The sequence below is a fragment of the Bacillus cereus group sp. BfR-BA-01380 genome (genome assembly GCF_022663535.1).
GTDB classification, from domain to species: Bacteria; Bacillota; Bacilli; order Bacillales; family Bacillaceae_G; genus Bacillus_A; species Bacillus_A cereus_BB.
In genome coordinates this window covers 1-115,343 of the sequence record NZ_JAKUFS010000004.1, presented here as the reverse complement: position 1 = coordinate 115,343, position 115,343 = coordinate 1, and the positions used below count along the sequence as shown (strand labels likewise).

Here is a 115,343-nt window from a genome sequence, read left to right as displayed (position 1 = left end):
ACAGGAAACTGGTTTTGTAAAACGTAAAAGTAAGTATGGGGCACGAGATTTGGCTGCTTTATGTATTTGGATTAGTCAACATATAGCAAGTGGTCCCTTACTAAATGTAGGCGTCAAATAATCCTCATCCTTGTACATAGGTATGGATTATTTGACGCCTACGAAAGAAGATAGAGGTATTAGACCCGCTGTCTTTGAAAGGACCCTAATTATCATTTGGAGATACAGTACGTGTTTATTTTGCAAATGAATTTTTCAATCAATAAGAATCAAGATTTTTTGTTTACTCTTACATAGAATCATATTCTACTTTGAATTAAGGTTTATAAATTACATGAAGATTCTTTTTTCGTTTTTTGATGTAATTCAGTTTAGTATATACTATATGAGTGTTATTACTAGTTATCTCGATTGAACTTTGGCAGTTTGCTGTATTTCTTTTATAATCAGTTGAAGATTATTCGTATATTCCTTTTCATCTACACTATCTATTCCAGAATGTTTAGGAACTACAATATAGATACCTCTCGGAATTGTAATGCAATATGCTGAATCCCATTCTTTTATACCATGTACTTTATTACGTGTGTATTCGAATCGTTCATCGCTGGAAATTACATATATACTTTCATCGTCGAGTTCTAAAGTAGTTTTTCCTATGTTCCCTTGATTTTTTTTGATTATTTTACTTATAAAAAACTTAGGCCTCAATTTTCGGTATAAAAAGTGAATATATAGTGCAAAAACTATTATAATAATTGTTATTCCTATACGCGGAATCCAAATAAATCCATAATACTTATGCTTAATAGTTAAATAATAATAAATCCATACAAAAAAAGAAAGAGTATGAACGCAGAACTCGTGGTAGAGTAACATTCTTCTTGTAGCGGTTGTTATTACATTTTTATAGATATTTTCTGAAATATAATAAGTAATATTCAAGTAAGACTCCCTCATTTCTATAATGTGGAATAATAATAAATATTATGTATTATTTATTAATTGCTTTACCGATTATCGCTAGTGCTGCAAGAAGTGCAGCAGCCGTTGCAACACTTACTTATATTTGTTCTAACTATATCAAAGTTTTTGAGCTTTTATTTCTAGCTTTACAAACCTAACTTCCCATATTTTCATTAAACTACTCCCACCTAAAATTATATAAATTCAGGTTAATGCTGATGTAGCACTACCTCAAAATACACCCTACTCATTTATTAAATAGTATTGACACATCATCAATACATCTCTTCCAAATCATATGATCATACCTATCACCCCAATAATCCTTCAGCAAATAATCAGGTTCTCCGAATTTCTTCTTCCATACCTTCTGTGCATTTGTATATCCACTATCTAAACAAAATTCTTTAATTCCCTTGCTTAACAAGGTAAGAAACATTGTATTTAAAAGTAAATTTCCTATACCACGCCTTTGGTAATCTGGATGAACAAACACAGTTCCTATCTCAGGTAAATCTTTTAATACTTGATTTGTGCAGTTGTTAATGAGTTCACTAGCTGGACCGTATTCGATTGTACCGATAACCTTGTTACAATTTGTATCTGCAGCTATTAAAAAGTATCGATTTTTTCCGTTGCTATCAAAGTCACATTTCAAATATTCTTTCTTATTGTCAATTTCATTTTCGATATCATCGAGTAGTTCCGATAAGCCTTCTCTAGCAAATGTATTTTTAATCGTTGTACTAAAGAATTGATTGATCTCTTCAATGTCCTCAATACGCGGTCTTCTTATCTCAACATTGCACATCGAAAGTCACTCCTCAGTTTTCTAAAGTTTCATTTGTAATCCTATTTCAAACTAACTCTTAATTCATCAAACCAGCGAGCACAAGCAAGTGTTTCTTCAGGCACTCGTTCATGACTTTCTATGTACCACCAAGATGAAAGGATACAGTGACTTAGTCCCCACCCTATGATTCTTTCTTTGTCTAGTTGAAGTTCCTCTGCTAATTGTTGTATACGATTTGCTAATATCCTCTTTGGATTTTCTTTATTGAATAAATGATTTCTTAAATACGCAATTGTTTCATATTCTGCTTCGCCGATAACTCCCTTTGGATCAATTGCAAGCCATTGATCCACTCCCATGCATAGCACGTTGTCATGATGTAAATCACCATGAAGCAAAAGCGGTTTTGAAATTGTTTTGATTAATTGCGGAAATAAATCTTCTGCTTTTTCCACAAGGTCTTTTGGTAAAGGCCCTGTCCCACCTTCAAAATGCACTCGTAAATTCTGCAACCCATTTGCCCATTTTTCAATAGAAGGGAATGTATACTGAGCAGGAACTGGTTTCCAAAGTTTTTTCATCGTTTGACCTATAATAGTCGTTGCTTTTTCTTCATTTTCTATGTGCGCAAGTGATATACCTGGTTTTATATATTCTAATAATAAAAATCCGTAGTCAGGATCTGAATCAAGTAGTGTCACTACCCCTTCTCCTTGAAAATAACGAAGCGCTTCTATTTCGTTGTTCAATTCCTCACATGGTACACCGAGTTTTAATACCACCTCTTGTCCGTTTGCCTTTCGAGCTATACTAACATAGTTATAAGAAAGGTTTTTGAACGTTTGAATGACTTGTAGCGATAGTTTTTCTTCCAGTTTTTGAACCGTACTTGGAAGTTTTTCTATCCATTGCTGTCCCCGTTCTTCGTGAACATCTTGTATGGTCGTTTTGAAAGATGAAGGTATGTATAACATTATTTATTCAACTCCTAATTTCTCTTTTAGATCAAAATATGCATCCTGTAACCATGGATGAACAACTTTTAAGTTCTGTCTTCGCTCCCATAAATATGAAATGTAAGCAAAACAAGCGTGTTCTAATGATTGTTCTAGCGCTTCTTTAATTTCTATAATATATGGAGGCGTTCCACTTTGATCCCATTCGATTTTATCTGCAATAAATAACACCATATCTATCGGTGTCGCATTCTTTCGTAACGTTGTATGACAGCTAATTGCGTCTAATATCATTTCGTTTTCCACTTTAAAAATATCGTTTGCAATTCTTTTTGATAGTTTTTGATGAATAATCATCGGAAATATTCTTTCTTCTTGTAACACTTCAATTTGCATTTTTTCTGCTACTTGAATACGTTCATCATTTGGGATAATGGCACTAATATCATGGAGATAGCCAGCAATCGCTGCTTCTTCTTCATCGAATCCAAATCTCTTGGCAATTCTTTTCGCTTCATTCGCGACCCTAACAGAATGCTCATATGTGTGAGGTTTATTATATTGTTCTAGCATATGTTGAATATCTAGCTCCCAATCTCCTGTTAAAGAAATAAAATTTATCATTTGGTTCATTCTATAATCCCCCTTAAAAATGCTTATCGTTACTTAATTTTTATTCTAGATATATAAAAAGAATCCTTTTCATTACGGTACATGAAATTTTAAAATGAAGATTATTTAAAGCCTTATACATACTAACAAATGTATTTTTCCTTTTATTTGCTGGAAAAAATAAGATTTCTATGTCATATATTTTTCCAATCCGTCCTTTAAAAAATAATCAGTAATTGATATTATGTGAAAATAGAGAAATGTTTTACATGTTAGGATGTGTTTTTATGCTTTTAAAGTCTATCGATTATGAAATCTTTCAGTGGATCAACTCGTATGTTTATAAATACTCTTTCCTAGATAAAATGATGATTTTTTTCGCCGAGTATGCCCAGTACATTTTGATTGTTGCATTATTCGTTTTATGGATTACAAATAAAAAAAATAGAGTGACAGTATTTCAAGCTTTATTTGCCTGTTCCTTAGCATTTACTATAAATAGAGTGAGTGAACTGTTTTTCTATCGCGATCGGCCATTCGTCTCGCATCATATTAAACAATTGGTTGATCACGCTGCAAATTCTTCTTTTCCGAGTGATCATGCTACAGCTGCTTTAGTAATTACAGTAACGATTTGGCTATGTAGTAGAAGAAATACATTTATGTGGATCATTCTTGGAGTGTGTATTGCTTTTTCAAGAATTTGGGTTGGTGTACATTATCCTCTCGATGTATTAGCAGGTATAATCCTTGGAGTATGTACTGCACTATTTGTCCACTATCGAATTATGAAAATGAATCTTATAAACAAAATAACGAAATATCCCTTATTCCAAAAATAGAAGCAGTTAAAAAATCTTAAGTGGTTCCGATAATGTGAAGAAAAAGCTAAATAATAGTTTAAATGATATATGGTTTAGCGATAAAAATAATGAATTTGCTATAGAAAGGGGATGTCCCATGAGTCAGTGTAACTGACCTATGGGACATCCCCTTTCTTATTATGTAAAATGGTAAGACCGCTCTTAAAATAAGAAACAGTCGGGCATACCAAATTTTATGGTGATAATAAACTAGTTACCTATTGGTTCGTTGCACAAAACCAACATCTCGCGCAATATTCCGTAATGATAGATTATGTAAATCTTATCAGAATAAGATATATATTCATGATAATTAAAATGAAAGGTTTTATCTAAAAATAATGTAATATATAAAATATACTATTATAACAAAGGATGGATACATATGAGTCTACAAGTTTTTGATGCAGCTAATGCCCATCAAGCTAAGATTTTGAAGTACTCCCTAAACGAAAATTTTTATCTATCTACAATTATTTATAACAATTCAGCTCATTTTTTTAGTCTTGGGTAACAACGAATTTCTTAAGTTGATGGGTATGTGCTTGCTATCCACTATTAGAATTTTTGACCAACCAAGGTTTTATTAATGACAGAACCGTTACAGGTTGCATGGCTTTGGTATGATTCATGCCGTCTCCTTCCAGTATTTCTACATCCCACCCTAAGTGTTCTAGCACTTGTTTATTTTTTTGTATTGTACCGACAATATCAACTGTTACACTTCCAAAGTTTTCTCCATAAATAATGGTGTCTTTTTCACCAGCAAACGCTAGCCTTGGAATAGCTAGTTTGTGTTGAATTTCTCGATCATCAAATCCCTTTAAATTCTCATATAACGTTACAAACTGTTTGGTTTGATTCGTGTTAATTTTCACCTTTATGTTATCCCAATCAATCTTTTCTGGACTTTTAGTCTTATCTTGCTCATTAAAGACCGGAGAAGTTTGGTTATTCAATGCCTGTTCGTATGTCCTGTTCGTTACAATTAACATTTCCTTGTATGGCCCATCCATTGGCGGAAAACCACCCATTATTAAGCTTTCTAATCTATTTGTCCTAATTGCTAATTGTAGTCCAACTAAAGCTAACCAAGAATATCCATAATAAGTAAATTCCTTAACGTTCATCTCGTCAGCAATTAATAATAGATCTTTTACTATATTTTCAGATGTTAAATTCTTTGGATTTGGATGTTTCAAACGATGTCCTTCATAATCAAAATATAAAACCTGAAACTTATCTTGCAATCCCTCGACAAAGTGTTTTCCAAATTCAGGGTCTACTCCCCACACCTTTAAGTTTTCAGCTTCTTCGCCAAAAACGGATTCTTTAGCTACTGGCAGCATGATTGTTTTAAAATTTGCATTACCAACTAAGCCAACTTTTAATTCTGATTGATCCATAAGTTTTATGAATTTCTCCATTTGTATCACTCCTAAATTGTTTATACTTATATCATATAACATTCATGCAATCTTTCGGATTTGCGCTATTTTTTCTTGATATATTAGAAATTCATTAAAAATATGTTATTGTAGCACTTGAAGGTTTTACTTTAAGTGAGGAGTTGAAAATGGAGAGATATACCCCTAAACAAATTGCAAATTCCTTAAATGTTAGTACCACAACCTTGAGAAGATACGAAGAACAAAATCTCATTCCTGATGTACCAAGAACGAAAAGTAATCATCGATTCTATACCTCTATACACTTCCAAGCATTTACTACCATTCGGACTTTATTAAAAGGGTGTGAGATACCCATTGTCTATGAAGTCATGAGAATGATTAAAAACGAAAGCTTTGAACAAGCTCTTTGGTTAGTAAATGAACAACAATTTCATATACAGCTGGAGAAACAAAGAGTGGAAGAAATACTGACAATGATTCAAAATGCTAATTTTACGAAATATAAAAATAGAAAATTAAGAGAATGCATGAGTATTGGAGAGGCTGCAGAAATAGCAGGCGTAAATGCCTCGGCTATTCGCCATTGGGAATATGAAGGGTTAGTCTATTCGGAAAGAAATAAAGAAAACGGCTATAGAATGTTTACAATAACAGAACTACGTAAGATACTGGTCATCAGCAGTTTGAGAAAAACCGTTTATTATATTGAAAATATGAAGAAGCTTTTAAATGAATTAAACACACAAAACTACAATAAAATCGAATGTTCCTTTCAGCTAGCTTTGGAAAATCTAAATGATCAACTATTGCTTCAATTTAAAGGAATTGCGGAGCTGATGAAATATATAAACTTATACCAACAAATGAACACTTAAAAAAGAGGTAAGCATCGGCTTACCCATTTCCCCTTTTCCATTACTAATCAAAACTTATAGAATGATAACAGAGAACCTTCCTCAACAATCTGGCCTTTTAATGGAATAGTGTAACTGTTGTATTAAGTTCATTATAACGTCAGAATTTTACCCTAAGTTCCTTCTTTCATAAAGGAGGTCTCTTTTTGCGTCATTTTGTTACACAAGGTCTAACACGTTACAAAGCTCAATCGGTTTGTAATAACGTATCTCTTCTTCCTTCCATAATCACAAGTAGAATTTCACTATACCAAACGCCTTGATTACACGCAAACCTTAGAGAAAAACATTAAAATACATCGCTAAGCTTTTTATATTGGGATTAGGAAAAATCAAGGGTATGCCAGCTTTATCTTAGCACTTGCATCAATGTTGTACAATGAAACTAGAAACGAAAAGGAGGAGATCTTATTGAAAAATGATAATCTTGCTATCACGCCGCACCGGAGCGCAAAGCCCAGCGAAATCATTACTTTCGGCACTTATCCGCAAACAGCAAACGGCACAGACAGAACACCTATAAAATGGAGAGTTCTTTACAACTCAGGTAAAGAGTTGTTTATTTTGAGTGAATTCATTTTGGATTCCAAGCGATATCATAGCAAATATGTAGATGTTGCATGGCATGATTCCGATTTGCGCAAATGGTTGAATGAAGAATTTTATGATGCTGCATTTAATGAACATGAGAAACAATTCATTAATACCACACATTGTACTGATCACGGTAGTTTAGATACAAAGGACAAAATTTTTATACTCAGTGTTGCTGAGATAAAAGAATTTACAGACAAACTAAGTGAAGACTCTTCAAAAGCTAAACGAAGTGCAATAGGAACAGAATTTTCCAAAACGAAAAAAAGTGATGGGTGTCATTTGTATGTGTATGATAAAAAGTTGAAATATGATTATATAACTAAAAATGGTAAAGAATTTGGTTGCTCTTGGTGGTGGCTTAGAACACAGCCAGATAATAATCAATCACGGACTTACTTCATAGGTACTCGTAGCAGTATTCGCAGTTATGGGAATGTTAACTTAGCTTGTTACGGCGTGCGCCCCGCTCTAAAAATTAATCTCCAATGATAAAAAGCGAGGCGTTCCACGGGCTTTTTCCCCGACAATACTTCGCGGAAAGCCATTCCCACCGACTTCGCCGTAACAAACTACACCTACAAGTACAACACAGGCAATTGTAGTTTTTGCCTTGGACTAATTAAACAATACGAACAGTGTTAAAATAGTTGTTTACTATTCACTTACTTGCAATTATTCATCACAGAAATAATACCAATAATATCGTTTAAAAACTATCTCTCTTATAAAAAACTAAATAAATTTATAATAAATAACCGTTGCATCTAATTCACCATTTGGAGAAATTGCATACCCCGGTATTTTGCCAGATTCTTGATAGTCTAATGACTTGTACAATCTATTGGAAGGATCTCCTTCTCTAGTATCTAATACTAAAAGAGACCTGCTTTCTTGTTTTGCTCTTTCTTCTGCTTTTTGCATAAGCAAGCGTCCAATACCGTTACGTCTAAAATTTGGATGAGTCATTAACTTGTAAATTTCAGCTCTGTGGCTTCCATTTGGCTTTGTAATTAAATGCAATTGAACACTGCCCGCCACTTTATTGTTTATTTTGGCAATAAATAATATCACCTCTGGTGCTAAGACAGTTTGCCAATACTTTGTCGCTTCTTCTAGTTCTAGTGGAGGTAAAAAACCCATCGACGCTCCATCATCTACTACGGTTTTCAAAAGTTCAGAAAGCTCTTCAATATCTTCATCAAGTAGTTTAATCTCTTTTATTTCTAGATTTTGCATTACTTTTCCCCCTTTTGTTTACTCAATATATAATTGTATATTATCACTAATTGAAGGAGCATAAAATTAAACAAAAAGACATATAAAATACGCTCTCTTCTCCTATATTCTTGTAAATTTAAGAACCATAACTTCGTCACAAATAAAAAGCAGCAACAACTATACAGTTGCTGCTTGATTAATTTCTTTTTTTATTTCAACACTTTTAATTTGATGGGCATCTTTAGAAAGAACCCTAAATTCATATTCTTCACTTTTTATTGTCTGTCCTTCTTGAATATCATAATTCTGCATCATAATCCAACCACCAATCGTGTCAACATCCTCATCATTCATATGTAATCCTACCAAATCGTTTAATTCACTAATGAGTACCTTACCTTCTACTACGAAATGCTGTTCATTCATTTGCTGAATGGGCGGACGTTCATCTTCATCATATTCATCACGGATTTCTCCTACAATTTCTTCTAGAATATCCTCAATGGTTACAATACCAGCTGTACCGCCATATTCATCATACAATACAGCCAATGGAATACGCTTCTTTTGCATTTGCAGTAAAAGATCATGTATCGGAATGCTTTCAATCGCTTCTATTACTGGACGTGTATACGAGTGGATCGAATCGGATTCTTTAGTTTCTTTATTCATGTAACGAATAAAGAAGTCTTTCACATTCACCATCCCAATGATTTCATCTTTGTCTTCTCCAAATACAGGATAACGTGTGTACTTTTCATGGCCAATTATTTTTATATGATCTGCTAAAGAATTATCTACATGTAGCCCTATAATTTCCGTTCGAGGGACCATAATTTCTTTAGCAATACGATTATCAAATTCAAAAATATTATTTACATATTTATACTCAGCTTGATTAATTTCTCCGCGCTCATAACTTTCAGAGAGAATGAGTCGTAATTCTTCTTCTGTATGAGCCACATCATGCTCTGATGCTGGTTTTAGGCCAAATAGTCCTGTTATCATCCTTGCTGAGCCATTTAACAATCGTATAAATGGGTACATGATTTTGTAGAACCAAATAAGCGGAGGCGAAAGTAATAAAGTAATCTTTTCAGCCTTTTGAATCGCGAATGTTTTTGGTGCTAATTCTCCTACTACAACATGTAAGTACGTCATGATAATAAAGGCAATTCCTAAAGATAGTAAACTTGTAATGGAAGGATTGATATTCCATTTATCAAATAAAGGGTGTAAAAGACTTTCAATGGTTGGTTCACCTAGCGCACCTAGTCCCATCGCCGTCACTGTAATCCCCAATTGGCAAGCTGACAAATATTCATCCAGGTTTGTGGTCACTTTTTTAGCCGCCAGCGCACCCTTCTTTCCTTCTAATACAAATTGGTCAATCTTTGATCCTCTTACTTTTACTATGGCAAATTCTATTGCGACGAAAAATGCTGTAAAAGCGATTAAAACCACTACCATGATTAAATTTAATATGTTCAACTAATCCCCTTAGCTTCCTTGAAACTAAAGGATCCACCTCCTGATAAATTTTTCTCATTCCCTTAATACTGCTGTATACAACCTAAAATATTATTGTATATAACTTAAATTCTCATAATTATTAGGGGTACTCTGAGAAAATTGAGGTAGTTCAGCCACCTATCCGAATCACCATCTGATTCCAATAATGTTCCACCGCCTTGATTAAATTATCTATATGCTATCATGTAACATAAAGCGCCATCAAACATTAAACTGTTTTTCTTGAAAATTACATTAAATCCCAAGAAGCCGCAATTAATCTTTGTAACTTTCACTTCTCCTTTCTTACTAAATAGCCCAACAAAAAATACATCATGCTAATACATAAAATAATAAATTCATATGTGCTTCCTAATGCTCCTATAGAAATAAAAAAGGTAACAAGAAAACAAACTCCAAGTACTAAACAGAATCCAAAGTAAACGATTCTCCATACATTCCGGTTTAATCCAAAAGAACCTGCTCCAGTTATTACACCGACTATGAGAAGGCCAATAAGAATGACTAAAGTAAGCCTATCAATTGCTGATGAATCAATTTCGGAATGGAGCGCTTTTCCTAAGGATGTACCCAATAAATACAAAAATCCATATCCTACCGTAGCAATGATCGTTAATCCCCCTAAGACAACCCCAATCGTTTTTGATAGTACATATTTCCCCATTCATTCACCTCATATAGCATAAATTTCTGTGCTTTTATAACATGTCTATAAAGTGAAACTTCCATCAGTGGGGGTTTTTTTCATCCCCCACTGATGGTTAGTTGAACCAATCGGGCTTTTACGGGCAGTTATCCCCCACCTATCTTCTTCGTTTCTCTCTCAATCTTGAGGTGGGGGTCTTACTGCCCGTTAATGCGGGATAAAAAGTTTTAAATTCATTTCACACAAGGTAAGTGGGCTAAGCTACTTTTCAATATACGTAGATTCGTTTCCTCTCCCACCTATTATGGCGTAACATCACAATCACCAAAAAACGACAGAACGGATTGCTTAACGTACAAAATTAGCATTTTGCGGGCGCTATCCTATAATGTTTTTCCACCCTATTTAAAACAACATCCCGCTCTTTGTCCCATACGGAATGCCACTCAAATGTTCCCGGTTCAAAAAATAGTGGAAACCTTTTTCTAAACTAATCTTGCATCGGTAAATTTAGAGCCTCTTTTTTGTCCACCCATACTAATTCTCCTTCAGGCGGCTCTTCCAGTAGCGTTCCTTCAAAAGATGTTACCAAATAATTAAACACCATATATCGTAACTTTGTGTTTGGCTCACAAAACTCGGTGATTCCTTTAAAAATAATGTCTTTTACAATTGAACCTGTTTCTTCACGTACTTCTCGGATCGCTCCGTCTACAATACTTTCTGGAAAGTCGACTTTTCCGCCAGGAGCAATGTACCCTGGAAAACCTAAACGATCTGGACGATTCATAAGTAAAACTTTGTCTCCATCTTGCACCATACACATCGTTAGCATTTTACATTCAAAATTACTCATCAAAAACTTCCTCCCTTGTGTAGATTCGTTGTTGAAAAATGTATTTTAAGAAATCCCTTATCATTTTTTTCGCGCTAAATACAACGCAACAAACTGTGGTTTTTCAATTTTTCCACCATGTTTTTCAATTACGTTATAAATACTATGAAACAATTTTTCTTTAATCTCTTTTGGAAGCAAGCGATGAGCAGATTGAGTATGTATTAATGCGATATAATCATCACTTGTATATGTATCAGTCCATTTATAGGTTTTAACAACTAAATTTTGAAACAACTCCTGCCGTATTGTAAGGGTTTTTCGTTCTTCCATTAGTTCTTCCGGCGTTGGTAATTTGTTAGGATGTAAATGCGGTGCATACTTTTCATAACAATCTCCAATCTCTCGAAAAACATCTGTAGCAGGTTGTATGTGATATGTCCAAAAGAAGGCCATTTTCCCATGTTTATGCAACAAATCCGCCACTTTCGGATAGCCGATTTCAGGATTAATAAAATGAAACGCTGTTGCTGAAACCGCAAGCGAATATGAATCATCCTGCCGATCCCAGGTTTCAAAATTTCCTTGATATACGTGTATACCATTCTCATTTTGAAATTTAGAAGCTGTAAATTGCGCTAATCGTTCTCCTAGCTCAATACAATCAATCTGCTTATATCCTAACTGGGCGAGTCCTTCCGTTGCTTTACCTGTACCACAACCAATTTCAAGAATTCGATCTTCCTTCTCAATATTTGCATACGTGAACAAGTCTTGAAAAAGTTCCTTTGGATATGTCGGTCTTATTTTCTCGTATTCTTCAGCAATATCATCAAAAGTATATTTTCTTTCTTCAAAATTTACATCCACTCTTTTCTCCCACCTCTTCTTTAAAAATTTCTACTTCACTTATAATTTCATCTACAATCATTGAAATATCTTTCTTTTCTTGTTTCGCTTGTACTAGCTTATTTGACTCATACCATTTTCGACCTATAGCCATACCAATCGGACAATCTTGCTCCCATGTTTGTAGTAATCGGTCGACAGCATGTCCTCTCCGCAATACAAAATCTGTCTTCAGAACAAATTGTACGATTTCAAGTTCTTTATGCGGACCTGAAGCCTTCATATTTTTCCCTTGTAAATAAGCATTTCCATTTTTCAAATTGGTTGCTCCGACTACCTTATCTCTCGCGGCATAGTGAATATTTGTGATTCCAGACATGACAATAGCACCAAAACATAAAGGGCACGGTTCCATCGTAGAGTACAATTCATATTCCTTTCGTACAACGTTCGTTTCTAAATTGTTTATTTTTAATATTGCATTAATTTCCGCATGAGCAATTTTGTTATTACATATTTCATTTGGCAGCGCTTCCGTCTCGTAAACTGTATTTCTACCTTTTGAAATGATATTCCCACTTTCATCTACAATTACAGCACCAATAGGAAATGAACCGTTACCATACGATAACCAAGCTTGATTGAAACATTCTTTCCATGACTCAGATAATGTATGCCACATATCAGATTATGCTCTCCCTTCATAAATTTTTAATTGAGGATGTTTTATTTTAAAGAAGAGAAATGACTTGCTTATATAAATCGTCTTTCTCCTCTTCAGGTATGCCTTCTATTAATCTTGCTGCCATAATAGGTAAAAACCATGATTCTATGTCTTTCCACGTACCTTTTGATAAAGTTAAATACTCGTTTACGTACTCCTCACAAAATGCATGGCGCAGCGCCATAATACCTTGTTTCACTGATTCTGGTATACTTGCTGGTAGATGGGCATATTTTAATATAATAACCGTACGTGCTACATCGGCAAATGGATTACCGAAGCCTGCTGTCATCCAATCGATCACAATCGGTCCCTGCTCTGAGATTAAAATATTATCAGGATGAAAATCCATATGACACACTGCTTGATTAGTTGGTAATGCTTCCATATAAGTTGCGATGTTTTCTTTTTGCTCTGACGTAAAACGATTACAATGATTTACATGCGAAATTAAAGTTTCACGAATATCCGAAAATGCATTAGATTTCCGGCTATGAATTTGAAAATGCAATTCAGCAAACCTTTTTGCTTCTTTCTTTACATTCATCGGATTTTTAGCTAATTGCTCGGTTAAAGTCACGCCATCAATTTTCTCATAAATAATCCCCGTTCTATCTTGATAAGAGATCTTATCCCCTACTTTTGGTGCGGATAATCCAAGGTTTTGGACTTCTTTACTTGCAAAAAATTCCCTTTCAATAAGCGATTCCTGAATGTGGTTATGAAATAGTTTTACAATTTCTTTATCATTCCATAAATAAATCTCTGCTGTAATTCCTGCCCCCATTTTTTCTTTCATTGATTCGTCCTACTTTCATTAAATTGTTATATACCTTCTATTTATTTCCTTTTCACAGACTTCTTTTCCTTCTTTATTCGACAAAATTCACATGAAAAAGGCGAATATCTTATTAGAAATCCGCCTTTTTCTGATTCTATTACTTTTTATATAAATTCATTTTAATCTTTCAACATATAAATCACTGCTATGCAGAACAAAATATGGCAACAACTATTGTTTGAAAATTTGCGTGTGGTAGGAAAAGGTCCTAACCGCTTGCTTCTATGCACGGCCAGATGCTCTTGCCCAGCTAAAAAGAAAAGGGTTTTTATATCATTTATATATTATACTTTCGCACTTTCCTTTCCCTTCTCAACATAACCCATATCTCCAACAGATTCGATGGTATACTCTCCATCCTTATAGAGAATTTTCGTTACACTTGCATTTTCTAGTCCAAGTTTTATTTTACTACTATCAATCATGTCTACTAATGATGTGATCGTAATTCCATGAGAGACAACTAAAACGTTACCTCCTCCATTTTTGGCAGTCTCTTCACTAATTTTATCAAGTTCTCTTTTTATACGGGTTGAAAAGGTTTTCCAACCTTCAGATTGCTTTGTATCGTCTGCTACTGCAATGAAATTCACAATTTCCTCAATAGATAACTTCATGAATTCCTCTGCTGATTTCACGCCAGCAACAGTTCCAATCATTTTTTGCATATTTTCATTCTTATCGCCTTCAAAAATTCCGAAATTTAATTCACGTATGTCTTTCCTTTGTACAAGTTTTAACTTTGATTGCTCACTATATTTTAATACTAAGTTAGCAGTTTCAATAGCGCGACCACTATCACTACTGTAAGCAGCAACAAAATGAATATCTTTTAAGCCATTTCCTAAATTTTTAGCTACTTCAACACCCTTTTCTACTAATGGAGAATCCGCCCAACCTTGCACACGCTCACTAGCATTTAACATTGTTTTACCGTGTCTAGTAATATATAACGTAACCATATTATCTTTGTTTTCATCTAATGTATTACTGCCTTTTTCCATCACGTTCATGAATTTCTCTCCTTCAAAATATAATCGGATTTAGTGAACACAAATAAGTAAAACTAAGCTTCTTCTTTAACCAAGTTCATTATTGCTTAAGAAGTTTCATAATCAATGCCGCCATACACTCTTCTACGATTATACCATCCTTCGATGTATTGAAATAGTGATAGATTTGCTATTACGTATACATTACTTCTCCTTGCAAAGACGATGAGACGATTCGATTGTTAACTTAAAACTAAGTGAAACTCCATATCCCCCTTCCCGCCAAATCGGACTATTTCTAGTTTACCGCCTTATAATCTAATTCCTCTTATGACACACTCGCAACAAGAGATATTAATCGCTTACAATTCCATATATCATATTGACCTTCAAATGATTGTCCTTTTTCACTATAAAAAAACTCCAGATAAACAGTAAAGAGTCCATCATACTAGATGAACTCTTTTTATACTGTTTTTCTCAATGATTTTAAATAACGTGCTGTAATTAAAATCCATTATCTGATTGAATTTGTATTTGTAGGAATAAGCATTTGAGATCTATTTCTCAAATGCTTATTCAATTATTTACTATCGCTTTTTCTTTTAGGAATAAAACTAGAAAGGAAAATAGCAACAATTAATGCAAGACTCAAGTTTTCAGTAGTATCAATCTCTAAACCGTTTTTCCATTGATATATAAAGGATATCAATATTATAAGTATAGCAATTCCAGCGGTATATCTTACTATTTTTTGCTTAGTTCTCGTTTCGTTTGTTTTCATATGTATCCCTCTTTCTTATTTATCAGATTAAGTGTGCAGTATTGTTATTCCTTTCATGTCCGTTACTACACAAACACCGATATCTATTCTTTTTTATCCAATAAACAAAAACTGAATATTCTGTATTTAATTGAGAAATAATTACAACCCTTTCACTTTATCTGAATTGTGTTAATATTTAACCAACAAAAATGTGAATAAAGAGGACATTATGGCATTACAAGCTAAAGAAAAAACATTTGAGAAAGGAGCATTAAAATAATGTTTAAGAAAATTAAAAAGATTAGTTCTGTTGTTTTAGGTTTATCCGTTATTGGTATTGTTTCTGCAGGTTTAAATAGTTCGTTCACATATCAGGCGGGTCATGCTGATCTACCTACACCACAAAGACCTGATTTAACTTATACGTACGGAGTTCCAGGTGGTGGCGGCCATATAGTAAGTAATAAATCTGTAAGAGATCCTGGTGGTGGTGGCTCACCTGCTTATGACCAGGGGCAACCTTGGGGCTTAGCTGATGGAAACACTGGTGGTTCACCTGCTAATAATGGAGGCGATACTCCTTCTCCTGCTCATTCACATGCTGACTTACCTACCTCTGCTGATGGAGATCACCATGTATCGCCTTCTTACAGTCATGCCGATACATGGTCACCTACTAATGAAGAGCATGGTGACACACCTTCACAACGAGCATAACATTTTAATAGAGTTAAATAACAAGTCACTTGTCTAAATACGAGCAGCTTGTTGTTTATTTTCTTAACCAGTAGTATCCTGACAAATTAGCACCTGCAAAAAAAGAAACCTACATTAATAAATTAGGTTTCTTTTTTGTCTCTTATTATACTTCTTCAATAACCTCTACTGGTACCGCAGGTGGTGCTGGCGGAGCAGCATGTCGCATTGCTTCTTCTTGCTCTTGCTGATCTTGAATTACTCGTTGCTTGATAAGTGTTTTGCACGCCTTGCTACCTTTCTTTGTTTTAAAATTTTGCACGTGGCAGGAAAAAGACCCTGACCGCTCCTATACATAGCCAGTCCCTCCCAGACCATTTAAAAAATACTTTCCCGCCTTTTTCCCACAGGATGACTGAGTAGTTACCTTTTTATAATCTCTTTTCTAAATAGTAATGATTATGTCCTTTAGGATGATCTTCACTTACACCTATCACCTTATATCCATGCTTCTTATAGAAATCTGGAGCTTGAAAACTAAAAGTATCCAAGTTTATCAGTCGACATTCTTTTTCAATTGCAAATTCTTCAATATGTTTCATTAACTTGCTCCCATAGCCTTCGTGTCTATATTCTTCAGAAACCCACAGAAAGTCAACGTGCAAGTGGTACCAGAATATTATTGCCGTTACACCTCCTACTATTTCTTCTTTTTCATTTTTAACTATAAAGCTAATATTTTCCGAAGGAGTTTTTTCTTCATCTGAAAGACTCTTTTGGTTATGCTCAATCACTTTTTTTCTTATGTAATCACTATCCTCTTGTATCCATTGTTTTATTATTTTCATTTTAAGTATCGCTCTCCTTTTTTAATTTCTATTTTATCTATTCAATTTAATAATCAAATAATCTGTTCTTATTCAACTAATCTGCCCTGTAGTTCCATAAGAAAAAAATGAAACTCAAAACTAATTTTCAGTTCATCTTTTTTATAATCAGATCAACTTTGTTTCAGACCGACAACTAATAAAAGCAAACTCCCTAAATGAAGAGTTTGCTTTTAAAAATTACGATTGTTTCTGAGACTGTATTCCTTGAATATATGCCACAACCTCAGGATTCACAAGTGAAGATAAATCTCCAAGTTCTTTTCCTAAATACGCTGCTTTTATAACGCGGCGCATCACTTTTGAATTACGTGTTTTCGGCAAATCTTCGACAACATGAATATCTTTCGGACACAATGCTTTCCCAATATGAGAGTTTACTAGACTTAGCAACTCTTTTTTCAGTTCTGGTGTAAACACAGTGCCTTCACGTAACACAACAAAGCAATGACATACTTCACCTTTCACTTCATCTGGAACGCCAATTGCCCCAGCTTCGACAACATCATGGTGTTTTACAAGAATGGATTCATACTCCGCAGGTCCAATACGTTTTCCGGCAATATTTAACGTATCATCAGAACGCCCTGTGATAATATATTGTTCTCCATCGTATAATACCCAGTCACCATGCACCCATTTGTTTTCAAAACGGGACCAGTATGTACTTACATAACGATCGTCTTCTTCCCAGAAACTTTTCGTCATACCGACCCACGGCTTTTCTAGACATAATTCTCCGACCTCATTTTGAACTGGTGCCCCGTTTTCATCTAATACAACAGCGGCCATTCCTGGCAATGATGCGTTAAAACTAATTGGTGCAATGGGTTTAATGAGGACGTTCCCAAAAATACCACCAGAAATTTCAGTACCACCAGAGTAGTTACAAATTGGTACTCTTTTTTTGCAAACTGTTTCAAAGAGCCACATCCATGGATCTGGATTCCACGGCTCACCTGTTGAACCGATTACTTCTAAGCTTTGCAACGAATGTTGCTCCACCCATGAGTCGCCTTTTGCCATTAATGAACGAATTAACGTTGGTGAAATACCTAGATGCGTTACTTCATAACGATCGACCATTTCCCATAAACGATCTGGTTCTGGATAATCAGGAACACCTTCATATATGACCATCGTTGCACCGTTAAGAAGAGAACCAAATAATAAAAACGGCCCCATCATCCAGCCCATATCAGTAATCCACAACACACGGTCACCTTGTTTCACATTCATACCAAAACCAGCATCAAATGCTGCTTTTAACGGAAATCCTGTGTGCGTATGCACCGTTCCTTTCGGCTTACCCGTTGTACCAGATGTATAAATAAGCATAAGCGGGTCGTCGCTTTTCATTTCTTCTGCGTGCGTAAATGGTTTATCTTTTTCAAGAACACTCCATGAAATATCATAATCTTGCGGTGTAAATTCATTCCCCGCATGACGAACGATTACGACTTTTTCAACACTTGGGCAATGCTCACACGCTTTATCTACTTCCTCTTTTAAAGAAACTGTTTTCCCACGGCGAGCAAATCCATCTGCGGTAATAATCATTTTAGACCCTGCTGCTTGTACGCGCGTCATCACTGCATCGGAAGCAAACCCTGAGAAAATAGGAGAAATGATTGCACCAATTTTCATGACAGCTAGCATGGCAACTACTGTTTCTGGAATCATTGGCATGTAAATGGTTACACGATCTCCTTTTTCAATTCCTAAATGTTTTAAACCATTTGCAACGCGGCTTACCCAATTGTCTAGCTCCTCATATGTAAATGATTTCGATGTCCCGTTTTCACCTTCCCATATAAGCGCCTGCTTTGTTTTCGTATCATCTTCTGCAATCCAACGAGATAGTGCAGATTCTACAACATTGCAAGTCCCATCCACATACCACTTAGCAAATGGAATACCGTTTGCTAAGTCTAACACTTCTGTATATGGGCGCATCCATTGATAACCTACAGCACGCTCTGCTTCTTCCCAAAACCACGCTGGATCTTCAATAGACTTTTCATAAAATGTTTCATAATCATCATAACCGAGCGATTGCATCCATTGATATAAGCGTGTGTTTGCTTTATATTCCTCGTCCGGAAACCAAACTGCTTGCTTCACGATTTGTCCCTCCTTCTGTTTTGAAAAAGAAAGCCCTTTAACAGGGCGCTCTCACTAATATGTAAATCTATTTTGATGTTGCAACATATAAGTCACTGCTATGCAGAACAAAAGTGACCTGCACTTGTTTTCTCTCTTTGTTTTCGCACCGCACGTGGCAGAAAAAGGATCTGACCACTTCTATGCACGGCCAGACGCTCTCGCCCATCTAAAAAGAAAAGATTTTTAGATTTTCCTTGTAACTACTCAGCCATACATTTCATTTAGAAGTTTGGTAAGGATATGATTCCGGCGAAAATACACTCCCTATTACCTTTATTCATTTTTCAGCAAATAGATTGCTGCCATGAAGATAAAGTGAAACTTCCTTTCATGGACGCTTTTCCCATGAAAGGTTAGTTGAACCAATCGGGCTTTTACGGGCAGTTATCTTCGCTGCTCTTCCCTGCCTTTACTGCCCGTTAATGCGGGATACAAATGGTAATGCACCTTGCTCCCTCTCTTTGGTTTAAAACTTTGCGCGTGGCAGGAAAAGGCCCTGACCGCTCCTATACATAGCCAGTCCCCCCAGACCATTTTAAAAAATGCTTTTCCGCCTTTTTTATTGAGTGACTGAGTAGTTACTTCATTTTTATACTGGATAAACTGGATGTTTACGATCTGTAAATACTTGATATTTACTCATATACATTTCAAAACGTTGCCTTAATTCCGTACGTAATTGGTTCGGATGAACGATACCATCAATAACCATCTCTGATGCAAGACGATAAATATCAATGTCTTGCTTATACTCTTCACGTTTTTGCGCGATAAAGGCTGGGCGCTCTTCTTCTGGCAGTGCTGCAATTTTATTTGCATACACTGCGTTTACCGCTGCTTCTGGTCCCATTACCGCAATTGAAGCTGTCGGAAGAGCAAGGCAGCAATCAGGTTCAAATGCAGGGCCTGCCATCGCATATAAACCAGCACCGTATGCTTTTCTTACAACGATAGAAATTTTCGGCACAGTTGCTTCACTCATAGCGGAAATCATTTTCGCACCGTGACGAATAATACCAGCTCGCTCTACCTTCGTACCAATCATAAAGCCTGGTACATCAGCTAAGAATAAAAGTGGAATGTGATAAGCATCGCATAGTGTAATAAATTTCGCTGCTTTATCAGCAGAGTCATGGAATAGTACGCCGCCTTTCATACGAGGCTGATTCGCAATAATTCCAATTGGCATACCATTCATACGTGCAAATCCAGTAATAAGCTCTTGTGCAAATAACTTTTTCACTTCAAAGAAAGAGTCTTCATCAATTACACGTTTAATTAAATCGTGCATATTAAAAGGTGCATTTTGATTTTCCGGGATAATTTGTTCTAATGTTTTTTCGAATTCTTTCGGTTCTTGAGGTTCTGTCATTGGAGCTTTTTCTAAGTAGTTGCTTGGAAAGTAAGAAATATATTGACGTGCTTTTGAGATTGCATCTTCCTCTGTTTTACAAAGTACATCTCCGCATCCAGATACAGAGCAATGCATACGTGCTCCGCCCATTTCTTCTAATGTCACTTTTTCACCGATGACCATTTCAGCCATACGAGGCGAACCGAGATACATAGATGCATTTCCTTCAACCATCATTACAACGTCGCAGAAAGCAGGAATGTATGCACCGCCTGCAGCAGATGGACCAAATAGTAAACAAATTTGCGGTACTTTTCCTGATAATTTCACTTGGTTATAAAAAATGCGCCCTGCCCCGCGTCTGCCTGGGAACATTTCAACTTGATCTGTAATACGCGCGCCAGCAGAGTCAACAAGATAAAAAAGTGGTACACGTAATTTTTCAGCTGTTTCTTGAATACGTAAAATTTTTTCTACTGTACGAGACCCCCATGATCCTGCTTTTACAGTAGAATCATTTGCCATTACACAAACAGTGCGTCCATTTACTTTGCCAGTCGCGGTAACTACTCCATCCGCAGGCAATCCGTCTCGTTCACAGTTTGCAAATAATGCATCTTCTACGTACTCACCGTTATCAAACAAAAGCGCAAGACGCTCACGAACAAATAGTTTCCCTTTTGCTGTATTTTGCTCATGATATTTCGGTGCACCGCCTTGCTTTATCGTTTCTACACGCTCTTCTAATGTACGAGATTGTTGTTTTTGATCTAGCATATTTATTCCCCCTTATAAATCGGCTTCCGTTTTTCGCGAAATGCTTGTAATCCTTCTAAACGGTCTTTCGTATGAATAACACCTTCGTACGCTTGCCTTTCCATTTGTAAACCTGTCTGCAAGTCTACTTGCATCCCATTTGTAATTGCTTCTTTCGCACGGCGAACTGCAATTGGACCGTTCGCTGCAATTTGCTTGGCGATTTCAATTGCTTTTTCTTCTAATTCTTCAGCAGAAGTAACATATTCAACAAGTCCGTATTCCTTTGCTTCTTCAGCCGAAATACGTCTAGCCGTATAAATTAATTCTTTAGCGCGTCCCATTCCAATTAAACGCGGGAGTCGCTGCGTCCCACCAGCTCCTGGAATAATCGCAAGCGAAGTTTCTGTTAAACCAAGACTTGCTGTTTCCGAAGCGATGCGAATATCACAAGCAAGACTTAATTCTGTACCGCCGCCAAGCGCAATTCCATTGATAACTGCAAGAACAGGTTGTGATAATTGTTCTACCATATCCATAGTAGAGCGAATCATCCCTACTGCCTCTCGCACTTGTTCTTCGTTCATATTGGCACGTTCTTTTAAATCTGCACCTGCACAAAATGCTTTTGTACCTGCCCCTGTAATCATTACGACACGGACATCGTTTTCTTCGTTAATACGACCTAGTGTCTCTTGTAATTCTTCTAAAAGAGCAAGTGATAAAGCATTTGCTTGGCCTTCACGATTGAATGTCACTTTCACGATATGAGGCGTTACATAATCAACTGAAATATTTTGCAGCTGTAACATGGGATCACCTACTCACTGTTTTATGTTGCAAAGCACGGTATACATGACTCGGAATCTGCATATCGAGCTTGCTTTGAATAAATTTTGTTGCTTGTAATAGCTTTTCTTCATTTACATTTGTTTGTACATCCATTTTATGAAGCATGTGAACTAAATCATTTGTTGCAACATTTCCAGACGCACCTGGTGCATACGGACATCCGCCAAGACCACCGCATGAACTATCAAAAGTTGTAACACCGCATTCTAATGACTTTACTACATTAGCAAGTGCCATGCCGTACGTGTTATGGAAATGCATTGCAAACTTAGAAGAATCATATTTTGGGAGTAGGTGCTCTAGTACACGCTCTACTTGTACTGGATTTGCCACCCCGATTGTATCCCCAAGCGATACTTCATATATGCCGTATGAAAACAATTTGTTACAAAGTTCATCAACTGTATGAACGTTCACTTCACCCTCATATGGGCAACCAAATACAGTCGACACGTAACCACGTACCTTTTTCCCAGCAAATAATGATTGTTTCGTTACCTCTTCAATAACAGAAAGTGCTTCATCAATGGATTTATTAATATTTTTCTTATTATGCGTTTCACTAGCAGATAAAAAAACGTTCACCTCATCTACATCTTGCAACAGCGCCCGTTCCAAACCATTTTGATTTGGAACGAGAGCTGCATAAGTAACATGCGGTTTCCGCTCAAGCGCAGCAAACACATCTTGTGCATCGGCTAAAGCAGGAATCCATTTAGGGTGAACGAAAGATGAAACTTCAATATAAGAAAGACCTGCGTCTGCCAGCATTTGAATCCATTGCACTTTATCTTTTGTACCAACAATCTTCTTTTCATTTTGCAAACCATCACGCGGCCCAACTTCTTTAATAGAAGCAAAAGAAGGTAATTTCAATCGATTGCACCCCGTTTCTCACTATTCGATTTCTACTAATACATCTCCCTCATTAACAAAATCGCCTTCTTGCACAAGAATCTTCATGACTGTGCCAGCTTCTTCTGCAGCGATTGGAATTTCCATTTTCATAGATTCTAAAATGACGACATCTTGATCTTCCTCTACTGTATCTCCTACACCCACTACAATTTTCCAAACGTTTCCTGCCATCGATGCATATACTTTTGTCATCATTTATTTCCCCCTTTAAATTTGTAACCTTTATTTTTTCACAAGCTGCTTCGTTACAAAGCTTGTTGTGTAAATACCACTCTGGAATACTTCATCTTCTAAAACTTGCAGAAGCATCGGCGTATTTGTTTTAATACCCTCTACTTTTAGTTCTTCTAGTGCTGCTTGTAGCTTTTGAATTGCTTCTCCTCGCGTTTCCCCATGTGCTATTACTTTCGCAATCATCGGATCATAAAACGGGGTAATTGCTACACCATCTTCTAAGAAATGATCAATGCGCACTGATGTTGGAAGAGATAGAGATGTAATTTTCCCTGGTGATGGGAAAAACGTTTTTGGATCTTCAGCATAAATACGCGCTTCAATGGCATGACCACTACGTTTTACTTCATCCTGTGTAAACGAAAGGGTTTCGCCTGATGCAATTCGCAATTGCTGCTCAACTAAATCAAGACCAGTAATTTCTTCTGTTACCGGATGTTCTACTTGTAATCTCGTATTCATTTCTAAGAAATAGAAATTTTTCTCATCATCAACAAGAAATTCAATCGTTCCTGCATTCGTATAACCGAGCGCCTTCGCAGCTTTTACTGCAATCTCTCCCATTTCTTTGCGTATTTCTTCATCTAAAAATGGAGACGGGGCTTCTTCAATTACTTTTTGATTACGGCGTTGTACTGAACATTCGCGTTCCCACAAATACACCGTATTTCCTTGTTTATCAGCAAGCACTTGAATCTCAATATGATGCGCATTTGTAATCAATCGTTCCATATACATTTCTCCGTTTCCGAAGAAATTCTTTGCACGCGTTTGATTACTTTCAAACGCTTGAGTGAGCGCTTGTTCAGTTTCTATCACTTGCATACCGATGCCTCCGCCGCCAGCGGATGCCTTTAACATAAGTGGATAACCAATTTGGCCTGCAATCTCTTTTGCTTCTTCAACAGTTGGAATGCTAGATGAAATACCAGGTACAATCGGAACTTCAGCCGTTAACATTGCTTTGCGAGACTCAATTTTGCTTCCCATCTTTGCAATCACATCTTTTGAAGGACCGATAAAGACAATTCCTTCTTCTTCACAACGAGCTGCAAATGTTGTGTTCTCTGACAACAATCCGTAACCTGGATGAATTGCCTCTGCTTTTGTTTCTTTTGCAATTTCAATAATCTTTTCAAGATTTAGATAACTTTCTTGAACGCGCGGTCCACCGACAAGATGCGCTTCGCTTGCCATCTTTACATGAAGGGCAGACTCATCAGCTTCTGAATAAATTGCAACTGTTTGAATCCCAAGTTTTTCACACGTCTTTATAATCCGAACAGCAATTTCACCGCGATTGGCAATTAATATTTTTCGAAACATAGTGAACCCTCCTCTTAGCGACATCCTAAATGTCTTGAAATAACGAGACGTTGAATTTCAGAAGTACCTTCACCAATTTCTAATAGCTTTGCATCACGAATATGACGCTCTACTTCATACTCACGCATATATCCGTAACCACCATGAATTTGCACCGCTTGATTGGATACGCGGCTTGCTGTTTCAGATGCAAAAAGTTTTGCCATCGCAGCTTCTTTTCCAAATGGTTTATCATTGTCTTTTAACCAAGCAGCTTTATGTACCATATTGCGTGCCAATTCAATTTCTGTTGCCATATCTGCTAATTTAAATTGAATTGCTTGGAAGTTTGATAAAGAACGACCAAATTGTTTGCGCTCTTTTGCATATTGCAGTGCACGTTCAAATGCAGATTGAGCAATCCCTACTGCTAATGCAGCAATTGAAATACGACCACCATCTAACGTATATAAAAATTGTTTAAATCCTTTATTTACATCCCCAAGAATATTTTCCTTCGGTACACGAACGCCATCTAAAACAATTTCACATGTATTGGAAGCACGAACACCCATTTTGTCGTATGGACTAGAAATTGTTAATCCCTCGCTATTTGTTGGAACGATAAAAGCAGAAATACGTTTTTTGCCGTTTTCTTCAACACCGTTGATAGCGGTTACAATAATCGTATTTGCATACTCAGCATTTGTAATCCAGCACTTCTCGCCATTAATTACATATTCATCGCCATCCAATACTGCTTTCGTTTGTGTGCCGCCAGCATCAGACCCAGCATTTGGCTCCGTTAATCCAAATGCACCAAGTGTCTTACCCGATGCCATTGGAACTAAATATTTTTGTTTTTGTTCTTCCGTACCAAAATAATAAATTGGAGAAGCACCCAGTGAGATTGTTGCCGCATAACTTAATCCTGTGCCACCACAAGCACGGCCAATTTCTTCAACTGCTAGTGCATACGATAACGTATCGCCGCCAGAACCACCGTATTCTTCAGGGAATGGGATTCCTAACAAACCAAGTTCGCCCATCTTTTGAAACGTTTCATATGGGAATTCTGCCGTTTTGTCGTAATACACAGCCTTCGGAGCGATTTCCTTTTCAGCAAAGTCGCGCACCATTTCTTTGATCATTTGTTTTTCTCTAGTAAGAGTAAATTCCATTTGTCACACCCCTTATCGAATTCGTTATTTCGACAGCGTGCGCGTATATAGTACAAACTTTACTCTAAAGAAAGAACGAATAGTAGTAAGATAATTGCTACAATTCTGTCACAATTTAATTGTAAAACAGAATCTGTACTATTGCACAAAAAAATTCCTACATTGTTCTACAACAACATAGGAATGAAGAAGTCGAATTATGCAGTTTTTTGTTTAATAATCTCGCCCTTTCCCAGAATCTGTGATTTCCACTAACATTTCTGGATACGGTTCAAAATATGTTTGTCTCAGTAAATATGTTTCTTCAAATCGGATTGCCCACGATTTTAAAATGGTAAGTAAGCTGCTTAATGGTATTTTCTTTTCCGCATACTTACTGAGTAAAGAAAGAAAATGATCTTTTTCTTCTTTCTTTACTTTATTTTTAAAATATCCGAAAATATGCTGACATACGTTGATATTTGATGTATACCTCGGTGTACGATTTAACAATTCATACAATATTTCATCATACTTTGCAAACACTTCATCAATCGAATGTTTTTCCTTATTCGCAATGACGCGCCCTAATTCTTTTTGCTTCGTTTGATTATACGCCATGAATAAGTACTTATAATCAGATTGAAACTCAACTAATGCTTTCATATTCTTATTTTTCTTCAATGTTTTAAAATGTGCAATTGTAAATAGTTGCGTCAAAAAATGTTCGCGGATGATAAAATTCGACAATCTTCCTTCTTCCTCAATCGCTAAATGTGAAAATCCCGCTAAAACAGCACTACCAAATAACCCGGCGCCCTTGCCTTTTGTAGGTGCCTTTCCTAATCCAGCATATATTTTCACATCACGCGTTCCGCAGCTTGGTGACCTATTTTTCAAAATAAAACCATCCACATCTGGTAGAGAAGATAAAAAGACATTTGAAAATTGCTGCATTTTCTCCGTTAAATCGGCACCTGTTGATGGCTGCACTAATTTTTGCGTCCCATCTTGGTCGACAATACGAATCGTTTCTCTTGGAATGCCAAGTCCAATCTCCACTTCTGGGCAAACTGGAATGAATTCTACATACGGCTGTAAATTACGTACTGTTTCATCAGAAAGCTTATCACCGTTATAACGACATGCTTCAAATTCTAAACATTTACTTACGACAACTGTTGGTTTTACAAATTGCCTCATATAATTACCTCCGAGGTGTTAGCCCGTATAAAATGAATTGAACGGTAGACTCGATTTCAGCCTCATCATCCCACTTTTCTTCTGGTAGTAATAAAAAACGAGTTAAAATTAAGCCAATAACAGCTGATATGGTAAATCGTAATACTGCTGGTGTTGGAATTTCAATAATTTGTCCTTGCTTTTGAAAATGATCCGCAATTTTTTCAAAACGAGAGTAAATTTCCTTTGCGAATAGTTGCTGGATTTCATCTTTCAATTCAGGTTGAAACGGTACTTCTTGAATTAAAATTTTCAGCATCGGAAAATGCTTTCTCGCAAATTCAAAGCGATTCCGGATCACCGTACGTAAAAAGTTTTCATATGAATCATACGTATTGTCAAATATTTCTTTCACAAAAGTTTGCACAAAAAATGGTGCAGCAAATTTCGTTAACGTTGGCATCACAACAGCAAACAACAAATCTTTTTTCGTTTTATAGTAGCGGAAAATCGTTCCTTCTGCTACACCGGCACGCTTCGCAATTTCACTCGTTGAAGTTGCCGAATATCCTTTTTCACTAAACATGTCTACTGCCGCTTCTAAAATGCGCATTTGCCGTTCATTACGCTTATCTGTCCCTGTGGCGGCAATTAGTTCTTCTAGCCAATCCTCTTTCATAACATACTCCTTTTTTCTTCCATTATATTCTTCTATGCTTCTTCAAAGCAAACACGTTACCGAATGTAAACACAATCGCAAATAATAATAAAACACCAAGATCACCAGCAATTTCGCTAAATCCTTGATTTCGAATCATAACTTGTCGCATCGCATCTGCACCGTATGTTAATGGAAATAACTTTCCTAATAGCTGTAACCACTTATTCATAGACTCAATCGGAAATAAACCAGAAAAGAAAATTTGCGGTACGATAACCAATGGAATAAACTGAATCATTTGAAATTCATTGTTTGCATACGCTGATAAAAATGTTCCAAGCGTTAATGCTGTTAATGAAAGCATACATGTAATAAGTAACGTCAGCCACGGTGAACCTGCAACATATAAATCAAGAACATACACAGAAAAACTAACAATTAGGACGGATTGTAAAAACGCAAAGATACCGAACCCAATAATATAACCCGCAACAATCTCCCAGCGCCGAATTGGGGTCGATAATAATCGTTCTAAAGTACCGCTTAAACGCTCCCTGACAAATGAGACGCCCGATAAAATAAAGACAAAGAAGAATGTAAAGAAACCAATTAATACCGGACCTAATCCATCAAACATCGTAAAATCAGATGAGCCGTGTAAATAAGAAACATCTGGCTTCATCACTGCCGATTCTGGTTTTTCCATACTCTTTTGCAAAACTTGCATAACCGCACGATTTTTCGATGAATCACTGCCTTCTAACGTTACTTTCATCTTTCCATGATCTACAGTAACTATCGCATCAATTGCTTGATCTTCTAATTTCCTATGTGCCTTGTCTTTATCGTACTCATAAATAGAAGCATCTTGTTTTTTCATTGCGTCTACAATTGGTGCTGGTACATCAACTAAAGCAATATGAGGCTTGTAGTCTTTTTGTGTAAATACAAGTGAAAGAAGCCAAAGAAGTAGCATCGGTGCTCCGAACATAAGCGCAAGCGATCGTTTATCTCGGAAAAATTGACGAATAATACGGATAACAACTCCAAATACTCTCATCGTTCCACTGCTCCTTCCAGTAAAAAGACATCTTCAATACGTCCAGATGTTGTTCGCTTTTTTAATTCTATTGGAGAACCAGTTGCGATTAACTTCCCCTCACGAATTAAGCCAAGACGTTCACAAAACTCTGCTTCATCCATAATGTGCGTTGTAACAATAATTGTTGTTCCTTGTTTTTTCAGCTCATAAAACTTATCCCAAATTGATTTTCGTAAAACAGGATCGATACCGACAGTCGGTTCATCCAAAATAAGAAGCTTTGGTTCATGCAAAAGTGACATAGCAAGTGATAAACGCTTCTTCATTCCACCTGAAAAATGTTGCACTTGCTTTTTGGCATCCTCAGATAACTGCACAAGCCCAAAAACTTCAGATATACGTTCTCTCTTTTGTTTTCCCTTTAACCCATACATTGTCGCAATAAAATCAGCATTTTCATAAGCGGATAGTTCATCATACAATGCATCAGCTTGAGCCATATATCCAATTTGTTTCATTCCATTCAAATTTGGCATAACCGTTTGCAGTGCAGTTACTTCCCCTGATGTTGCCTCGCTAATACCAGCAATCATTTTAATAAGTGTTGTCTTCCCTGAACCAGACGGACCGACTAAACCAAAAATTTCAGCTTCGCGGACAGAAAATGAAATATCTTGAATCACTTGTTTCTTTCCAAAATACTTTGAAACACCTTTAAGCGATACTGCCTCATTTTTTAGAGACATAAATTTTCCTCCTCTTCACGTTTATGAGTGAGTACTCACTTTTATTTTAAACTGATATTACTATATGTCAAATGATTCTTTTTGTTGTTAATAATTAACACTATCTCCTATTGTCTTTTATATTAAGCTCTGTTATTTTTTTATTATTCCTTTGAATGAGTTGTAATAAAACAAAGAAGCGATCTACTTCTGTCGATTCAAATTGACTATAATCAATTTTGTTATTCATTTTTAAAGTTAGTAGCAAATTATTGTTTAGGTATTCTTCAATATGATCAGTTATATATTGAATAGTATTTTCATCTTCAGGTTCCGAGAATCCTAACTTTTCGATTTCTTTCAGAATTGGTTTGAATTTTTCATATGCTTCATATGCATTTTTACCATCTTTGTATTCATCACCTATTATTGTAGAATAAAATAAACCATCTACTTCCACTCGGAATTGAATGTGTTTATTATCTTTTACTTGAACGGTATGATATACATGTCCCATATTCCCTGAATGTATTTCTTCCCAATCTGTTACAATAACATCAATCCCATATTTTTCTTTAAAGTATATTCTCACCTCTTTTTCATTTTCATAGTTACAACCACTCAAAAATAAGAAACATACAGCTAACAATATTACGTTTTTAATTGCTTTCAATATAAACGCCTCTTTATTATGAAGTTTTTCTTTATTAGATGTTAAGCTATAGCTACTATAGAGATGATTTCATTGATAAATAGAACCTCCTTCACTATTAAAATGCATATTCAAATTATACCATGGTAAAATTATTCTATATTTTTGTGTTATTTTTCTAACCCTCTTAGAATTCTTTAATCAAAAAGAAGCAAAACGGTACAATTTTTTTATAAACATCACGACTTTATTTCAAAACCACAATAAAATATATGTAAATGGACAATTGGAGATGGTAAATGTGAAACATTTTGTGTTTGAAGACGATGAATTAATGGGCGGATGGGAAGAGACATTACATATTTTTGAACATACCAAAAGAAAAGATGAATACGCCAGTATCAAAACCCTGGAGGAGTTTGCAGTACAATGTCAATTCATTGAAGGGAGAAATAGACATTGGTTTTGGTATAAAGGGAAGAATGTTAAAGAAATGACCATAGAGGAGTATGAAGAAAAAATTAGAGAAGAACAAGAAGAATTAAAGGCGATATCCAAAGAAGAATTCCTAAAAGTGAGAAACGAATATGCTCCTTTTATCAAACCTATTGAATTTCCTAGTGATGGAATCAGACTTGCTTATGCTTATGAACCAGAATGAAATAATGTATTTTTTGTTGTGGAAACAGAAGAATGTTATTTTGCTGTATATTGGTCCACAAGCGCTAAAAAAAGATTTTATTTAAAATTAAGGCATTTTCAATAAATTATAAATGAATTTGCTCTATAAATAGAGTCCTATATTAATAGGACTCTATTCCTCATTCTTTACCATACCAATTTTTCAATATTTTTATATCTGCAGCTGATGATTTTTTTAATTTCTTGAAGTAATTTGCAAGCTTACAGAACAAATCGAAATATCATACTTTCACACCAAATAATAAACGTAAAAAGGGCTTTAGATTTATTTCTCAGGATACCGTTCTTTTACAAGTTCTTCGATGCTATTACTTTTTTTGATTTCTTCTGATGATAACCAGGATTTATATCTTGTTCCATCCTTGTTGGTTAAACATATGGTAAATTCTTTATTATATAGTTCCTCTTTAAGGATAGTGGTTACCTTTGTTAGATCCTCAATTAAAGGGGGATCGTTTTTAAATTCCGTACTATTAATAACTAAATTCACTTTATACCCCGGACACTCCCCATCTTTCGGATGTGAACAAGTAATACCTTCAATTGCAAAACGGTCGTTTTGAACTTCTTTTAATCTGTCTCCTACTTTTGTTTGGGTTTGAATCAAATATGTCCAATAACCGTCTAAAGTGTTTTTCATTGTTAGTAGCAGTTCTTCTTTCGTTATAACTTTTTGCACATTTTCAAAAGGGAGACCTATAGATTCACCATTATGATCCTTAATTGCAAGTTCTGTTATATTTTTATTACTCTTTTGAATGAGTTGGAATAGAGCATATAAACGATCTAATTCTGCTGATTCAAATTGACTATAATCAATCTTGTTACTCGTTTTTAAAGTTAATAACAACTCATCAGTTGGTTTTTCTTCCCTATAATCAACTATATACTGAAGTACATTTTCTTTTTCAAATTCCTCGTAGCCTAACTTTTGAATTTCTTTTAAAATTGGTTTAAATTTCTTATATTCCTCATATGTATTTTTTCCGTATTGGTATTCATCACCTTTTATTCTTGAATAGAAGATGCCATCTACCTCTACTCGAAATTGCATATTTTTGTTGTTTTTTTTTGAACGGTATGATATGTATGTCCCATATTCCCTTCATGTATAGCGCCCCAATCTGTTACAACAACATCGATTCCATGTTTTTCTTTTATATATTTTTTTACCTGATCTTCATTTTTATAATTACAACCACTCAAAAATAAGAAACATACCACTAACAACATTGCATTTTTCATTCTTTTCATAAAACCTCTTATACCCCTTCCCTACGTAAGAAATGATTCCTGGTTGTGCAGTAAATCCAAATCCACCTTTTCCCTAATCAGTATTTATATTCATTAATACTCTATCACACTGAAAACTATAAAACATATAGTTCATCATCATTAGTGATAAAATTCTGTTCAGTAAGAAAATAAATGTACGACTAGGTTTTATACCTAATCCCTTCCTTATTGTTATTAACTTTGTTTCACATAGCTAGTTGTGTTGAATGTCTCATTATTGAATAATTGCAGGTTCTTTTTATCATAGTTTTGGACTTTATACTCTACGTCTTTGTGTATAACTTCTGCTTCTGTTTCATTTCTAATCGGATACATAAATGTTAAAATGATCGAAAAATAATATGTCATGGTAATAAAATGAAACTTAATTAATATATCCCCAAAAACAAAAATAACTTTGTTTTTGGGGATATATTAACTTTAGCTTGATGGACATGTAGTGGTAATAATTGAAACCATGTAGAGCCATAAAGTGAAACTTTAATCAGTGGGGGTTTTCTTCATCCCCCACTGATTATCAGCCCTCACCAATCGGGCTTTTACGGGCAGTAATACTCCCATCTAACTTCTTAAGAAAAGCGGAAGCGGCTCGCTCAGAATCGCAGAACATTGGAGCACCCGACAGAGAGGCGCTTTTGGCCTCGTCCGAGGGGGAGAAACGACCGGAGATTCTAGCCGCTAGAGCTGGACAACAAAGAAATGTGGAAGTGGCTCGCCCAGAATGTGAGGGGGATGGAGCTTCTGACGTAGAGGTGTTTTTTACCTCGTAGGAAGAAGCGAAGCCACCGAACATTCTAGCCACTGGAACTGGACAATGCTTTCGCTGAATTTTGAAGTGGGAGTATTACTGCCCACGAATAGCGGGATAAATAAGCGTTGCAAAAATCAACATATGCGATTTTTCTAGAATCTAAGCTGAGAAATCATTAATAATTTCTACCACTTCAATTTTTCCGTTAATCAAAAGCTTAGGAAGCTCATTTTTCACATTACCCTTCCAATATTCTCTAGCTTGTTCAATTTTTTGAGAGAAAGGAGCCCCATCTTCCTTTGGTAAAAGCTTTCCATCTCCCTCAAAAGAATTCCCAATAACTCGAAGTTTAACAATCTGCAAAACGTTCCGATTGTAAGAATCAAATAATTCTTTCCATCTCAAAGCGTCTTACCTTTTCGATTGTTCCTATTCACTTCCAGGTGTTTTTTTATTGTTTTCCATTTTAGAATGTACAGGGAATTCCATGACAGCTTTTAGACCTCTTTGGTCCTTGTCGCTTGCAAGAATAAGGCGGCCATGATGGGCCTGCACAATCCTTGCCACCATCGGAATCCCCAAACCGTGACCTTGCTGGACAGTTCGCTTTCTCCTTGATGAATAAGGCAATTCGGTAATCTCCGTCAATTTCTCCTTCGGAATTCCCCGTCCATTATCCCTTACGATAAAGCGATATTGGGAGCGGTCCTTGGATAAAGCGGTTTCTAGTATGATTTCACAACCCTGTGGGTTATGAAGTACACTGTTTTGGACAAGATTACTAATTGCCCGAAGCAGCAATTTCTCGTCCCCAATGATCTGAACTGCTTCAACAGTCAGTTTTAAATCAATGTCATACTGGTCATCCAATCCATTATTCAAAAAATCCGTGGCAACTTGTCTCGCCAAAACCGATAGCCGGATGTGCTTCAAATGCAAAGGCTGCATTTCATACTCGAGCATGGAGACTAGATTCAGATCGCTTACAAGTGAGCGTAGCTTCTCACCCTGATGCCGGATGATACTAGCCCGATGTCTCTGCTCCTCCGGCAAGTCCAAATTATCCTCCATTTCGCTTGCATAGCCGAGAACAATCGAGAGCGGAGTCCGGATATCATGAGAAATCCCGGAAATCCAGTTAGAACGTGCTTCATCTCGTGCCTTCAACGCGGCCGTCTTATTCTGAAGCTTAGCCGACGCGGAATTCATGCTCTGGGCCAAATCACCGAATATACCTTTGGAATCTAACTGAACTGCTTCCTCCCTAGCAAGATTGTGAACCCCAGACACAAGAGGACGTATCCCCCTTATGAGACGCATGCCAATCACGACAGAAATTAGCAGAGTTATCCCCAAATTAAAGAGCAGCAGCAGCACGAGCCGCAGGGGCATCGATCTTAACCAATCAGAAAGAAAATCAAATTGATACTTCCAGTGGCTTTCCTTTGGATACCCCACTACGATTAGGCCGTCCTCATGTTCCAAAATATAGACAGGATATTGCAAAAGATAATAACGTGAGAACTTGGCTACATCGACTAGATTGTAGAACCTTGGAACATCGTTAGGCAGATGGTAATCCCATTGCACATGGCCATCTCCACCAATCAGCATGGCCCATGCATGATTGTGCTGCAGAAGCTTGGCAGCGCGCTCGTCCAGACGATAGCCGGTGTCCTGCTTGCCCAATCCTTGAGCCACTTGCTTAAGTACACCTTCCGGGGACGGGCGTTGATTAATTTCCTTGAATACCAGCGTGCCTAGCAGTACGAAATTAAAAATAAGCAGAAATATCGAAATAAAGATGGTCGTCGTGGCAAACCGGCTTAATATACGAATAATTCCTTCCACTCAATGTTTCTCCTTCACCAGCAGTTTATATCCCAGTCCCCTGACGGTGAGAAGATGGATTGGTTTGGAAGGATCCAGCTCGATTTTTTCACGGATCCGCCTAATATGAACCATCAAAGTATTTTCATAACCGTAGCTGTCATCTCCCCAAACGGCCTGACATAGGGCATCGCTCGTAACGATTCGCCCCTGATTTTCATACAACTTCACAAGAATGGCATGCTCCTTTGCCGTTAATGGCATCTCCTTCTGATTCCTGTGCACGACAACGCTTTCTAAATTAATGATCTGTTCCCCTAATCGGAAGACAGATAGACGCTCTGCCACGGAAGAGGAGTAGACCCGCTTCAGAATTGCCATGAGCCGTAATACCAGCTCGCGCGGCAGGAACGGCTTGACAATGTAATCATCTGCCCCCAAACCTAGTCCGAGCAGCCGGTCTTCATCCTCGCCCCGGGCGGAGAGAAAAAGGACTGGCATGTCCGAGAACTGCCTGATGGAAGACAGAAGTGAAAATCCGTCACCATCGGGCAGCATGACATCAAGAATCACGATATCTGGCTTGCCAGTGTGGCAGAATGACAGAGCTGAAGTGTAGTCGGAGGCAGTGTAAATGCGGAAAAAGCCCTCTTTTCTTAAAAATCTTTCAATCATTATTCTGATTTCTGATTCATCATCTACAATTAATATTTTTTTGTCTTTTAAATTTTCCATCCTGCATCACCTAATTTTATTATACATGAAAAAGGAAATTATTGGCGTTTCATTTCGTACTCACCTTAACTTTAATGCAGGCTGACGCACAACCTTAACACCCTATTTTAAAGCCTGTAAAATTATATTATGTTCTTAACTTGATGGATATTGGACGTCTCCTTCTTCTTTCAGATCCTTATTATTTTCGATACTGCTGTTGCACCGCCTTAGGCAGCTCTTTGAAGTTAACCTCTTCCCAGTGCGTGACGCCCCGAAGCAGTGTATCATATAGCTGGACGTAAGCCCCCTCTCTCAATTGCTTTCCGACCGAAAAACTGAGTTTTTTCTTCATTCCTTTCTCATCATAGGCAGTCAACTCATAGTCGTAACGCCCATTCTCCTTCTGAACGCCAGCGCCAGTTATCTCTGTGTAATAGACGGTTTTCCCCGCAGGATTGTCAGGTGTAAGCTTCTCCGGAGTGAAGAAGAACATCCACAAGCATGCCCCAATCACAATGATGAACCCAAGTACTAACACTATTTTTTTCATCATAAATTCCTCCTAGGCTCAATCAGGATAAGACAATGTCTTTATTCTTCAACCGTCGGGTTGACATCAACGCAAAAATAATAACGAAAGCCATATTGATCACCCAAAACAGAAAGTTCTGCATGTCCGTCAACTTATCCTGACTCATCACACTCATGCCAATGTTGAGCAATGAGAACGGGAATAGCATTCCAAACTGGCCAATATACATCCCCAGACCGATAAAGACCCCGCACAGACTAATACCGATCGGTGTGGCAAAGCTACGGATCCGTAGCGACAGTCCCAATTGCAAAGCACTAATAGACAGCGAAGCATACCATCCACGTATCGCCCATCCTATAGTCTCTACAGGGAATGATCCGGGCAAGGAGAACAAGGTACCTATAAGCCAGTAGAGTCCTATGAATAGCCCTTGTGCGAATAAAATTAAAATACTAACCATAATCAATTTGGCAAGAAACACATTGGCAACCGATACAGGAGATGTCATAACCATATTCCAATTTCGGTTTAAATGTTCCAGTCTACATATGTAGGAACAACAGATGGCAATCAGAATAGGTAGAAAAAAAACACCGTAAAACAGGCTGACCTGGGTCCACAAGCTGTACCAACCATTTTGCAGGACGCCCTGGTTCATATAATAATTCGCACAGCCAATCAGCAAACTTATAATAGGAAGTACAGCAAGTACAAGACCAATCCGGGAATGGCGCAGTTTGAGCCATTCAACAGAAATACTTCGTTTCATCAACTTCCCTCCTCAGATTTCCTGCCGGGTTACATAGATGCTTCCGGCGAAGTAAAACAGAACGGTCATAATCAGCGCCGCCACTACAATTCCAAAGCTTACTGGTTGTACCATATAGGTGCTTGCAGACTCAGCGTATAGATAAGTAACCGGGCTGAGATCCAAATAATAAGACCAAATAAAAATGTGTCTAGTAACAGCTGGAAATAATCCGGCAGTCATTCCTATGAAGCCACCCAGCATGCCAAAGCACAGCGCAAAGGCCTGATTTTTGATGGAAAAAGAAACCCATTGCTGAAGTGCTGTAACAGCGAGAGTCGTCAGTAAGGTACCCCCAATGAACCGGATTAGTAATTCGATAGGAGGAACGCCGGGGAAACCCTTTATTAGTCCGAACACAATCATGAATACGGCCTGTGCAAAGATACCGTACAGGAGCAGACTATTGGCGCATATATACTTCACTGCGTATAGATGCCTGCGTCTCACATTGGTAGCAACAAGCATTTTCCAAGTCGCTCCCTTATGCTCCATATCACAAATACGTGAGACAACAATGGCTGAAATAATCGGCATAAAAAGCCCATTCATGGAGGATATACTAAAAAAAACCGATTCCCAAACGGCGTTATCCGGATTGCTAGCAATTGCCCGGCTAATAGACATAAAGGCCCACAGCATCTCCACGACAAGAAATAATATAATCATGATCCATATTTTTTTGCGACGGATTTTGAAGAATTCTAGTCCTAATATTTTGATCACAAGCTCCGCTCCTTTCCTGTCAACTCCAGGAAAATATCCTCCAGACTTTTCGTCTGCCCCTCGATCCGAGTGACAGAGATTTTTTGTTCAACAAGCAATCTGTTCATTTCCGCCACTTCCGCATCCCGAAGATTGTCGAATTCAAGCCGGCTGCTGCTTTGGATCGGGCTGTAACCTTGAGTGAAAAGTAGCTGCTCCGCTTTGGCATTGTCTCCGGTTTTTATACAAATGGTTTTTCTATTCTTTTGCCGCAGGCTTTCCATACTACCCTGGAACAGCAGATTTCCTTCACTGATAATACCTACTGAAGTAGCAATCTGTTCTATCTCCGAGAGTAGGTGGCTGGAAAGCAATATGGTTATTCCATAGCGTGCGGGTAATGATTTGATAAGCTCTCGGATTTCACCAATGCCCGCGGGATCAAGACCGTTCGTCGGCTCATCAAGAATCAGTAGCTTTGGAAACGCGAGCAGAGCCATTGCGATTCCCAGCCGTTGCTTCATTCCTAGTGAATATTGTTCAGCTTTTTTGTTTTTCTGATTTTCTAGTCGTACGATACGAAGCGCTTCATCTACGTTTTTATCTGGTACGTTCCGCAGGCGCTGCATAATCTTCATATTCTCAAGCCCTGTCAGATGCCCGTAGTAGGAGGGAGATTCAATCAACGATCCTGTACGTTGCAGAATGGATGAACGATGTTTGCTTAGACTTTCCCCGAAAATTTTGATTGTCCCTTCAGAAGGCTTGATGAGTCCTAACAACATTTTTAGCGTGGTTGTTTTCCCCGCTCCATTTGGACCCAGAAACCCGTAGATTTCTCCTTCCTGAACATGAAGATCAACTTTATTTACACGATTAATAGCCCCATACATTTTGGATAGGTTTTGCGTTTGTACAATAGCCGAAGCACTCATATGAAAAGTCAGCTCCATTCAAAATTTTTAGATGTTTCTCTTCTCTTTCAACTGTAATGCGTCCACCTTTCCATAGTCTAAAGAGAACCTTACATCAACCTTAAATCACTTATTTTGTATTAACCTCTTAACTAACAAATGAAGTTTGATAATTTATAATAAAAATGTTTACAAACATTATTCATATTATTCTATTAAAGATTTAGATCGTGAAATAAGTTTTAAAACATGTTAACGTGGACCGATAATCGCATTAAGGACAGACATTTGTGATCATAGAAGATAGAGATGTGCTATTATTTGAAATAAGAAAAAATTCTTTATTTTAGGAGAGTGTAGGTCATGATTATTAAATTTATTCGTTTTCGCTAATTTAAGGTACAGTTCATTTATGCTCATTCATTCTTTAAAAACTTGTGAGTTTATTTGGGTGTACCTTTTTTTATTAACCAAATTCGAATGAAATGAGGAACTAATCATGAATGAAAAGATTTTTAAAATGAATGGAATTGATATATGTACAGAAAGTTTCGGCAATCCAGCCAATCCGGCAATCTTATTGATTATGGGAGCTATGTGTTCGATGATTTATTGGGATGAAGAATTCTGCCAAAAAATAGCTGATAAAGGGAGATTTGTTATCCGATACGATAATAGGGACGTCGGACGTTCCATTGTATATGAACCTGGGACTTCTAACTATACTGTGGCAGACATGGCTGATGATGCTGTTGGGGTACTTGATGCATATCATATTGACAAAGCACACATTTTCGGAATGTCATTGGGAGGTATGATTGCTCAAGTCGCAGCATTAAGACACCCACAAAGAATTTTAACTCTCACTTTAATGGCTTCGAGTATTTTTGGATCTGATGAAAACAGCCGGAATTTGCCTCCAATGGATGAAAAAATACTAGCTTACCACGCGAATGGAGCCACGCTGAATTGGTCGGATCAAGATTCAGTAGCACATTATTTAGTTGCAGGGGCAAAATTGCTCTGTGGTTCAAAGCATACATTTGATGAAAAGAGGGCTTATAAGCAAGTAATTACAGAAATTAAACGAGCTAATAATCTCCTCAGCATGTTTAATCATGCACTTCTTAAAGGGGATGATTCCTACGAGGGGATGTTAACAAAAATCAATGTACCTGTTTTGGTTATTCATGGTACAGAAGATACGGTACTCCCATATGAACATGGTCTAGCTCTTGCTAATGAAATTCCCAATTCATCATTATTGACTCTTGAAGGCACGGGTCATGAAAATCACTTTGATGATTGGGATAGGATCATTAATGCTATTTCAGATCATACTTCTGTCTTGTAAGCACTACCGGATTCAAATAACTTAAATCCAAGAAAGGTTATAAACAAGTTTATAACCTTTCTTCAGAGTCCTATATTAATAGGACTCTATTCCTCATTCTTTACCATAACAATTTATATAATATATTAACATATATAATATCTTAGATTCATTTTATATTTAATTAAATCCACCTAAAAAAGAGATTTCCTATTCACACAATCCTTGTTATCAGTAGCTATTTTAATTTTTTACTTAAAACAACACTTCTGTAGTTTGTAATTTCCCAATTGATATATTCAATGAAACGATATCCCTTATCACCATAATATTTAATAAGATGACTGGCTCCCTCAGCTGTATCTAACGCGAGCTCCCCTATCCCTTCTTTTATTGCTAATTCTTCAACTAATTCAATCAACTTTCTTCCGATTCCCATTGATTGATAAGAAGGATGGATGCCAAACTGACCTATTGTTGCTACATTAGCTTTATTATACCAATTACATCCTTTGTTGTTCTCTGGTGAGTAATAAGAAATTGAACCAATAATTTTATTATCTCGAATGGCAACAAGGCATAATGCCTTGTTAATTCGTTCAAGAGTAATACTAGAATCCTGATAACTTGCCAGATATTTAAAACCTAAATCAGCCAGTTTTTTATATGACTTATTTAACACTCTGGTTAATTGTTCAATATCATCTTTTTTACTATCAAAAACACGAATATGTATCCCGTTATAACTAGCTAAAATATTTTTTTGAACTGTACTCATATATATCCCCTTTTATCTATCGCATCACTTCCAATAATCTTTCATTAAAATAGTAGACCAATTTGCTTGTTTAATTTCATTCTTGGGAAGAAATTCCTTCATTACAGGTTTAATATCAATAATAGGCGTTCCATCTATTGCATCTAATCCTTTTACCACTAATTTATTACCAGTATGCTCTATCAATTCAACTGTAGTTACACCTAATTTATTCGGTCTATTTTTTCCTCTTTGCGAAAAGATCCCAACTTTAGGGAAATCAGGGTTATTTCTCGGATGCCTTGCTTCATACTGAACTTTATCATCAGATACCTTATCAAAATAAAAAATCATTTCTAAGTGTGAAAAATCTTCTATTCCTTGTAATGCAGATTCATTTAATTCATCAGTTAGTTCAATTACTGAAACAACACAACCCCAATTATCATCTTTCATTTCTTCACGAGAATTATGAACATATGCAACTGGTTTAATTGTAATTTCCATATAAATCCCTCCAGACACTCCTTTTTATTAATTCTATAAGACACCTAACAATAATTAAATTTTGTTTTTCTTATTAACTTAATAAGTTTTACGAATAACCTACTAAAAAAATATTTCACTCTCTAAAATTATTTCTATTTTACTTGCTAAATTCAGCAAGTAAAATATTTTTAAAGTTAGCTTTACCCATACTGTTCAAATTGACGGCCAACGTATGCTTGCCTCCAAGTGTACCTCCAACAAGAGTAATAAACCCTGGAATGCTACCTGTGTGTCCCCATATCGAGACACCGTTTGGAAGCTTAGTTTCATAGATTCCAAGACCATATCCGCTGATTTCAGCACTTCCTGTAGGAACTGTAGTAAGCATTTGTTTTAATTGCTGTTCCTTCAGTAATTTGCCACTGAGTAAGTAAGAGAAGAATTTGTTTAAGTCGTCAGCAGTAGAAATCATATCTCCAGCCGAGCTAGCTATACTTGGGTTATAATAAGTAACGTCTTTCAGCTCACTTGCTCCGTCTGGTTGGACATATCCACGGGCATGCTTGGTGCCTGGAATAACGCTTGAATTTCCAGGTAGGAATGTATTTGACAACTCAAGCGGTTCAATAATCCGATTTTCAATCTCTTCCGCATAGCTGTTTCCGGTTACTTTTTCAATAAGGATACCCAGTAATACGTATCCTGTGTCTGAATAAGACCAGCCCTTTCCTGGGGCAAAGTCTGGAGGCAGAGAAAGTCCAATCTTCACTATTTCTTCAGCGGTATATGTTTTTTTTGTATTCATCATATCAGCGTCTTTTGACCTTAAGTATTCAGCGATACCACTTGTATGGTTCAATATCTGCCGGATCGTAATCTGGTTACCATCATATCCGTTTCCTTGAATGACACCAGGCAACCATTTTTCGATGGAGTCGTCTAGATTCAGGCGGTTCTCTCCAGCTAATTGAAGTACAACCGTTGCAGTGAACGTCTTCGTCACGCTGCCGATGCGAAAGCGAAAATCTGTTTTCATTGGTTGCTTGGTGCTCAAATTCGCTACCCCAGCGGCATAACCCCACGCTTTTCCATCCTCGGAAGTTTTAGCGAGTATCCCCGGGATTCCAAGTTGCAATATATCACGCATTGCTTGCTTGACGGAATTACGATCTCGTTGAGTGCTTGTTTGTAACGAACTAGATACATTTTGAGTGGGCTCTGCTTTTACAATTGAGGTTGGCGTTGTGTATAACAGGGAACTTCCAGCTATTAAAAGGGTCAGGCTTGCAAATGTAATTTGACTACGTGTTTTCATAAGGCATTCCTCTCCTCTATTCATATTGTATAGGTGGTTGCTTACTGTTTCATACTAACCACACAGCTATCGTCTCCACTAATGACAAAAGGTCAACATTAAATTCGTAATCATCTTCATAATGATTATTTTTACAAACGCCATTCTGTCCTAACAAACGGTAAATCCCTCTTTTTCCACATGTATGTTAACCCTAGAAATTACTTCTTTTCCTTGAAACACTTTTGTTAACTGGTTTGTTTTTCATATATACGTCATATCTGTTCCGCCTTTCACGCCTCGTTATATTTTTATCATACGCAATGAAACTTTCTTTTTCCTTACCCATTCCTTACAAATTACTTACGTTCAAAATAGCTTCTATAATAGGGTATAAGGAAGATCTGTGCCGAAAAAAAATATTTTCCAATAAATATATTAATCAAAAAGAAACACAGAAGTTTTTCGCTTCTATGTTTCTTTTTTTCGTCCTTTAAATATTAAAGAATCGGTTTACTCTTAACAGGGTGAATTCCGGTTCTTTTCTAATGTGATTTTTCTTCTTGCGATACAACATGACATTGTGCTGCATGAAACACTCCTAACGTTGTTAAAATCACTTGTTTCTAAGTGGAAATTTATTTAACCTAGGAGGTGTATTCCATATCCATCAGCTTAAGAAAAATAAACGCCCTCAAAACGAAAAAATGAGCGGACTTCTCAAAGTAACTACCTGTAGAATTTGTGGAAAACTTTGAAATAACTTTTAAAGAACTATGGAATGCAGTTCCAGAAAAAATGTTTATCCACTCTAAGTACGGTGCATTAATATATAAATCCACTTTGATTTTCCAACATATAAATCGCTGCTATGCGGAATACAACATGCCCTCCTACTGGCCTGCTCCTTTTGTTTTAAACATCGCACGTGGCAGACCGCTTCTATGCATGGCCAGTTGCTCTCGCCCACCTAAAAAAGCGGGTTTATGTCGTGTTTTCAATTTGTATTTATATATTTCATGTTTATCTTTGGAATGTGCAATATTATTAATTCCCATTCAAATGATAGATTAGTTGCACAACGCCAGAGGAGAACGTTCTTGTATGAACCATTTTTAAATTCACCCTCTGTTTTATATCAATAAACAACGGTTTTCCTTCTCCCAAAATAACTGGGTGAACAGATAATCTAAATTCATCAACAAGCCCTAAATTGATAAAAGTTGTAATAAGACTCGCTCCGCCATAAAGCCAGATGTCTTTACCAGGCTTATTCTTTAATTTATTTACTTCTTCAAAAATATTATCATTTATGAATATTGCTTTATTATCAGTTCCTTTTTGTGTTCTGGAAAACACATATTTTTCTTTACTATGAACTAATTCCCAAATTTCTTTTTCAGTATCCTCAATTTCTGGAGTAAATTGTCCCCATAAATCGTAGCTTTTTCTTCCATATAAAATAGTATCAATTTGATTTAAGAAATGAATAAACCCCATCTCAGAGTCCATGATGCACCAATCAACTTCCCCATTTTTCCCTTCAATAAAACCATCTAAAGTAACTGCTAAATCTAAAATGATTCTTCTTGCTCTTACGTTATGGGACATAATTCTTCCTTCCTTTCATTATTTAGATATTGTTTCTCCCGCCAAGTTTTTTATATTTTCATTATTTACAGCATTTATTTCTGATTGAACTATCCCCACCTAAAATCCTAACAGATTTTTGAGGAAGGGGATTCCCAAAAGGAACAACTAAGACAAAATGCTTAGAAGATCATACCCATTCAACAAGGTATGGGTTTTCTACTTTCAAACTTAGACAAACCTTTTACTTCCAAGTCTGTAAGAGCTCCTGGAGGAAAAAGTTCGTTCACAGAACGAATCTTGTTATGGTTCGAAAGCTCCATCTGATAGAATGTGTGAACACGCAAATCAGACAGGATGCCAGACAACCACTTCCATTGCGCCGGGTGATGCAGACCTACCATCTTCTCCGGTAATAGGGAATACAAAATTGGTGGAAGTTTTTCTTTAAACCCCATTGCTCTTCTAGCAATGACATAAGAAGCTGTTTGGTGAATGCTGATACCAAGACGTTTCATATATTTAATTTTACCAATTTGAGAAGTGTACGCTGGATTCACATCAAATACCGCTACACCCATCTTCTCAGCACGACTTTTCATAGCTGAAATCATCTTTTTATAAGCAAACATGCTCATCATCATATTTGCTTTTTTGTTGCCATAAGGGTTCTTAACCTTTGCTTTTGTTGTGTTTAGTTTTTCTACAACGATCGGTTTATTTGCTTTTACAGCAATATCAACGAATGCAATGGCTTCTGCTTCCATCATTTTCGTAATTTGTTCTGATGTTTTCCCTAACATATCAAAGGATAATACACCCGTTTGTATGAGTTGTCCTTGTTTATTGATATTTGACCAAGCAAAGTGATCAAAATTGCAGTCTACTCCAATGACACCATCGGACTTGCTGAAGTTTTTATTTTGGTTCTCTTTAATATCTATGAAACATTTAAAAATGTAATACTCCCCGTGATCTTCAATTGCCCAACTGATTGGTTTTCCTGCCTTCTTTTTATCTTTGCAATTCCATTGGTTTTGAACAGCTGCATTCACTTGTTCTTGTCCATACGGAAATGTAAGGTTAGGAATTTCAACTGCAACACTGTTTGGGGTTGTAAAGTGTAAAGATTGTGATTCCGTATTATATGTAAAAACAAAGTTTCCTGATTTCGCGTCTTTTCGACCTGAAATCAACATTTGATTGTAACGAGCTTTTTCAAAATCCTGCACCCAAAGTGTATGATTTTGAACATAAGTATCTACAGTATGTTGTGCTTTGAATAATTTTTTACTCCCAAATACAACAGAAGCAACATTATTTTTTTAAACTATGAAGTAGTTTTTGTAGTCTATCTAGCCGAAATGCAAGGCTACCTAAACGAGAACGAAGTGTTTGAATACGCACATCTAAATATTCATGCTCAAATTGATAGGCATGATAGTAAATATCCGTTCGCTTTTTAAATTGTACAACAAAATATCGTCCCCTTTGTTGTTCTTTGGACGTTTTATTGAACGTTGGTTTCCCTTTAATAAACGATGTTTTTATTTTATTCAGCACTGTTAAATCTGACTTGGTTTTCTTCATCTTCTTTTTTACAGCTTTCATCTGTTCATTTTTATTTTCGATATACAATTTCTTCAATTCTGTCTGAGAAGAAATTAGTGCATTGGCTTCCTGTACAGCACTATTTGCAAAATAATCATTCCGACTAAAACGTGATTTCACAGTAATCTGCATACTATCAGAACGTCTGGAAGTACCAGAACGTTTTTCTAACACTTGCGTTTGAAAAGCGAAATGCTTTGCACGGTTAAATACGAACAGAGCATGCCCTATAGCTTCAACATATTTCGGATTCAGTGCATTCTTATAGATACGAATTGAAAAATATGCTTTTTTCACTGAACACACTCCTTTCTTGTTATGTATACACAAAGTATACCAAATAAGAACGTATGTTTCTATTCATATACTAAAAAAAAACAAAAAAAGCGATTCATCCCCCACCTACCGTTGCGCGCTTGAGGTAGGGATCTTCTCGCCAGATATGATAAAGTTACTGATGTTATTAAACTAAACTAACCTGCCCTTTAACGAAACAACAAATATTAGCTCAACAGCCCGACATGAAAATTATAGCTGTTAACCTTATCGATTCTGAATAAACAAAAATAGCTAGAATTGAGGTAGATAACTACTACAAGTTCTAGCTATTTTTTTGCTTTATTTACATCACTAATGTTAGCGGAATTTAATCACATTATTTTTCAACTTGCTTTATAAACGCAGATACGTTTCCTAAACAACAAGAACCTTGAGGGTTATTTACCTCGCATCCACAACGATTTGCTTGAATATGCATTGATATATCTTGTACCGCTTGGTTTTTTCCGGTTTGCTTTATTTCTTCACGAATACGTGCTCGTGTCCAATTAAAACAGTAACAAGCAGGCACATCTTCTTCTATATCTTTTTGAAAAACAGGAACCTTAAGATCGTTTTTGGTAAATACTTGCTGTTCTTCATTAAAGTACACTACATTACATTCTTGCTCTGAACAAAAATAGTATGTTTTATCTGACTCCAATCGAGTGAGCGCACTAGCATTCAGCATGCTTTTTAATGTAATCAACTTGATTTGTTTTCCTTTCGTTTTAGATAAAGGACAAACAACATCGCTAGTTACACTTTTCGAAGTACCGCAGCAGTCTCCCATTTTATATAGAACCTCCTTTCTTCAGCACTCAAAAATATTTCAGTTTTATTTAATTAAAAAACTTCAGCTATTAAACTTTAAACAAATTACACCATATCATTATTCATACGTAATTTTAAGGTTTTCTACTTTATACCCCTCTGCTAAAGCATGAAAATTAGAGTTTGATTTTTGAAGAGAAGCTTTTGCTAAAAATAATGTACCTGCCTTACCATTGACTTCTATTTTATCTACCAAGTTTCTACTTGTAAATAATGATCTTGAGACACGAAAGGAGTATATGTATACATTTTTCCGATTTCTTGATGAGCCGATATCGCTTCTTTTTGCACCAATCTGTTAATTAGCGTTCGAATTGTTTTTGGACTCCAATCCATTTCCCCTTCAAGATCCTTAATAATTTCATTTGCTGTTTGAGGCGCCTTTGACCAAAGAACTTTCATTATTTCCAACTCAACTTCAGATATTTTAGGCATGAAAACAAGTGCAATTTTCATCTTAAAATTGCACTTGTTTAACATAAATAAAGTTTTCTTAACGGCTAAAAAATAACAAATTATAATTAACTACGTTTTTGCTTCTTATTTGATGAAGGAACTTTAACGGAACCTGTTTCATGCGTAGTCGTTCCTTGTCCTTCGACTTGTGATGAACCAAGACCTGCTCTAGAAGGATCCTGTTTAATTTTTCGACCCACTTTGCTCACCTCCAACGTTACTTTTTGCTTAGATGCGTGAAACTATGCAGAACAAGGTAATAGACCCTCTTTCCTTTTCATAAACTGCTTTTTCATAGTTTCTAACAGGAAAGTAATAAACGTTGGTTGTATATATTAAAGTAAACTATTTCTTTATAATTTGAATTCAACTGAAACTGGAGGGATTTTCAATGAAACATCCTGGCTTACAAGCATATGATTATCACGTTTGGGCAAACAAAAGGCTACTTGAACACTTAATAACATCACCAGCAGACGTTTGGTCTACAGAAATACAAAGTGTATTCCCTTCTATTTCGCAAACGTTTATACATATATATATTGCTGATACAATCTGGCTAGGTACTTTATTAGGAAAACCTTTTACTGAAGTAAAAACATCAGCAATTCATCTTTCAGAAAAAATAAAAGATACAACTATTCAGGAAATGGAACAGCTATTTTTAACTTTATCTGAAGAATATCAAACATTTTTCATTCGTGAAGAAAATTTAGAGAGAGCCATTTCACCTGAACACCCTCACTTTGGACGATTAGACACGAATGTCTTTGAATTGATTCAACATGTTGTGAATCATGGAACATATCATCGCGGGAATATAACGGCAATGTTAAGACAGTTAGGTTATACAGGAACTTCGACTGATTATATTTTTTACTTGTATGCAATGAATGGGGCAAATAAATAATTTTTATAATGTATAAGAGGCTGTTGTAACAAAAATATTTAAACATTTATGAGGAAAAATATGAATTCTAAATACGGACAGCATGAAGAAGACAATTATTCATCAATAATGGATAATTGTCTTCTTGTTATATTAAAACTTTTTCAGTGCTCTCGTTACATATTAATATCCTAAAGAAGTTGTGTATTACCAGCAGTACAAACGAGTGATAAAAAAACAAATGCATGTAATCCCCGTTAAACTTTTCTAACAAGAACGCTCCATATCAAATTAAAAATATATTCACAGCTATTAGTCGTAAACTTAGCAAACCCTAGGGCAAGTAAGGGATTTCCCATTATCATTTGATGTAATGCTAAGCATATACGGTACAGCGACATGTGACCAAGCCTCAGCTGTTGGGGAACTCGATATATACTCTGGTGCACATGATTGTAGCATCGAAGTATGAATGCCTCCGCCTGGATCTAGTGCAACTACTGCCAGTTCTTTCGGTAATTCTAGTGCCATTGATTGGGTCAAACCCTCTATAGCAAACTTGGACGCACAATACGGTGCAAGTTCTGCCTCACCGGAACGTCCCCAACTTGAACTAATATTGATTATGATGCCTCGTTTATTATGAATCATAGCTGGTACAAATGACCGGATCACATTGACTACACCATTCACATTGAGATTCATAACATTTGCAAATTCTTCCGAAGAAATAGTCCAAAGCGGCGCATTTTCATTAACAATAGAGGCATTATTAATAAGTAAATCTGGTGCACCGTATCGCTGAAGAATATATTCTCCCCAAGCTCTAACAGCCTTATCGTCCGAAACATCAATGGATTGAAAAACATGTTTGTTGCCAAATTGTCTCTTGATTTGTTCTATCTTACTTTTGGAACGACCACATCCAACAATCAACCAATCTAGTTCAGAAAAACGGTCAATTAATGACCGACCTAATCCTTGTGTTACCCCAGTAATTACTACAAGTTTTTTGTTTTTCCCTCTAATCAATTGATCCCCTCCCACTTCCTGAAAATTTAGTCTTTTAAATCTATTTTACACTTTTTTAATAACAGATACTCGCTACATATTGACTAGATTTTTTTACAACTTTAGTAGTAGGTTACATACTTTCATAAACAGAATAATTCTTTTAAAACTCGACACCTTTAAGATAATCAAAAGAAGCTATCTAAAAATTCTTGTTTGGGAACATAATGGTTTCTGGTTGCACTATCGCAGATTGGACAAGGGAACGTTTTACTGGCCAACTAAACATCCAAGTGTACCACTTACCATATCAAAGCGACAATTGAGATGGCTTCTTGATGGATTTGCTTTTCACCAAAAACAAGGGCATCAAGCTGCACATGCGAGAACCATTTTATAAAAATCATATACGAAAAGGAATTTGGATGATTTTGTCGAATGTATTTATCTATGAAAACAACACTTTCTCACTCAAATCAACCTACAATTGAATCACTTCAAGCTCAAGTAGAAGAACTCACGGCAAAAGTGAGATGGTATGAAGAACAATTTAAGTCCCTATTATTATCTTCTATATTTGTTTGAAACGCTCCCCAATATCGATTTAAACAATAAAGAGGAAATTGATAAAGTCTTACCGTGGTCAATGGATTTACTATCTAGTTGCAAAGTACCGAAAAAAAGTGAAAAAAACAAAAAGTAACTCTAAAATCAACCTTTGTTGTATATTTTAGAGTTACTTGACGTTTACCTTGATAGCGATGTGGTAGTACCCCTAATAAATCTATGAAAAGAAAAGTAAAAAAATTATAATTATTACAGACAGTTTATAAACACATTTTCGTATATAAGGAGAAACTAAATGAGCTTAGATTTTGAAAGGCCTATAGTTGAGTTAAGAAAAAAGATCTCTGAATTACAGAAGTTTATGAAAGAAAATGACATGGATTTATCATCAGAAATTCATAAGTTACAAGAACGACTAAATAATATAGGGAATGAGATATATGATAGCATCACTCCGTGGCAACGTGTTCAAATAGCAAGGCTCCGCAATCGTCCTACAACATTAGATTACATTCCTTTGTTGTTTACGGACTTTTTCGAGCTTCATGGTGACCGATTATATGGAGACGATAAAGCAATGATAGGTGGAATTGGTAAGTTTAAAGGCTTGCCTGTTACAATTATTGGTCAACAAAGAGGAAGAAATACAAAAGAAAACATAGAAAGAAACTTTGGAATGTCACATCCAGAAGGCTATAGAAAAGCTTTAAGACTTATGAAGCAAGCTGAGAAATTCAAACGCCCCGTCCTTACGTTTATTGATACATCAGGAGCCTATCCAGGGAAAGAGTCTGAAGAACGTGGAATATCAGAAGCAATAGCACGGAATCTACTTGAAATGAGCGATCTTAAGGTTCCCATTGTCTCCGTTGTAATTGGTGAAGGAGCTAGTGGTGGCGCTCTCGGAATTAGTATTAGTAACCATATCCATATGTTAGAGAATACTTGGTACTCTGTTATTTCGCCAGAAGGAGCTGCATCTATACTATGGAAGGATGCTGGAAAAGCACCAAAGGCAGCTGAATCCTTAAAGATTACAGCAACAAATCTGAAAGAATTAGGGGTTATTGATAGTCTAATTCCTGAAGTTAGAGGTGGCGCACATAACGATATAGAAACACAAGCTAAATTGATTGAAACCACAATCGAATCTTCACTAAGAGAACTTTTATCATTATCACCCAACGAGCTTGTAAATCAGCGTTATAAGAAATTTAGAAGTATAGGGCAGTTTAATCATAAAAAAGGGATTCAGTACAGCTAATTTTGTAACTTCAGAGAACGCTAGTTATATTAACTTCATATGCATAGGATATACAATTACCTCCCTTATCACATAATAAGGTGAGGTGATTTCATGAAAAGAGCATTCTCTTTATTGATTAGGATAAATACTATTGCTTATTCTTCTTTTTCCATACAGGCACAAGCAAAGGAAATTAAATATCACAAAGATGCTAAGTTTGAATACTTCGATGTCGATTTAACTGGATATGAGCTTTATTCATTCGGGGACTTTAATCAATTGGGTTATAAAATAACACCACTTGTTCAATTATTTTTAGCTATAATCCAGACAGAACGTGAGTGGATTGATGAACCTCGCTTATATATTAGAGGGAAAAAAGGCTTTTTCCATCTTTGGAAAGAAGATGGTACGAATGTACTTTATACAGTCAAAGAAGATGCTGAGTATTGGAAAATAGTAGATGTTAAAAGAAAAAAGTTAACAGAATACCAGTGTCAAAAGAATTCTTGAAAGAAGTGTTGATTGAACGCCTATTAGAATCAATAAGTAAAGAAGTTGACAATTATTATAATGAGCCTAAACTTTGGTACCGTAGCTTCGAGAAAATATTACGAATAGAAAAAGATAAAACAAACTATGTTTTTATGTAACCGTTCAAGTTCAAACATTTGAGGTCGCACATAATCCACCTTCTGGAGAAGATACAATTCCTTTTCGTATCATAAGAAAATGACATAAAAGCAATTCATTACAAACATAGAGACATTCCTGAAAAAGAATTTAAGAAGTTGAAATTAAGATAACAGACATTGAAGTAATTTTCCCCTCACTTATTAATTGGGTCTCGCCAACATTATGCGGATTTTGTACGCTAAGATATTTTCGGGAAATTAAAACCCCGATTTTTCTACACTAAGCAGAAGAATCAGGGTTTCTATATAGCCTTATTGTTTAACAATTTTTTTATCTCCAAATAATGTTATATTAAACTAACACCCCCGATAGCTTATGCCGTTTTTTTGAAAACCCGATCAATTTCCAAAAGCATTTCCAGAAGAACCATCTGAAGATTGCGAAGTTCTTTGTCAGAGAGCATATAGGCTTTGTTTGTTTTCATGTGGCCTCCTGTTTTAAACGGTTAACCAAACCCATTTTTTCCCATTTCAACAACATGCTCAACGCCGCGGAAAAATAAGTTTATTTTCTGTTCCTGAAAGCAACCTTTGTATATTTTCCATATGCCTGAAAATAACCATAAACGCCATTAGACACGCAAATATATAAAAATATAAGGTATTCTCAAAAACAGGAATGAATGAAATAGCCGCAACAAGCATTGTAGCACATATTGTACCTAAAGAAACATAACGGGTTAAAGCTACTATTATCACAAAAAAGCCAAGGCATAAAAGGGCCATAACCCAGTCAATCATAAACAGCACAGCCACTGCTGTAAGTGCTCCCTTGCCCCCTTTAAACCCAAAATATATCGGCCAGTTATGCCCTATAACCGCTCCTGCGCCTGCCGCTAAAAGGCTTACGCAATCTTTAGCCTCTCCCGAATAAAAGTAAACGCTAAGGAACAATCCTATAAAACAGGCAATTATCCCTTTTAATATATCTCCCGCAAGAACAAACACCGCAGCAGAATTCCCAAGTACCCTCAGAGTATTGGTAAGCCCGGCGCTTTTGCTTCCATGGCTTCTTATGTCCTTGCCGTATATTTCCCCTACAATCACCGCTGTGTTAAGGCTGCCTAAAAGGTAGCCCAAAGCTAAGGCCGCAAAAATCTTTAAAATATCAATCATCACTCTTCTCCCTTGAAATTATTTTAATTTTCTTTTATTTCTCTATCAATACAGAATTTTAGAATTGTCTCCCTTTAGAAAATTTCCCAATAAACTTCTACCTTTTTTATTCATGTTTTAGAAGAAGTTGGTCTCCAGAATGAACTTGTTTTCTAATATGGCAGTTATCAATGCCCGTCAAGAAGGCTAACCTCCCATGATTTTTTTCATTTTTCAGTAAAGCAATTGCTCCAAACTGTGCAACTGCTTCTATAATAAGGACTCCTGGCATAACGGGATAGCTCGGAAAGTGTCCATTAAAAAACTCCTCGTTTGCTGTCACATTTTTGATTCCAACTGCACGTTTTCCTGCTTCTATTTCTAAGACACGATCTACAAGTAAAAATGGATATCGATGTAAAATGATATTTTTAATTTGTTGAATATCTAACATAGGGTATTTTCCTTTCTAAACGGTATGATTTTTACAAGTCCCATTTTAAAATAAGTCCTAAATGTGTAAGTCCACCTCCAAATCCATATAATAGAATCGTATCCTGGTTGTGTAGTTTTCCTTCTTCTATAGCCAAATTTAAAGCTAACGGAATAGAAACAGAAGAGGTATTTCCCATGAGTTCTACACTAGTGAGTGTTTTATCTAATGGGAATCCTGATTTATCGCATATTGATTCAATCATTCTCAGATTAGCACTGTGTGGTACAAACCAATTTATATCATCGATATGTAGATTAGCTGCGTGTAATAAGTTTTTAATGCCTAGCGGTACAGTACGAACAGCCCATTTATAAACTTCTCTACCGTTTTGTACGATTTTTCCATTTCCTTGCAAAGATTTTTCATGCATGGTAGTAGAAAGATTTGTTCTATATAAATGGATACCACCCTCTCCGTCTGTTCCCATGTGAGAAGCTATAAAGCTTGGTCTTTTTTCATCTTTTTCTAATAAAACCGCTCCAGCTCCATCACCAAATAGGATACAAGTTGTTCGGTCAGTGTAGTCTGTTACTTTTGATAACGCTTCTGTGGCTACGACTAAGATTTTACGATGAGATTCAGAAGTGATTAAACTGTTAGCTACATGTAAGCCATAAGTAAAACCAGCACAGGTAGCACTTAAATCAAAAGCAAGGGTATGAGGAATTTGAAAATGACTTTGTATTTGACATGCTACACTTGGAAACACATAGTCTGGAGTAGTTGTGGCTACGATAATACAATCAACATCCTCCAAATTTTTCTTATATGTATCAGCTAAATTTTCAATAGCCTTGAAAGCTAAATTTGATGCATATTCTTGTTCGTTTGCAATTCTTCTTTCCTTCATTCCTGTTCTCTGTACAATCCATTCATCACTAGTGTCAATCATTTTTTCTAAATCGTCATTTGATAATTTTTGATTTGGTACATAAGTACCAATTGCTGTAATACGAGCTGTGGGTTTCATTTGAACATCCCCTGTCTATCTAGCTTTATTTTTATAACCTAACATTAGTACTAGGTTACAATTTTGTCAATAGTCTGTTATTTTTCGCGGTGTCTTTAAGTTATTTGCGAAATGTAATTATGTAGATTAATTAGAATAATTGCATTTGGTATAGGGTTTGTTTTCTTATTTGCAAACACTACACATCTCAAATGCAATGCAAAAGCTAGGAGTTAAGGGACGCTCTCGTTCTTCAGCAAATAAATGAAACTCACCTTGAATCGATAGAATCATACAAAACGCCATCCTTTCTGTATATTTCTACAAAAAGAATAGCGTTTTTTTGATTATATGGATACAAATTTATCTTAGCTTGATAGCGATGGGGTTCTGCCAACAAAATGCGAATTTCGTATGCTAAGCAAAATTCGACAATAAAAGGCGTACCCATTGAGCGCGCCTTTTATTTTTCCAAGCTGTTAAAATGGAAAATAAGTTAAGAACTTAAATATAACAAATACGATAATACCGTTTCTTAATTGCTCAATACCTAAGTTGTACATTTCAAAAGAACGAGATTTTGTCCTAACTTGTAATAAAAAAGCTCAGTTTTTCGTTTTGTTTTTAATACAATATTTAATCTTTACTACAAAAAAAGAGATAAAGATGTAAATTACTTTCACTTTTAATTAAGAACACCCACAAAGAAAATACATTTCCCTGTGGGTGTTCTTATGTTGTACTTTTTTCTTGAGATCAGCTTTTTTTCATGTGTTTCAAGAAAGTTTTCAGGCTCAGTTTTTCGTTGAATGTGCATACAAATAATTTATTTCAATCCATATCCTACCTTAGCGATTATTCATGTTGGAAAAGATAAATTAGATTGCTATAAATTCTTTAAATTTGTTGTAAAACATCGTGTATTTGTTGAACGCTGATGAATAAAGTAACCTAAATGCGAACGTAACTTTCTACTTTGTAATTGTCACATTCCGTTTTTTTGCTTTAAGCTATTAATAATTAGGCTGAATATATCCTAATTTTATTCCTTTCGTTACAGCTTCTAATGAAGATGAAACATCCAACTTATCAAATATATGTTGAATATGGTTTGAAATGGTACGTTCACTTGCATATAAGATAGAAGCAATTTCTTTACGCTTACATCCATCACATAGTAATTGTAAAATTTGTTTTTCACTATCAGTTAATTCCTCAACATGGTCCGTAGACAGTGGAAAATAACAAGTACCTTTATTAATATCAATTAAAACCTGTAATAACTTATCTGGCATAATATTTTTATTAATAAAACCACTTACACCGATTTTTTGAGCTTCATACCGATAAACAGGTAGATCGTAGCCTGTTAATATAACTATTTTTGTGTCACATTTGCTTTCTAAAATATGTTTTGCTACACCTAAACCATCTTCATTACTGATGTTACTTAAATTAATATCGATTAATGTGATATTTGGCTTACACTCATTAATGAATGCAATAACCTGTTCAATATTTTGTAATGAGTAAAAATGATCTATTTCAGGGTAATCTTCCAAGGCTATCTCCAAACTTTTTGCAAATAAAGCGTGGTCATCTACTAATAAAATATTCATAGGAATCATCTCCTTTCATAGGGATAAGAATAACAACGCATAAGCCAGAAGGATTACATTCCGAAATTGTCATTTTACCGTTTACTAAAAACAGTTGTTCCTTAATAGAATTCAATCCTCTATGATCATTAGGAACAGACTTCTCATTAATCACTAAGCCTATACCATTATCTTTTACTATAAGTTCTATTTCGTCATTTTCTTGTTTCAAACTCACAAATAACTTTGAACATTTAGAATGTTTGAATGCATTTGTTACCAATTCTTTTAAAATTCTATATGTAACAAGCTGATAGGGTTCAACTAAAAATAAATTTTCACTACAATGAAAAGATATATCAATATTTTCCATTCCATATTTTTGATGTATCATTTTAAGCAAATTACTATAATTTTCTTTTAATGTAAGTGTTTTTAATAGTGTTGGATAGTACTCTTCCATTTGTACTCGTATAGACAAATTTAAGTGATCCAACGTTTTTACTATGATTTCATGAATCTCCTCTTTGTTAGATTTATTCATCATATTTTTTACAGCTAATATATCTTGCAAAATTTCATCATGCAAATAATTAGAAAAATCACGTTTCAACTTTTCCTCTTTCGCTATCTGTACAAGATTATGAGCATAAAAGCTTTCTGACATGATTTTTGGTTCTTCTGTTTCTGAATTTAAGATACTTTTTTTTATGTCTTTATATAATAGCGTGAAATGGAACAGAACAAACGAAAAAATCGTATGTATAATGATGAAATAGGCAATCATATTCAACCTAAACAATAGTCCAAATGAAATTATACAAACAAGAAGAAAGAAAAGGATCAGTCCCCTTTTACCTCCCTTTAAAAGAAAATATCGCTTCATAAATATATGGTTTTTAAAAGCAATCGCATGAATACTAAATAAAGGGAAAAGGATCATGATATACCACCCTAGATTACTTAAATATTCAGGGTTGTCTGCAAAAAATATGGCGTATCCAATAAAGAAAAAAATGAGAACAGCAAAAGATTTCAGTAAATGATTTTTTTCGCTTTTTAAGATAAATATGATTCGTCCTCGATGTTTCAAAAGTAAGAAAAAAATACAAATAAAACTTAAAACAAATTGAGATGAAAATAGAATGGCGAACATTTTATCGTTTATCAATTTCGCAACCAATGTCAATAAACATGTAATCTGTAAAATCCAGTCTTTTTCTTTTTTATACATATAAGTAGAATCTTGAAAAAAGAAATAGAGAAAAAATTGTGCTGTCTGATATAGAATCACTACGCTAAATAGTGTACTTAACGTATAAAAAATTTGTGTTTCACTAAGTGTGAATAAAAACTGCCATGAAGTAAGGATTAGCAAATTAGAAAACTTCCATAGGGTACTATTTTCTTTCATGTTTACAAATCCAATATAAGCCCCGTAAATAACCAAAATCGTTATAAGTGTCAATGGAAGCAACTTTGCTGTTCCTACAATATTATTTTGCAAAAATTCATAGCATAAAAAAATAATCATACACAGTTGGTTAATTAAGATGAGAAGTTGCTTTTGCTCATAATACTTTTTCATAAACTCACTTACCTTTACTAGCTTAGATGCATATAAAGCTAATGCTAGTTTACTATCATTAGCCTTATATAGGAATTTTTACTTTTTATTGTCAAATATAATTTTATAACATGCTCGCTTTGTTAACAAATAATAAATTATATATACCAAAGTGAAAATAATTACTGCAAAAAGAATAGGCAGTATAAAGGCACTGTTTTTTCCTAATAAGTCGTCCATTAAAGCTGCTTTGTAAGCGATCAGTGCAAAAATACTATGCGCTAATCCTAATACGTATGGGATGCTAAACAATGTAAGAACTTCTTTACTTATTATTCGCTTTATCTTTTTCTTGTTATATCCCATTCTTTTTAAAATGATAAATTCATTTTTGTTTGACATCATGCTCGAAAGATTATGGAAATAGAGAATACTCCCCGTTGCAATAAAGAAGATGATTGTAACAAAACTAATGAGCAAGAATGTTGAACTATTTTGCTGAATAATGTAATCATTTCTTTGATAACTACTTGTAAAATAAATATTATTTTTAAATAATGGGGCTACATTTTCATAAACTTTCTTATTATCCCTCATATCTTCTCCATTAAGGCTCATCATTGTTGTTTCTTTATGCCCTAATATTTTTATCTCTTTATATAGTTGATCTGAAATGACAAGGGTTCCTACACTATTTGCAAATCCGATTGAATTAAGTAAAGTAGTGTCTTTTACTTTCATATCCACGTTATTTGCATTTGTTAAGTTCAAAGTATATATTTTTCCTTTATCTAGCTTTTCTTTGTCAGGTCGATATTTTACTAAGATACTTTCATTTTTAGCTAAATTCTCAAAGTCTACATTTTTCCCCTGAATATGTATTAATTCTTTGTAATCCGACTCAGAAATAAGATCAAATCCATGTTCTTTCTTTTCACTATATTCTTTAGGTAAATTGTCAGAAGAGGATGTAACATGAATCATAGTTGTTTCTTTAAATTTCATATTTTCTTTACCAACAGTATCTTGTACAATTTTAATTGCTTTAGCGGCCAATTGTTTATCTTCCACTGGAAACTCGATAGCTGACGGTATGATTCGTTCTGTAGCAGCAACAGGATAGTAGAGAGTTAGTAAAGTAGAGCCGAATATAGCCAAAGTTCCTGCAACTAATAAAGTTAACAAAATTAAAGTTTTTGCCTTCGAACGGATTTTAAATATAAAATTTGGAATAACAATAATATTCGCTTCCTTATAAAACCAGCTTTTCTTTTTCTTCAATTTTTGAATAGCATATGGTAAAAAAGAGTGAATAAAGAAAATGGTCCCTAGTATTACACTTAACATTGTTAAAAGTGCAATTGGTGAAAATCCTATTGTTTTCCAGAATGATTTCGTCCCTCTTGTAATATCAATAGCAAAGAAGTAACCAATTAGTATCAAGAATAATCCCAGGAATGAGAAAGCTGTGTTGATTCTCATCTGCTTTTCTTCCTTTTTTTCCATACGTACCAAAGCCAGTAAGGAACTTTTCCGAAGAATGATCCAGTTCGATAAAAATAAAGCAGTCAAAACGACAAATATAAAAACAAACGTGAATAGTACTGCCCCAGAATGAATAAGTGGCACTTCAGAAGTATCTATTTGTAATTTTAGTGCTCTGACTATCACTTCGACAATCCCTTTATGAGCAATCGCACCAAAAGCGATTCCTACAATTAGAGCAGCAAAACAAATTATAATATTTTCAAAAGTTAATAATTTTAGCATTGTTGATTTTCGATATCCCAAGAGCGAATAAATACCAAGTTCTTTCATTCTTTTTTTCATAAAAAAAGTATTGGAGTATGACATATAGAATAGTACAAATGTCATAACAAAGATTCCCACCGTTCTTGACATGATTTCAACCCTACCATCAGACGAAATCTTTTCCATGATTATATCGTTCATGGAAAAAGAAATAAAGGTGAAAAACACCATCAGCACAAAAGCTACTGAAACGAAATAGAACGAATAGAAGGAAAAATTATTCTTCAGATTCTTTTTTGCTATTGTTAATAATCCCACAGTCATGCCTTCCTTTCATACTCTTAGTTATATCGATTTTCATCAATTCTAGTGATTTCCTTTACTATCTCTTCAAAAAAATCTTTTCTCTCCTTTCCATTTCTTCTCAATTCCTTTATGATATTTCCATCTTTAAATATTAGTATTCTACTTGAAAAGCTTGCTGCATAAGCATCATGGGTTACCATTAAAATCGTTGTATGAAGTTCCTCATTTACCTCTCTTAATTTCTGAAGTAGCTCCGTTGCAGAGTTTGAATCTAATGCGCCTGTCGGTTCATCTGCAAATAAAATACTTGGCTGTTTTGCAATCGCTCTTGCTGCTGCAACCCTCTGTTTTTGTCCCCCTGAAAGTTGACTGGGGTACTTAGATAATTGTTCAAATATTCCAAACCGCTTTGCTAAACTATTTATAGATGATTCAATCTCTTCTGGGGATTTATGTAATAAAGTAAGTGGTACAGCAATATTTTCCTTTACTGTTAAACTATCGAGTAAGAAATACTCTTGAAAAATAAAGCCTAAATGATCTTTCCGAAAATCTGCAGATTGATTATCATTAAGTTTTTTAATATCGATGCCCTTTATCAAAACATCTCCATCTGTAGGCGTATCGATAGTTGATAGGATATTTAATAAAGTTGTCTTTCCAGATCCAGAGGCTCCCATAATACCAACAAATTCACCTGACTCAATATCAAAAGATACCTTATTAAGTCCAGGTAATTGATTCTTGTTATAAATCTTTGTCACATTTTTTGCAGATAATAGTGCATTCATTATATTTGCTCCTTTCAATTTTTATTTACATGTTAAGTTTATTCTTCAATATCCCAAAAAACATGAGTAAAAAGCGCAATCTTCTATTCATACACCTGTATTTTGCATAGCAAACTTGTCTAGTTTTTCAAAAACAGTTCCATAAAAGATTGTAAAAAGGAATACAGTATTCAACAAATTACAGAAGCAAAGCAGTTGAATTGTTACTCATAAAGTGAAACTTTAATCAGTGGGGGATTTCTTCATCCCCCACTGATTATTAGCCCTCACCAATCGGGCTTTTACGGGCAGTTTATCTCCCGCCTAACTTCTTAAGAAAAGCAGAAGCGGCTCGTTTAGAATCGCAGGACGTTGGAGCCCCTGACAGAGAGACGCTTTTTGCCTCGTCCGGGGGGGGCGAAACGGCCGGAGATTCTAGCCGCTAGAGCTGGACAATGCTTCCGCTGAATTTTGAGGTGCCCCCAAATAGCGGGATAAAAAAGGGGTCGTCCACAAGCCAGTTACACTGACTTGTGAGACAACCCCTTCTCACCTCAAACATATTTAAATCAAAGACTTCGTTTCCTGCAATACTTCAATAAAATATTCCCAGTTATTCACAACGGAAGGAATACTTACATGCTCATCTGGTGTATGAACATGAAACATATCTGGTCCAAGTGAAATCGCATCTAGCCCTGGAATTTTCTCCATAAATACACCGCACTCAATTCCGGCATGAACGGCAAAAACCTCTGCATCTGTGCCATACTTTTCTTTATGCACTTTTTCAAATAAACTGCGAATTGAAGAATTTGGATTGTATGGCCATTCTGGATACTCAGATTCTTTTTCGAACTGTGCTCCCACTACTTCTGCGATATGCTTAATTTCATTTACAATATGTTGTTTTAAGCTTTTCACAGAACTTCTTACTTCATTTCTTAATTTAATTTCATTATGTAACATTTCAACAACACCTAAGTTTGTAGAACTTTCTACTAGCCCTTTTATTTCCATGCTCATGCTTTGAATACCGTTAGGGATTAAGAATAATGAAGAAATAAGTTGTTTTTGCGTTTCCTTTGCAAATACATTTTCAATTGTTTCTTCTAATTTCGTAAGAGAAACATACACATCTGGGTCCACAGCGCGTAGTTCTTCTTGTAAAATGCTTGTCCACTCTTTCACTTTCTCTTCTACTTTTTGCTCATCACTTTCAGAAAATAAAATCGTTGCTGCACTTTCACGCGGGATTGCATTTGTTTTTAATCCACCATGAACACCGCTCATAGAAAACGGAATTTCATTGGATAAATCATAAAGGACTCTGCCTAAAATTTTATTGGCATTTCCTCTTTCTTTATCAATTTCCATGCCAGAATGTCCACCTTTTAATCCACCTACAAAGAGACGATACGGGAATACGTTAGCTGGCGTTTCTTCCCAAACAATAGATATTATTTCAACTGCTTTTGCACCGCCCGCACTACTTACTAACAATTTATGGTCTTCTTCTGAATCAATGTTAATAAAGATTTTACCGCTAAAATGGCTAGGGTCAACTGCAAAAGCGCCGCCCATCGTTGTTTCTTCTTCTGTCGTAATCACGACTTCAAGAGCAGGATGTGGAATATCGGTTGCGTCTAATAAGGATAATGCATATGCAACTGCAATCCCATTATCCGCACCTAACGTTGTATGATTCGCATACAGCATATCCTCAACAATTCGCAATTGAATTGGATCTTTTTCAAAATCATGAACAGTTGATTGATTTTTCTCACATACCATATCCATATGCCCTTGAATAATAATCGTTGGCACATTCTCATATCCAGCCGTTGCTGGCTTCTTTATAATGACATTTAATGCATGGTCTTGTACAACTTCTAAATTTCTCTCTTGTGCAAATTTTACTAAGTAATCACTAATTTCTTTCTCATTTCCCGATCCTCTTGGAATCTTTGAAATTTCTGCAAAATGATAAAATACAGGATGCTTAATTAATTCCTCTAAATTGTTATACATCTGCTTCTCCTCTTTTCAGTTATGATAAAATAACAACTTTATATAAGTATTGTACCATTTCCAATCGATATATAAGCTATTTTCTCATCGTTTTATAGCGAAAAGTGAAAAGAAGACCTAAACTGAAAGGTGGATTAAGAAGGAGGTTTAGCGGCAGGTTAAGATAAAGTTTATGATGTCATAACAGTAGTGCATTTTTTTGTGTCCTTAAAAATTTTTAAGTAATATAAATAAACACTTCACTGTTAAATCTAGAAACAGTGAAGTGTTTATTTAAGTGCTCAGCTAGCACCACCTTGATAAATTCCTTTTAATCGTTGTACTGGCTTGCTACGAATAAGTTCTAACAAGACACCATCTATCTCAAAATCGCCGTAGAGGACATCGCTAAGCTTCAAAGTCATTGTCTTTCTCCTTTCACCATACCTATCATGTCTTTAAGCCAAAACCGGTTGGCCTACTTCTTATCATACGTTAGTTTTACAAAGTCTCTAAATGTAAACGTCATTTCTTGCTTGTATAATAATTGAGGCATTAAATACACCCAATGTTAATCAGTACAAGAACAAAAAAGCTCTTGTGCTCATTAACATCCACTGGAGAACAACATACTCTGTACCCCAATGCCTGCAGTATTTGTCATGGACAGCGCCTCATAATAAGATTATACCGCTTTTGATTTTGAATCCGCTTTTTGTTTTTTGTTTCGCATGGAAGCAAGGCCAACAAATAAAGCCACTAACGACAGTATGCCACCTGCTACACGTCTGTTCATAAAATACCTCTCTTTGATAAATTGAAAAAATGTGTTCCAGTGTAGAAGGATAACATTATATTACATGAGGAGCAAGTGGGACTTATTCAGTAAGATAGTCAATGTGAAAGGAGAGTATGCAAAAGAGAAGATTTAACGCTTTAAGTGGTCCCGCCTATACGTGTTTGTATGTGATTATGTTTATTGGTGTGTATTTTTCATTGTTTATTTTGGAATTGTAGTATAGTATTCGCCTTGTTTCTAAAATTTAATTTACATAACAGATAAAGTACGTAAAATTTTATCTTATGTGGTTATCATATTTAGAGAACCAATAAATATTTGGATTAAATTGTATATATAGTTACATAATGGTATATTAAAAGAAAAAGGAGATAGACAAATGCAACGATTACTCTATTATTTCTTTGCAATTATACTAATTTTCAATTTAATTGGTTGTTCTTCGAATACCTCAAAAACATCTGAAACAAATGACACAACAGAATTGATGATATTGAAAGATAACGAAATAGAGAATATAAAATTATTAAAATCACAAACTGCTAAAGAAGATTTCATAATCACCAAACATCAAACTTCAGATGATTCCTTAATCAAAGATATTGTCCGAACAATAAAAGATGGTTCACCAGTTAAATCGCAGTTAAGTGAAAAGGAAAAAAAATCCTTAAACACAGAAATGGAAGTTAACTTTAAAAACGGTTCAACAGAAACTCTTTTCATCTTAATTAATGATAAAAAAGAGATTTCTGTAATAAAAGAATCCGGTTACGGTTATAAACTTAAAGAGGATGCTCCTAAGTTAGTAGTTGATTTCTTCTCTAAAAAAGAAGCAAATCTATAATAATTAAAAATACATATAAAGTGAAACTTTAATCAGTGGGGGTTTTCTTCATCCCCCACTGATTATCAGCCCTCACCAATCGGGCTTTTACGGGCAGTTTATCTCCCGCCTAACTTCTTAAGAAAAGCGGAAGCGGCTCGCTCAGAATCGCAGGACACCCACGCACAGGGCGGAGAGGCGCTTTTGGCCTCGTCCGAGGGGGCGAAACGACCGGAGATTCTAGCCGCTAAAGCTGGACAATGCTTCCGCTGAATTTTGAGGCGGGAGTATTACTGCCCGTTAATGCGGGATAAAAAAGGTACCGATTTTGTGAGAGCACTGAAAAAGTCCTTTTTTTAAAAAAGAAGATAACTCTCTACTACGTATAGGAAATTATCTTCTTTTTAATTTCCGTATATTCATAAAAATTCTGTCATTTACTTAAAGTAGATACTTTTTCAGCATTAGAGTTGTACATGCTTTGGAATTTCTCCTTCTGGTACTTCTCCATCCATACTCAAATAATAGTGCCGAATTGGTTTTAAGTTATCATCTAATTCATAAACAAGCGGAATGCTCGTAGGAATATTTAATGTAACAACGCCATCATCAGATAAGTGATCTAAATATTTTACAAGCGAACGAATTGTATTACCGTGCGATGAAATAATAACTTTCTCACCCTTTTGTAATACTGGCACAATTTCTTCATGCCAATACGTCAGAACACGTTTTTCTGTATCTTCTAGACATTCGGTAAGCGGAAGTTCCCCTTCTTTTAAATATTTATATCTAGGGTCTGAAACTTCATAGCGCGGATCGTCTTTCGTAAGTGCTGGCGGTCTGACATTTGTACTTCTGCGCCATATATGTACTTGTTCTTCTCCGTACTTCTTCGTCGTTTCATCTTTATTTAATCCTTGTAGTGCACCGTAATGCCGTTCATTTAAATGCCACGATTTATAGACAGGCACCCAAGCAAGATTCATTTCATGAAGAATAATCCATAGCGTTCGAATTGCTCTTTTTAATACAGAAGTGTATGCAACGTCAAACGTATAACCATTCGCCTTTAATATCTGTCCTGCTTCTCTCGCTTCCTGTAATCCATTTTTCGACATATCAACATCGGTCCATCCAGTAAACCTATTTTCCACATTCCATACACTTTGACCATGACGAAGAAGCACAAGCTTAATCATAACAATATCTCCTCCAAGCAAAAAAATGTTTTACATTTATAATGTACTACTCTTATATTGTTCTTAGTTTCAATTTAGATAATTCAGTGTCAGAAAGGTCGCGATGTTTGTAATCCATTAGTTGAACTTTACCTCCACCTTTTACTCGAAACCGCATCGTCTCTTCTCCATACGGTGGATTATGGGCCCCTTTAAACGTAATAACTTGAACAATAACATAAAATTCAAATTCCGCTTTATCTTTTTCAATACTTAAGATTTTTTCATCTCCTCTGTACCATAACCTACCTTCATCATAATAATCTTTTACAGCACCACCGATATACTCTACAAGTCGTTCAATAAGAACTTCCTTTAACAGTTCTTTTGGTACAGGTATTCTATTTATAACCTTTTTCTCTTCCCGTAAAACCGTCCAATTCTCATGTATCTTTTTTATATGATAAAGAACATTCTCACCATTTTGTTTTACTATATGAACATATCCCAAATTCCCTTTTACATACACTCTCGGCTCTAAAACCCATTGTTGTTCTCTCCGTAAAATTTCAAAAAATATTTTTGTTAGGGAAGTAATTTTCCCCTCATTTATAAGTTCAGTAAAATCGTCTAGAACGTACAAACGGGTTCCACTTATATTCACATCAAAATAATCTTGTATGTTTTTCTTTTCTTCACTTTGTACGAAGCTAGTTAAAGAAAACATAAATAAAGTGAAAACGACGATTGTAACAAGTTTCTTCATCAAATCACCTCGCCCGTTAGTATGTCCTAAAGTTTTTACGTATAAAAAAACATGAGTCCTCTTTTCAAAAGGTACTCATGTTCAATCATTACTATATTTCTATCGTCCGCGCTGTTTCTGTCCTGGCTTTGCACTGCGCTTCTTTTTGCTCGGTTGACCAAAACGAGATTTCTCTGTTTTCGGTCCTTCTTTTCTATCACGGCGTCCAAATTGACCAGATTGCTTCTTCTCTTTAAATGGTTTCTTTTCCCTTGGCTTTTGTGATTTTTGTTCCTTTTGCGCAGACTCTTGTTTGTTAGGTAGTTCTACTACTTGTCGTTGCAATGATGCGTTAATTCCTTTTTCAATTTGCTGTAAATACATTTTATCTTTTGGCGCAACTAATGTAATTGCCAGCCCGCTTCCACCAGCACGACCTGTCCGCCCGATGCGGTGAATGTAACTTTCGACATCTTCTGGGATGTCGTAGTTAAATACATGCGTAACACCTTCTACATCAAGTCCTCTTGCTGCTACATCTGTTGCGATTAAATATTGAATTTCAGCATCACGAAAACGCTTCATAACACGCTCGCGTTTTGCTTGTGATAAATCACCGTGAAGTTCATCACAGTTATAACCGCAGCCTTTCAGTGCTTCATACAATTTTGTAGCTCTACGTTTCGTACGGCAGAAAATAACTGCTAAAAACGGTTGGTCTCGTTCCATAAGCTCACGCAGCGTATCTTGTTTTGCGCGGTCTGTTGTTTCAACGACGCGTTGTGTAATATTATTTACTGTAACCTCTGCACTTTGAATTTTTATAATTTCAGGTTTTCTCATATAGCGCTTTGCAAGAGATTGAATTTGCTTAGCCATCGTAGCAGAAAACAACATCGTTTGTCTCTCTGCAGGTGTTTGTTCAATAATTTCTTCTACCTCTGGTAAAAAACCAAAATGCAGCATTTGATCCGCTTCATCTAAAACGAGCATAGATACATGTGATAATTCAATTGTCCCGCGGCGTAAATGGTCTAATAATCGGCCAGGCGTCGCGACCACAATATGTGTATTTCCTTGTAACTTCTTCATTTGCTGCGAAACATCTTGTCCGCCATAAACAGCAAGCACATGAATATCCTTTACATGTACAGTCATTTTTTCAATTTCGCTTGTGATTTGCAGCGCTAATTCTCGCGTTGGCGCTACAATTAACGCCTGTACATGACTAGACTGCGAATTTATTTTTTCTAATATCGGCAAAATAAATGCTAATGTTTTTCCTGTTCCTGTTTTCGCTTGTCCAATAATATCTTTTCCTGCTAGAACTACTGGGATTGCTTTTTCTTGAATCGACGTCGATTCCGCAATTCCATTTTCTCTTAATGTATCATTTAACGTCGTGCTAATTCCTAATTCTAAAAAATCTTTCAAATCGATCACTTCTTTTCACTATTTTTCATATCAAATATTGATTGTACCATTTATTTAGCTAAATATGAAAAATAAGATTACATTTACTCAATTTTTAATATGTAAAACAACCCCTCACTTCAAAACGTGCTAACGTTTAAGTGAGGGATTACCGGCAATTGAATAATATTTTTGTTTATCCCGCTTTAACGAGCAGTAAGACCCCCACCTCAAAATTCGGCAAAAACAAAGAAGTTAGGTGGGAGATCAACTGCTCATAAAAGCCCGATTAGTTCAACTAATAATCAGTGGGAGATGAAGCCCCCCGATTAAGGTTTCACTTTATTTTTTTCTCATTTCTTTTTGGATATTTCTTAATGCTTTTTTAGAGCCACGATCTATATCATGTTGTAACTTTCTCTCTTTATAACTTACAAACAAAGTGTTTAAATCGTAGCCTTCTGGATATAACTCTGCTGCTTTCAATTCCAGAATAACGCGCTTACAATTCACTTCAATAAACTCTTCTTTGTATAGTACTACAATAGTATTGAAACTATCTTTTTTCTCGTATACAATACCAGAATCATTATGATCTAATAATTTTACTTTGTCTCCAACCTCATACTCATAAGTTTCTTTCGTTTTCACCGCATTCACTTCAGGCTTCTTTATTTTATTTTCTTTTACTAGCTCTAAGCTATAATCTTTATTTTTCATATAACACTGCGCTCGCTCCAAAACACGTTCCTGTACATTCATCTTTCTAGAGATCCAAAGTGCGTTACTATCTCCAGATTCCCCAATCATTAACTGATACATCGGCTCTAATGTTTCATTATGAAATTGCATAGCCGCATTCATGAAGTCACTGTGAATTTCTGAGAATCGTTTAATTTCACCATAATGAGTCGTCGCAACTGTTATACACCCCATATGATAAAACTCTTCTAAAATGGCAATTGCAAGTGCAGCACCTTCATTCGGTTCTGTACCACTACCAATTTCATCAAATAACAACAACGTATTATTGTTAGATATTCTCATAATTTCTGAAATATTTTTCATATGTGAAGAAAAAGTACTTAAAGCATTTTCAATACTTTGATTATCACCTATATCTACAAAAATAGAATCAAAAAGGGCAATTTCAGTCTCTTCATCACCATGAATATGAAACCCTGACATTGTTGCTAAAGTTAATAATCCGATTGTTTTCAAAACAATTGTTTTTCCGCCAGCATTTGGTCCCGTAATGACTAAGCTGCGATATTCTTTTCCAATCTCAAAATTTAATGGAACAATCTCACCTTGTAAAAGAGGATGTTTACATGCAACTAGTTTTATATATCCATGACTATTTAATTTCGGTGCGATACCATCAATACTTTTACTAAATTTAGCTTTCGCGAAAATCATATCATATTGACTTATAAGCTCAATATTTATTTTTATATCACTAACATTCTCAAAAATCATTCCTGATAAAGTCGCTAATATTTGATACTCCTCTATCGCCTCTTCCGCTTTTAAACTCGCTAACTCCCCGCTTAATTTTGAAATAACAGCAGGTTCCATAAATACTGTTGAACCTTTAGAAGAAATCTCTACAATTGTTCCTGCAACTTGATTTTTATAAGAAGCCTTAATTGGAACAGTATATCGATCATCTTTTTTACTAATAAAGAATTCTTGAATATACTCCTTATTTACACTACTTCTCAAAAATTTATTTAAGCGATCTCCAATCTTTTCTTCTGCTGCTTCGATATGATTTCGAATTCGCTTTAACTCCTTACTCGCAGCAGAATCAACTCGATTCCCTTTAATCGAAAAATAAATCTCTTCCTCCATATTTTTGAACTCTGACATAGAGTATGCATAAGAACTTAAAACAGGCGCAAAAAATGCTTTACTTAACATAAATCCCTTAATTTTTCTACATCCTCTTAAAAAATCTGATACGCTCACTAATTCACCTGGTTCCAAAATCATCCCTTTTTCAAGCTTTCCAATAATGTTTTCTATATTAGATATCCCAACTAATGGGACGTGACTTTCTGTATTTAATATCGCTTTTGCTTCAGTTGTTTCTTGTAAGCGATTCTTAACTACTTTCATATTTGAGCTTGGCTGTAATTTATCTAGTAGTTGCTTTCCTAATCCACTTACACAATATGATTTTACGATTTCCTTTAATTCGTTATACTGCAACTTTTCAAATGTCATTGTATTCATTTTTGTTCTCCTCACTATGATTTAATAATTGAATCATGTATGAAGATACCTAATAATAAGATTTCAATAAGTTTATAAAAAGTAAAACTTCTCTCAGTAGGGATTGTTCTCCATCCATACCGAAGAACTCTTCCACCCCAAAAGTAGTGAGATAAAGTGAAACTTTAATCAGTGGGGGTTTTCTCCATCCCCCACTGATTATCAGCCCTCACCAATCGGGCTTTTACGGGCAGTAATACTCCCACCGAACATTCTAATTTTGAGGTGGGAGTATTACTGCCCACGAATAGCGGGATAAAAATAAAAAAGCTGCGGGGATACCACAGCTTTACATACATTTACAAGACAAGTGTAGAAACAAATATCTATTATTAAACAAACCTTCTTGTAATAAAGGTCTAGGTCTTTAATAATAAATACCGCTACATGCTTTATAAAGTATTGTAGGTATCTTCATAGGTAACTTAAATAAATCCATGGCCAAATACAGGGTATATATTGAGATAAAAATACCCTTCGTCATCAGATTTATTTCATTAAATTTTTTCCTATTTAGATACTACTCCACTCACAAAAAGCACCTCGTCTAATTTATTTTTTATTCTTATTGAAATCTAAATTATGGAATAATTATACTATATGTACAAAATCAAGTAAAGGGTCATGCTTTTTTCTTATCGCTTCAATTTCTTCTAAATCATTATTACTCAAGAAAAGTAAAATTGTTCTCTCCATCGTAATTACACTTTCTTTCTAAAAAGAGCTGTCCAAAGAAATGGTTCCCCAAATACTTCATTCGGTTGCTTCATTTCTTGCATTTTACGCAGCTCAACAACCTCAAAATCTTGAAAAACATCGCGTAGTTTTTCTTCTGAATACGCAATTCCTCCCTGTAAACTCCAGCCTCGATATACATCCCAGTCTGATATTTCCGAACCATTTTTTTCATCTAATTCTCCTGCAGCAAAGCACGTTAAACCGAAATATCCATTTGGCTTTAATGATTTCTTGACTAACTCAACATAATGTACTCTTCGGTGAGGCGGGATATGATGTAAACAGCCAGAATCATATACGAAATCATATTGGTTATGGGTATGTAAATCGAAAATAGACTTACATATAAAATGAACTGGTACATTTTGCTCAGCCGCTCTTTCTTCCGCCCATTTTATCCCTTCTTCTGACAAATCAACTGCATCCACTTCACAGCCTGTTTTTGCTAAATACAAAGCATTTCGACCAGGACCACATCCTAGCTCCAACACTTTTCCTTTCCAAATCATATTTCTATCAAAATAAGAAACTAAATTTTCATCCGGTACATTAGCAAAGAAAGGTACTTCTTTATCACGATTAGAATAGAACTGATTCCAAAATGGTTCAGGAGATCTTAATAGAGAGTCTAACATTGTAATCACATCATCCATACTATATAAAGTTTCATTTTTCATGAGTGAATTTCCCCTCCTATAAATTATAGTTACATTACAATTATACCAAATATTAACTATATTTTATTATTCCCATTCGAAATCATTTGAATATTAAAAACCAATTGATGCGAGTTAAGCCATTCCTGCATACTGTAATGAAATATTTTCTTGTATCTATTAATATAATTACAGTTTTTATTGAGCAGCTATTAAGTAGTACTGTTTATTTGTAACAACTAAATAAATCCTTATATATGATGAACATTCACGATCGTCATGTTCTATTTCTAATGATTGTTGTTTGCATTCGGGACAAATTCTCACTTTTTTAATTTCCTCTTGAATCTTTAAAAAATAATCGCATCGTATCTTAGCTTGTTCTAATGTAATTCCACATTTTTGCGCATACAATCCTACTTCTGAATAAATCTCAACATTTCGTCAATACTGTAGATACCATAATATTTCTCCAATCTCCCTGGAGCCGAGCAGTTAGCTTTTGCTAGCTGCTCTTTTATTTCGTTTTCTTTCTAACGCTTCTTCATAAGAAGATGGGCAAACTGTAAATCCTTCCAAGCTTATCGCGCATTCCTCACATATCCAGTTCCCATAAAGTGAAACTTTAATCAGTGGGGGTTTTCTTCATCCCCCACTGATTATAAGCCCTCACCAATCGGGCTTTTACGGGCAGTTTATCTCCCACCTAACTTCTTAAGAAAAGCGGAAGTGGCTCGTTCAGAATGTGAGGGGGATGGAGCTTCTGACGTAGAGGTGTTTTTTACCTCGCAGGAAGAAGCGAAGCCACCGAACATTCTAGCCACTGGAGCTGGACAATGCTTTCGCCGAATTTTGAGGTGGGAGTATTACTGCCCGTTAATGCGGGACAATTTATATCTGGTTCTTTTATATATCCTTTCTTTCCATCTGCGTATGGATTAAATGGAATATATGCAGTTATTACATTACAAAGTTTTTCAGCCTCATTTCTATACAAAATGAAATTTTCATTTTAATCCCTTCGCAATTCCATGAATAAATTGCAGTCGAACCCTTTCAAAGAATGAATCATATAGTGATTTAAACAATCCCTGATAAAGTAGGTGAAAATATGCCGTCTGTTGTTGGGAACTTAGTCGTTCAAAATAGTAACGGTTCTTTTAACTTAGGAGACTTCTATAATGTATCTCCGAAAGAAAATACGAAAGCTTATAACGGATCCGGTTCATCTAACGTTGCTTTTGTTCTTAATACCTTTAACGGTGTAAGCGGTACGAATACATTTGATTCAGATGTAGCTGATCAAAATCAAATTGGAACAGTCTAAAATTTTTTATCCTTTTCTCTCCACTGCATAATATTTCAAATCCCGTTTATACTACAGCAAATTTTAGCGAAGCGACCCCATATTTCTTTTGTAGAGTAGTTAGCTTTTGCTAGCTTCTCTTTTTATTGAACTTGTACCACTTTCGTTTTCCTTCACTACGATAATCCTCGAACAGATCAAATTTTACTGAGATGAATAAGTTTCCATTAAACAGCTATTATTTTTTATTATTATTTACTATAAATTGTATTCAGTTCCATACGGAATCGTTGAAAAATATATTCCATTTTGTGTAATATGCATTGGGTAATAATATTGCATTGGATAGTAAGGTTGCATACTTTGTTGCATTTGTTGTGCCTGTTGCTGTGCTTGTAATGCTTGTTGCACAGCTTGAATTGTACTTTGCGCTCCACTATACGTTACACTAGCACCATACCCAGCAGGAATTCTCATTTTGTTGTTAAAATAAGGGTAAAACATTATTATTCAACTCACTTTCGTATAAGTTACTACAAAATATGTTATGAAGATTAATTTTGGAAAGTGTTAAGTAAAACGCATTATCTAATTCGTTACCTTCCTACCGAATCTTGGTCATGCTGATATGTGTATATTACTTTGTTCAGAGTTAAAGGTCCTGACTGGTGTTGTAAGGCTATTTCTATATTTTATAATTATCATTACGGTATATGAAATTTTTGATATTTCGCTCCTAAACTAAACAAACGAGCATTGATCTATCAATGCTCGTTTGTTTAGTTCTTAAATTTTTCTTTAGCCGCACGCATCTTCACTTGTAAATCGTAATCGACAGCGTTACGAATGTTACGTTCTACTGCTTCCATTTCTTTTTGAAATCCTTTTAGATAGATCGTAAGTTCTTCTTCTTTCTCTGAACGCTGCGCTGGTGGAATTTGTGCAATGAGTGACAACATATCTACTAAATCTTTCATTAAAAAAGTCTCGAGTTTATGTTGCTGTTCAAACATACGATTTTCTTGATAGTATGGAATAGCTTGCAGTACAGAGATTGTCACATCATCAATACATCTTTGCAATGATGGATTTACGGAACGCTTGTACATTTGAATATGTTTTAATGCGTCTGGATAACGGTCATAAAAGTATAACTTGTAAAACGAGAAATCATTTGGCTTAGATGGTTGCTGTAATTCTCGCTTCAAGAACTCTTTTACTTTCATCGTTGTCATTTCCATATCTTCACTTGTAACTTGCTTTGTTGTTTTTACAGTGTAATGGAGTTTTTTCTGTTTTTCCCTCGGCAACATTGAAAAAATTTGTTCTTTCGTTCGCTCATTGGCTGTGCAAAAAAGAACGGTAAACGCTTTTTGACTACTGCTTCCTTCCGTACGAATCCAGCGGTAAAACAACGGATGCTGTGTAAATTCTTGTAAGAATGGTACTGTGCTGTGTGATAAACGCTCCATTGAGTCTGTCGTTCGTTTATACGGTTTTTTCCATGATACATAAAATTTCCGCCCAAAATAAGCAAGTAAAATTACTGCTGTAAGTCCTAACAAAAGGACTATGCCTATAAGCAGCAAAATAAATTCAAAGAAACCCATGTTTTCACCCCCTCTATTGCAGTCTATTTAGCTGGACGCTGAATGAGCTTCTTTTTCATTTCATCGTTGAACGAGTCTAGTTCTTTTACAAACACTTTACTTGATTCAATGATACGCTCTGTTGATTTCTCAGACGCTTCAATCGCTGCAAATACGTTTTGGAATGATTCGCGAAGCTTCTCCATACCGATTGCTGGATTTTCTAACAACTTAGTCGTTTCTTCTGTATTTTGCTTTAACGCTTGTGAATTACTTAATATCATAGATTCAATTGCTTCGTTTGTCGCATTCACAGCATCAATCGTTTTCCTTTGATTCGTTAACGCCAATTGGATTGCTGCTGATACTGTGACAACGTTTTGCGTCATTGTAATTGCATTTCGAATCGCTTCTGTTAACTTTTCATTATTTTTCTTAATGATATCAACAGAGGCAATAGATTGTAACAACACGCTCTTTGCTTGCTGCATGTTACGCGTACGTACAAGAATCTTTTCTAGCGCATCGTTAATTAATGGAACATCTTTTTGCCGCTCTGGATTTTGTTTTTCTACTTCCAACATGTCCGCAAGCTTCTTACCTAAATATACTTGTTTATCAAGCGCATGAATCTTTTGCTGAGATTGTTCTTTTAACATTTCTAGGCCGATACTGTCTTCTCGTAAATTATCACGACCGACTAAGAGTTCCTTAATAATCTCTTCAATTTGTTTATCAATGGATTGATATTTATGAACATATGTTTCCATCGGATTTTTCTTAAATACTTTGTGCATAATTCGTTTCATACCAGTTGCATGTAATGAATTCGGATCTAATTCCGAAACAACTTTTCGTAAATCAAGCAATGTTTTAGGAATATCTTCATTTTTCCCATTCATCATCGCCGTTACTGGACGTTTTAATGCTGTTAATGTCTGTCCTGCATCACGTTGTTCTTTATCTCCTAAATCAGCAAGTTGTGCCAGTACTTTTGAAAGGTCTGCATTATGCTCACTATTTAACTTTTGCACATACAAATCTGCTTCTTTATTTAGTTCGATTAATTCATCATCTTTAATAACTGTATCTACGACTACTTCTAAATTGTCCTCTACTGATAAGGTTTCCTTCTTTTGCAATTCCGTCAACAAAATCGCTCCTTTATATGCATACACTTATAATTATGGTTAGGTGACCATATCTTTAAACGACCTATTTTACAATCATTCTCCGTTTTATATTATAAGTATACCTATTGTATTTTTAATTGTCCTCAGACTTAAGGCTGAGAAACATCCATTCTTAAGTCGGATTCTGTAGTTTAGAGATTTACAATTCTTTTTAAGTGAGTTTCCGCAAGACATAGGCACCCATCTTAAAAGGCAATAATACCGTTTCAAAGCCCTTCTCTTCTTGTACTAAATCAAAAAAGTTCTGTAATTCATCCGCATGCGAAGTTGCATTATCAACGACGATAATTCCTTTAGGTATTAAAATGCGTTTTAGGTCTTCCCACCACCATATATATTGCGTTCGTTCTGCATCTAAAAAAATAAAATCATACGACTTGTCTAGCTGTTCTGATAAAAATGCTCCTGCTTCTTGATTATGGATATGAATATAGTTTGTGAGATTTGCTTTTTGGAAGTTTTCATTTGCCTCTGCCACTCGTTTCGATGAAAGTTCAACTGTTGTAACAGTCCCCTTTGTTTCTTCTGCAGCATTAGCAAGCCATAATGTAGAGAATCCATTCGATGTTCCAATTTCTAATATGTGTTTCGCTTCACGCATTTTCACCAAAATAGATAAAAACTGCCCCATTTCTTTAGACACGTTGCGCAATCTTTCTTCTCTCGTTTCTTTTGTGTGATCATGTTCTAGTCCGAATACTTCAAGATCTTGGAGTAACTTTTCTACTTCTATTCTCATACAAAATCCCCCTTACATATATCTTTCATTGCTAAACACAAAAAATAGTATATGGATGATGTTAAAAATAAGAGGTAGGTCTACCTACAATTATATGCTATTAGAAAGGCTTTTTCCTGTATAAAGGCGAACTATTATTCCTTAATTGCAAAAATAAATAAATGAAGGTGAATTCGTGAAAGAACAACTGATTCATAAAGCTACTTATTTAAAGCACAGTTGGCAATTCAAAGAGTATTACACAAAGAGTAAACTGCGCAATAATATGTAAAAGGTGGTACAACTTTTGAATTGTACCACCTTTTACGCAAAACTTATATTAAAATAAATCATTTCCACTAATCTCTCAAACGTTTCCTAATATCCGCTGCTACCTTAGTAGGATTATCAATTTCAAAAACAACATACTTATATTTTTCGTGACCTTCTAATTCAATCATGACAAGAGGTACTCTATTTTCATAGGAAAGAAAATACCATTCATCAGCATATTTAAAACTTCCCTCAAAAATATTAAGGGCAGAAATAGATGTTCCTGGCATCCGAAGCATCCAGCTCGGAGCATCAAAATAATCTACAAATACACTTTTAATCGTATGAAATGGCATTTTTAAAGATAATTTAACCGCAAAAAAACCAGTTACTCCATTCAATTTCAAAACTACACCTTCATCATCAAATTGTACTTCTCTCCCCATGTTCTCCCCCCTAGCTTTTTATATACCCGTCTATCATCTATTCTTCCCTACTAATGATAAAGTGAAACTTTAATCAGTGGGTGTTTTCTTCGTCCCCCACTGATTATTAGCCCTCACCAATCGGGCTTTTACGGGCAGTTTATCTCCCGCCTAACTTCTTAAGAAAAGCGGAAGCGGCTCGCTCAGAATCGCAGGACGTTGGAGCACCCGACAGAGAGGCGCTTTTTGCCTCGTCCGAGGGGGCGAAACGACCGGAGATTCTAGCCGCTAAAGCTGGACAATGCTTTTGCTGAATTTTGAGGCGGGAGTATTACTGCCCGTTAATGCGGGATAAAGCGCAATAAGTCTTCTTCCCCATCAAATTTGCCTGCTTCAACAAAACCAAAACCTTTATACAACTGACGAGCAGCATCATTTTCTTTATGAACTGTTAAACGAATTTCTTTGCACTGCGAATATTGATTTATAATCCAATTCACCATCTTACGTAGGGCCGCTCTACCATATCCTTTACCTTGATGCTTTTCATCAATGATAAATCCATTAATCCAATACATATCATCCGTATTTTCCACATAAGCATGCATCACAAAACCAATCATTCCCTGCTCTTCTTCATAAATGGCAAAGGGCAGATAATTCACATGATCACCATCTGGTTTCACATACACTTTAGCGAGCGATACCGCTACGGTAGGAACGAAATGATTTTGAACATCTTTTACTTTTAATCTTATAGCCTCTTGCCAATTCTCCCTTGTTACCGTTTTTAATTGCACTTCCATCTCATTCTCTCCTGTTTGTTCAAGATTGTATAACTTCTTCTTTACTAAATTCTAAAAGTTCAATTACATTACCAAACGGATCCTTACATGCACGAAAACAACCTGGAGGACATTTTTGCGGCGTATCGTAAATCATTTCGATACCTTTTTTTATAAGAAGCTATCGTTTCAATTAAATTGTCTGTTTCAATACCTAAAACAACTTGAGCTTGTTCTGGATCATTCACATTCGTTATTTTTTCTACTTTATTTAGAATAACAGGAACTTCATTATGCTTTAGACCGACAATGCAATCACTGTATTCTTTCGAAACTTCAAATACTAATTTTTCACAGTAAAATTCTTTCGCTTACTGTCTATTTGTTACGTTTATAGAAGTCACACAAATGTTTGGCATCTGTAAGACCTCCTCACCATTAATTTAGTTCTATAATTCTCTATTTGCTAAGATTTTCCTTCTGTTTTATAAATGTGCTTCTCATCACTCAGTAAGCTACAGTAAATTATTTATCCTTGATATTACATGTATTACCAAATAAACCACATACTAAGTTTGAACTTATTTACAATAAAGTGAGGCTTATTACATGATAAAACCCCCTAAAGCAATTATTGTTATTTTTGGTGCGACAGGTGATTTAGCAAAACGTAAATTGTTTCCTTCCATTTATAGACTGTATCGAAGCGGGAAAATCTCTGAAGATTTCGCCGTTGTTGGCGTTGCTAGAAGACCTTGGTCTAATGAAACATTTCGCGAAAATGTCAAACAATCTGTTCATCACTTTCCAGATGATGATGGAAGTCAAGATACATTCGCTTCCCATTTTTATTACCATCCTTTTGATGTAACAAACATATCTTCTTATCAAGAGCTTAAAAGTTTGTTAAGCACTCTTGATGACAGATATAACGCGACTGGAAACCGCATTTTTTATTTAGCAATGGCGCCTGATTTTTTTGGGACAATTGGCACAAATTTAAAATCAGAAGGATTAACTTCTACAGAAGGATGGATTCGATTAATTATTGAAAAACCGTTTGGGCATGACTATGACTCAGCTCAAGAACTAAACGATCAGCTGCGTCAAGCGTTTACAGAAGAACAAATTTACCGGATTGACCATTACTTAGGAAAAGAAATGGTACAAAACATTAAAGTCATCCGCTTTGCCAACGCTATTTTTGAGCCTCTTTGGAACAATCAATATATTGCCAACGTGCAAATTACTTCAAGTGAAATATTAGGAGTTGAAGATCGAGGACGTTATTATGAGTCTTCCGGCGCTCTCCGTGATATGGTACAAAATCATATACTACAAATGGTTGCTCTTCTTGCGATGGATCCGCCTATTAAGTTAACAGCAGATGAGATTCGTAGCGAAAAAATAAAAATTTTTCGTGCTTTAAAATCGCTCTCAAAAAACGAAGTCGAACAATACTTCGTTCGCGGGCAGTATGGTCCTAGAATCATAAACGAAAAAAAGGCACTTGGCTACAAAGAAGAAAACGAGGTAGATCCAGCATCGAACACAGAAACATTTGTTGCAGGTAAGCTAATGATTGAAAACTTTAGATGGACAGGAGTTCCTTTTTATATTCGAACAGGCAAACGTATGCAAGAAAAGTCAACTGAAATTGTTATACAGTTTAAAGATTTGCCAATGAATTTATATTTGGGTCAGGAAAGAAAGATTCACCCTAACTTACTTATTATCCATATTCAGCCGGATGAGGGAATTACACTGCACTTAAATGCACAAAAAACAAATAGCAGTGTAACATCAACCCCTATTAGATTAAGCTATTGTAATAACTGTGCAGATAAAATGAATACACCCGAGGCCTATGAAATACTCCTATATGATTGCATGCGCGGCGATTCAACCAATTTTACGCATTGGGAGGAAGTGGCCCTTTCATGGAAATTTGTTGATGTTATCTCAAATGTTTGGGCAAATAATACAGCTGAAAACTTTCCTAACTATGAATCTGGATCAATGGGTCCTAAAGAATCTGATGCCTTATTAGAAAAAGACGATTTTCATTGGTGGCCAACTATAACAACTCGTTTCAAAGGAGAAAACGACAATGAAAATATATGATATAACAGCATCTATTTTTGAAGGAATGACTGTTTACAAAAATAAACCTGAAAAACAGCCGAAATTTTCCAAAGAAACAAATGCTCACGTCACCGAATCACGCATTGAATTAGATGTTCATACGGGTACACATATTGATGCACCTCTTCATATGATCAATGAAGGAAAAACGTTCGAAACCATTTCATTAGAAAAATTAGTGGGAACTGCTAAAGTTTTCGATTTAACAACAGTTAGAGATGGAATCACAAAAGCTGATTTAGAAAATCTTGATATTCAAGAAAATGATTTTATTCTTTTTAAAACACAAAATTCATTTGAAAATGAATTTAACTTTGAATTTATTTTTTTAAAAGAGGACGGTGCGAATTACTTAGCAGCACGAAAAATTAGAGGAATTGGGATAGATGCTCTTGGTGTTGAACGTAGTCAACCAGGACATCCTACCCATAAAATATTATTTGGCGCAGATATTATCGTAATTGAAGGATTACGTTTAAAAGAAGTCTCACCTGACAGCTACTTTATGGTGGCAGCGCCATTAAAATTAGTTGGAACAGATGCCTCTCCAGCACGTGTTCTTCTTTTAAAAGATATTCAAGTTTGAATGATTTCCACAATCCATAAATAGCCCTATTCTCTTCGGAACAGGGCTATTTAAACGACTTGAATATCGAATGAACTCTCCATTGATGTATAATTATTTCAATCACACTAACTATTCGTTCTTCTCATTTTTCTCCACAGCATGACCACCAAATTCATTGCGAAGTGCTGCTACCACTTTCCCAGTAAATGAATCGTTTTCTAACGAACGATACCGCATTAGTAATGACATAGCGATAACTGGCGTTGCCGCTTGCAAATCAAGAGCCGTTTCAACCGTCCATTTCCCTTCACCTGACGAATGCATAATCCCTTTAATTTCATTTAATTTTGCATCTTTAGAAAATGCACGTTCTGTCAATTCCATAAGCCATGAGCGAATAACTGAACCATGATTCCACACTTTTGCTACTTTTTCATAATCATAATCAAATTCACTTTTCTCTAATACTTCAAACCCTTCACCAATCGCAGCCATCATTCCATATTCAATGCCATTATGCACCATCTTTAAAAAGTGACCACTCCCCGCTTTCCCTGCATATATATAGCCATTTTCTATCGCTGTATCTCGAAAAATAGGTTCTACAATAGCCCAAGCTTCCGGGTCTCCGCCAATCATATAGCAGGCTCCGTGACGAGCGCCTTCTGTTCCGCCAGATGTTCCTGCATCCATAAAATGCACGCCAGCTTCTTTGAACTCATTATAACGTCGAATCGATTCCTTATAGTAGGAATTTCCCGCTTCAATTACTATATCCCCTTGACTTAAAAACGGCTTAATTTCACTCATCACCGAATCAACAACAGCATGTGGAACCATAATCCAAATGACTCTCGGTTTTTCTAATGAGCGAATGAGTTCCTCTAATGTAGCTGTACCAATAGCACCGTACCCCTCTATTTCCTTCACTGCATTTGTATTTAAATCAAAAGCAACTACTTCATGCTTTTTATCAATTAAATTTTGTCCTAAGTTAAGTCCCATTTTCCCTAAACCAATTAAACCAATTTTCATGTTCATTTCCTCCTAAAATTCCTATGTACTTATCTTTCTCCATATTGACAACCTATAGTTACTCGAAAAATCTCATTTCCGGAAAAGTCTTGGATTTATATTTCTCTGTATATATGAACTCAGGCTATCATTTCCCCCTCACAAATCACAAAAAACAATACTTTCCAAATATATTTTGCACAAATTCGTTTTAGCAGATACACTATAACTAATTCTTGGAATTTAAATTTTCAAACAATTAAAGAGGTGTTAACATGTATAAGAAACAACTCATAAATTCTAATAACATCAATTATTTATTATTTGAGCCTACACATGATAATAAGCATGTTACAATTATTATTTATCATGGTTGGGGTTCAAGTATATACAATCAAACTTTTTTAGCAAGTATTTTAGCAAATTTCGGCTACACTGTTATCATTCCCGAAATTATATACCATGACTCTAGAGAAGCCTTGTCAAGTTACTTTTCCAAAGCTATTATGGAACATTATTTTTGGAAAACAATTATACAATCTGTTGAAGATGTACGAATGTTTATTCAAAGCCTTCCCCTTTCTGACCATAAACTTATTATCCTCGGTAGTTCTATGGGAGGTTTCATTGCTTCTGGTGCTTTTGTTCAAGAACAACAAATAGATGCATTAATTAATATAAACGGTTCAGCGGCCTGGTTAACTTCTGAAGAGATATTTCAAAAACAAGGTTCCAATGCTTATCATGAAATTGATGCTATCGAGCAATTAGACCCTATTAACTTTTTACATAATTTTAAAAATAGACATATCCTCTTACTTCACGGGCAGGAAGATACAGTTATTTCTCCAATTGGGCAGCAAACTTTTTATGAACAATCCCTAGCATCTGGAGAAATTGAACATTCTCATCTCTCACTTACTCTCTATCCTCATATAAAACACTCTATTAGCTTATCGATGTTAGAAAACATCGTAAATTGGATAGAAGAAAGATTTGTTATAACAAAAAACACTCATTAATCATAAGAAGATGAGTGTTTTTTACTTCATTATGCAAAGTGTGAAAAGAAACATAAGATAGCCGTTTTGGTCAACTTATGCTTCTAATATGCATACAACAAAAAATACAATGAGCCGCCCATATGGACAGCTCATTTACATAAATTTCGTTCTCGGAAGTTAAACAGAAAATAAGATATATATTCTCGTAAAAGTCTTTTGTGTCATTATATCTCAAGTGTTTGCGATTTAATTTTTGTGCATTTCCAGTATGTCTTCGATCCGTTATTTCTTAAAATGCCATTTGGAGGTACTTGTTTTAGTATTAGTAGGAGTGTAAGCATATCTACTGATGATGCCATTGAGTTCAACAGTATTAAACATTTTAAAGTTGTTGTCAATGCACCGAAAACACTTAATAGAAGTGGTATTAGGATTGAAATGATAAAAAAAGGGGCGATTGTAATAAGCACAAATCTTAGTTTTGAAATCTCTTCTTCTGTTGCAACAAATCCTCCAAAGAAAGTGAGTCCAATCCATGTTTTTTCTGATTTAATGAAATTAGGTATAAAGATTAAATGAATTAACTCGTGAAGGATTACAAGAAAAATAATGAAAAGTAGGGATACTAAGTCGATGGTTATGAATACCCCCTCTGTTGTTAATCCAAACTCATGTAAAGATATATCGGAAAAAATATTGATTATCCCTATCGAAATGAGTGCATTTATAATCATAAAAGGAACAGACAGCAAAAGAGCGTTGACAAAATTTTTAGGTTCTTTCATCGGAGTCCAACCATCTTGTGTGAGCGTTATATCTAAAGTCTTATCCCCCTTTGGTACACTATTTCTTATTTTCACCATGTTTTCCACTCCTTTTATAAAATAAACAGCAAACCCCTCCTGTTTAGAGAGGGTGTCTGTTCTAGCTTTTTGATTTGTAAATCTTGTTTGCTCTATTTACGCTAAGGAACGTCAGAATAGTTGCAAACATAAAAAGGACTACCCAATATCCGCTTTCCTTTACAGCTAAAACAATTGATAGTATCGCAAACAATATTGCAATTGCAAAACCCCACATGGTTTTGGAATCCCTCAACACTACCCAATTCATTTCCTCTCCCCCCTTTCCTAATTATACCATTCAAGAGAGATGATGTATTGTATATTTTTGGATGTATACCATATACATGTTTATTTTGTTCATACTCTTTTTCTATACAAACAAAAACACCCGAACAATTCGATTTTTTCGAAATCTTCATTCGATTTGTGGTAATATTAATTTAAAATAATCCATACAGTATTTTATTTAGAAAGGGAATATACATATGTATCACTATGTAACAGACATATAGTAACTGTAGTACATGTCGTGGACCTCCTCTTATATTCCAGCTATAAAAATATAACTTAGGAGGAATAACCATGAAGGATACTTTTTATCATTTTGTTAAACAAGCTAATACACCTTTTCAAGGATGGAATTTCTCGTTTCTAACAGATACCGGGAGACTAAGTACAGAACCACTTCCGTGGAGCTATTCATCAATCGTATTACAATATATGCATAGCGTAGATCACATGCTAGATATGGGAACTGGTGGCGGTGAGTTTTTATCTTTACTAACCCCGCTTCCTGCTAGAACTGCAGCAACAGAAGGATATGCTCCCAATATCACTTTAGCAAAAGCAAAGCTAGAACCTTTAGGTGTTTCTGTTCATGCAATCGAGGATGATACAACATTGCCATTTGCAAACGAACAATTTGATTTAATTATTAACAAACATGAATCATATTGCGAGGCAGAAGTAAAAAGAATTCTAAAGCCAAACGGAGTTTTTATTACCCAACAAGTTGGCGGATTGGACAATTTAGAATTAAATCACCTTCTTCATGCATATACTAAAAGTGAGTATAGTTATTGGGACATGGAATATGCCTCCTCGCAACTGAAACAATCTGGATTTCAAATACTTAAACAACAGGAATACTTTCCTTATCAACGCTTTTACGACATCGGAAGCATTATTTATTACTTAAAAGCTATTCCATGGCAAATCCCTGATTTTTCGGTATCAAAATATGAAGAACAATTGCTTCGTATCCATAACCTTATTCAACAAAACGGATATATTGAAGTAAAAGCACATCGCTTTTACTTTATAGCTTCTTTTTAATTCATCGCCTCTCCAAGCTAATTCATTCCGCATGGAGAGGCAGTATGCTAGTAAAACCAAAAATGTTACCATCACTTGCAATATTTCTCATTTCATTGTAAAATGAAAACATAGAATGCAATATGCAAGCAAATCCACTTCACATATTATCAAGCATCAATAGGGATGATATGCGTTCCTTATGGATTTTTGATAATATGTGAATTTTTATTTTCCTTAGAAATAAGACGGATCATATTACATTTATTTTCTTTATTTTTAGGAGGCATTTACCATGACATTAACAGGTAAAGTAAAATGGTTTAACAGCGAAAAAGGTTTCGGATTCATCGAAGTTGCAGACGGAAATGACGTATTCGTTCACTTCTCAGCTATTACTGGCGATGGTTTCAAATCTCTTGACGAAGGTCAAGAAGTGAGCTTCGAAGTTGAAGAAGGCAACCGCGGACCTCAAGCTAAAAACGTTGTAAAGCTATAATTTAGACAATAAAAAGGTTGTTAACACGAACGGTTAACAACCTTTTTAATTATATAAACACATATTTCACATAAAAGGAGTGGTCTCGTGTATCGTAATAAAAAGAATGACGTTGCAGAAGTAGCACCGGAAGAAATCCCAGTTTGGGAATGTGAGTCAGAGGAGTGCTTAGGGTGGATGCGAAAAAACTTTGCATTTGAAAAACACCCAAAATGTCCTTTATGTGGAAGTGAAATGAAAAGCGGAGAACGTTTATTGCCTCGATTGGGATAAAATATTTGTAAGCACCTTGCAGAATATTCTCTGCAAGGTTTTTTTTATACTCTCCTATAATCATTCAGCCCCCCTTTCCAATTAATTGGGACTAACCTCTTCTTGATCATAATAAGTTGTTATAAGGTAAAAATTTTAATCACTGCGCTTTTCGTCTCATCGCTAATTATTGATTGAACCAATCAAGCACTATGCCAGCAGTAAGCTCCCACCTATTTTTTTATAATCTTTAGATAAGAATTATACTGTTTAAAAATTGCAAGATAAAATGGAGTGTGATTTTATGGAACAACTTTTGCTTCCCATGATCGTTACGTTTTATTCATTTATCGGGTTGTTATTGGGCGGAATTGTTGGTCTTACAACTAGACGTATAATGGAAGAACAAACATTTCGCTTATACGCACTTTGCGGGGGAATTTTACTTGCATTGTTACTAATAGAAATCATTCCAGAAACATTTTCAAGTTATGAAATAATCGGCCCCCTTCTTGGTTGTACCATTGGAATTTTAATGATGCGTTTAATAGATCACTACTGTCATCATGTTGTGATACATAAAAACAATCAGCAAACATGGCAAACTTTTTTATTTCTTTCCTTTGCGATTTTCATTCATAATCTGCCGAGCGGTTTTGCGTTAGGAACTGCTTTTACGACACATCATGAATCTACTCTTTCTTTCTTACTAGCCATTGTTATTCATCATATTCCCGAAGGCCTTGCCTTAACTATCTCTTTCCTATTTACGCAGCATAAATATATATCTTTTATCTTAGTAATCCTCTTACTATCAATCATTCTTGGCTTAAGCACTGCGTTTGGTATGATCATTAACAGTAAAACTATTCATTTACCTGGCTTAATAATGGGAAGTGCTATCGGTTCTTTAGGATATGTAACAGTCCATGAAATGCTTTGGAAAGCCAAAAAGAACTTATCACTACTCTCTTTTCTTTCTTGGACTTTTATTGGATGTTTACTTATTATCGTGTTTATCCCCTTTATAAGTCATCATTGAAAAAGAACTTCCCCTACGGTTTGTATATTTTACCTGTTTCTCCAAAACATAATCGTATCTCAGTATGTAAGGAGGAAATTCCATGTTTCAAAAAACTGCTGGTGAGGCACTGGTTGACTTATTAATCGAATGGGGCGTCGATCACATATATGGCATGCCCGGTGATTCCATTAATTCTATTATCGAGCCGCTTCGTAAAGCGCAAGATAAAATTAAATTTATTCAAGTTCGTCACGAAGAAGCTGGCGCTTTAGCAGCTGCTTCTTATGCAAAATTAACCGGAAAACTCGGCGTATGTATGGCAATCGCTGGGCCAGGTGCCATACATTTACTCAACGGATTGTATGATGCCAAATTAGATCAAGCACCTGTCCTTGCTATTACTGGTCAAATTGAGTCAGATTTAATTGGAACAGGTTTTTTTCAAGAAATAAATTTAGAAAGAATGTTTGATGATGTCGCCGTTTATAACCAGCGAATCATGTCAGCGGAACAACTTCCCGCTGTTGTCAATCAAGCAATTCGCATGGCTTATACTAAAAAAGGGGTATCCGTTCTTACCATTCCAGATGACATTCAAAAATTTGAAGTAGATGTCAAAGCACGGATTACAACACCTGCTTTTACGATGCCAGAGTTATTCCCTAGGCAGCATGATTTAGAAAAAGCAATATCTGCATTAAATGAAGCAAAAAACCCCGTTATTCTAGCAGGAAAAGGCGCAAGAGATGCGAAGGAACCTTTACTTGCTTTTGCCGAGCACATAGGAGCGCCTATTGTATTAACACTTCCAGCTAAAGGAGTGATTCCAGATGAGCATCCTCTTTGCATTGGAGGATTAGGTTTAATTGGGACAAAACCGGCATATGAAGCAATGCATAATGCTGATACATTAATTATGGTCGGTACCTCTTACCCATTCACAGGTTTCTTACCAGAAAAGGCCAAGACGCTTCATATCGACACAGATCCAGCACAAATCGGCAAACGTTACCAAACAGATATCGGACTTGCTGGTGATGCAGCTAACACTTTAAAATGGCTCACACAAAATATCGAAAAACATACGGATCACTCATTTTTACAACACCATCAAGAACTCATGAGGAAATGGGAAGAAAAACTGCACAATCAAGAAAACGACACTTCTGTTCCAATTAAACCTCAAAGAGTCATGCACGCACTGCAGCAAGTTGCCCATGATGATGCTATTTTATCTGTAGATGTAGGGAATGTAACGGTTTGGACGGCACGTCATTTTCGTATGACAAATCAACGTTTTATTTTATCAAGCTGGTTAGCAACACTTGGTTGCGGTCTTCCTGGAGCAATCGCTGGACAGATTGCTTATCCAAATAAACAAGTTTTCGCAATTTGCGGCGATGGTGGATTTGGAATGACGATGAACGACTTTGTAACAGCTGTAAAATATAAACTCCCAATTATTGTAGTCGTATTAAATAACCATAAAATCGCTATGATTAAATTTGAACAAGAAGTAATGGGGAATATTGAGTTTGGGACAGAACTTACCAATCCAAATTTTGCAAAATACGCTGAAATTTGCGGTGGAGTCGGTTACCGCGTTGAAAAACCTGAGGAATTGATGCCTGCTTTTGAACAAGCTGTAAAACAAAACAGGCCATGTATTATCGACGTTCTCGTTGATGTCAACGAAGCTCCTATGCCTGCAAAAATTACGTTTGCCCAAGCAGCTGGTTACACAAAACACATGCTGAAAGAACTATTTGAAGAAGGAAAAATTGATTTACCGCCTTTATAAAGTGAAACTTTAATCAGTGGGGGTTTTCTTCATCCCCCACTGATTATCAGCCCTCACCAATCGGGCTTTTACGGGCAGTTTATCTCCCGCCTAACTTCTTAAGAAAGGCGGAAGTGGATCGTTCAGAATGTGAGGGGGATGGAGCTTCTGACATAGAGGTGTTTTTTACCTCGTAGGAAGAAGCGAAGCCACCGAACATTCTAGCCACTGAAGCTGGACAATGCTTTTGCTGAATTTTGAGGTGGGAGTATTACTGCCCACGAATAGCGGGATAAAAACACAAGGCTAAGACAGTAGGTGTACTTTAATAGCTACTGTCTTAGCCAAAAATAAAATTTCTCGATTATCTTAAAAAGTCACCATAAACGGTTGATTCTCTTCATCTAAACAATGTAATATGCGCTCTTTGAAATTTTTCCATGTTATCATCTGGAGCGCTTCTTCTATTGAAAAATATCCAACTTCTAAACTTTCACTACTTGTTGTAAATTGTCCTCCGATTGGCTTTCCTAAAAATAAATGACTACAAATACACTGTGAAACATTTTGATACGCTCCGCAGTATTTCACAATTTCAATATCAATGCCAGTCTCCTCTTTCGCTTCTCGAATAGCACCTGCTAGAATCGCTTCTCCTTCTTCCACTTGACCACCGGGAATTTCCCAGCCCCGCTTTGGACTTTTTAAAAGTAAAATTTCATTTTTATCATTTAACACGACAGTTGCAGCACTTATAATATGCTTCGGATAAGACATACCTACCCCCTCCTTTAAACAAACTACTAACATTCTACTTACAATGAACAGGTAATACAGCCCAAGAATTAACAAGTGTTGTCTGTTTGCCTTCTATATGTAACACTTGCTGAGATGGATTTGCTGTATGTAGTAATTGCGGAAATATTTCTTTCACATAATGTCGATGTGCTGCTTCGTCTTTCCATAAAGATAAAACAATGTAACGATTCGAAGAAAGAGCTCTTCCAACAATGCCGCCCATCATCCCTTCTGCTCTTGCCATTCCTCGATTCCAAACCGTCTCTTGCATATGTAAAAATTGCTTTTCACTCTCTTGTTTCACATCACAAATTGCTACTCGTAAAAAGGAACTGTGTGCTAATGCTTCTACAAAAGAAGCCTCCGTTATGTCAAATAAAGATTGATATAATTCTGTTTCACATGATGTATACGTACTTTCTTGATTGTTATCATAAAAAATCTTATCGTGTGATTTATTCATAAAGCTTTGATACATTTTCATATTTTCCCATAAACTAACTATACAAGCCTCTGATTCATCCCATCCGCCGATTTGTCCGTAAAAACCATCCAAAACCTTCAACTCGCCCCATTGTTCTTGAGCCGCTGAAAATAATTCCTTTTTTTCGTCGCTAACTTTACAAATAATCGATTTAATTAGCATACATAGTTCCCCCTTATTTTCCATTAAAACTTCATTAAAGCCATATACTTTTATTTTAAAGGGCATTAATGGAAATATCAAAATTTCAAGAAAAATAATACTATAAAAGGAAATATATTTCTTTTTTATTTGTTATTTTGAAATAAAGTTTGATTACTTTACTATTTTAGATACAGTATAAATATTTTTATGTAATAAGCCTTCCCACACAGTGAATCCACTATCGATCCATTTTTCAAGTACTTCTGCAGTTATATTTTTTATGATAAACTCTATAACCTAATGAACTTTCTTCTATTTCTACATCATTTCCCATGATTTTAAAAACTTCTTCTAATACAGCCTTTCTTCAAAACAATACGACTTTGTTTCCAAGCTACACATTGAAAAATGTACTGCAGAACAACTTCACAATATGCAATAGAATATAATGGAATATGTTAAATCTATTGGTGGTTTACCAAAAAAACATTTAGAAATTATCGAAAAAAGAAACTGGTTACCCCCATTCCATTATGTTTATGAAGTATATTAACATTCTCTTGTAACGCCTACACTTAGCGTTGGAATTTTCCATAAAGAAAAGGCACTTTTTTATAAGTGCCTTTCTCCTAGACTACGGTTTTTTTGTTAATCTATATTTGAAGCAAATTAACTAGATAACATAACATAAAATAACAAAGCAGCTGCCTCTTGTCGTTTCATTATTTGTTTCGATAAATAATCTGCTGATCCATCTGCATTATATATGACCTCAGGTCCAACTAAACGATGACCTACAATGTTTTTGACAGACTCTATTGCCCAATCATCCGTTTCTCCCTTTAGAGTAGCGTCTGCAGGTGGCGCTTCTATCATTTTTAAATAATGCCACGCAATCCATGCTGCTTCTTGTCTAGTAATAGCGCGATCTGGATAAAATTGTCCCCCTTCTTTTTCGTATAAAATACCAAGTTCATATAACTTTTGAATATGAGATGCATACTGATGGTCCTTTACATCAGAAAATACAGGGTCTTTTTTTGACGGTGGTGTAAAGTAAGCAATTTGAGATAACCAATATGAAAATTCTCCACGTGTAAGAGGGGCTTCGGGAACAAAATTCCCCTCCTTATTTGCTTTTAATATCTCATATTGGTGTAAAGGATCTATAAATTTAGCATATGGATGATTTGCCTCTACATCTTGAAATCTCTTAGGCTCACTTAATTTCACCGCTGAACTACCAGAGTTCCAGTGTATCATTTCTTCTACAGTGCCATCTGAATGAAGTTTAAACGCCATATAATTACCTTTTTCATCTTCAAATAGTAAAGGATCTATTTGTTTTAGTTCCTGTTTACCATATCTTTTATCACTTACAAATAACTTTCCTTCACTTATTTTCACATGTGTAATAAGATTTTTCACCCGCAAATCACGGTAAACACCTTCAAATTTCTTTAACTCTTCTTCACTAGGTTTTAAATACTCTGGCTTCGTTCTGTCTGGAAAATAGTGATTCATAAATTCATCAAATAATTCATAAGGAAGTGATGAGCCATCTTTATTCGTAACAACAAAAACACCTATTTTATGTTCAGGAATTAACCACATTAACGAAGAAAACCCTGGTATATTTCCACCTTTTCCAAAAACATATTGACCATTATGACTTTGCGGTGAAAAGAATTCAAATCCATATGCCATATTTGGATATTTTGGGTGTAACGCAAATTTTGTTTTTTGCATATCTTGAACAGTTTCTTTTTTTAGTATTTGTTTATTTTTAAATTTACCACCATTCAATTGAGCAATCATAAAATTGGCCACGTCGCTTCCTGTAGAAAACATGCTCCCTTGTGGCATGTCCGTCGGTCTTGTTTCATAAAATGGGATGGCATCACCTTTTTCATTGTATCCTGTTGCAAGCTTATCTTTGATAAAATTAGTCATAACAAAACTACTATTTTGCATCTCTAAAGGGTAAAAAATATTTGAAGCCATATATTTATAAAAAGGTGTGTTTGTCAAACTTTGAACAATATATCCTTGAAGCATAGAAGCAAAATTATCATATGTATACGTATCTCCTGGTTTTCTCACTACTGTGGGCATATTTTCTTCTACATAATCTTTAAGTTTTGTATAGTCATTAACTTGATAATGAATATCCCCCGGTCTAGGATCCACGTAATCAAAACCTGTTGTATGGGTGAGTAAATGTTTCATTGTAACTGGTTCACCCATGTTATTTTGGTACTTTAATCCTCCCATATAATTTACTATATCACTATTTAAATCGATTTTTCCTTGTTCAACTAACTGCATTACAGCACTAGCAGTAAAAACCTTTGATACTGACGCTAATCGAAAAACTGTTTTTTTGGGATCAATGGGAATATTCTGTTCTTTATTGGAAAAACCGTACCCTTTTTGAAATAGAATTTGATCATCTTTGACAACTACAATAGCTACACCAGGTGCATTTTCAGCTTTCATTTTCTCTGGAATTATTTTATTTGTGAAAGCTTCTACATCTTTAGCATTTAATGCTATAGAAGAAACTGTTTCAGCCTTTACATTATTACTCCCCAAAAAGACTAAAAAGAAACATAGACTTAAAACTAATAAACTTCGAAAATGATTTATAACTCTATTACTTCTTCTTTCCAAATTAATTCCCCCTTTAAAACTAGATTTATTGATTATTTTCTCAGTATGCTAAACATCGATCCGGACAACACAACCACATTCTACCATCCATTACATTATTTTTCCAATTTTATTTATATTTTGTAATTTTATACTCCTGTAGCTTTATAAAAAAGTTTGATCAAAAATATCTCGAAAAGCGACTATCTTTCATTTTCTTTTCTATAGAGTTTACTCTTTTTCTCTTAGACAAAAAAATCACCTCTTAAGATAACGATATCTCACTAGGTGATTTTTATCAGGATTTTTTTAATTATCAATCTTTTTTTATAAAGCTACATTATTATCCATTAAACTATTTTTTGATATAACTCATACTGAATAATACAGCATTACTTAAAATACTTACTACACCTATCCAAAATAGCCAATTTGTTGCGGTCTGCCAAGAAGCCACCATGATAAGTAGTGCAGTAGCAATAGATACACAATAGCCTATCCGGTTCAATTTCTTGTTACGGTGAAACTTGTCCTTTGCCTGAGAAATAGATTGTTGGACTGTATTCTTTACATAATAGACTTTTTCTTTCATCTTATTCTCAGTCTCTTTTGCTTTCTGATAAATGACATTACTCATATAAACTTTACTCATCATTCCGTCCCCCATTTCGGCGTCTTGAAAACTCAGCCAAGATTTTTTCCTGATCGTTCAACTGCATCTGCTCATCAATTTCGAGATTGGCCTTTTCTTCAAAACCATCTTGTTGTTCGCCGTCGAAGCGATAGAGCTTTTGTAATAATCTCCAAAACGTTTCCATTTCATCAGTTGTGAAATCATGAAACATATCCGCTAAAAAATAAGTGGATTTTTCAGAACAAGTAAGTAACGCTTTTTTTCCTTCAGGAGTAATCACGATATTAATCGAACGTTTATCTATTTTACTCGGCACGGTTTTAACAAACCCTTTTTTTACAAGGCCTGTAATTAACTTATTTGCAGTCTGCTTTGTTGTACCTAGCTTTTTAGCAATATTAATAAGTGTAGTGCTTTCGATTGGCAAATGTGCAATCGCAATAAGAGCCATGTGTTGCCGGGAAGTTAATATCTCTAAATACTCGTCCCCACGCGTTTGAACCTTATTGACAACTGAAAATAAAGTTGCGTAACTTTGCTGCATAACATGCAGTTCTTTCATTAATTGATTTATATCCATATGTAGCTCCCCTTTGTTTTTCATCACCATGCTGACAAATACAGAATACCACGTTTCTGAAAAATATGTCAACATGGTGACGAATAAAAACTAATTTACTTATTACATAAAAAAAGTAGCAAAGGTGTCTTACCCCTTGCTACTTAATCAAATGTAAGTTCTATTTGAATAATCTCTGATCGGCTGCCAAGTCTTAACGGTGGTCCCCAAAAACCAAATCCAGAAGAAACAATTGCATGAAATAAATCTTTCTGTACATATCCCCAATCTAATTCATACATTCTTCTTGTAATGATATGATTTGGTGCCATTTGTCCTCTATGCGTATGTCCGGACAATAATACATCAACACCTGATGCTTCAGCTTGCTTTAACTCAAATGGCTGATGATCCATTGCAATGACAGGAAGACTCTTATCCACAGTGCTCATTAATTCCTCAAAACTTTTACGCTCTCGGTCCGTCTTATCTTTTCTCCCTACAATAAAAAAACAATCTTCAATTTTCACAACTTCATCTAATAATATATTTACATCAATTTTATTCATTTCTTGCAAAAATTCAGGAATCGCCCCGCCGTAATATTCATGATTTCCTAACACTCCATATACGCCAAGCGGAGCATGCATTTGTTTCATCACTTGTCCCATATTCTTTTTTATAAAGTACTCTGGATGATCGTCAATAATATCTCCAGGTAAAAGTATAATATCTGGTTTCATGTCATTTACATGATGAACCAATCTTTTCAGATGAGACAAGCCAGACAGCTTACCAAAATGCATATCTGAAGCCATCGCAATTCGAAGTGTCTTACGACTACTAACTTTTTTAGGTACATGGATCTCGTATTTTCGAACGATTGGACTATACGCATTAAATGTTCCATAAACAAAAATCAAAACAAAAGTAATAATAACAATCGTTCCAGTCCAAAAAATAGATTGTTCTTTCGGAAACGATAACCAATTTAAAATAAACACTGTTACATCCGCTATTGGTAATAGTATGACTGCATATTGTATAACCGCAAACCAATACGAACCAATTGTTCTAAGTGGTGAAGCAAATTTAATCACTCGATCTAGAATATACGCATATGATAATAGTCCAACTAGAAGCGCATAATATCCCCAAGATTGAATATGAAAAGTCGCATGAATCCAAATCCAACCATTCCAGCCAATGTAAACCATTAATAACGTATAGAGAGTAAATAAAATAAAAATATTTACTAGATTTCTCTTTTTCAAAGTATGCCCCCCTCTTTTACAAGTTTTCATTACAAAATTTATATAATACACTTAATATAACAAATTACACTATATATAACAAATATCCCTTAAAACCTTTAAGGATTTTATTTTGACGCAAAAATTTTTATACTTCCACTAATACACCGTTAAACAAAAAGAGACTGCTTCATCATTTTTATGAATCAATCTCTTTTTTATTTCATATTTCAACTAGATGGATTAGCAGTAGGACTCAAATAACGTTCCTTTATAATTTTACAATGATGAAGCTCATGGCCAGCAATAATGTATGCCAATGCCCGAACTGTTACTTCAGAGTTATTCGCAAACCCTCTTTGTAACCAAGCTTCCGCATCTAAACTTTTAAGTAAATGCATAGTAGCTTGACGAACAATTGTTAAATTCGCAAGAAGACTTTGCATAGATTGCTTATCAAATGCTGCCCTAAGAACATACATATCATCGTTGTATCCAGGAAGCGGTGCCGCTTCGCCTCTCGCTATAGAAAGAAGTCGATATGCCATAATACGTTCAGTATCCGCAATATGCCCGATTACCTCCTTTATACTCCATTTATTAGGAGCGTATCGGAAATGTCCTTCACTATCAGAAATATCCTTTAATAAGAGGTTCGTCTCTTTCATTTGCTCTTCTAAAATATGTACGATATCTCCCTCTGGTAATAAGTTAATGTATGTTGCATAATACGGGTTATATTCATTCGCTTCCGGTCTCTTTTGCATTTTCCCCATCCTTTTTATTTTAACTTTATTATAAAATATTATCATACTAATCCAAAAAATTAAAATTCTAAAACAACGACATTAAAACCCTTTTCTTTTTAGGGGGGCGGGAGCATCTGGCCATACATAGAAACGGTTAGGACCTTTTCCTGCCGCATGCAAAGTTTAAAACAAAAGGAGCAAATAGCGATCCTGTTTTATTCTGCATAGCAGCGACTTATATGTGGAAAAATTAAAATAGATTTATAGAGAACATTTTACTTTCTTCTCTTCTAATCTTGAAAATCAGCCATCCTACGAAAAAACTTTCTCAACCCTTAACCTATAGACTGCTCGATTATTAGCTGCTACCATAATAAGTGAGCTCCTAACGAGTTTCATTATCTAGCGAAAGGACCTGTTTCGGACACAGGTCCTTTTGTTTTTTATTTGATTTAATGGATGATGTTTTCAATAAAGTAAAGCGATTAGAATTTAGTAACATTTATGAAAGGCATATCCCCCCTTTTCTTACTCTTTCGACAGAAAAGCAAATAATTTCTCAAACAAAAAACGTAACTACTCAGCTATACATTTCATGTAGAAGTTTCGTAAAGAGTATAATTCCAGCAAAAATACGCTTATCTATCATTGCTGCCATGAAGATACAAATGGACCTACATCTTGCTGCCTTTCTTTGTTTTCAAACTTTGCGCGTGGCAGAAAAAGGCCCTGACCGCTACTATACATAGCCAGTCCCTCCCTGACCATTTAAAATAATGCTTTTCTGCTTTTTTTCATAAAGTGACTGAGTAGTTACAAAAAACTACACTAATGTTATAATTTTACTCAATAATATAACTAGAAAGAGATGAAGATAATGAAAGTATCCTATTGGAGCGGTAAAAAGGTACGGCTAAGGGCACCTCAAAAAGAAGATATTCATTTATTCGAAGACTTAGATGACGAAATACTCAAAAACCTTGATTCTATTTCTTTCCCACGCACGAAAGAACAAATTGAAGAGTGGATGGCCGACATATCAAAGGGTTCGTCTACTGACTGTGATGATTTTTATTGGATTGCTGAAGATCACAATAAAAACATCATCGGGACAATTGACGTTGCGAATTGCGATTCTAAAAATGGAACATTTGATTACGGTATATCTGTATTCCCTTCTCATAGAGGGAAAGGATACGCGCAAGATATGATTATAACTATACTAAAACATTACTTCTTCGAGCTTAGATATCAAAAAGCAACCATTCAAATATATTCATTTAATACCGCTTCTATCAACCTTCATCGAAAACTTAAGTTTGTAGAGGAAGGCCGCTTAAGAAATATGATGTATACAAACGGAACATTCTATGATGAAATCTATTTTGGGATTACGAAAGACGAGTTTCAAGCGTTATATTTCCCTAAATAAATTTTACTTAATCCTATTACTTTTTATGGAGAGATTCAATTTGAATAAGTTAAAAAAATACTCTAAAGTGTATATAATGTTTTTTATTCTTCACGTTATATTTCTTATATTTTCTCCTAATAGAATAGTAGGTAGAACTGCCATTCAAAAAGATGATATAAAATTACACGTATACGCACAAGCCACTACGGGAGCGCCTCAAAAAATAAGCAAGAGTGATTTAGCTATATTAAAGAAAAAAATTAAAGACACATACCCTAATGTAAAATCTACGGATATTGAACTTGAAGGTGACACACCATTCCATCATGTTGATGATCCAGCTTATATCGGAGAATTTACTGTATACGGAAAAGTTATAGGTACAACGCTAAATGAAACATCGAGAGAAAATACCGTGGCAGTTTTAAAAGTTTCTTATTGGGACATGCCTATGCTTTGGTACCTATTTCATTATGACTCATACATAACTAAAGTAACACTATATGTATTACTACCAATTTTTCTGCTTGCATTAGTATTTAGTATTATTTCTCTCCTGCCTAAAAATAACTTTGATTAATGTTAAATATAAGCTACTCTACTACTTCTATTCACAAATGTAAAAACCAAAAAAGAACACATATTAAACATTGATGATATGTGTTCTTTTTCCTTAAGCCCGACTTGTGTGCTTTCCTTACTATCTACTCGTCAGTTTTATGTGACAATCTATTCAATAATTCTATTTTTAATATAAGGGAGTATAATAGAAATGAAATATAAATATACTTTTGAAGTGCTTAATGATGAAATATTAAGCATGAGGGTACCAAAGGAAATTAAACTTGTTGGAACCTTTTTATATGTTGAAGTTTCTGCATTTGGAGATTGGATTTTAGAAGAGATACATAGTGTTTTAAACGGGGAAAAGGATTATGGAGAAGTAAATGGCAACATTTGCGGTTTAGAAATTCGAAGAGATACAACTATTGTGCTAGACAATTTAGCTGAAGATGGTAAAGGTGAATTTTGTGAGATAGAAACGGTTGAATTAGTACATTTAATTCATATTTGGCTGGACAAACAAAAAAAGTTTAAAAAAGAGAAAACACAGGAGTAAAATAACTTAAAAGGCTGACTTCTGCATGAAGTCAACCTTATTTATTACTTTACATATCACCTACTATCTATAGCACGGATTTTTCGGAAACCTGGCGAACCAAAATCCCGAAAACCTCCCCCGCCCCTAATAAAAATAACCGGTATTTTTCACCAGCTATAATTTAAACGCTCAATTTGTAAAAGGAACTAGAAATACATATATCATTAAAGCGGCAAACGGAATGCAAATCCAAATGTTTCTTGATTAATCAACTGGTAGGATTATATCAGCATTTCCAATTTATTAATAGGAGAATATATAACTATGAAATATAGCTATGAATTTAGTAAAGGACCTTTTGATATATTGCTTATTAACTTACCTGAAGAAATCGCTTTAGTTGGTGAGTTTTTAGAATCTGATGTTCATGGTAAAGAGTGGATAGAAGAACTTGATGAAGTTTTGAATAAAGAAATTGATTGTGCAAATTTTGGTGGAAACTCTTGCGATTTGGAAGTTAAACCAGATTTCACTACGATTATACATCGTTATGTAGAAGATGAAGAGTACACTTGCAGAATTGAAACAATTGAATTAAAGAACTTGATGTTAGTATGGCTAGAAGAGTATGAGAATTACTTACAAAACCGTGATTCCAACTAATATAAGGTATTTGTTAAATCCGATTCAATGTGACATGAGTCGGATTTACATTTTAATTTATATACTTTGATAAAGAGTTATCTGCAAAAAAGACAGCAAGGGCACTATTCCTGCTGTCTTAAAAAGTATTTATAAATTTTCTGCAACGGCTAGTAAATAATATGATAATCCGATTTGCTGTTTTTCTAACATCTCTCTATGAAAATCATCTTGAAGGAAAAACTTTGTTTGATTCACGTAATCTTCTTTGCTAATTGTATGACCGTTTTTATTTAAAAACTTGATATGCTGTTTAACGACATCATGTACACTTGAATCGTCATACTTAACTCCATTTCTTAAAAATTCAGCCATTCTATCTGTGAAATTTTTTGCTTCAATAGCCATCTTATTTATATCATTCACATTGATGGAATCAGTATTAAGGTCAAAATTATATTTTTCTTTTAAATGTGTTTTTTGCTTTTCAAGAGCATTTTTCCATTCTTCCTCTGTTTCAAACCCTTTAAACATTAGTTTATTGTCCATATTCTCACCTTTCTTTGTATATTCTAAAGATACTTTTATTATTTCAATTAGCTGATGATACTGCTCAATTTTCTTTTCAAAAAGCATCATCTGTCTTTCTAAAGTACCGCTCCTATTTGATTCTTCGTCTAACAAATTTTTAATTTCTAACAACGGGATATCCAACTCTTTATAAAAAAGAATTTCCTGTAATCTATTTAATTCTTCTACACCATAATACCGATAGCCTGTTTCACCAATCTCATTAGGAATAAGCAAACCAATTTTATGATAGTGGTAAAGGGTCTTGATGGAAACGCCTGCTATAGCTGATAAATCTTTAACTGTAAATTTCATTATTTCCTCCTTTCAAAATTAACTATGAAGTATTACCTAAGGTTAGAGTCAAGATTTTTTTAGAAATTTATTTACACGATTTATTTAATTGCATTGGATATAACCACGTCTTGGACATTTGAGAATGCAAGAGAATACAACTATGCATATCCAGCACTATACCAGATCACTACTCTAAAAGAACGATTAGTTTAACATTTCGTTTTATCCGGACATCATTAAAAAGAGCGAACACACTTAAACTTATAAGAAAAAAACAAATATTGAAACCGCCCGATCATTTTGAAATAGACGATATTAGAGAATTATTCGAGATCGTAAAAGAGAAGGACGCCGAGTAAGCGTTCTTTTTATTGGATAAATTTACCGTAATATTTGTTATACTTAACATAGGTAAACTACGGGGATTTTTTCCGAATTGTAGGTGGAAGCAAATCATACGTAAAGGTACAGAAAAAGTACTTGTGGTATCTGTAAAAAGTTAGCTTTAATTGAATCACGATAGTAAATTGTAGCTATATTATTATCTATAAAGTAGGTGCATTATTATAATGATTTTGGATGACACGAATACAATAGGAGCCCTTGCTTTTCTATTTTTTATGATTTATCTTGCAACCGACCCGAGAGACTTAAGTTTACTAGCAATACCGGCTTACTTCGGTGGAATGTTAGTCGCTCACTGGCTTACTGAAAATGGATTTCAAGATACATATATTTATACGACTTGGATTGTTATCTACTCCCTTGTAATGATTTATCTTATCATCGCTTCAATTCGTCTAGGTATAAAAAACGTAGTCTATATTAAAGAAAAAATAAAAAAACATAGAGCTTTAAGGAAATAACGTAAAAAGAAGCCGCTCTCACAGGCGGTTTTATTTTACTTTTACAGTAACACGGCGACCATATCGTCTAAGACTTCCTCTTTTAGATGTAAGAACACTGTTACCTCTTCTCTCGTCATACCACGAAATTCATGTATACCGTCCAATAGCAACCAAGGCGCATTACCTACGATATTCCGATATCACTTTTTCGATATTTCTTCTTTACCCATCATAAAAGTATGATGGGTAAAGAAGAGATTTTAAATATCACAAGGCCTCCAAAAATACATGGTTTCTACGAAGCTGAGATTGCAGTAGATGGAATGCCAAAATCTTTACCATCAAGATTCTTCCCAGATCATTGGAGTAGAACAGAGGTACTTCAAGCAATTGAAACAGCTTATAATAAGAAGATATATGAAGGAAGAGGAAATAGATATGTTGGTACATTGCCTAATGGTATAAAGATTAGGTTATTTCTTGACTCAAACGGAAGAATAATTTCAGTATATCCAATTTATTAATTGATAGAAGAGGTGAAGTTAGTTTATGAAATATAAATATAAAATTTACATATGCCCTTTAAATATCTTAAGAATTGAACTTCCAGAAGAAATTTCTTTAGTTTCGGATTTTTTAGAAGACGATATCCATAGTGAGCATGGTCTACAATATCTTAATAGAGTATTAAATGGCGAAGTTGACCATATTGAAATAGGTGGAAATAGCTGCGATTTGAAAATACAAGCAGATTATACTAAAATTGTTCATCGTTATTATGAAGAAGAAGAGAATACTTGCGAAATTGAAACAATTGAATTAAAGAACTTAATGTTAGTATGGTTAGAAGAGTTTGAGAATTACTTACAAAACCGTGATTCCAACTAATGTAAGGTATTTATTATTATTTTACACTTACATACTTCTCACTCTCAGTAATATTAAAAACATCTCCAGCTAACCTATTCATCATAAGCAACTCAACAACAAACAAAAAACCTTCCTATAATATGATATGAAAGAGTGTCTTTTTTTTGCTTAGACCAAGTTAAAGAATGATATTGATTTCTACTATAATTCTGTATAACCCTTTTCTCCACCTAGAAACTTAAATCTATTCACACCGAATTTTTTAATTATATGTGCTTTCATCGCTTCAAAATCTTCCCCAAAAGCAAGAATTGGATTTCTTAAAAAAGACATTTTTTCTTCTCCATCATAAATTCTAGCTTTTATTATTTCTTTGTCAGAGTGAAACAATATATTGATTCCTTTGTAATAATATTCACAGTACCCTTCCTCGTCCTTCTCACTCTTGTCTTCGAACGGAACACATTCAATATAATAAATATTCCCATTAATATTTACCGATTCCATTTAACATTTCTCCCTTTAAAAAATATGGTAACTACTCAGCCATACAGTTCATTTAGAAGTTTTGTAAGCCAGCAAAAACACGCTTACCCATAATTGCTGCCATGAAGATAAAAATGGGCCAACACCTCGCTACCTTTCTTTGTTTTAAAACTTTGCACGTGGCAGAAATAGGAACTGACCGCTACTATACATAGCCAGTCCCTCCCTGGCCATTAAAAAAAATGCTTTTCTATCGTTTTTTCATAAAGTGACTGAGTAGTTACAAAATATGTATCATAAACCAGATCAATATACAGCAAATCCTTTACATAAAAAAAGACTCTGTAATTTTACAGAGTCCAAAATTGAAAAATATAAAGATATTTAATAGTATCAGAAATCACGGGTGGAATAAGCGTTCTTCCGAAGATACAATACGTACCGCCCCTGAAAAACCAGACACTTTTATCTATTTCACCACAAACCTCGTCTTACTACACCCATCTTTCTGCTTCATTACTTCTAGCACTGCTGGCATTGCATTCTTCAATTCTTGTACGTGCGAGATTACACCAATGAAACGGCCTGATTTTTGAAGATCAATTAAAGCATCTACTGCTTTCGTTAATGATTCTTCATCTAATGAACCGAAGCCTTCGTCAATGAACATCGTTTCAATGGAAATACCGCCTTCGTATGATTGGATGATATCGGCCATACCGAGTGCTAGGCAAAGAGAGGCGTTAAATTTTTCACCGCCGGATAATGTTTTTACATCACGTGTTTGCCCTGTATAGGCATCATATACATCTAATCCTAAACCGCTTTGACGATTTCGTTTTTCGACGCGTTCACTTCGTTTTAAGTAAAACTGTCCGTTCGATAGTTTACGAAGTCGTTCATTGGCTACTTGAACAATTTGCTCTAAATATTCTATTAAAATGTAACGCTCAAATGAAATGCGACTTTCATTGTCACCTTTCATTACTTCATATAAATCCACGAGCTCTTGGAATGCAGTTTCTTCTTCATGAATTTGTTCATCAATGCGGCGGATATTTTCATGTAGATCGGAAATATATTCATTGGCATTTTTCGTACGCTGACGTTGTTCTTTTATAATATCAAGCTGAATTGCCAATTCTTTCAACTGTTCTTCTAGCTCTGTTAATTCTGTCCATTCTTTTCCGCGAAGCGCCTCTGTTAATTCTTCAATTTGTTTTGTTAATACTTCGAGCGCCCCGTAATACGATTGAATGTGTTGTTGTAAGCCCGTTCGCTCTGCGTCAGATAATTTAGCTTCTGTGTATGCTTGCTGACTTGCAAAACCACTTGCTTCAAGTTCTGTCAAAAAGCGTGTATATTGTTCTTCTTTTTTCTCAGTTCTTTGTATACATTGTTGCTGCGCTGCTTTATATGCTTCTTCCACACGAATTTTTTCACTCACACTGCGCTGAAATTCATCTTGTGCTCTTTGCCATGCTTCGTGCAGGCGGTGAAGTAAAGTAGCTTTGGCTTCATATGCTGCTTGCCACGCTTCTAATGTTTGCATCTCTGCTGGTATTTTTTCTTTGTCATTTTCATACGCTGTTCGCAGTTGAATCGATTCCATTTCAGAGCGATGTAACTTTTCTTCTACATCACGTTTAGCCCCCTGCAATCTATCTAATTGTTCGTCTAGCTTTTGCAGCTGCGGTGATAGTTGTTTCCGTTCTTCTTCAGTCGCTTTTAACTCGTTTACTTCTGCAGCTAGTTGTTTTCCTTGCTGGATTAACGTTTGATACACATCTCCTAGCTCTGATATAGCGTATCCACGACTCTGCACTTCTTTACATAACTCTTCATATTGCCCTTTATAAAAATTACATTTTTCTTCTATTTGAACGAATTGCTTTTCAGCTTGTGCTTTTTGTTCTCGAAGACGATTTAACTGTTCTTCATCAATAGACAATTCTTGTTCAGTCGCTTTATTCGGGTGTGCAGTACTGCCACAAACCGGGCAAGGTTTACCATCATGTAAATGAATTGCCAACTGACCAGCTTGTTCGCTTAACCAGGATTTCTCCAAAGTTTCATATGCTTGCTGAGCAGCATTCATATGTTCGAAGGCACCTTTTCTTTCCCTCTCATATTTTTGCACTTCTTGCCACACTTGGTAAGTATCTTTTAATACTTTTGCATCTTCACGCATACGACTTAACTGTTCTGCTTTTGTTATATATTGTTCCAGTGCTTGTTCCATCTGTTTTAGCTTACTAGAAAGCTGTTGTTTTTGTGCACTACCGAATTCTTGTTGCTCCTCTAACTTGCTTATCTCAAGCTTAAATTGCTCCACTTGTTTTTCTGACGCCGCTAATTTTTGTTTTTTATCAGCAAATGTTGCAATAACCTCTTTTAATTCTTCTAACATTTGAATGTTTCGCTTCGTTTCTTCACGGACCGTTTCATTGCTTTTTTCTTGTTCGTACTGCCGCTCTGCACGTTCATAAGCGAGTACAAGTTGTTCTTGTTTGGCAGCTATTTGCTTCATGTATTGCTCAGCTTGCTCCGCGCTTTGAACCGCTTCACCATACCACTGTTCGAACGGTAATAACCGGTTTGCTTGCTCTGCTTGTTTCAATTGTTGTTCTTTCACTTCAATAGAAGAACGTTCCTGCCCTAATAAATCATAACGATTTTGTTTTGTTTGCAAATCTTGCAATCTATCATTCAATGCTTTTGCCTCATGATAACCTGTTTCTGCTTCTTTTAATTGCTTCAGCTGCACTGCTTCTTGCTGTTCGAATTGATTTGCTTGTTTTTCATAAAAATCCATTTCTTGTTGAAGTGCTTCTACTACTTGATGTGTATTCACATGTTCTTGATTTGCCAATATTTCAAGTCGTGTACCATCCCGCATAGGAAGCTTGAAAACATTACGAAAGTACAATTCTCGTTCTTTTTGCTTTTCTTGCAGAACATCTTTCCATTCTTTACGCTTTTGATCTAATAACTCTCTCATTAATTTATATCGATCTGTTTTAAAAATGCGGCGTAAAATTTCCTCTTTATTTTCTGTTTCAGATGTTAAAAGTTTACGAAATTCACCTTGTGGAAGCATCACAATTTGGCTAAATTGATGTTTACTAAGACCAATTAAATCTTCCACTTTTTTGTTTACATCTGTCACATGGAAGCGATCTACACATGGAATCTTCTCGTCATCAACAACTTCATAAAATTCAATCGCATGGCCCGTAATCGTTTTATTACCTTCCTTTTTATGACCAAGTTGCCGCTTTATACAATAGGTTTTTTCTTTTAATTGAAATAATAATTCAACGCTTGTATAAACGTTATCATCAGCAAATTGACTACGAAGCATACTCGTATCATTGCGTTCTTCTCCACTCGCTTCTCCGTACAGCGCATAACAAATCGCATCAAAAATCGTTGTTTTTCCTGCACCTGTATTTCCAGAAATAGTAAAGATCCGATGTTCACCTAATTCTTCAAAATCGATCGTTTCTTGCTGTTTATATGGGCCAAACGCTGTCATAATAAGTTTGATAGGTCTCATGCTCTCTCCCCCTCTCGTTCATGAACTGTCTTTAATACTTCTAAGAAGAGACGCTCTTTTTCTTCTGATAACTCTATCCCTTTCATTTCTTTATAAAAAGCTTTCACAAGGGAAAGATCATCCATTTTATGACGTGAAGTGACTGCAATATTTTCATTTGCTAATTTTTTTCTTTGTATAACACGCTCTACATGCATTGCATTCGGATAAACAGAACGAATCTTTTCCATCGGCTGCAATACAGGATTTTCATCTAGTAATTTTACATATACATAGTCTTCGCATACAGGATGTTGCAACAATTCATCAATTTTTGCCTCAACCGTTCTCATTTTACGCTTTGGTGTTAATGATCGTTTTTCAAGTGTTACTTGCCCTGATTCATTTAATTCAACAATGTAATACCCCTTTTTATGATGTTCTTCCGAAATAGAATAAGCGAGCGGCGAACCTGCATAGCGAATTGTTTCATTTCGTACGTAATGCGCCTGATGCAGATGGCCGAGCGCCGTGTAATGAAAAGCATCAAAATAATGACTATTTACATATTCTGCTCCGCCAATAGATAATGGTCTTTCAGCATCGCTTGTATTTTCTTCTGCTTCCCCTGATGATGTTACAAAAGCATGTCCGATAAAAACATGACGCGCCTCTTTGTCCATACTTTCCGATAACTCATTCATAAAAATACGCATTGCATCATCATGACTACGAATGTCATCATTTTTCATAACATGACGGACGATGCCCGGATCAACATATGGGACTAAATGAAAATGTACTTCTCCATATTCATCATGCATAACAACTGGCTCATATGGATATTGAAATTGTCCAACAATGTGTAAGCCTTGCTTCTTCATTAAACTACTTCCAAAATGAATACGATCTGGACTATCATGATTTCCTGCTATCGCTAATACTGGTGTTTGTAATTCAATTACAATTTTTTGTAATGTTTCATGTAATAAATCTACCGCCTCTGTAGGCGGGATGGCACGGTCGTATAAGTCTCCCGCAATAATGACAGCATCTGGTTTTTCTTCTTCTACTGCTTGTATAAATTGTTCTAAAACATAGTGCTGATCTTCTGTCATATAAACACCATGAACAAGCTTTCCTAAATGCCAATCGGCTGTATGAAAAAATTTCATCTTTCCCTTCCTTTCTTTTCTATTAATTCACAGATTGAAGTGAAATAAGTTGATATAAAAGCGTCGTTCTTCCCTCTGTCCATTCCACTTTCTTTACAACGGCACTTCCAACAAGCTCTTGTCTTGTTTTATATACTGGCAATATTTCATCCACTACAAATAAATGATATCCTTCTAACATTAACTGAAATATATTATCTTCTGTATGTAATCGTTTCTCGGTTTCGTTCGCAATAATCTTTGTATGCATTTCAAAATTCATGCAAAAACACCCCTTTTTTATGTCTCTATTTTATAGTATAGCGGGCATTACTGATTGACAAGAGAATGAGTGAGAAAGGTATAACTTCCCTAATGAAAACTCATTCGGCTTCTGCCATTATTCACTTGTAGTATGAGAAAAGTAGCAACAGAATATAAAGTGAAACTTTAATCAGTGGGGGTTTTCTTCATCCCCACTGATTATTAGCCCTCACCAATCGGGCTTTTACGGGCAGTTTATCTCCCACCTAACTTCTTCAGAAAAGCGGAAGCGGCTCGCTCAGAATCGCAGGACGCCCACGCACAGGGCGGAGAGGCGCTTTTTGCCTCGTCCGAGGGGGCGAAACGACCGGAGATTCTAGCCGCTAGAGCTGGACAACGCTTTCGCCGAATTTTGAGGTGGGAGTATTACTGCCCACAAATAGCGGGATAAAATACATACCCAACTGTTTTAAATCCTTAAGTGATTTATTACTATCGATTTTTTATTTTTTTCATTACGGTATGTGAAATTAATAATCACTTAAAAATAAAAGTGCCTGAAACGGCACTTTTATTTTTGTAAGTAATCCTTCATCACAGCATACAAAATAATGAATAATAGCACTGTCATAAAAAGCCATGAAAAAATTGCAACGTAATTATTTTCAGCTAATGCAAAGCTAATGGCAATTGTTAAAATGAAAATTGGAAATACCAATCGTACTTTATCTTGTATCGTATCCTGTTCTGAATCTTCTTGATGAAAATAAAAAGTTAAACCAATCATAAGACAAGACAAAATAATGACCGATAATAACAAAGGCCCTGGCATTCCAATCTCCCCTTCCTTTACTTTCTTAGGGCGTATGAAGTAAAACATTCTATATGTATTAAAAATAAACTCATGAACAAACCTAAAAACGAAAATAAAGCTACAATATAGAAAACTCGTTATATCTACTTATTAAAACCTTTATTATAAAAAATTACAAATCATATGTTTTATAATACGTTAGAAGTTTTATATTCCTTTTTCTTTTATAAAATCCTTCCAAAATATCTCGCCAAAATATGCGGCAATTTTACTCTTTGTTCATTCATATAAAGAATATTTCTCTCTTTCTCCAAAAAACACAAAAAAACGCATTACTATTAAAGATCATGCCTATTTTCTACAGTATATTCACTTGCTCTTCATTTTAAAACAAAGAAAGACATGTGATATTGCAGGATTAAAGAAAAAAAACAAGAAATTTATATATAAAAGCACACTTACTCTGTCTTTTTACAAAATGTTTATTTGTTTCGACACTGACACAACTTGTGAAAACAAACAGAGCAATACAAAGGAGGATATACTATGACTGATCAAGTCCTATTTTCAATTCACGCAAACGGTGTAGCCACCATAACGTTAAATCGCCCAAAAGCATTAAACTCTATTTCTTATGAAATGTTAGGACCGATTACACAAAAATTGAAAGAATGGGAAGTTGATAATCAAATTCATCTTGTCATTATAAAAGGCGCAGGTACGAAGGGCCTTTGTGCCGGGGGCGACATTAAGACTCTTTACGAAGCACGTGTAGATGACTCTGCCATGCAAAAAGCAGAGAAATTTTTTGAAGATGAATTTCAATTGGATATGCTCATTTATAAGTTTTCTAAACCGATTGTTGCATGTTTAGATGGCTTTGTTATGGGCGGAGGCGTTGGCCTCACTTACGGAGCTAGTCATAGAATTGTAACTGAGCGAACAAAATGGGCTATGCCAGAAATGAACATTGGTTTTTTCCCTGATGTCGGAGCTTCTTTTTTCTTAAATAAAGCTCCGGAATATACAGGTCGTTACTTAGCATTAACAGCTTCTGTCATTAAAGCCCCTGATGTACTATATATAAATGCTGCAGACTTTTACATGACAAGCGAAAAATTGAATGCTCTTCTTACTCATATTGAACAAGTAGATTGGCATGCAAAAGATATCCATACATCATTAACAGAGCTAATCAATGACTATTCTGAGTTTCCTACTACCGAAAGTGAACTATCATCGTTCCAATCAAATATTGATAGACATTTTTCTTATTACACGGTTGAAGAAATTATCCATTCTTTAGAAAAAGATACAAGCCATTTTGCAACGCAAACAAAAGAAACACTGTTGTCAAAATCACCTTTCTCTTTAAAGATAACTTTAAAACAATTTATTGATGGAAAAGAAAAAACATTAGAAGAATGCTTTGCTACTGATCTTGTACTCGCTAAAAACTTTCTGAAACATGAAGATTTTTTCGAGGGAGTACGTTCAGTTGTCATTGATAAGGACCAAAACCCTCAATATAAATATAAACATTTAGAAGATGTTTCAGACGAAGATGTAAATAATTTTTTCCATCTCTAAAAAGCTAATAATAGCAAGTGAATTTCCAGCGGTAAATGTTTTTTTCAATGGCTCAGTTAACGTTTAATGTTGATTTTCATGTTAAAATTGAAGTATGTAACAACATGTCGCTACAAAAAGAACGGAGCAAATACGGTGAAAATGCATCTTCAAGAAAGTTTATATGTTGAGTTAAAAAATGCAATTCGTTGTCATTATAACGAACTTATAACTAGGTGCGGTGTTGACACAATATATGGGTACTCCATATTAACAGACGATTGTGTCAATAGCATTGGACCAGTGGCTAATAAAGAAAGACTGATCAAAGTTAATAAATTGGACCCTTTATACAATTATTATAGATATGGAGCTGTTGAGTGGAGCGAATGGGACGATTTCGGAATGTTTGATGAAGTGAACAAAATTATTAAGAAATATCATGAAACCGTCGAAGATGACTTTAACATGCGAGTAAATACACTGTTGAATGAATCGTTAAATGTGTTAATGGAACTTGAATCAGAAGGATTGTTTGGAGACAGAAATGATAATCGATTTATTGTCATTTCTGTAACTGATTCATCGAACGAAATCATGATTGAATCAGCTCGATTGCTTAATACATTAAAGATATACGAAGAATATGCTTCAGAATTTGCATAAGAATGAATATAAGTAAAACTGCTCTCTATAAGAGGCGGTTTTCTTTTGTTCGAAAGTCAACAATTAATATTAACAGAGCCTTTTCAATAAAAAAGTGTCCATGATATTGGACACTTTTTTACATTTCTTTTAAAACCAGCGTTCTGTCACTACTTTTTTACGTGTATAAAATTGTACACCATCTTTTCCGTTTGTACCTAGGTCACCGTAGAAAGAAGCTTTATTTCCTGCAAATGCGAAAAATGCCATTGGAGCTGGAACGTTAACATTCACACCAATCATGCCAGCATCGATATTATCACGGAATGTTTGTGCGTGTTTACCACTTGACGTATAAATGACTGCACCATTTGCAAATTTTGATTGGTTTGTAAGCTTAATTCCTTCTTCTAAATCCTTTACTCTCACAATGCTTAATACTGGAGCAAAAATTTCATCTTGCCAAATTTTCATATCTTGATTCACACCATCAAAGATTGTTGCTCCAACGAAATACCCTTCGTGGGCTTCTTCATTAATTTTACGGCCATCTACTAATAAAGTAGCTCCATCTGCTACACCGCTATTAATATAGCCTAGTACACGCTCTTTATGAGATTCACGAATTAATGGACCTACATAATTCTCTTCATGGAAACCATCACCGACTTTTAATTTACGCGTTTCTGATACAAGAACATCAATGAATTCATCAGCAATTTCATCAACTACCGCTACAACAGAGCATGCCATACAGCGTTCTCCACTACTCGCAAATGCAGAACCAATGACACCTTGTACTGTCTTTTCAATATTGCAGTCTGGCATAACAATTGCATGGTTTTTCGCTCCCGCAAGTGCTTGCACTCGTTTTCCATATTTTGTTCCTGTTTCGTATACATAGCGTGCAACTGGCTCAGATCCAACAAATGAAACAGCTTGAATATCTTTATTTTCTAAAATGCTATTTACAACATCTTTTCCACCTTGTACTAAGTTTAAAACCCCTTTCGGGAAGCCCGCTTCATAGAATAATTCTACTAGTTTTTCTGCTAAAAGCGGCGTTCTTTCAGATGTTTTTAATACAAATGCATTACCACAAGCGATTGCTAATGGGAACATCCATAGTGGAATCATCATTGGGAAGTTGAACGGAGTAATACCAGCAACAACTCCAATTGGGTATCTCCAAATTGAACCATCGATTCCACCTGCAATATTTGGAAGTGCTTCCCCCATCATTAAATTTGGTGTTGATGTTGCCAGTTCTACAGCTTCAATTCCTCGCTGCACTTCGCCAGTTGCATCTTTTAATGTTTTACCATTTTCTAATGTAATAATTTTTGCAAGCTCATCTTTGTTTTCTTGTAAAAGTTGTAAATATTTATATAACTGTCTTGAGCGATTTGGAACTGGTACTTTAGACCATGTTTCATATGCTGCTTTCGCAGCTTCAACAGCACGATCCACATCTTCTTTTGGAGAAAGTGGAACATAAGCAATTATTTTCCCAGTCGCAGGATTCGGAACAGCTTCCACTTCTGTGCCAGTAGATTCTACCCATTCACCATTAATATGATTTTTCACGCGTTTAATTTCTGTTGTAATCATTGTATTCGCTCCTTTTTATTTTTTATATTTGCTAGTATTCATTGTTGTTTATGACTAGAGGTTAATTGTTCACCGACCTTTTGATATAAAGCAGCCATGTCTTTTTCACCATATCCTGCTTTACCAGCTTCATCATACAAATTCAAAAGCATTTCACTTACTGGTAAGTGAAGCTCACTTTCTTTTGCTAAATCAACTGCAAATCCTAAGTCTTTCTTTAGTAGATTTACAGTAAACCCTGGTTCATAGTTTTCTGGCGCAATAAAGCTTTTATAATTGCGCTCATAAATTCTACTTTGTCCATAACTCACATTTAAAATATCAAACATTTTATCTAAATCCATATTGTTTTTCTTTGCTAATGTCAGAGCTTCACTAACACCCGCTGTATAAAAACCAATTAATAAGTTATTAATCAATTTTACAGTCGTACCACTATCAATTTTCTCACTCACATGAAATATATTTTCTCCCAATACTTCCATCACTGGTAAACCTTTTTCATATACTTCTTTTGATCCACCAACCATAAAAGTTAATGTGCGGTTTTCCGCTCCAATCACTCCACCGCTAACCGGTGCAGCCAAGAAATCGACTTTTTTATCCTTCGCAGCATCTGCAAGCTTTTTATTTAGTTGCGGAGCTACTGTACTTGTATCAATTAAAACAACATTCGAATGACTATTCTCAATTAAACCTTCTTCGCCAAAATAAACAGCTTCAACAGCTCGCGGTGACGGTAAACTTGTAAAAATCAAATCACATGTTTCTGCTAATTTTCCAATTGATAAACCGATGATTCCTCCTTCTTTCTCGAAGGAAGCTTCAGCCTCTTTATTTAAATCGACTCCATATACCGTATAATTTGATTTAACTAAATTTTTAGACATCGGAAGACCCATATTACCTAAGCCGATAAAACCAATCTTTTTCATACTGCTCTCCTCCTATTTAAACAATATATTTCCCGCGATTTATAATCGTTTTTGCAATTTCTCTCTTTTTCGTAAACAAGTTCGTGTATAAAGGTACTGACAGTTGACGAATTTCATTTAGAATGGCGTTTCTAGTTTGCTCTTCTTGCACCGCTGCAGAAAGAAGAACAATTGCTGCTGATTCTACTTTTCGATATCCTTCTTCACAAAGCACATCCGTTATAAACTGTTTTGCACATTCTTTTTCTTCACCATTTTTACTTATCGCTTTCTTTGTACGTAAAAATGCCGATTCCATTACATATACATCTTTCAACATGTCTGCTAACACGCGTGAATATTCTTGTTCTTGTTCGATTTTTAATTCAGGAGTTTGAGATAGCGTTTTCAAAGATTGCTTCAATAATTGTTTCGATAATAAAATATAACGATGATTTCGTTCTACATTTTCAAATTTGTCTTCATCTACTTGGTCCCCTAGTTGTTTCGTTTGTTTCATTAACATTTTCGCAACTGTTAAGCGGTTAATTTCATTCGTCCCTTCAAATATACGGCTAATTCTAGCATCACGGTATAATCGTTCTACTTCATATTCTTGCATATAACCATAACCACCATGAATTTGTACCGCCTCATCCACAATGTTTCCAAGTGTTTCTGAAGCATTCACTTTGTTGATCGCACACTCCATTGCAAATTGAGACATTTTCTGCATAATACCTTCATCACCCTCATGAATTGCTTCATCAATTACGCCTGCTGTTCGATAAGCTGCGCTCTCTGCACCGTATGTAGCGATAATCATATTTGCAATTTTCTCTTGAATCATCGTGAAATCAACTAATTCTGTTTGAAACTGTTTTCGTTCTTTTCCGTATTGAACAGATAAGCCAATTGCTTGCTTTGCTGTTCCAATATTTCCGAAAGCAAGTTTCAATCTAGCAAAATTGAGAATATTAAGAGCTACGTGATGTCCCTTTCCTACTTCCCCTAGTACATTTTCAGCAGGTATGACAACATCCTCTAAAATCAGTGTCGCAGTTGAAGAACCTTTAATACCCATTTTCTTTTCTTCTAGGCCAATCGAAACGCCTTCACATGTTCTTTCGACAATAAATGCTGTCATTCCTTTATTTGTCTTTGCAAAAACAACATATACGTCAGCCATATGTGCATTTGTAATCCATTGTTTTTCACCATTTAATGTCCAAGCTGTTCCTTCTTCATTTAAGACAGCACTTGTTTTTGCACTTAATGCATCAGATCCAGCATTAGGCTCTGTTAAAGCATAAGCTCCGATCCATTCGCCTGATGCAATTTTAGGTAAGTATTTTTCCTTCTGCTCTTTTGTTCCGTAGTATATATATGGCAGCGTTCCTACTCCAGCATGAATATTAAAGGAAACACTAAAGGCTCCTGCATATCCTATCTTTTCCGCTACAAGTCCAGAAACTGCTTTCCCTAATTCAAATCCACCATATTCTTCTGGAACCTCTATACTCAACAATCCAAGTTCTCCAGCCTTTTCAAACAACCTGCGGGAAACTTGATAATTGTGCTGCTCGATATTTTCAATTTGAGGAACAATTTCCTGTTTCACAAATTGTTCTGTTGTTTTTGCGATTAAATCTTCATCACCTGAAAAATCCTCAGGTGTAAAAAAGATTGTATTAAGCTCCTGATTCAGCGAAAAAAATTCTTCCCATTGCAACTTTGTTTTCTCCATCTGTATCCCCCTATCATTTCGGTCTTCATTTTATTCATATGCAAAATCTATGCCAATCTAAAAATTGATAGAACAAGGGCAAAATGAAAAGAAAACGTAAAACTGTCTAGACAGTTTTACACTTGATATAACAATTGTTTAGATCTTGAATCTTGACAATTTATTATAAAGGGTCGCCCTAGAAATCCCTAACAATGCCGCTGCTTTTGACTTATTTCCTTTTGCTTCTTTTAAAACACGTTCAATTAATCCTCTTTCTTCCTCTTCACGCACCACTTTCATTGCTTCTTGTTTTGCTGGTAAAGACTGCATCATAGGTACTAATTTCTTCTGCTCCATATCCCGGTAATAAAATTCTTCTGGTAAATCCTTAGCCCGTATATGTGCATCATCTGATAGTGCAAATAGCCTTTCTAACACATTGATTAGTTCCCTGACATTACCCGGCCAATTATAATGGAACATAAGGCGTAATACCTCTTTATCAAGTGTCTTTTCTTCGGCACCATACATCTGACATAACTTTTGTAAATGTTCTTCAACAATGAGTGGTATATCTTGTTTTCGAAAGCGAAGCGGTGGAATATGAATCGGAATAACATGAAGACGATGATATAAATCCTCCCTAAAGGTTCCTTCTCTAACCATTTGTTTTAAATCTTTATTTGTCGCTGTGATCAGCCTGAAATCAACAGGAATTGGATGTGTACCACCTATTCTTTCTATTTCCCTTTCTTGTAAAACACGTAAAATTTTTACTTGCGTTAATAGTGACATATCGCCAATCTCGTCTAAAAATAATGTTCCATGATTTGCAAGTTCAAACTTCCCTGCCTTCCCATTCTTTTTCGCACCTGTAAAAGCACCTTCTGCATAGCCAAACAATTCAGATTCTAGTAAATTATCAGGAATAGCAGCACAGTTCACACTAATAAACGGACCGTTTTTTGTTATACCGGTATCATGTATCGCACGTGCAAATTGCTCTTTACCAACACCGCTTTCTCCAGTAATTAATACGGATGCTTTTGAACTAGCTGCTTTTCGAGCCATTTTTTTCGTTTCAGAAATTGTTTGACTTTCTCCAAGAATATCTTCAAATCGAATCTGCTTCTTTTTTGGTTTAGAAAACGTTGGTTTGATCGCCCTATCCTTTTGATCAAATCGTTCTAGTATTTTATAAATATCTGAAATCCCTTCATGAATAAGCATCCCTACAGCACCTATCACTCTTCCCTGCTTCCAAATTGGCATCCGGTGCACAACTAGATTCTGTCCTTGCAGACGGTGCACTTGATTTCTTTCTGGTACTCCTGTTTTTAATACAACTGGAAGCCGCGTATTCTCAATTACATTTTCAGCGTGTTGCCCAATTGCTTCTTCCTTCGTAACACCAACAAAACGACTGTACGTTTCATTGAACATTTGGATAACTCCATTTTCATCCACAATTGCAATACCTTCGTATGCAGTATCAAAACAAAGTTTAAACCACTCTATCATTTGATGTGCACATTCGATTTCTTGAACCAAATCTTTATGAAAGGCTAATAATTCCTTATTACTGAACACTCCTTTAAGCTCTCTGTTTTCCTCGCAAGTAACGTAAAGTGGAATATTTTCTAACTCGCTTAATGAAAATTCTTCCCTTACGTTATAGAAAAAATGTCTCAGTATAGTGGCAATCGGTTCATCCCACTCTGAATGATCCTCTAACCACTTTACACAATCAATTAGTTTCACAACCCCAATCACATGATTATTTTCTAAAACAGGGAGTTCTGTGCTCTCTGATTCAGCTAGTATTCGTAATGCTTCTCGAATTGTATCATCTTTCCTCAAAATGTACGGGTCCTGCTTCATCCAATTTCGAACAGAGTCATATTTTGCAGCCATCATAACTGAATTTCCCTTCCTTTAGAATGTCTATACTCCTCTTTTCCTATCTGCATAACATGCTAATGCTGTTCTACCGTGGAAAAAATATTATGATAAAATGCAACTACACAAACGAGGATTTCGTTTCTTTTTCATCAAAAAACTTTTATCCCGCTATTTGTGGGCAGTAAGACTCCCACCTCAAAATTCAGCGGAAGCATTGTCCAGCTCTAGTGGCTAGAATGTTCGGTGGCTTCGCTTCTTCCTACGAGGTAAAAAACACCTCTACGTCAGAAGCTCCATCCCCCTCACATTCTGGGCGAGCCACTTCCACATTTCTTTG

The 115,343-nt window shown here is 35.3% G+C and carries 108 protein-coding genes and 11 pseudogenes (1 of these 119 running past the window's edge); 32 read left to right on the top strand and 87 right to left on the bottom strand.

Annotation, left to right across the window (positions count from 1 at the left end; translation table 11 throughout):
* Positions 1–100 (top strand): annotated as a pseudogene (locus MR076_RS05230) (IS4 family transposase) (its annotated part extends 86 nt beyond the left edge of the window); the annotation flags it as partial.
* Positions 101–402: 302 nt separating this feature from the next.
* Here the strand turns inward: MR076_RS05230 and MR076_RS05225 are convergent.
* The 4 genes from MR076_RS05225 to yqeK all read right to left on the bottom strand — a co-directional run bounded on the left by MR076_RS05225 (position 403) and on the right by yqeK (position 3,348).
* Positions 403–945, bottom strand: a complete 543-nt coding sequence (locus tag MR076_RS05225; protein WP_242218376.1) for a hypothetical protein — start codon at positions 943–945, stop codon at positions 403–405.
* A gap of 268 nt (positions 946–1,213) precedes the next feature.
* Positions 1,214–1,777, bottom strand: coding sequence for a GNAT family N-acetyltransferase (locus tag MR076_RS05220; protein ID WP_242218375.1), 564 nt, complete (start codon positions 1,775–1,777; stop codon positions 1,214–1,216).
* A gap of 41 nt (positions 1,778–1,818) precedes the next feature.
* Positions 1,819–2,733, bottom strand: coding sequence for an aminoglycoside phosphotransferase family protein (locus tag MR076_RS05215; protein WP_242218373.1), 915 nt, complete (start codon positions 2,731–2,733; stop codon positions 1,819–1,821).
* 3 nt (positions 2,734–2,736) lie between these two features.
* Positions 2,737–3,348, bottom strand: a complete 612-nt coding sequence (yqeK, locus tag MR076_RS05210) for a bis(5'-nucleosyl)-tetraphosphatase (symmetrical) YqeK (protein WP_242218371.1) — start codon at positions 3,346–3,348, stop codon at positions 2,737–2,739.
* A 266-nt stretch (positions 3,349–3,614) separates the two neighbouring features.
* Here yqeK and MR076_RS05205 point away from each other — a divergent pair, with 266 nt between their 5' ends.
* Entirely contained in the window at positions 3,615–4,169 is a 555-nt protein-coding gene (locus MR076_RS05205; protein WP_242218368.1) for an undecaprenyl-diphosphatase, read from the top strand.
* Positions 4,170–4,738: 569 nt separating this feature from the next.
* Here MR076_RS05205 and MR076_RS05200 read toward each other — a convergent pair.
* Positions 4,739–5,617, bottom strand: coding sequence for an alpha/beta fold hydrolase (locus MR076_RS05200; RefSeq protein WP_242218367.1), 879 nt, complete (start codon positions 5,615–5,617; stop codon positions 4,739–4,741).
* A gap of 149 nt (positions 5,618–5,766) precedes the next feature.
* On the opposite strand from MR076_RS05200, the gene MR076_RS05195 reads away from it, so the two are divergent.
* Complete coding sequence (locus tag MR076_RS05195; protein WP_242218365.1) at positions 5,767–6,477, top strand: MerR family transcriptional regulator; 711 nt, start codon at positions 5,767–5,769, stop codon at positions 6,475–6,477.
* Between the two features lie 450 nt (positions 6,478–6,927).
* Positions 6,928–7,602, top strand: coding sequence for a DUF6273 domain-containing protein (locus MR076_RS05190; protein ID WP_242218363.1), 675 nt, complete (start codon positions 6,928–6,930; stop codon positions 7,600–7,602).
* A 243-nt stretch (positions 7,603–7,845) separates the two neighbouring features.
* Here MR076_RS05190 and MR076_RS05185 read toward each other — a convergent pair whose 3' ends face one another.
* From MR076_RS05185 to MR076_RS05145, 9 genes and pseudogenes are all read right to left on the bottom strand, one after another.
* On the bottom strand, positions 7,846–8,349 hold the full coding sequence (locus MR076_RS05185) for a GNAT family N-acetyltransferase (RefSeq protein ID WP_242218360.1): 504 nt from the start codon (positions 8,347–8,349) through the stop codon (positions 7,846–7,848).
* 159 nt (positions 8,350–8,508) lie between these two features.
* A complete protein-coding gene (locus tag MR076_RS05180) occupies positions 8,509–9,822 on the bottom strand; it encodes a hemolysin family protein (protein ID WP_242218358.1) in 1,314 nt (437 codons plus the stop codon).
* Positions 9,823–10,135: 313 nt separating this feature from the next.
* Positions 10,136–10,528 carry a hypothetical protein gene (locus MR076_RS05175; RefSeq protein ID WP_242218356.1) on the bottom strand — a complete coding sequence of 131 codons (393 nt, stop codon included), beginning with the start codon at positions 10,526–10,528 and terminating at the stop codon, positions 10,136–10,138.
* 343 nt (positions 10,529–10,871) lie between these two features.
* A pseudogene (locus MR076_RS05170) lies at positions 10,872–11,366 on the bottom strand (NUDIX domain-containing protein).
* A 60-nt stretch (positions 11,367–11,426) separates the two neighbouring features.
* Positions 11,427–12,215, bottom strand: a complete 789-nt coding sequence (locus MR076_RS05165; RefSeq protein ID WP_242218353.1) for a class I SAM-dependent DNA methyltransferase — start codon at positions 12,213–12,215, stop codon at positions 11,427–11,429.
* Positions 12,199–12,876: a nucleoside deaminase gene (locus MR076_RS05160; protein ID WP_242218351.1), complete on the bottom strand. Its 678-nt coding sequence runs from the start codon at positions 12,874–12,876 to the stop codon at positions 12,199–12,201. The genes MR076_RS05165 and MR076_RS05160 overlap by 17 nt, the downstream gene beginning before the upstream one ends.
* 49 nt (positions 12,877–12,925) lie before the next feature.
* The gene (locus tag MR076_RS05155; protein ID WP_242218347.1) at positions 12,926–13,717 is read right to left on the bottom strand and encodes a phosphotransferase; all 792 of its coding nucleotides are present in this window, start codon (positions 13,715–13,717) and stop codon (positions 12,926–12,928) included.
* Between the two features lie 326 nt (positions 13,718–14,043).
* A complete protein-coding gene (locus MR076_RS05150) occupies positions 14,044–14,772 on the bottom strand; it encodes a histidine phosphatase family protein (RefSeq protein WP_396021655.1) in 729 nt (242 codons plus the stop codon).
* A gap of 562 nt (positions 14,773–15,334) precedes the next feature.
* Positions 15,335–15,535 (bottom strand): hypothetical protein, encoded by a 201-nt coding sequence (locus MR076_RS05145; protein WP_242218345.1) that lies wholly within the window; start codon positions 15,533–15,535, stop codon positions 15,335–15,337.
* A 261-nt stretch (positions 15,536–15,796) separates the two neighbouring features.
* Between MR076_RS05145 and MR076_RS26740 the strand changes: the two genes are divergently transcribed.
* A complete protein-coding gene (locus MR076_RS26740; RefSeq protein ID WP_242218342.1) occupies positions 15,797–16,234 on the top strand; it encodes a Phr family secreted Rap phosphatase inhibitor in 438 nt (145 codons plus the stop codon).
* 145 nt (positions 16,235–16,379) lie between these two features.
* Here MR076_RS26740 and MR076_RS05135 read toward each other — a convergent pair whose 3' ends face one another.
* From MR076_RS05135 to MR076_RS05070, 14 genes and pseudogenes are all read right to left on the bottom strand, one after another.
* Complete coding sequence (locus MR076_RS05135) at positions 16,380–16,535, bottom strand: hypothetical protein (RefSeq protein WP_242218341.1); 156 nt, start codon at positions 16,533–16,535, stop codon at positions 16,380–16,382.
* 109 nt (positions 16,536–16,644) lie between these two features.
* Positions 16,645–17,061 (bottom strand): GNAT family N-acetyltransferase, encoded by a 417-nt coding sequence (locus MR076_RS05130; RefSeq protein WP_242218335.1) that lies wholly within the window; start codon positions 17,059–17,061, stop codon positions 16,645–16,647.
* Positions 17,062–17,280: 219 nt separating this feature from the next.
* Positions 17,281–19,224, bottom strand: a complete 1,944-nt coding sequence (locus MR076_RS05125; RefSeq protein WP_242218331.1) for an AMP-binding protein — start codon at positions 19,222–19,224, stop codon at positions 17,281–17,283.
* A gap of 631 nt (positions 19,225–19,855) precedes the next feature.
* Positions 19,856–21,397: an acyl-CoA carboxylase subunit beta gene (locus MR076_RS05120; RefSeq protein WP_242218327.1), complete on the bottom strand. Its 1,542-nt coding sequence runs from the start codon at positions 21,395–21,397 to the stop codon at positions 19,856–19,858.
* 2 nt (positions 21,398–21,399) lie between these two features.
* A complete protein-coding gene (locus MR076_RS05115; protein ID WP_242218324.1) occupies positions 21,400–22,188 on the bottom strand; it encodes an enoyl-CoA hydratase in 789 nt (262 codons plus the stop codon).
* A 4-nt stretch (positions 22,189–22,192) separates the two neighbouring features.
* Positions 22,193–23,104, bottom strand: coding sequence for a hydroxymethylglutaryl-CoA lyase (locus tag MR076_RS05110; protein ID WP_242218322.1), 912 nt, complete (start codon positions 23,102–23,104; stop codon positions 22,193–22,195).
* Positions 23,105–23,125: 21 nt separating this feature from the next.
* Complete coding sequence (locus MR076_RS05105) at positions 23,126–23,341, bottom strand: acetyl-CoA carboxylase biotin carboxyl carrier protein subunit (RefSeq protein WP_242218319.1); 216 nt, start codon at positions 23,339–23,341, stop codon at positions 23,126–23,128.
* A gap of 27 nt (positions 23,342–23,368) precedes the next feature.
* Positions 23,369–24,706 carry an acetyl-CoA carboxylase biotin carboxylase subunit gene (locus tag MR076_RS05100; protein ID WP_242218317.1) on the bottom strand — a complete coding sequence of 446 codons (1,338 nt, stop codon included), beginning with the start codon at positions 24,704–24,706 and terminating at the stop codon, positions 23,369–23,371.
* Between the two features lie 14 nt (positions 24,707–24,720).
* Entirely contained in the window at positions 24,721–25,866 is a 1,146-nt protein-coding gene (locus MR076_RS05095; protein WP_035430131.1) for an acyl-CoA dehydrogenase, read from the bottom strand.
* A gap of 213 nt (positions 25,867–26,079) precedes the next feature.
* Complete coding sequence (locus MR076_RS05090; RefSeq protein ID WP_242218313.1) at positions 26,080–27,048, bottom strand: YbgA family protein; 969 nt, start codon at positions 27,046–27,048, stop codon at positions 26,080–26,082.
* 4 nt (positions 27,049–27,052) lie between these two features.
* Positions 27,053–27,706 (bottom strand): TetR/AcrR family transcriptional regulator, encoded by a 654-nt coding sequence (locus tag MR076_RS05085; protein WP_242218311.1) that lies wholly within the window; start codon positions 27,704–27,706, stop codon positions 27,053–27,055.
* Between the two features lie 22 nt (positions 27,707–27,728).
* A complete protein-coding gene (locus tag MR076_RS05080; protein WP_242218308.1) occupies positions 27,729–28,748 on the bottom strand; it encodes an ABC transporter permease in 1,020 nt (339 codons plus the stop codon).
* Positions 28,745–29,476 (bottom strand): ABC transporter ATP-binding protein, encoded by a 732-nt coding sequence (locus tag MR076_RS05075; protein ID WP_242218307.1) that lies wholly within the window; start codon positions 29,474–29,476, stop codon positions 28,745–28,747. Before MR076_RS05075 ends, MR076_RS05080 begins: the two co-directional genes overlap by 4 nt.
* A 112-nt stretch (positions 29,477–29,588) precedes the next feature.
* Positions 29,589–30,128, bottom strand: a pseudogene (locus tag MR076_RS05070) (hypothetical protein); the annotation flags it as partial.
* Between the two features lie 280 nt (positions 30,129–30,408).
* Between MR076_RS05070 and MR076_RS05065 the strand changes: the two are divergent.
* Positions 30,409–30,768 (top strand): hypothetical protein, encoded by a 360-nt coding sequence (locus MR076_RS05065; protein WP_242218304.1) that lies wholly within the window; start codon positions 30,409–30,411, stop codon positions 30,766–30,768.
* Positions 30,769–31,074: 306 nt separating this feature from the next.
* On the opposite strand, the pseudogene MR076_RS05060 reads toward MR076_RS05065, so the two are convergent.
* From MR076_RS05060 to MR076_RS05025, 8 genes and pseudogenes are all read right to left on the bottom strand, one after another.
* Positions 31,075–32,063 (bottom strand): annotated as a pseudogene (locus MR076_RS05060) (hypothetical protein).
* 952 nt (positions 32,064–33,015) lie between these two features.
* Positions 33,016–33,267, bottom strand: a pseudogene (locus MR076_RS05055) (DUF2441 domain-containing protein); the annotation flags it as partial.
* 18 nt (positions 33,268–33,285) lie between these two features.
* Entirely contained in the window at positions 33,286–34,707 is a 1,422-nt protein-coding gene (locus MR076_RS05050; RefSeq protein ID WP_242218301.1) for a sensor histidine kinase, read from the bottom strand.
* Complete coding sequence (locus MR076_RS05045; protein ID WP_242218299.1) at positions 34,708–35,421, bottom strand: response regulator transcription factor; 714 nt, start codon at positions 35,419–35,421, stop codon at positions 34,708–34,710.
* 181 nt (positions 35,422–35,602) lie between these two features.
* Positions 35,603–35,953: a YxeA family protein gene (locus MR076_RS05040; RefSeq protein WP_242218296.1), complete on the bottom strand. Its 351-nt coding sequence runs from the start codon at positions 35,951–35,953 to the stop codon at positions 35,603–35,605.
* Between the two features lie 22 nt (positions 35,954–35,975).
* A complete protein-coding gene (locus MR076_RS05035) occupies positions 35,976–36,707 on the bottom strand; it encodes an ABC transporter permease (RefSeq protein WP_242218294.1) in 732 nt (243 codons plus the stop codon).
* Positions 36,708–36,719: 12 nt separating this feature from the next.
* Complete coding sequence (locus tag MR076_RS05030) at positions 36,720–37,472, bottom strand: ABC transporter permease (RefSeq protein ID WP_242218292.1); 753 nt, start codon at positions 37,470–37,472, stop codon at positions 36,720–36,722.
* Positions 37,469–38,386, bottom strand: coding sequence for an ABC transporter ATP-binding protein (locus MR076_RS05025; RefSeq protein ID WP_242218290.1), 918 nt, complete (start codon positions 38,384–38,386; stop codon positions 37,469–37,471). The genes MR076_RS05030 and MR076_RS05025 overlap by 4 nt, the downstream gene beginning before the upstream one ends.
* A gap of 478 nt (positions 38,387–38,864) precedes the next feature.
* On the opposite strand from MR076_RS05025, the gene mle reads away from it, so the two are divergent.
* Positions 38,865–39,719, top strand: coding sequence for an alpha/beta fold macrolide esterase (mle, locus tag MR076_RS05020; RefSeq protein WP_242218288.1), 855 nt, complete (start codon positions 38,865–38,867; stop codon positions 39,717–39,719).
* Positions 39,720–39,936: 217 nt separating this feature from the next.
* Here mle and MR076_RS05015 read toward each other — a convergent pair whose 3' ends face one another.
* The 10 genes and pseudogenes from MR076_RS05015 to MR076_RS04975 all read right to left on the bottom strand — a co-directional run bounded on the left by MR076_RS05015 (position 39,937) and on the right by MR076_RS04975 (position 47,247).
* The gene (locus tag MR076_RS05015; RefSeq protein ID WP_242218285.1) at positions 39,937–40,476 is read right to left on the bottom strand and encodes a GNAT family N-acetyltransferase; all 540 of its coding nucleotides are present in this window, start codon (positions 40,474–40,476) and stop codon (positions 39,937–39,939) included.
* Positions 40,477–40,500: 24 nt separating this feature from the next.
* Positions 40,501–40,962, bottom strand: a complete 462-nt coding sequence (tsaA, locus tag MR076_RS05010; RefSeq protein ID WP_242218279.1) for a tRNA (N6-threonylcarbamoyladenosine(37)-N6)-methyltransferase TrmO — start codon at positions 40,960–40,962, stop codon at positions 40,501–40,503.
* 139 nt (positions 40,963–41,101) lie between these two features.
* On the bottom strand, positions 41,102–42,259 hold the full coding sequence (locus MR076_RS05005) for a serine hydrolase domain-containing protein (RefSeq protein ID WP_242218277.1): 1,158 nt from the start codon (positions 42,257–42,259) through the stop codon (positions 41,102–41,104).
* Positions 42,260–42,355: 96 nt separating this feature from the next.
* Positions 42,356–42,481 (bottom strand): annotated as a pseudogene (locus tag MR076_RS26735) (ABC transporter ATP-binding protein); the annotation flags it as partial.
* A gap of 804 nt (positions 42,482–43,285) precedes the next feature.
* Positions 43,286–43,849 carry a dihydrofolate reductase family protein gene (locus MR076_RS05000; RefSeq protein ID WP_242218274.1) on the bottom strand — a complete coding sequence of 188 codons (564 nt, stop codon included), beginning with the start codon at positions 43,847–43,849 and terminating at the stop codon, positions 43,286–43,288.
* A 179-nt stretch (positions 43,850–44,028) separates the two neighbouring features.
* Positions 44,029–45,060: an IS200/IS605 family accessory protein TnpB-related protein gene (locus MR076_RS26510; protein ID WP_242218271.1), complete on the bottom strand. Its 1,032-nt coding sequence runs from the start codon at positions 45,058–45,060 to the stop codon at positions 44,029–44,031.
* 85 nt (positions 45,061–45,145) lie between these two features.
* On the bottom strand, positions 45,146–45,736 hold the full coding sequence (locus tag MR076_RS04990; RefSeq protein WP_242218269.1) for a hypothetical protein: 591 nt from the start codon (positions 45,734–45,736) through the stop codon (positions 45,146–45,148).
* Positions 45,737–46,094: 358 nt separating this feature from the next.
* Positions 46,095–46,550 carry a putative iron-sulfur cluster-binding metallochaperone gene (locus MR076_RS04985; protein ID WP_242218267.1) on the bottom strand — a complete coding sequence of 152 codons (456 nt, stop codon included), beginning with the start codon at positions 46,548–46,550 and terminating at the stop codon, positions 46,095–46,097.
* 236 nt (positions 46,551–46,786) lie between these two features.
* A pseudogene (locus tag MR076_RS04980) lies at positions 46,787–47,026 on the bottom strand (BlaI/MecI/CopY family transcriptional regulator); the annotation flags it as partial.
* 86 nt (positions 47,027–47,112) lie between these two features.
* Positions 47,113–47,247 (bottom strand): YuzL family protein, encoded by a 135-nt coding sequence (locus MR076_RS04975; RefSeq protein WP_242218265.1) that lies wholly within the window; start codon positions 47,245–47,247, stop codon positions 47,113–47,115.
* Between the two features lie 191 nt (positions 47,248–47,438).
* Between MR076_RS04975 and MR076_RS04970 the strand changes: the two genes are divergently transcribed.
* Complete coding sequence (locus MR076_RS04970) at positions 47,439–47,957, top strand: DinB family protein (RefSeq protein ID WP_242218264.1); 519 nt, start codon at positions 47,439–47,441, stop codon at positions 47,955–47,957.
* 303 nt (positions 47,958–48,260) lie between these two features.
* Here the strand turns inward: MR076_RS04970 and MR076_RS04965 are convergent, their stop codons facing one another.
* Positions 48,261–48,968, bottom strand: coding sequence for an SDR family oxidoreductase (locus tag MR076_RS04965; protein ID WP_242218262.1), 708 nt, complete (start codon positions 48,966–48,968; stop codon positions 48,261–48,263).
* Between the two features lie 79 nt (positions 48,969–49,047).
* Between MR076_RS04965 and tnpB the strand changes: the two genes are divergently transcribed.
* The 5 genes and pseudogenes from tnpB (at position 49,048) to MR076_RS04950 (ending at position 51,566) form a co-directional block, all read left to right on the top strand.
* Complete coding sequence (gene tnpB, locus MR076_RS26730; RefSeq protein ID WP_396021654.1) at positions 49,048–49,347, top strand: IS66 family insertion sequence element accessory protein TnpB; 300 nt, start codon at positions 49,048–49,050, stop codon at positions 49,345–49,347.
* A gap of 38 nt (positions 49,348–49,385) precedes the next feature.
* A complete protein-coding gene (locus MR076_RS04960; protein ID WP_242218261.1) occupies positions 49,386–49,532 on the top strand; it encodes a hypothetical protein in 147 nt (48 codons plus the stop codon).
* Positions 49,489–49,650: pseudogene (locus MR076_RS26975) on the top strand (IS66 family transposase); the annotation flags it as partial. The gene MR076_RS04960 and the pseudogene MR076_RS26975, both read left to right, overlap by 44 nt.
* Positions 49,651–49,809: 159 nt before the next feature.
* Positions 49,810–50,778, top strand: coding sequence for an acetyl-CoA carboxylase carboxyltransferase subunit alpha (locus tag MR076_RS04955; protein WP_242218260.1), 969 nt, complete (start codon positions 49,810–49,812; stop codon positions 50,776–50,778).
* 93 nt (positions 50,779–50,871) lie between these two features.
* A pseudogene (locus MR076_RS04950) lies at positions 50,872–51,566 on the top strand (DUF3888 domain-containing protein).
* Positions 51,567–51,938: 372 nt separating this feature from the next.
* On the opposite strand, the gene plsY reads toward MR076_RS04950, so the two are convergent.
* The 9 genes and pseudogenes from plsY to MR076_RS04905 all read right to left on the bottom strand — a co-directional run.
* On the bottom strand, positions 51,939–52,571 hold the full coding sequence (plsY, locus tag MR076_RS04945) for a glycerol-3-phosphate 1-O-acyltransferase PlsY (protein ID WP_242218259.1): 633 nt from the start codon (positions 52,569–52,571) through the stop codon (positions 51,939–51,941).
* Positions 52,572–52,680: 109 nt separating this feature from the next.
* Positions 52,681–53,004 (bottom strand): annotated as a pseudogene (gene fabZ / locus MR076_RS04940) (3-hydroxyacyl-ACP dehydratase FabZ); the annotation flags it as partial.
* 31 nt (positions 53,005–53,035) lie between these two features.
* Complete coding sequence (locus MR076_RS04935) at positions 53,036–54,016, bottom strand: ketoacyl-ACP synthase III (protein ID WP_242218257.1); 981 nt, start codon at positions 54,014–54,016, stop codon at positions 53,036–53,038.
* 992 nt (positions 54,017–55,008) lie between these two features.
* Positions 55,009–55,623 (bottom strand): response regulator transcription factor, encoded by a 615-nt coding sequence (locus tag MR076_RS04930; RefSeq protein ID WP_242218254.1) that lies wholly within the window; start codon positions 55,621–55,623, stop codon positions 55,009–55,011.
* The gene (locus tag MR076_RS04925; RefSeq protein WP_242218252.1) at positions 55,592–57,181 is read right to left on the bottom strand and encodes an ATP-binding protein; all 1,590 of its coding nucleotides are present in this window, start codon (positions 57,179–57,181) and stop codon (positions 55,592–55,594) included. The genes MR076_RS04930 and MR076_RS04925 overlap by 32 nt, the downstream gene beginning before the upstream one ends.
* A 78-nt stretch (positions 57,182–57,259) precedes the next feature.
* On the bottom strand, positions 57,260–59,230 hold the full coding sequence (locus MR076_RS04920; RefSeq protein WP_242218248.1) for an ABC transporter permease: 1,971 nt from the start codon (positions 59,228–59,230) through the stop codon (positions 57,260–57,262).
* A gap of 23 nt (positions 59,231–59,253) precedes the next feature.
* Positions 59,254–60,009, bottom strand: coding sequence for an ABC transporter ATP-binding protein (locus MR076_RS04915; RefSeq protein ID WP_242218246.1), 756 nt, complete (start codon positions 60,007–60,009; stop codon positions 59,254–59,256).
* 543 nt (positions 60,010–60,552) lie between these two features.
* On the bottom strand, positions 60,553–62,019 hold the full coding sequence (locus MR076_RS04910; RefSeq protein ID WP_242218244.1) for an aminoacyl-histidine dipeptidase: 1,467 nt from the start codon (positions 62,017–62,019) through the stop codon (positions 60,553–60,555).
* A 284-nt stretch (positions 62,020–62,303) separates the two neighbouring features.
* Positions 62,304–62,417, bottom strand: a pseudogene (locus tag MR076_RS04905) (HD domain-containing protein); the annotation flags it as partial.
* A gap of 759 nt (positions 62,418–63,176) precedes the next feature.
* Between MR076_RS04905 and MR076_RS04900 the strand changes: the two are divergent.
* Complete coding sequence (locus MR076_RS04900; protein ID WP_242218242.1) at positions 63,177–63,641, top strand: hypothetical protein; 465 nt, start codon at positions 63,177–63,179, stop codon at positions 63,639–63,641.
* Between the two features lie 443 nt (positions 63,642–64,084).
* Here MR076_RS04900 and gpmA read toward each other — a convergent pair whose 3' ends face one another.
* The 5 genes from gpmA to MR076_RS04875 form a co-directional block, all read right to left on the bottom strand.
* Complete coding sequence (gpmA, locus tag MR076_RS04895; protein ID WP_242218240.1) at positions 64,085–64,822, bottom strand: 2,3-diphosphoglycerate-dependent phosphoglycerate mutase; 738 nt, start codon at positions 64,820–64,822, stop codon at positions 64,085–64,087.
* 52 nt (positions 64,823–64,874) lie between these two features.
* Positions 64,875–65,567, bottom strand: a complete 693-nt coding sequence (locus tag MR076_RS04890) for a DUF3888 domain-containing protein (protein WP_242218238.1) — start codon at positions 65,565–65,567, stop codon at positions 64,875–64,877.
* 99 nt (positions 65,568–65,666) lie between these two features.
* Entirely contained in the window at positions 65,667–66,989 is a 1,323-nt protein-coding gene (locus MR076_RS04885; RefSeq protein ID WP_242218236.1) for a DEAD/DEAH box helicase, read from the bottom strand.
* A gap of 312 nt (positions 66,990–67,301) precedes the next feature.
* The gene (locus MR076_RS04880) at positions 67,302–69,197 is read right to left on the bottom strand and encodes an endonuclease MutS2 (protein WP_242218233.1); all 1,896 of its coding nucleotides are present in this window, start codon (positions 69,195–69,197) and stop codon (positions 67,302–67,304) included.
* Between the two features lie 740 nt (positions 69,198–69,937).
* The gene (locus MR076_RS04875; RefSeq protein WP_242218230.1) at positions 69,938–70,651 is read right to left on the bottom strand and encodes a class I SAM-dependent methyltransferase; all 714 of its coding nucleotides are present in this window, start codon (positions 70,649–70,651) and stop codon (positions 69,938–69,940) included.
* Between the two features lie 1,090 nt (positions 70,652–71,741).
* On the opposite strand from MR076_RS04875, the gene MR076_RS04870 reads away from it, so the two are divergent.
* Positions 71,742–71,957 carry a spore germination protein gene (locus MR076_RS04870; RefSeq protein WP_035434858.1) on the top strand — a complete coding sequence of 72 codons (216 nt, stop codon included), beginning with the start codon at positions 71,742–71,744 and terminating at the stop codon, positions 71,955–71,957.
* 237 nt (positions 71,958–72,194) lie between these two features.
* Here MR076_RS04870 and MR076_RS04865 read toward each other — a convergent pair whose 3' ends face one another.
* The 6 genes from MR076_RS04865 to MR076_RS04840 form a co-directional block, all read right to left on the bottom strand.
* Complete coding sequence (locus MR076_RS04865) at positions 72,195–72,440, bottom strand: DUF3947 family protein (RefSeq protein WP_242218228.1); 246 nt, start codon at positions 72,438–72,440, stop codon at positions 72,195–72,197.
* A gap of 275 nt (positions 72,441–72,715) precedes the next feature.
* Positions 72,716–73,546: a DUF3974 domain-containing protein gene (locus tag MR076_RS04860; RefSeq protein ID WP_242218226.1), complete on the bottom strand. Its 831-nt coding sequence runs from the start codon at positions 73,544–73,546 to the stop codon at positions 72,716–72,718.
* 23 nt (positions 73,547–73,569) lie between these two features.
* The gene (locus tag MR076_RS04855; RefSeq protein WP_242218224.1) at positions 73,570–74,676 is read right to left on the bottom strand and encodes a toxic anion resistance protein; all 1,107 of its coding nucleotides are present in this window, start codon (positions 74,674–74,676) and stop codon (positions 73,570–73,572) included.
* A gap of 193 nt (positions 74,677–74,869) precedes the next feature.
* Positions 74,870–75,457, bottom strand: a complete 588-nt coding sequence (locus MR076_RS04850; protein ID WP_242218220.1) for an O-methyltransferase — start codon at positions 75,455–75,457, stop codon at positions 74,870–74,872.
* A gap of 338 nt (positions 75,458–75,795) precedes the next feature.
* Positions 75,796–76,155, bottom strand: coding sequence for a hypothetical protein (locus MR076_RS04845; protein WP_242218218.1), 360 nt, complete (start codon positions 76,153–76,155; stop codon positions 75,796–75,798).
* Positions 76,156–76,475: 320 nt separating this feature from the next.
* Complete coding sequence (locus tag MR076_RS04840) at positions 76,476–76,940, bottom strand: GNAT family N-acetyltransferase (protein ID WP_242218215.1); 465 nt, start codon at positions 76,938–76,940, stop codon at positions 76,476–76,478.
* Positions 76,941–77,528: 588 nt separating this feature from the next.
* Here MR076_RS04840 and zwf point away from each other — a divergent pair.
* The gene (gene zwf, locus MR076_RS04835; protein ID WP_242218213.1) at positions 77,529–79,043 is read left to right on the top strand and encodes a glucose-6-phosphate dehydrogenase; all 1,515 of its coding nucleotides are present in this window, start codon (positions 77,529–77,531) and stop codon (positions 79,041–79,043) included.
* Positions 79,030–79,650, top strand: a complete 621-nt coding sequence (locus tag MR076_RS04830) for a cyclase family protein (RefSeq protein ID WP_242218211.1) — start codon at positions 79,030–79,032, stop codon at positions 79,648–79,650. The genes zwf and MR076_RS04830 overlap by 14 nt, the downstream gene beginning before the upstream one ends.
* A 111-nt stretch (positions 79,651–79,761) precedes the next feature.
* Here MR076_RS04830 and gnd read toward each other — a convergent pair whose 3' ends face one another.
* Positions 79,762–80,667, bottom strand: a complete 906-nt coding sequence (gene gnd, locus MR076_RS04825) for a phosphogluconate dehydrogenase (NAD(+)-dependent, decarboxylating) (RefSeq protein ID WP_242218209.1) — start codon at positions 80,665–80,667, stop codon at positions 79,762–79,764.
* Between the two features lie 254 nt (positions 80,668–80,921).
* Between gnd and MR076_RS04820 the strand changes: the two genes are divergently transcribed.
* Positions 80,922–81,668 (top strand): alpha/beta hydrolase family protein, encoded by a 747-nt coding sequence (locus MR076_RS04820; protein ID WP_242218207.1) that lies wholly within the window; start codon positions 80,922–80,924, stop codon positions 81,666–81,668.
* Positions 81,669–81,874: 206 nt separating this feature from the next.
* On the opposite strand, the gene MR076_RS04815 is transcribed toward MR076_RS04820, so the two are convergent.
* Both MR076_RS04815 and MR076_RS04810 read right to left on the bottom strand, forming a co-directional pair.
* Complete coding sequence (locus MR076_RS04815) at positions 81,875–82,513, bottom strand: DUF3267 domain-containing protein (RefSeq protein WP_242218205.1); 639 nt, start codon at positions 82,511–82,513, stop codon at positions 81,875–81,877.
* A 61-nt stretch (positions 82,514–82,574) separates the two neighbouring features.
* Positions 82,575–82,763 (bottom strand): hypothetical protein, encoded by a 189-nt coding sequence (locus MR076_RS04810; protein WP_242218203.1) that lies wholly within the window; start codon positions 82,761–82,763, stop codon positions 82,575–82,577.
* A 314-nt stretch (positions 82,764–83,077) separates the two neighbouring features.
* Between MR076_RS04810 and MR076_RS04805 the strand changes: the two genes are divergently transcribed.
* From MR076_RS04805 to MR076_RS04785, 5 genes are all read left to right on the top strand, one after another.
* Positions 83,078–83,830 (top strand): class I SAM-dependent methyltransferase, encoded by a 753-nt coding sequence (locus tag MR076_RS04805; protein ID WP_242218201.1) that lies wholly within the window; start codon positions 83,078–83,080, stop codon positions 83,828–83,830.
* 274 nt (positions 83,831–84,104) lie between these two features.
* The gene (cspD, locus tag MR076_RS04800) at positions 84,105–84,308 is read left to right on the top strand and encodes a cold-shock protein CspD (protein ID WP_000176366.1); all 204 of its coding nucleotides are present in this window, start codon (positions 84,105–84,107) and stop codon (positions 84,306–84,308) included.
* Between the two features lie 87 nt (positions 84,309–84,395).
* Entirely contained in the window at positions 84,396–84,581 is a 186-nt protein-coding gene (locus MR076_RS04795) for a cold-shock protein (RefSeq protein WP_090911505.1), read from the top strand.
* A 283-nt stretch (positions 84,582–84,864) separates the two neighbouring features.
* Positions 84,865–85,602, top strand: coding sequence for a ZIP family metal transporter (locus MR076_RS04790; protein ID WP_242218199.1), 738 nt, complete (start codon positions 84,865–84,867; stop codon positions 85,600–85,602).
* An 82-nt stretch (positions 85,603–85,684) separates the two neighbouring features.
* Complete coding sequence (locus tag MR076_RS04785; RefSeq protein ID WP_242218197.1) at positions 85,685–87,385, top strand: pyruvate oxidase; 1,701 nt, start codon at positions 85,685–85,687, stop codon at positions 87,383–87,385.
* Between the two features lie 348 nt (positions 87,386–87,733).
* On the opposite strand, the gene MR076_RS04780 is transcribed toward MR076_RS04785, so the two are convergent.
* From MR076_RS04780 to MR076_RS04750, 7 genes are all read right to left on the bottom strand, one after another.
* Positions 87,734–88,141, bottom strand: a complete 408-nt coding sequence (locus tag MR076_RS04780) for an NUDIX hydrolase (protein WP_242218194.1) — start codon at positions 88,139–88,141, stop codon at positions 87,734–87,736.
* Between the two features lie 34 nt (positions 88,142–88,175).
* Positions 88,176–88,808: a YdbC family protein gene (locus MR076_RS04775; RefSeq protein ID WP_242218192.1), complete on the bottom strand. Its 633-nt coding sequence runs from the start codon at positions 88,806–88,808 to the stop codon at positions 88,176–88,178.
* A 651-nt stretch (positions 88,809–89,459) separates the two neighbouring features.
* Positions 89,460–91,463 (bottom strand): serine hydrolase domain-containing protein, encoded by a 2,004-nt coding sequence (locus MR076_RS04770; protein ID WP_242218190.1) that lies wholly within the window; start codon positions 91,461–91,463, stop codon positions 89,460–89,462.
* Positions 91,464–91,797: 334 nt separating this feature from the next.
* On the bottom strand, positions 91,798–92,094 hold the full coding sequence (locus MR076_RS04765; RefSeq protein ID WP_396021653.1) for a hypothetical protein: 297 nt from the start codon (positions 92,092–92,094) through the stop codon (positions 91,798–91,800).
* The gene (locus tag MR076_RS04760) at positions 92,087–92,656 is read right to left on the bottom strand and encodes a MarR family winged helix-turn-helix transcriptional regulator (RefSeq protein ID WP_242218188.1); all 570 of its coding nucleotides are present in this window, start codon (positions 92,654–92,656) and stop codon (positions 92,087–92,089) included. The genes MR076_RS04765 and MR076_RS04760 overlap by 8 nt, the downstream gene beginning before the upstream one ends.
* 143 nt (positions 92,657–92,799) lie before the next feature.
* A complete protein-coding gene (locus MR076_RS04755) occupies positions 92,800–93,852 on the bottom strand; it encodes a metallophosphoesterase (protein WP_242218662.1) in 1,053 nt (350 codons plus the stop codon).
* A 266-nt stretch (positions 93,853–94,118) separates the two neighbouring features.
* Entirely contained in the window at positions 94,119–94,655 is a 537-nt protein-coding gene (locus tag MR076_RS04750; RefSeq protein ID WP_242218186.1) for a DinB family protein, read from the bottom strand.
* 859 nt (positions 94,656–95,514) lie between these two features.
* Between MR076_RS04750 and MR076_RS04745 the strand changes: the two genes are divergently transcribed.
* From MR076_RS04745 to MR076_RS04730, 4 genes are all read left to right on the top strand, one after another.
* Entirely contained in the window at positions 95,515–96,069 is a 555-nt protein-coding gene (locus tag MR076_RS04745) for a GNAT family N-acetyltransferase (protein WP_242218184.1), read from the top strand.
* A gap of 40 nt (positions 96,070–96,109) precedes the next feature.
* A complete protein-coding gene (locus MR076_RS04740) occupies positions 96,110–96,631 on the top strand; it encodes a transposase (RefSeq protein WP_242218182.1) in 522 nt (173 codons plus the stop codon).
* A 192-nt stretch (positions 96,632–96,823) separates the two neighbouring features.
* Positions 96,824–97,171: a hypothetical protein gene (locus MR076_RS04735; RefSeq protein ID WP_242218181.1), complete on the top strand. Its 348-nt coding sequence runs from the start codon at positions 96,824–96,826 to the stop codon at positions 97,169–97,171.
* Between the two features lie 306 nt (positions 97,172–97,477).
* Entirely contained in the window at positions 97,478–97,816 is a 339-nt protein-coding gene (locus MR076_RS04730; protein ID WP_242218179.1) for a hypothetical protein, read from the top strand.
* Positions 97,817–97,945: 129 nt separating this feature from the next.
* Here the strand turns inward: MR076_RS04730 and MR076_RS04725 are convergent, their stop codons facing one another.
* On the bottom strand, positions 97,946–98,680 hold the full coding sequence (locus tag MR076_RS04725; RefSeq protein WP_242218177.1) for a MerR family transcriptional regulator: 735 nt from the start codon (positions 98,678–98,680) through the stop codon (positions 97,946–97,948).
* A 551-nt stretch (positions 98,681–99,231) separates the two neighbouring features.
* On the opposite strand from MR076_RS04725, the gene MR076_RS04720 reads away from it, so the two are divergent.
* The 3 genes from MR076_RS04720 (at position 99,232) to MR076_RS04710 (ending at position 100,398) form a co-directional block, all read left to right on the top strand.
* Positions 99,232–99,528, top strand: a complete 297-nt coding sequence (locus MR076_RS04720) for a hypothetical protein (RefSeq protein ID WP_242218175.1) — start codon at positions 99,232–99,234, stop codon at positions 99,526–99,528.
* A 221-nt stretch (positions 99,529–99,749) separates the two neighbouring features.
* A complete protein-coding gene (locus MR076_RS04715) occupies positions 99,750–100,034 on the top strand; it encodes an EndoU domain-containing protein (RefSeq protein ID WP_242218173.1) in 285 nt (94 codons plus the stop codon).
* Between the two features lie 25 nt (positions 100,035–100,059).
* The gene (locus MR076_RS04710; protein ID WP_242218170.1) at positions 100,060–100,398 is read left to right on the top strand and encodes a hypothetical protein; all 339 of its coding nucleotides are present in this window, start codon (positions 100,060–100,062) and stop codon (positions 100,396–100,398) included.
* Between the two features lie 183 nt (positions 100,399–100,581).
* On the opposite strand, the gene MR076_RS04705 is transcribed toward MR076_RS04710, so the two are convergent.
* The 5 genes from MR076_RS04705 to MR076_RS04685 all read right to left on the bottom strand — a co-directional run bounded on the left by MR076_RS04705 (position 100,582) and on the right by MR076_RS04685 (position 106,654).
* Positions 100,582–100,887 carry a hypothetical protein gene (locus MR076_RS04705; RefSeq protein WP_242218166.1) on the bottom strand — a complete coding sequence of 102 codons (306 nt, stop codon included), beginning with the start codon at positions 100,885–100,887 and terminating at the stop codon, positions 100,582–100,584.
* 448 nt (positions 100,888–101,335) lie between these two features.
* A complete protein-coding gene (locus MR076_RS04700) occupies positions 101,336–104,425 on the bottom strand; it encodes an AAA family ATPase (protein ID WP_242218163.1) in 3,090 nt (1,029 codons plus the stop codon).
* Positions 104,422–105,579: an exonuclease SbcCD subunit D gene (locus MR076_RS04695; RefSeq protein WP_242218161.1), complete on the bottom strand. Its 1,158-nt coding sequence runs from the start codon at positions 105,577–105,579 to the stop codon at positions 104,422–104,424. The genes MR076_RS04700 and MR076_RS04695 overlap by 4 nt, the downstream gene beginning before the upstream one ends.
* Positions 105,580–105,601: 22 nt before the next feature.
* Positions 105,602–105,841 (bottom strand): DUF2584 family protein, encoded by a 240-nt coding sequence (locus tag MR076_RS04690; RefSeq protein ID WP_242218159.1) that lies wholly within the window; start codon positions 105,839–105,841, stop codon positions 105,602–105,604.
* 552 nt (positions 105,842–106,393) lie between these two features.
* The gene (locus MR076_RS04685; RefSeq protein ID WP_242218156.1) at positions 106,394–106,654 is read right to left on the bottom strand and encodes a hypothetical protein; all 261 of its coding nucleotides are present in this window, start codon (positions 106,652–106,654) and stop codon (positions 106,394–106,396) included.
* Positions 106,655–107,182: 528 nt separating this feature from the next.
* Here MR076_RS04685 and MR076_RS04680 point away from each other — a divergent pair.
* Positions 107,183–108,226, top strand: a complete 1,044-nt coding sequence (locus tag MR076_RS04680) for an enoyl-CoA hydratase/isomerase family protein (protein WP_242218154.1) — start codon at positions 107,183–107,185, stop codon at positions 108,224–108,226.
* A gap of 135 nt (positions 108,227–108,361) precedes the next feature.
* Entirely contained in the window at positions 108,362–108,871 is a 510-nt protein-coding gene (locus tag MR076_RS04675; protein ID WP_242218152.1) for a DUF4303 domain-containing protein, read from the top strand.
* A gap of 129 nt (positions 108,872–109,000) precedes the next feature.
* Here MR076_RS04675 and MR076_RS04670 read toward each other — a convergent pair whose 3' ends face one another.
* From MR076_RS04670 to MR076_RS04655, 4 genes are all read right to left on the bottom strand, one after another.
* Complete coding sequence (locus MR076_RS04670) at positions 109,001–110,461, bottom strand: CoA-acylating methylmalonate-semialdehyde dehydrogenase (RefSeq protein ID WP_242218150.1); 1,461 nt, start codon at positions 110,459–110,461, stop codon at positions 109,001–109,003.
* 38 nt (positions 110,462–110,499) lie between these two features.
* Positions 110,500–111,396 (bottom strand): NAD(P)-dependent oxidoreductase, encoded by an 897-nt coding sequence (locus tag MR076_RS04665; protein WP_242218149.1) that lies wholly within the window; start codon positions 111,394–111,396, stop codon positions 110,500–110,502.
* Between the two features lie 16 nt (positions 111,397–111,412).
* Positions 111,413–113,122, bottom strand: coding sequence for an acyl-CoA dehydrogenase family protein (locus MR076_RS04660; RefSeq protein ID WP_242218148.1), 1,710 nt, complete (start codon positions 113,120–113,122; stop codon positions 111,413–111,415).
* A 138-nt stretch (positions 113,123–113,260) separates the two neighbouring features.
* On the bottom strand, positions 113,261–115,021 hold the full coding sequence (locus MR076_RS04655) for a sigma 54-interacting transcriptional regulator (RefSeq protein WP_242218146.1): 1,761 nt from the start codon (positions 115,019–115,021) through the stop codon (positions 113,261–113,263).
* Positions 115,022–115,343: the final 322 nt, after the last annotated feature.

Bases quoted from the DNA above. Each gene is read 5' to 3' on its own strand.
- MR076_RS04690 (WP_242218159.1), bottom strand. From the start codon at position 105,841: ATGAATTTTGAAATGCATACAAAGATTATTGCGAACGAAACCGAGAAA.
- MR076_RS04685 (WP_242218156.1), bottom strand. From the start codon at position 106,654: ATGCCAGGGCCTTTGTTATTATCGGTCATTATTTTGTCTTGTCTTATG.
- MR076_RS04670 (WP_242218150.1), bottom strand. From the start codon at position 110,461: ATGATTACAACAGAAATTAAACGCGTGAAAAATCATATTAATGGTGAA.
- gpmA (WP_242218240.1), bottom strand. From the start codon at position 64,822: ATGATTAAGCTTGTGCTTCTTCGTCATGGTCAAAGTGTATGGAATGTG.
- MR076_RS05130 (WP_242218335.1), bottom strand. From the start codon at position 17,061: ATGAAAATAATAAAACAATGGATACAAGAGGATAGTGATTACATAAGA.
- MR076_RS04865 (WP_242218228.1), bottom strand. From the start codon at position 72,440: ATGTTTTACCCTTATTTTAACAACAAAATGAGAATTCCTGCTGGGTAT.
- MR076_RS04710 (WP_242218170.1), top strand. From the start codon at position 100,060: ATGAAATATAAATATAAAATTTACATATGCCCTTTAAATATCTTAAGA.
- MR076_RS04750 (WP_242218186.1), bottom strand. From the start codon at position 94,655: ATGCAAAAGAGACCGGAAGCGAATGAATATAACCCGTATTATGCAACA.
- MR076_RS04960 (WP_242218261.1), top strand. From the start codon at position 49,386: ATGTATTTATCTATGAAAACAACACTTTCTCACTCAAATCAACCTACA.
- MR076_RS05025 (WP_242218290.1), bottom strand. From the start codon at position 38,386: ATGAGTGCTTCGGCTATTGTACAAACGCAAAACCTATCCAAAATGTAT.
- plsY (WP_242218259.1), bottom strand. From the start codon at position 52,571: ATGATTGATATTTTAAAGATTTTTGCGGCCTTAGCTTTGGGCTACCTT.
- MR076_RS04875 (WP_242218230.1), bottom strand. From the start codon at position 70,651: ATGAAAAATGAAACTTTATATAGTATGGATGATGTGATTACAATGTTA.
- MR076_RS04850 (WP_242218220.1), bottom strand. From the start codon at position 75,457: ATGAGAATAGAAGTAGAAAAGTTACTCCAAGATCTTGAAGTATTCGGA.
- tsaA (WP_242218279.1), bottom strand. From the start codon at position 40,962: ATGGAAATTACAATTAAACCAGTTGCATATGTTCATAATTCTCGTGAA.
- MR076_RS05175 (WP_242218356.1), bottom strand. From the start codon at position 10,528: ATGGGGAAATATGTACTATCAAAAACGATTGGGGTTGTCTTAGGGGGA.
- MR076_RS04930 (WP_242218254.1), bottom strand. From the start codon at position 55,623: ATGATTCCTATGAATATTTTATTAGTAGATGACCACGCTTTATTTGCA.
- zwf (WP_242218213.1), top strand. From the start codon at position 77,529: ATGATAAAACCCCCTAAAGCAATTATTGTTATTTTTGGTGCGACAGGT.
- MR076_RS05045 (WP_242218299.1), bottom strand. From the start codon at position 35,421: ATGGAAAATTTAAAAGACAAAAAAATATTAATTGTAGATGATGAATCA.
- MR076_RS04720 (WP_242218175.1), top strand. From the start codon at position 99,232: ATGATTTTGGATGACACGAATACAATAGGAGCCCTTGCTTTTCTATTT.
- MR076_RS05090 (WP_242218313.1), bottom strand. From the start codon at position 27,048: ATGAGGCAATTTGTAAAACCAACAGTTGTCGTAAGTAAATGTTTAGAA.
- MR076_RS04810 (WP_242218203.1), bottom strand. From the start codon at position 82,763: ATGAATTGGGTAGTGTTGAGGGATTCCAAAACCATGTGGGGTTTTGCA.
- MR076_RS04760 (WP_242218188.1), bottom strand. From the start codon at position 92,656: ATGGATATAAATCAATTAATGAAAGAACTGCATGTTATGCAGCAAAGT.
- MR076_RS04725 (WP_242218177.1), bottom strand. From the start codon at position 98,680: ATGAAATTTACAGTTAAAGATTTATCAGCTATAGCAGGCGTTTCCATC.
- MR076_RS05115 (WP_242218324.1), bottom strand. From the start codon at position 22,188: ATGTTACAGCTGCAAAATATTTCAGTTGATTATGTAACGCCTCATATC.
- MR076_RS05080 (WP_242218308.1), bottom strand. From the start codon at position 28,748: ATGAGAGTATTTGGAGTTGTTATCCGTATTATTCGTCAATTTTTCCGA.
- MR076_RS04785 (WP_242218197.1), top strand. From the start codon at position 85,685: ATGTTTCAAAAAACTGCTGGTGAGGCACTGGTTGACTTATTAATCGAA.
- MR076_RS05105 (WP_242218319.1), bottom strand. From the start codon at position 23,341: ATGATGACAAAAGTATATGCATCGATGGCAGGAAACGTTTGGAAAATT.
- MR076_RS05215 (WP_242218373.1), bottom strand. From the start codon at position 2,733: ATGTTATACATACCTTCATCTTTCAAAACGACCATACAAGATGTTCAC.
- yqeK (WP_242218371.1), bottom strand. From the start codon at position 3,348: ATGAACCAAATGATAAATTTTATTTCTTTAACAGGAGATTGGGAGCTA.
- MR076_RS05160 (WP_242218351.1), bottom strand. From the start codon at position 12,876: ATGTGGCATACATTATCTGAGTCATGGAAAGAATGTTTCAATCAAGCT.
- gnd (WP_242218209.1), bottom strand. From the start codon at position 80,667: ATGAAAATTGGTTTAATTGGTTTAGGGAAAATGGGACTTAACTTAGGA.
- MR076_RS05075 (WP_242218307.1), bottom strand. From the start codon at position 29,476: ATGTCTCTAAAAAATGAGGCAGTATCGCTTAAAGGTGTTTCAAAGTAT.
- MR076_RS04780 (WP_242218194.1), bottom strand. From the start codon at position 88,141: ATGTCTTATCCGAAGCATATTATAAGTGCTGCAACTGTCGTGTTAAAT.
- MR076_RS04805 (WP_242218201.1), top strand. From the start codon at position 83,078: ATGAAGGATACTTTTTATCATTTTGTTAAACAAGCTAATACACCTTTT.
- MR076_RS04820 (WP_242218207.1), top strand. From the start codon at position 80,922: ATGTATAAGAAACAACTCATAAATTCTAATAACATCAATTATTTATTA.
- MR076_RS04660 (WP_242218148.1), bottom strand. From the start codon at position 113,122: ATGGAGAAAACAAAGTTGCAATGGGAAGAATTTTTTTCGCTGAATCAG.
- MR076_RS26740 (WP_242218342.1), top strand. From the start codon at position 15,797: ATGTTTAAGAAAATTAAAAAGATTAGTTCTGTTGTTTTAGGTTTATCC.
- MR076_RS04745 (WP_242218184.1), top strand. From the start codon at position 95,515: ATGAAAGTATCCTATTGGAGCGGTAAAAAGGTACGGCTAAGGGCACCT.
- MR076_RS05150 (WP_396021655.1), bottom strand. From the start codon at position 14,772: ATGAACGTGATGGAAAAAGGCAGTAATACATTAGATGAAAACAAAGAT.
- MR076_RS04790 (WP_242218199.1), top strand. From the start codon at position 84,865: ATGGAACAACTTTTGCTTCCCATGATCGTTACGTTTTATTCATTTATC.
- MR076_RS05185 (WP_242218360.1), bottom strand. From the start codon at position 8,349: ATGCAAAATCTAGAAATAAAAGAGATTAAACTACTTGATGAAGATATT.
- MR076_RS05005 (WP_242218277.1), bottom strand. From the start codon at position 42,259: ATGAAAACACGTAGTCAAATTACATTTGCAAGCCTGACCCTTTTAATA.
- MR076_RS05015 (WP_242218285.1), bottom strand. From the start codon at position 40,476: ATGAGTACAGTTCAAAAAAATATTTTAGCTAGTTATAACGGGATACAT.
- MR076_RS04985 (WP_242218267.1), bottom strand. From the start codon at position 46,550: ATGGGAGACTGCTGCGGTACTTCGAAAAGTGTAACTAGCGATGTTGTT.
- MR076_RS04815 (WP_242218205.1), bottom strand. From the start codon at position 82,513: ATGGTGAAAATAAGAAATAGTGTACCAAAGGGGGATAAGACTTTAGAT.
- MR076_RS05155 (WP_242218347.1), bottom strand. From the start codon at position 13,717: ATGAAAGAAAAAATGGGGGCAGGAATTACAGCAGAGATTTATTTATGG.
- cspD (WP_000176366.1), top strand. From the start codon at position 84,105: ATGACATTAACAGGTAAAGTAAAATGGTTTAACAGCGAAAAAGGTTTC.
- MR076_RS05085 (WP_242218311.1), bottom strand. From the start codon at position 27,706: ATGAAAGAGGATTGGCTAGAAGAACTAATTGCCGCCACAGGGACAGAT.
- MR076_RS04845 (WP_242218218.1), bottom strand. From the start codon at position 76,155: ATGGGGAGAGAAGTACAATTTGATGATGAAGGTGTAGTTTTGAAATTG.
- MR076_RS04830 (WP_242218211.1), top strand. From the start codon at position 79,030: ATGAAAATATATGATATAACAGCATCTATTTTTGAAGGAATGACTGTT.
- MR076_RS04860 (WP_242218226.1), bottom strand. From the start codon at position 73,546: ATGGGTTTCTTTGAATTTATTTTGCTGCTTATAGGCATAGTCCTTTTG.
- MR076_RS05100 (WP_242218317.1), bottom strand. From the start codon at position 24,706: ATGTTTCGAAAAATATTAATTGCCAATCGCGGTGAAATTGCTGTTCGG.
- MR076_RS04705 (WP_242218166.1), bottom strand. From the start codon at position 100,887: ATGGAATCGGTAAATATTAATGGGAATATTTATTATATTGAATGTGTT.
- MR076_RS04935 (WP_242218257.1), bottom strand. From the start codon at position 54,016: ATGAAACCCACAGCTCGTATTACAGCAATTGGTACTTATGTACCAAAT.
- MR076_RS05000 (WP_242218274.1), bottom strand. From the start codon at position 43,849: ATGTCCCATAACGTAAGAGCAAGAAGAATCATTTTAGATTTAGCAGTT.
- MR076_RS04735 (WP_242218181.1), top strand. From the start codon at position 96,824: ATGAAATATAAATATACTTTTGAAGTGCTTAATGATGAAATATTAAGC.
- MR076_RS04970 (WP_242218264.1), top strand. From the start codon at position 47,439: ATGAAACATCCTGGCTTACAAGCATATGATTATCACGTTTGGGCAAAC.
- MR076_RS05095 (WP_035430131.1), bottom strand. From the start codon at position 25,866: ATGGAATTTACTCTTACTAGAGAAAAACAAATGATCAAAGAAATGGTG.
- MR076_RS04715 (WP_242218173.1), top strand. From the start codon at position 99,750: ATGATGGGTAAAGAAGAGATTTTAAATATCACAAGGCCTCCAAAAATA.
- MR076_RS04765 (WP_396021653.1), bottom strand. From the start codon at position 92,094: ATGAGTAAAGTTTATATGAGTAATGTCATTTATCAGAAAGCAAAAGAG.
- MR076_RS04900 (WP_242218242.1), top strand. From the start codon at position 63,177: ATGCAACGATTACTCTATTATTTCTTTGCAATTATACTAATTTTCAAT.
- MR076_RS05040 (WP_242218296.1), bottom strand. From the start codon at position 35,953: ATGAAAAAAATAGTGTTAGTACTTGGGTTCATCATTGTGATTGGGGCA.
- MR076_RS05120 (WP_242218327.1), bottom strand. From the start codon at position 21,397: ATGCTAGATCAAAAACAACAATCTCGTACATTAGAAGAGCGTGTAGAA.
- MR076_RS05205 (WP_242218368.1), top strand. From the start codon at position 3,615: ATGCTTTTAAAGTCTATCGATTATGAAATCTTTCAGTGGATCAACTCG.
- MR076_RS04665 (WP_242218149.1), bottom strand. From the start codon at position 111,396: ATGAAAAAGATTGGTTTTATCGGCTTAGGTAATATGGGTCTTCCGATG.
- MR076_RS04890 (WP_242218238.1), bottom strand. From the start codon at position 65,567: ATGAAGAAACTTGTTACAATCGTCGTTTTCACTTTATTTATGTTTTCT.
- MR076_RS05195 (WP_242218365.1), top strand. From the start codon at position 5,767: ATGGAGAGATATACCCCTAAACAAATTGCAAATTCCTTAAATGTTAGT.
- MR076_RS04840 (WP_242218215.1), bottom strand. From the start codon at position 76,940: ATGGAAGTGCAATTAAAAACGGTAACAAGGGAGAATTGGCAAGAGGCT.
- MR076_RS04870 (WP_035434858.1), top strand. From the start codon at position 71,742: ATGCCGTCTGTTGTTGGGAACTTAGTCGTTCAAAATAGTAACGGTTCT.
- MR076_RS04775 (WP_242218192.1), bottom strand. From the start codon at position 88,808: ATGCTAATTAAATCGATTATTTGTAAAGTTAGCGACGAAAAAAAGGAA.
- MR076_RS04755 (WP_242218662.1), bottom strand. From the start codon at position 93,852: ATGGTTTACATTGGCTGGAATGGTTGGATTTGGATTCATGCGACTTTT.
- MR076_RS04880 (WP_242218233.1), bottom strand. From the start codon at position 69,197: ATGAATACAATGACATTTGAAAAGTTGCAGTATAACGAATTAAAGGAA.
- MR076_RS04730 (WP_242218179.1), top strand. From the start codon at position 97,478: ATGAAATATAGCTATGAATTTAGTAAAGGACCTTTTGATATATTGCTT.
- MR076_RS05035 (WP_242218294.1), bottom strand. From the start codon at position 36,707: ATGAAACGAAGTATTTCTGTTGAATGGCTCAAACTGCGCCATTCCCGG.
- MR076_RS05145 (WP_242218345.1), bottom strand. From the start codon at position 15,535: ATGAAAACAAACGAAACGAGAACTAAGCAAAAAATAGTAAGATATACC.
- MR076_RS04955 (WP_242218260.1), top strand. From the start codon at position 49,810: ATGAGCTTAGATTTTGAAAGGCCTATAGTTGAGTTAAGAAAAAAGATC.
- MR076_RS04695 (WP_242218161.1), bottom strand. From the start codon at position 105,579: ATGAAATTTTTTCATACAGCCGATTGGCATTTAGGAAAGCTTGTTCAT.
- mle (WP_242218288.1), top strand. From the start codon at position 38,865: ATGAATGAAAAGATTTTTAAAATGAATGGAATTGATATATGTACAGAA.
- MR076_RS05220 (WP_242218375.1), bottom strand. From the start codon at position 1,777: ATGTGCAATGTTGAGATAAGAAGACCGCGTATTGAGGACATTGAAGAG.
- MR076_RS04655 (WP_242218146.1), bottom strand. From the start codon at position 115,021: ATGATGGCTGCAAAATATGACTCTGTTCGAAATTGGATGAAGCAGGAC.
- MR076_RS04700 (WP_242218163.1), bottom strand. From the start codon at position 104,425: ATGAGACCTATCAAACTTATTATGACAGCGTTTGGCCCATATAAACAG.
- MR076_RS04925 (WP_242218252.1), bottom strand. From the start codon at position 57,181: ATGAAAAAGTATTATGAGCAAAAGCAACTTCTCATCTTAATTAACCAA.
- MR076_RS04680 (WP_242218154.1), top strand. From the start codon at position 107,183: ATGACTGATCAAGTCCTATTTTCAATTCACGCAAACGGTGTAGCCACC.
- MR076_RS04910 (WP_242218244.1), bottom strand. From the start codon at position 62,019: ATGTATAACAATTTAGAGGAATTAATTAAGCATCCTGTATTTTATCAT.
- MR076_RS04915 (WP_242218246.1), bottom strand. From the start codon at position 60,009: ATGAATGCACTATTATCTGCAAAAAATGTGACAAAGATTTATAACAAG.
- MR076_RS05200 (WP_242218367.1), bottom strand. From the start codon at position 5,617: ATGGAGAAATTCATAAAACTTATGGATCAATCAGAATTAAAAGTTGGC.